Origin of the sequence: Microbacterium sp. Be9 (assembly GCF_011754135.1) — a bacterium.
Lineage (GTDB): Bacteria > Actinomycetota > Actinomycetes > Actinomycetales > Microbacteriaceae > Microbacterium > Microbacterium maritypicum_A.
This window is the reverse complement of record NZ_WNWT01000004.1, coordinates 1245423-1332702: the sequence shown is the minus strand read 5'-3', so window position 1 is coordinate 1332702 and position 87280 is coordinate 1245423. Positions and strand designations below refer to the sequence as shown.

The following is an 87280-nucleotide window of genomic DNA, read 5'->3' as shown; positions in this document are numbered from 1 at the left end:
AGCTCGCCGGCAGCTGACACACAGTCTCGAGAAGGGGTCGACGGTTCGCCGTCGGCCCCTTCTTCGTGTCCTCGGGTCCGGAGATCGCGGTCGATGGGCAGTTCTCCCCATCGGCTCACCGTGCGCGACCGGGGTAGGGTGAATCCGGCGGAACCGGGGGGTGGCCATGTCAGACGTCGAGATCTTCTACGCGGAGCTGAACGATGCCGCGAGGAGCCTCACGACCGCGACCTCTGAGGTCCTCACGCAGGCGGCGGGTCTGCAGGGTGACGACACCGGTGTCGAGAACCCGGCGCACCGCTCCGCTCTGCGACTCGAGATGCACCGGCGGCTGACCGCTTTGCACGACCGGGTGTACGACCGCGTCGAATCGGGGGATGACCTCGCTGCCGCGATCTCCGCCATCGCGAGCAAGTACTCCGACCTCGATGTCGAACTCACCGGGCGGGACGGACCATGAGCCTGACATCGCCGAATCGGGGGTATCCGCTCGAACGCCTCGAGGGCAGCAGCGGATCCATGGGGTACTGGAGCGGTCTGTTCACGCGCGTGGCCGACCGGCTCGGCGACGTGCGTTCGGCCGCGAACTCCGCGCAGGAACTGCGCGGAGTCGGTCGTGCGGTCACAGCGGTGCGCGCAGATGCCGATGACCTCGCCGCACTGCTCCCCGCCGACATCGCCGAGGCACAACTCCTCGCCGGCGTCCTGCAAAGCTATGCCGACGCGTTCGATGCGTATGCCAAGCCCGCCAACGATCTGATCGACGACATCGAGACGGCGCACGCCGAGTGGTCCCGGCTCGACATCGCCGCCGATCGAGCCGGTCGTGCCGCCATGGCCGCCGCCTACGGTGACGATCAGTCCGAGATCGATGAGACGACCGACGCCGTGAACGATGCGATCGTCGACCGTGATGCCGCGAAAGAGGCGCTGGACGAGCTCTGGAACCAGTACGAACGGCTCTACGGCGACTGGGACGCCGCGTACGATGCGGCCCTCGCCGCACTCGCCGCAGGCACGGGTGCCGTCTTGACGAACCAGGCGCGCGACCTGCTCGCCGACCTGCTCGCGGCCTCAAGCCCGGAGGAGGTCGCTCGACTCTGGGCGGCGAACCCCGAACTGCAGCAGGAGCTCATCGACAGCCACCCCGCCATCGTCGGCAACCTCGACGGGGTCCCCTGGGACGTGCGTGCGAGGGTGAACGCCGCGAGGCTGGAGGAGGTGCTCCAGACCGAACCCGCGGGTCCGCACCGTGACGACCTCGAAGCGATCGTGCGAGCGCTGAACGCGGGTGGGATCCCGGCCCCGAATCTGATCAGCTTCGACCCGGACGGTTCGGAGCAGGTGACCGCGGCGATCGCCTACGGCGACCTGTTGACGGCGTCGGAGATCAATACTCTCGTCCCCGGGATGCTGGGGAACGTGCACGACCTGCAATCGTGGGGTGAATCGGCGAAGGCGCTGAACTCCTCCGTGGGAGCCGGATCCGCGACCGTCGTCTGGTTCGGCTACGACACGCCGGAACTCCTCGAGGAGCCCGCGATGGGTCGAGCGCAGGACGGAGCGGCGTCCTTGCGCTCCTACCTGCTCGCGGTACGCGCGCTGTCGCCCGAGGCCGACGTCAACGTGATCGCACACTCGTATGGCAGTACGACAGCGGCGCTCGCCATCGGATCGCAGCCCGACGGTCTCGGCGTCACCTCGTTGATCGCGGTCGGATCCGCCGGGTTCCCGAACGATGCGGCCGTCGTCGACAACCTGACCAACGGCGAGCCCCCGCAGATCTATGCGACGATCTCCGAGGACGACGCCGTGGCCCGCGTCGGTCGCGCCACGGCTCCCGGGCATCCTGTCAGCCCGGAGACCCTGTCAGGGACTACCGTGTTCGACAGCGACGGTGGCGTGAGCGCATCCGGCGACAGTCTTCCGTCCGCGACCGGACACGATGCTCTGGGGCCCGGTGCATACCTCGAGCCGGGTTCGGAATCCTTCTACAACGTGTCGGAGATCATCCAGACCGGGGAGCCCGGTACCGTTCGCGGCGGCGAGGGCAGTACGCAGGGGTTCTGGGATGCGAGCAACTGGTGGATCAGCGATGAGTACGCTCTCATCGACTTCTGAGCGAATGGGACGACGAATGCGCGGGATATGGCGGCGCGGAGTGATGGCGGCAGCAGCCGTCGGATTGGTGATGACGATGACGAGCTGCGGAACCACGTCGGCGCCCGAAGGCGATGCGCTGTATCGCGATGGCGAGAAGAATTACGTCGCGTACTCCACCGTCATGCACTCCGTGATCATGGCGATCCACGAAGGCGACTGGGCCGTGGACCAGGGCTCATTCGGCGCCTCGCCGATTCCCTGCCGGATCGACGGCGACGTCTCGGGGTACACGTTCTCCTGGGCGCGGGTGCTCGAACCGGCGGAGGAGATCGATGTGGAGGCCGTGGTGGCCGCGGCGACGGCGGCGTTCGAGGATGCCGGGGTGGAGGCGAGCACGACGCGATTCGGAGAGGGCGATCGGCAGGAAGTCAACATCGTCGGCACCGGAGGCGACGTCGGCCGAGGTGTCGTGACGATCCGGCCCGGTCGGAACCAGATCTCCGCGACGGCGATGCCCGGGTGCATCCCCGGCGATGCGGCCGCGCTCTCGGACATGGTCTTCGGCGGAGAACTCGCCTATGACGGGGCTTCGCTGCGATTCCCGGCGTTCGAGGGTCCGAATTGGCAGCCGCGGTTCTATTTCCCCGAAGAGGGGAGCCCGGTGTACTACAACGAAGACGGATCGCCCGTCGAACCTCAGCCGACGACGACCGCGTTCCCGGTCGCGCCCTACGGCGGCTGACGAGCGCTCTCGGACGGTGTCTCAGCGGGCCGAGGTGTGTACGGCGGCGGCGTCGGCCAGGTGCCGCGCGTCGTGATTCAGCACCTTCACGATGATGCCGTGCTTGCGCAGTTCGGCCACGGTGCGGGCGCCTTCGTCCGCGTCGAGGCCGAGAGCCTTGATGTTCACGACGACCACCACGTCGCCGATGCGCAGGGTCGAGATGAGGCGCGCGAGGCGGTCGTTCCAGCTCTCCAGGATGTCGGGCGCCGGGTGACGGAATCCTTCGATCGGCACACCGAAACGGGTGAGATCTTCGCGCTGCTCGACCACTGACGGCAGACCTTCGCGGGCGACGACGAGACCGACCAGGCGTGAGCCGTCGGGGCGGGCGGTCCAGAAGTTGCGGTTCTGCTGCAACTCGGTGAAGCACTTCGGGCAGGACGCCGCATCGTGCGGCAGGTGCAGGGGACTCGTCAGAGCCTCTTCGACCGATGCCGTGGTCTTCGTGGGATCAATCGTCTCGCTCATCGCGCACCTCCGGCATCCATTCTGCCCTGTCGGCGTGCGTCGCGGTGACCGGATTCACAAGAGGCCGAGGCTCTGCACCGTCTCGCGTTCCTGCTGCAGTTCGGCCACCGAGGCATCGATCCGGGTGCGTGCCCACTCGCTCAACTCGAGTCCCTCGACGACGTGCCACTCACCGTCGATCGACCGCACCGGGAAGGACGAGATCAGGCCCTCCGGAACGCCGTATTCGCCGTGGGAGACGACGCCGGCCGACGTCCAGTCGTCGGTGCCCCGCACCCAGTCGCGCACGTGATCGATGGTCGCACTCGCCGCCGATGCCACCGACGAGGAGCCCCGTACCTCGATGATCTCCGCCCCACGCTTCGCCACGCGGGGGATGAACGTCCGGTCGAGCCAGGAGGGAACGTCGCCCACGATCTGTTCGAGCGCCTCTCCCACCGGCCGGCCGCCCACCGTCGCGTGCGAGATGTCCGGGAACTGGGTCGCCGAGTGGTTGCCCCAGATGGGCACGCGGCGAACCGTGTGCACCGGAGCCCCCAGCGTCAGTGCGAGCTGAGCCCGCGCGCGGTTCTCGTCGAGCCGTGTCAGGGCGGTGAAACGCTCGGCGGGCACGCCATCTGCCGAGGCGGCGGCGATCAGCGCGTTCGTGTTGGCGGGGTTGCCGACCACGGTGACGCGCACGCCGGATGCGGCGTTCGCCGCGATGGCCGCACCCTGCGGCCCGAAGATGCCGCCGTTGGCCGCGAGCAGGTCGCCGCGCTCCATACCGGGCCCGCGTGGACGTGCACCGACGAGCAGGGCGAGGTCGCAGCCGTCGAATCCCACTGCGGCGTCATCCGTCACCTCGACGTGATCCAGCAGTCCGAACGCGCCGTCCTGCAATTCGAGCGCCGCGCCCTCCGCGGCACCGAGCCCCTGCGGGATCTCCAGCAGCCGCAGACGCACCTTCTCATCCGGGCCGAGCAGGTCGCCCGCCGCGATGCGGAACAGCAGTGCGTAGCCGATCTGTCCGCCGGCTCCGGTGATGGTGATCGTGGTCGTCATGCCCCGAGCCTACGTCCGTTCGAGGGGCCTCCGCTCGGAGTACCCTCGTCCCATGACCTTCAATCCCGACGCCGACATCTCTGGCAACACCACGCGTCGTCGCGGGCGCACGGCAGCGATCGCCGGTGGCACGGGCGTGGGCGTGCTCGGCATCATCGCGCTCATCGCCGGGCCTCTGCTCGGCATCGACCTGACCGGGTTGCTGGGTGGCGGAGCGCCGAGCGGAGGCAGCGAACCAGCGGGCGGATCGGTCATCGAGAACTGCGATACGGGGGCGCAGGCGAACGCCGACGTCGACTGCCGCATGGCGGGTGCTCAGGTCGCGCTGGACGCCTTCTGGGCCGAGAACGTGGAGGGCTATCGCAAGCCGCAGATGATCGTCGTCGACGGATCGACGCCGACACAGTGCGGTACGGCGTCCAATGCCGTGGGGCCGTTCTACTGTCCCCCGGAGGAAGGGGTCTACGTCGACCCGACGTTCTTCCAACTCATGCAACAGCAGTTCGGGGCGTCCGCCGGCAATCTCGCGCAGCTGTACATCGTGGGGCACGAGTGGGGTCACCACATTCAGAACATCACGGGCGACATGGATGCCTACCCGAACAACGGCACGGGGCCGGGAAGCAATGGGGTGCGGATCGAGCTGCAGGCCGACTGCTACGCCGGGGCGTGGCTCGGCCGCATGACCGAGCAGAAGGATGCCGACGGCGATCCGTACCTGATGAAGCCCACCGAAGCGCAGATCGAGGACGCGCTGAACGCGGCAGAGGCCGTCGGCGACGACCACATCCAGGAGCAGTCCGGGTTCTCGAATCCGGAGACCTGGACGCACGGATCCAGTGTGCAGCGGAAGCGCTGGTTCGCGGAGGGCTATCAGAACGGGCTGGGCGTCTGCGCGCAGGTGCTGACGCTTCCCGCCGATCAGTTGGACCCGTGATGCCCGGCGGGTGGGCGAACGTCCGCTACCGTTGACGAAGTAGTCAGCACGACCGGCTGGGGGGCCGACGATGAAGAAGACGGATGCACTGTATCCACCGATCGAACCGTACGAGACAGGGGAACTCCTCGTCGGTGACGGCCACCGGGTCTACTGGGAGGTCAGCGGCAACCCCGAGGGCAAGCCGGTGGTGTTCCTCCACGGCGGTCCCGGCAGTGGGACATCGCCGTGGCAGCGGCGGTTCTTCGATCCGAAGCGCTACCGCATCGTGTTGCTGGACCAGCGCGGCTGCGGGCGCAGCACCCCGCACGCGAGTGCACCCGACGCCGACTTCCGTCACATCACGACGGCCCATCTGATCGCCGACATCGAACTTCTGCGCAAGAATCTCGGCGTCGAGAAGTGGCAGGTGTTCGGCGGATCGTGGGGCAGCGCACTCGCGCTCGCCTACGCGCAGGCGCACCCGGAAGCCGTGACCGAGCTGGTGCTCCGAGGCATCTTCACCCTGCGTCGAGTCGAACTGGAGTGGTTCTACGAGGGTGGTGCCGCGGCGCTGTTCCCCGATCTCTGGGAGAGCTTCCTGGCACCGATCCCCGTGCTGGAGCGCTCGCACATGATCGAGGCGTATCACCGTCGACTGTTCGACCCCGATCCCGCCGTGCACGTGCCGGCGGCGGTCGCCTGGTCCACCTGGGAGGCATCGACCGTCACCCTGACCCCAGATATCGCGCAGATCGAGGCGATGTCCGATCCGGCGAAGGCCACGGCGTTCGCCCGCATCGAGAACCACTTCTTCGTCAACCGCGGCTGGTGGGAGGAAGGGCAGCTGATCGCCGGTGTCGACGTCATCCGCCATATCCCGACGGTCATCGTGCAGGGACGACACGATGTCGCGACACCGATGATGACCGCATGGGATCTGCACCGCGCCTGGCCCGAGGCGGAGTTCGTCGTGGTCGACGACGCCGGTCACGCGGCCACAGAGCCCGGCACGCAGAAGGCGCTCCGAGCAGCGACCGATCGGTTCGCGCGATCGACGCGTTGACCGTCAGGCCTGCAGCGCCTTCGTCAGCGTCTTCACGAGCCCGGTGATGCTGCCGTCCACCCGGTAACGGGTCAGCCCTTCGCTGACGACAGCCCCGGTGCGCGCGGAGACGAACCAGGGCGGCTTCGGCAGGATCGTGAATCGTCCACCGCCGTTCGCGATCGGCAGCGACCGGGGGAACGGGCGGAAAGGGCCGCGCAGCACCGAGCGTTCGACGTCGTCGAGCAGGAGGGCGTTGTGCACCACACCGATGCCGCTGCCGACGTCGCCGATCGTTCCACCGGGGAATGCACCCCATGTGAGGGTGGGGGTGATGAAGGCGAACGCCGTCCAGCTGTTGATCGCGATGGACCCGTAGTGGAGCGCGGCGATGGCTCGCTCGAAGCCGGCGCCGAGCGACTTCTCGGTCGCGGGGTCGATCAGCAGGTTCGCGCCGAGGGTGCCCTGGAGCTTGTCGTTGGCGTGAGTCACGGCGGCGTCCAGGAAGTCCTGGCCCGTGCCCGGCACGGTCACGACGCCCAGCACGGGGGCGAAGTACTCGGTGCTCTCCAGTGCCGTCGGATCGTCGTCGGCATCGATCTCGACGAGCAGCCGGTCGCCCAGCACGAGGGCGTCGGGGTAGGCGTCGGTCGCGAGCTCCATCCGCGACGAGGAACCGGGGTACCAGATCGGGCGCTCCGGCGCGTTGGCGTACGCGCGCCGCAGCGCTGCGCGGAAGGCATCCGCCTGGTCCCAGTCGGACGAGATGATCACGACCTGGCCGGCGATGCAGTTGTGCCCGCAGTTCTGCAGCCGCATGGTCGCGATGTGCTCGGCCTGGTAGGTGAGGTCGGCATCGGTCCAGGCGCCGGGCACGACGATGATGGGGGAGACGCCGCCGAGCTCAGCCGTGATGGGCTTCTTCAGCTGGGGGCGATCCTCACGACGTCGTCGCTTCGTCGCCGCCGCGCCCTCGCCCTTCGACGGACCCCAGACGATGGTGTCGAACGTCGCCGCCGAGCCGGTGATGTGCACGTGCACGAGTCCGGGGTGGCCGGTGAGGTAGGCCCCGACGTCGGGCCCGCCGCGGACGATGCGCAGGAACCCGGGCTCGATGAGCGGCGCGAGTGCGCGCTTGTAGACCGGCACCAGCGCATCCTGTGTCGGGTTCACCTTGAGCAGAGCCGTGCGGTTGTGGGCGAGCAGCTCGTAGAGCACGTCGAGCACCGGGATCGACGTCACGTTCCCCGCTCCGAGCACGAGGCCCACACCGCCCGACTCGGTGGGCGTGCGCTGCGCGAGGCCGGCCGCTGCGCGCGCGGCGCCGGGGGTGATCCCCGGTTCCAGCCAGACCTCGCCCGCGAAGCCCGACAACAGGAACCCGTCGATGCCGGTGAGGGGGAAGGCGTGCACGCGGGTGCGTCCTCCGGGCGCGCGATCGATCGTGATCCCGTCGAGCGGGTTCACACCGTTCGCCAGGCGCGAGAGGGTCTCGATATAGGCGTCGAGCGCGCCGAGCACGCTGTACGGTCCGCTGAGCCACTCTTCACCGCGCAGGGGATGCCGCGCGTCGAGGCCCTTCGAGGCGGCGGCCGTGTGCGCCCAGTCCTCCGCGGTGGCGGCGACGCTCGTGCGCACCGCGCGCAGCAGCGTCGCCCGTTGGGCGACGGTGAGGGCAGACCAGGTGCGCGTTCCGGTCTGAAGGGCATCGACCGCGGCGTCGAGCCGTTCTCTTTCCCCTTCGCCCAGCTCCGGGGCTGCGCTTCCCGACGCGCGCTTCGAGGTCGGGGCGGAGGTGGCGGTTGTGCTCGCAGAAGTCATCGACGTCTCCTTCGGACGGGATCCCAGCTTAGGCGTGGAAGGGCTCGAGGGTATCGATGTCCGCTCGGCGCAGGCGGTAGTGGCGGAGGGTCAGCAGACTCCCGGCCATCAGCACGGCGGGCAGCGCGCTGAAGCTGAGCACGATGCCCGTGACGGCCGCGTCCGGCTGTTCGACCGTGGCGCCTGCGACGGTCGAGATGTAGCCGGTGGCCGCGAGGGTCAACGACACAGCGGTCGCGCCGAGGGCGAAGCCCACGGTCTCGCCCGCGGTCCAGATGCCGGTGAAGGTGCCGGCCTGTCCCGCTCCGCTCGTGCGTTCGTCGTGCGAGATCACATCGGGCAGCATGGCCATCGGCAGCGACTGGAGTCCTGCGTAGGCGACGCCGGCCACCGCGACGGACACGTAGATCCAGGCGCCGGATGCCCAGACGGCGAAGACGAGCGACGCCGCGGCCGCGGTGAACAGCACGGTGGCCATCGCGAACGCCCGCTCCTTGCCGACCCGTCGCGCGATCACGGTCCATCCCGGGGTGGCGAGCAGTGCGGGGCCCACCAGCGCGACGAAGACGAAGGTGACCGCGTCCTCCGACCGCAGCACCCAGGTCGCCACGTACTGCGCGCCGGCGAGCATCGTTCCCGTTGCGAGCGCCTGCAGCACGAACGTCCCCAGGAGTGCACGGAAGGGCTGGCTGCGCCCGAGTGCGCGGAAGCCCGACATGTACTGGTGCCGCCAGGTCGAAGCGACGGCGGCGGCAGCGTCAGCGGTGGTGACGGGGGCGGCCGCGGTGCGCTTCGCCGCCATATCCGCCGTCCCGGAGGCGATCAGCATGCCGATGCCGATTGCGATACCTGAGGCGATGCCCATCAAGAGGTAGCCCTGCACAGGGTCGTCGCCGGCATTGCGCAGGGCGGGGCCACCGGCGCCGAACAGCAGGATGGCTGCCGTCAGCACGACCACGCGCCACCCGAGCAGACGCGTGCGCTCGTCGTAGCTGCCGGTCAGTTCCGCGGGCAGAGCGACATACGGCACCTGGAACAGGCTGAATGCCGTCGCGGTCGCCAGGAACGCCAGCAGCACACTGATCGCTCCGGCGACCGGCCCCCAGGAGGGCGGTACGGCGAAGGTGAGGGCGAAGAAGAATGGCAGAGCGAGCGCACCGGTCACCATGAACCCGCGGCGCGACCCGGTGCGAGCGAGCTGGCGATCGGACGCGGCCCCGATCAGCGGGTCGATCAGCACGTCCCAGATCTTCGCCGCCGTGACGATCAGACCGGCGGCGAGGGCGGCGACACCGAGGTTGTCGGTGAGGAAGTAGGTCAGCACGAGGCCCGGCAGTGTCGCATAGCCGCCAGTCCCGAGGGAGCCGATCGCGTACAGCACGATCGTGCGCGGAGAAAGACGGACGGGTGCTCGTTCGGACCGAGCCTCGGTGCTCATCGCGCCAGTGTAGTGGGGCGATGCCGCGGGGTCAGATCAGCGAGAGCTCGCGCAGCTTCGACTCGACGTCGGCGTTCGACGGCTCGACGTGGTGCGAGGCGTCGGGGTACACGACGACGGGGATGTTGGTGCGGCCCGAGATCTCCTTCGCCACGTCTGCGGCGGCGGGCTCGGCGACCAGGTCGACGTACGTGTACTCGACACCGAGCGCGTCGAGCTGCTTCTTGGTGCGGATGCAGTCGCGGCACCAGTCGGCGCCGAACATCGTGATGGTGTCGGAGGCAGGAGAAGTCATGCATCCAGCCTACGGCCGCGCGGATGAGGTGGCGCTGAGTGCCGGCTGGGCGCGCGGTGGGGCATTCCGGACTCATCCCTTGTAAGTAAGGGTGCCCTAACTTAGGCTGGGGCCATGAGCGGCGCATGCGAGCATCTGGAGGATCCCGATTGGGACGACATCGAGGGTGCCGTGCTCATCGCCGGCGACGCCGCCGACGCCGGCTTCATCGCGAGCATCGCCGCGCGGTTGCCGTGGGACGCGCAGGGCGTCGTCATTCTCGAAGCGGCGGCACGCATCCAGTTCCGACACATCGACGTCCCCGACGGGGTGTCGGTGCGCTGGCTCGTGCGTGGAGACGGAACGAGGGCGCATACGCGCGGCGAACGGCTCGCGAACGCCGTGCACGCGTGGTGCGTGGAGTGGGCATGCAGTGAGCCGCCGTCGCAGTGGACGGTGTGGCTCGGGCCGCACACTCCGCCGCACGTGGCGCGCATGGCGCGCAGTCTGCTCGGCGTCGCCAACTGACCTCACGTCGGCGGTGGCGCACCGACCGGGCGGCGAAGGGCTGCTCGGGCTCTCAGCGCACCGAGGCGACCGCGGGAGCGTTCGCGCCCGCGGTGATCGCGTCGAGTGCGCGACGCAGCGACGAGCTCGACGTGTGCGCCGTGTACGGGAAGTACACGACCTCGACGCCGACCTCGGCGAACTCGCGCTCCAGGCGCAGACCCTTCTCGGTGCCGCGCCAGTCGTCGCCCTTGAAGAAGTGCGTGAACTGCACGTCGCGCCACGAGTCCATCTTCGACGGCGTCGTCTCGACGTAGACGTCATCGACGAACGAGATGTGCTTCACGATCTCCGCCCGCTCGGCCGTCGGGATGACGGGCTCGATGCCCTTCACCTGACGCAGCATCTCGTCGCTGACGACGCCTGCGATCAGAATGTCGCAGTGCTGCTTGGCGTGACGAAGAAGGTTCAGATGCCCGACGTGAAACAGGTCGAAAGCACCAACGGCATAGCCGATACGCGTCCCCATGATCTCCCCAGATCAGTAATTCCCCAGTAAGCGGATCCCCATCCGCTTCGCGACTCCCACAGCCGCGGTTCGAAAGTCTAGCAGGTCCGGGTTTCCTCCCGCATAGGAACCCGTGGAACGATGGAGGCCGCACGCGATGCGCGTGGGGGACAGGGGGCGGACGTGGGGACACCGGTCACGGTCATCGTGCCGACGTTCAACGAGCGCGACAACATCGCCGAGCTCGTGGCACGGACTGCGGTCGCCCTCGAGGGGTGGGACGCCGAGATCCTGTTCGTCGACGACAGCACGGATGACACGGCGGCCGAGGTCGCGCGGGTGGCGGCAGATGCTCCGCTCCCCGTGCGCGTGATCCACCGATCCGAGAACACGGGCGGACTGGGCGGCGCCGTCGTCGTCGGGCTCGAGGCCGCGGCCTTCGACATCTGCATCGTGATGGACGGCGACCTGCAGCATCCGCCCGAACTCCTCCCCACCCTGCTCGCCCGGTATGCGCAGGGAGACGCCGATGTCGTCGCCGCGTCCCGCTACATCGGCGGAGGGGACACGAGCGGCCTCGGCACCGCTGTGCGCTTCGGCGTCTCCCGCGTCGCGACGTGGCTGACGCGGGCGATGTTCCCGATCCGTCTCGCCCGCAGCACTGACCCGATGACCGGGTTCTTCCTGGTCGATCGCGGTCGTCTCGACCGCTCGACGCTCCAACCCCGGGGTTTCAAGATCCTCCTCGAGATCCTCGCTCGCAACGATCTGCGCATCGCCGAGGTGCCGATGGAGTTCGCTGAACGTCGACACGGCACGTCCAAGGCGAGCATGCGTCAGGGGGCGATGTTCCTCGAGCACCTCGCGCGCCTGCGCTTCGGCAAGATGTCGTTGTTCGCACTGATCGGTGCGATCGGCGCCGCCGCCAACCTCGGGATCATGTGGGCGCTCACCGCCGCAGGGGTCCCGTACATCTGGGCGGCGATCATCGGTGCCGAGGTCACGATCATCGGCAACTTCGTGCTGCAGGAGCGCTTCGTGTTCGCCGATATGCGGACCGACGCGCGCGCCCTCGGCATCCGCTTCGCCAGCTCCTTCGCGTTCAACAACATCGAGGCCGCACTGCGGATCCCGGTGATGGCTCTGATGGTCGAGTCGTGGCACATCTCGAGCGTCGTCGCGACCGGCCTCTCGCTCATCGTGGCGTTCTTCGCCCGCTTCCTGTTCCACTCGCTCGTCGTGTACGCGCCTCAGCGGCGACGCAAGGGTGAGGGCGATGGCGCCGAGCCCCCGACGGACACCGCGGCCCAGCGCGTGATCCGTGCCATCGATGCCGAGGTGATGAAGCCCGGCGAGCTCTGAGGGCGGGGCTCCTTCCGGAGCCGGTTTCGAGAGCGCTCGGCGACTCCTCTCTTGCCAGGACGGGCGAGGGGGTCCATAGTGGGCTCGTGGAATCCGAGGGCGGTCCCTCGCTGTCTCTCACCTGGGCGCATCGTGTCGAACAGTCGGCGCGCACCTGGGAGCAGAGCCACGCCAGGGGAGAGGTGCCCAGCATCTGGCCGTACGGTCTCGATGCACTGCGTGACCACGCGGCGGTCGAGGTGATCGACCTCGCCCCGCCGGGCCGCGTCGCGCGAGCTCGTGCGCGATTGTCCATGGGGCCGCGCCCCGTCGACGGTCTCACGCTGACGTGGGATGAGAACACGGCCTATCGGATGCAGACGACCCACCCGCGGACCCGATTCGCCACCGGGGTGATCTGGCTCACGGATATGGCCGAGACCGGGGAGGCACCGGCACGGATGGTCGCGATGCTCGGCAGGGCAGAGGCCGCCTGGGTGCTCAGCGACGCACAGGTCGAACCCCTGCGAACGATGCTCGGGCACGGACCGACGCGCGTGTTCGCTGTCCCTTTCGGCATCGACAGCGCGTTCTTCGTCCCGAGGCCCTATCCGGACCGGCCGCGGATCGTGAGCGTGGGGAACGACCGCGACCGCGACCCCGCCACCCTCTATGCGGCGCTCGCCCGGGTCCTCGCCATCCGTCCGGAGACCGAGGCGGTGGTTCAGACGCGGTCGGACCTCGACCCGCCGGAGGGGGTCCGGGTCGTGCGGCACATGCCGCATGCCGACCTCCGCGACCTCTACGCCACCGCGAGCGTGGTCGTCATCCCGACCCGGCCGAACCTCCATGCCTCCGGGATGACGGTCGCACTCGAAGCGCTCGCGACGGCGCGTCCTGTCGTCGTCACCGATACCCCGGGGATGGAGCAGTACGTGAGCGAGGGGCGCACCGGCCACCTCGTTCGTCCGGAGGATCCTGCCGAGCTCGCCCTCGCGCTGCTCCGACTGCTCGACGATCCGGGACATGCCGCCGAGCTCGGGCGGAACGGCCGGATCGAGGTGGAGCGGCGTTTCACGACGCAGATCATGGTCGCATCTCTCGTGCGAGGGCTGCTGGCCCCCGCCTGACGATGCGCCGGGTGCTGCCGAGGCGCCCTAGCGCTTGGCGCCGCGGCGCTTGACCCGCACGGCGGCGCGGAACGCGTCCGCGTGAGCGCGGCCGGCGTCGGCCCAGTCGCGGCGGGAGAGATCGGGCGAGCCCGTCAGCGTGGTCGCGGACCGCCACGCCTCGACGACGGTCGGCGCATCGAGATCGCCGTCGTACATCAGCACCCACTCCGGTCCGACTTCGCGTCCGAGAGCCTCGTTCGCCTCGTTGCGGGGGACGAGCACCGGTCGGTCCATCGACAGGGCGGCGAGGACGCTGCCCGAGTTGTGCATGAAACGGTAGGCCAGCACGATCAGGTCGGAAGAGGTCGCGAGCTGGACGAGTTCGGCATCGCTCAGGAAGTCGAGGTGGAGCTCGACGCCCGGGAGATCCGCGGTCCGCGCCCGGAGGTCGTCGCCGAGCTCAGGGGTGGACGGCCGCCCGCCGATCCGCAGGCTCAGCGCCGGCTCGACCGTCACGGCCTCGGCATAGGCATCGATGAAGCCCTCCAGACCCTTGTAGCGACGGATGCCGCCGAACGACCCCAGCTGCCCCGTCACCCGCTCCGCCGAGGGGAACCTCGCGTACCAGCCGCGGTAGTCGCCGTGCAGGATCAGGCTGTGCGGGGTGCCGGGGGCGAGCGGAGTGGTCTCGTTGATGACGATCCGGTAGTCGGTGTGGCGATCGATGAAACGCAGCAGCCACAGCCGAGGCGCGTTGTCGTCGGGGAGTTCGATGTTGTGCACGGTGCGCACCACGGCGATGCGACGGGAGAGGCGGTGTCGGAACACGAGCGCCGTCGTGAGGAGGAACTTGCCCGTGGACTTCCACCACGTGGAGCCGTGCAGCTTCGCCTCCGGCCAATGCCAGTGGAAGGCGTCGTAGCGTCCGAACAGAGCCGTCCCCCAGGAGAACCGCAGGCGGGTCAGGCCCTCCGTGGATCCGAGCGCCTCATCGAGCATCTTGTTGTACGGGTTCGTCGTCGGACGGGGGGCGCCCAACGATTGCATCACGCGGATGCTCGATGCGGTGTCGGTCATGGTCGTGTCATCCTCCGATGGGCGACGGTACTCGTCATAGCGGCGGCCGAGGGCGGCCGCGATCGTGCCGCGGCCGCGGTGCACGAGGCGGGTTCCTCTGGCGTGGTGGGTGATGTTCGAGGTCAGTGTTCCGAAGATCCTGCGCAGGCCGCCGACGACCATCCGGGCCACGCCGCCCACCAGGGCCTTCAACCGCAGGATGCCGCGACGGATCTTCCCGTCGGTCAACATCAGCTGGATGCGGGTGCCGGCATTCGCGGAGCTGTATGCCCGTTGCGCCGCCCAGGCGCGGCTCAGGCGCGACGCGACGACGAGATCCTCTGTCTCCGATTCGTTGCACCACACGATCAGGCCGCCACGACGTGCGAGCTGCCGCGAGAAGAGCGTGTCCTCCCCACCGCCCAGACCGAGGGACGGATCGAAGCGCAGCCCGAGCCGACGCACGGAACGGAGGTCGAGCAGCAGGTTGCCCGCGGCGGCCACCTGCAGCACGGTGCCCGTCCGTCTCGGCGGTCGCCGGAACGTGCCGGACGCGAGCAGCCACGGGTCGACGTCCTCGTCGAAGACCGAGATCACGCGGCCCATCACGGCGTCCGCACCGTGTTCGCGCCAGACCTCGATGAGCGAGGAGAGCCATGCCTCCCGAGGGATCTCGTCGTCGTCGATGAAGGCGAGGAGATCGCGATCGGCGCTTTCATCCAGGATGCGGTTGCGCGCGGCGACGATCCCCGGTGCGGGTTCGACGACGTAGCGCACAGGGAGATCCGCGTCCGCGGCGATGCTCCGCGCAGAACCCGCGGGGTCGTTGTCGACGACCAGCACATCCACCGCGACTCCGAGGTCGGCGCATTCGGCGATGCGTGCGGGGAGCGTCCGGAGCAGGGCCGCCAGAAGCTCGGGCCTCCGGTACGTGGGTACGCCGATCGTCACAGTGATCATGTCGTTCGATTCCGGTCCCCTGGTCATCCGCCCCATCCCCATGGCAGTATCGCGCCTCGACTCCGACGCCGGCTCATCGTATCGTGAACCCCCTGATACCGATCTGCGGGGGCTGCTCTCGCGTATAGTCGTTGTCCTGGGAGTCGACGTCGGTCGCGACTCTGGGGAATTCGACCGACGACCCGAGGCGATCCGTGACCCGGATCCGGGGGGAGGATCGCGTGTCAATCGAGCACGGACGGCTTGCCGTCGTCGTCGTCAACTACGCCTCGGCGCGGCTTCTGCAACGCAATCTGGTGACCGTGGAGCGCGAAGCGCGGGCGATCGATCCCGACGTGCTCGTCCTCGTCGTCGACAACTGGTCGAACGCCGATGAACGGCGTGCCGCCGGCGAAGTCGCCGACGCGCACGGCTGGCTGCTGATCGAATCGGAATCGAACTCGGGTTTCGGCGGCGGCGTCAACATCGGTGTCACGCGCGCGCTCGCCGAGGGGGCGACCGACGTGCTCGTCATCAATCCCGATGCGCACATCGACCGCGACTCCCTGCGTCGACTCGCTTCCGTCACCGCTGCCTCACGCACCACGCTCGCTTCGCCGGTCATCACGGATTCCGATGGAAGAACCTGGTTCGCCGGCATCGACCTCCTGCTCGACGACGGCACCATGCGCGCACGACGCAAGCGCGTCGACGGCGATGCGCAGCCGTTCGAACCTTGGCTGAGCGGGGCCTGCCTGTGGATCACGCGCGAAGTGTGGGAGCTCGCCGGCGGTTTCGACGACGACTACTTCCTGTACTGGGAAGATGTCGACTTCTCTCGCCGCGTGGTGTCCGCCGGCGGCTCGCTGATGCTCGTCGAAGACGCCAATGCGGTGCATGATGAGGGCGGCACGCAGCGCGCCGAACCCGAGACCTCCCGGGCGAAATCCGAGGGGTATTACTACTACAACATCCGCAACCGGATGCTGTACGCGGTGCGTCATCTCGACGATGCCGCGGTGCAGCGCTGGCGCCGCTCCATCCCCCGCACGGCCAGAGAGGTCATCCTCCGAGGTGGGCGACGGCAGCTGATCCAGTCGGCCGCACCGATCCGGGCCTATCTTCGCGGTGTCCGCGAGGCCCGTCGGATCGCGCGGACCCACGCAACGGTCCAGAAGGGCAGGAAATGGTCGTAGACGCATATCACCGTCTCGCGCGTGCGCAGAAGGGGCACGCGCGAGGGGCACCCGCGTACTCGGTGTACGTCAACCGTCGTATCGGGCGGGTGCTCGCCGCCGTGGCCTACCGGATCGGTCTCACCCCCAACCAGGTGTCGATCATCAGCGCGGTGCACTCGTTCGTCGCGATCGGACTGATCGCGTTCGGTCCCGTGAACGTGCCCATGGGGCTGCTGATCGCCCTCCTTCTGGTGCTCGGGTATGCCTGGGATTCCGCGGACGGCCAGGTCGCACGTCTGCGCGGCGGGGGAAGCCCCCAGGGCGAGTGGCTCGATCACTTCATCGACACGATCAAGATCGCCTCGCTCCATCTCGCCGTGCTCATCGGGCTCTACCGCGTCCTCCCCGAGACGCCTCTGCTGCTGTTGATCCCGATCGTGTTCAGCATCGTGGCCACGACCACGTTCTCCGGAATGCTCCTCAACGACCTGCTCAAGGGAAAGCACGCGGTGGCGTCGACCCATGAGCGCGGCGGCGGGACACTGCTGCGGTCTCTCATCCTGCTGCCGACCGACTTCGGTCTCGTGTGCCTCGTGTTCGTCCTGTGGGGATGGACCCCGGCGTTCCTCGTCGGCTACGGCGCACTCTGCGCGGCAGCCGTCCTGTTCCTGGCGCTCGCCGCGGTGAAGTGGTTCCGCGAGATCGGAAAGCTCGGGGAGGCCGCATGACCGACGAGAAGATCCTCGTGGTCTGCGCCGCCAACGTCTGCCGGTCGCCTCTGGCCGAACTCGCGTTGAGGCGGGGGCTCGGGGCGGATTCGCCCCTCTCGGTGAGCAGCGCGGGCATCCGAGCGAACGCGGGCGACCCGATCTGCTCGGTCGTGGCGTCGCTGCACGACGACGAGGAGTGGCAGGCACAAGCCCGGGCGCACCGGGCGCGACCGGTCACGGTCGAGCAGATCGAGCAGGCGAGCATCGTGCTCACGGCTTCGCGCGACATCCGTGGCGAGCTGGTGCGACTGGCACCGCGGTCGCGTGACTGGATGTTCACGATAAAGGAAGCCGCTCACCTCGGTGAGGGCTTCGCGTCGTCTGCTCCGGATCGGGTGGCGGAATATGTCGCCCACCTCGACCGGGGTCGATCGAGAGCCGTTCCGTTGGCCGCGTCCGGAGGTGTCGGGACCCGCCTGCGGCAGCTCTTCGGAGGCCGCACGACCGTCGACCCGACGAGCATCGCCGATCGCCACGGAAGCCGCGGACACCTGGAGACGATCTCGGAGGTCGAGGCCTCCGTCGCGACCATCCTGGCGCAACTGGGAGGACATCGGCGACACTCTTCTTGAGCGAACACTTGCGATATTCCGGTCCTCGCACTACGATTAGCCGACGCCGCGTTCTACGCGGTTGAAGGGGACCCGAAGCCGAGGGGGCTTTGGGAACGGGGAATCTGGGTTCTGGGGAGCTGCAGTGTTCAAAGTTTCATCATGCCGTTCTGGGGACGGCTCTTCGCGCTCACTACGAGCGATGGTCGTCGCGCCGTTGGTGGCGCTCGCACTCGTCACGGCCGGCTGCACCGCAGCGCCTGGCGCGTCCGAGACGCCGGCGCCTGAAGGCACCAGCACCACCGACTGGACGCCGCCTTCCGACACGGAGACCGAAGGGCCCACCGAGGCTCCGGCGCTCACCGAGCAGAGCGGGGCGCTCGACGCACCGATCGCGCTCTCCACCGACATGGTGGTCACGATCGACAAGATCTCGACGACGACCATCAAGCCCGAGACGCCCGGCGAGTACGCCGGCTCCGCAGTCGTCGTCACGCTCTCCGTGTCCAACGACTCGAAGCGCGCGCAGAGCGTCGATTCCGCGGTCGTCAGCCTCGTCACGGACGACGGCGACATCGGCGTCTCGACCACCGCCGGTCCGAACGAGCCCCTGCAGGGCGAGCTCGCCGCCGGCGCGAAGGCCACGGGGACCTACGTCTTCATGCTCGACCCGACTCAGGGCCGCTCGGTGAAGATCAGCGTCAACTACGCCGCAGGAGAGCCGGTGGCGACGTTCGCCGGCCAGCTCTCCTGACGCGCACGCATTCTTTCGCATCACTTTCGGTTTTTCATCGCACTAACTCATTTTCGAAGAAGAAAACTGGCGGCTGGGGAGTCACTATGGGGAACACATCGACCACGAGGCGGGCGCTGAGCGCGCTTGCGTCTGTCGTGACGGCGGCATTGCTCGTCGCCGGCATGACGACACTGGGTGCACAGGCGGCGTCGGCAGACGTCTCGTCGACACCACCGCCCCTGCTGCAGCGCGACGACAACGTCGTCACGTCGGATCCGATTCCGACCGTGCAGATCGACAACGGCTACGTCTGGTCTCAGACGACCATCGGTTCGACCGTGTACGCGGTCGGCAAGTTCGACAACGCCCGTGCGCCCCTGGCTGCCCCGGGAACGAGCCTGACGGCGCGTTCGAACGTTCTCGCCTATGACATCAACACCGGCCAGCTGCTGTCGTTCGCCCCGCAGGTGAACGGCGTGATCAAGGCTGTCGCCGCCTCGCCCGACGGAAGCCGCATCTACATCGGCGGCTCCTTCAACTCGGTCAACGGTCAGGCGCGCTGGAACTTCGCGGCCCTCGACGCCGTGACCGGTCAGCTCGTCCCCGGATTCTCGCCGTCCATCGGCGGCAGCGGCGTCTACGCGCTGGCCACCTCGGGATCGAGCGTCTACGTCGGCGGCCTGTTCACGCAGGGCAACGGAACGGCTCGCAAGAACCTCGCCGGCTTCAACGCCGCCAACGGTGCCCTGCTGAGCTGGGCACCGCAGACCGACCTCCAGGTCGACGCGATGGTCATGGACCCCGCGGGTCAGAACGTCATCGCCGCCGGCCGCTTCTCGCAGGTGAACGGCGACCTGACCATGCGCGGCACCGTCGCGCTGGACAAGACGACCGGTGCCGTCGACTCGTCGTGGGCGCTCCCGCAGACGGTCAAGAACGGCTCCAACACGGGCAGCAACTCGGGCAAGGCCGGCATCTTCGGACTCGCCGCCGATGCCACGGCCGTCTACGGCACCGGCTGGGTCTACGCCGACGCCGCCACGGGAAACCTCGAGGGCACGTTCGCGGCGGAGGCCGGAACCGGACAGGTCCGCTGGATCGCCGACTGCCTCGGCGACCACTACGGCGTCTACTCGACCGGCAAGGTCGTCTACACGACCAGCCACACGCACGCGTGCGGCACGATGAACCTGCACCCCGAGCAGAACCCGCGCACGCACCGCTACTCCGAGGCGTACACGGCCGATGCCCGCGGTTCGCTGGGCAACCAGCCCGCAGCCGGCGGCACCTACAAGAACTGGGCGGGCACCCCCGCGCCGTCTCCCTACGCCTGGACGCCCGACTGGGCCGTCGGCGTGACGACGGGCCTGGGGCAGGCCGGACTCTCCATCACCGGCGCCGGCAACATGATCTCGATCGGCGGCGAGTTCCGCTCGGTCAACAACGGTCGATTCGAGGGCCTCGTGCGCTTCTCGACGAACCCTCCGGGCGGAGCCAAGGACGGACCCCGCCTCGCCGCGGCCAACTGGACAGGCACTGCGCAGTCGTTCATTCCGGGTCGCGTCCGCGTCTCGATCCCGGCCAACTGGGACCGCGACGACCTGACGCTCACGTATGAGCTCCGTCGCACGGGCACGGCGACCCCTGTCGCCACGACAACGGCGAACGGAACCTGGTGGAACCGACCGGCCGTCATCCTCGAAGACAAGACCGCCACGCCGGGGTCGCAGCAGGAGTACACGGTCGTCGCGAAGGACGGCAACGGCAACACCGTGAGCAGTCAGGCGATGTCCGTGACCGTCGCATCGGGCACGGTCTCGAGCTACACCAACGCGGTCATCACGGATAGCCCGCAGCTGTACTACCCGTTGGGCACCGCGCCGCAGGACTGGGCGGGGGCGAACCCGCCGGTGTTCGGCTCGGGCGTGACGTCGTCGACCTCCGGTGTCGAGAACACCGCCACCGGTGCCTCGACCTTCTCCGGAACGAGCACGGGACGAATCTCGTCGACCGACAAGATCGCCGCCCCGACGGAGTTCTCGACCGAACTGTGGTTCAAGACGAACACGACGACCGGTGGGAAGCTTCTCGGCTACGGGAACGCGGCCTCGGGTGACTCCACGAGTTACGACCGTCATCTCTACATGACGAACAACGGTCGGCTGGTCTTCGGCACGTACAACGGCAGCACGCAGACCGTACAGAACTCCACGGCGTTGAACAACAATGCGTGGCACCATGCTGTGGCCACGCAGAGCGCTGCCGGCATGAAGCTGTACATCGACGGCGCTCTCGTCTCATCGGCAGCCGGTGCGACCACTGCCGAGAACTACGTCGGCTACTGGCGCGTCGGCGGGGACAACCTCAACGGCTGGCCGTCCGCGCCGAGCTCGATCAACTTCAAGGGTGCGCTCGACGAGGTCGCGGTCTACCCCTACGCGATGACCGCTGCACAGGTGCAGACGCACTACGGCATCGGCAAGGGCTTCCAGCCGCCGACCGCCGCCTTCACCGCGACGCCGACCGATCTCGCGGTGGCGTTCGACGCCAGTGCATCCGCACCGACCGGCTCGGCCACGATCACCGGCTACAGCTGGGACTTCGGTGACGACTCGGCGACGGCCACCGGCCAGACGGTCTCGCACACCTACACCGCCGCGGGAACCTACACGGCCAAGCTCACGGTCACGGACAGCAACGGGCTGGCCACCACGACCGAGAACCCGGTCGTGGTCCAGGCGGCGAATGTGCTGCCCACCGCCTCCTTCGAGGTCACGGGCACCGGTCTCTCGGTCTCCGCCGATGCCTCCGCCTCCACCGACTCCGACGGCACGATCACTTCGTACGACTGGAACTGGGGCGACGGATCGACGTCGAGCGGCCAGGTCGCCAGCCACGTGTACGCCTCGGCGGGCACGCGCACGGTGACCCTGACCGTCACCGACAACCGTGGTGGCACGGCGACCACCACGCGTGAGGCCGTCACGACCCATGCGAACCCGGTCGCGACGTTCACATCGACCGCGTCGGGGATGAACGTCGACGTCTCGGCCGCAGGGTCGAGCGCGTCCGACGGGGCGACGCTCTCCTACTCCTGGAACTGGGGCGACGGAACGCCTGCGGGTACAGGGGCGACCGCCGGCCACACGTACACCCAGCCGGGTGCGCATGACATCACCCTCACGGTCACCGACAGCCTCGGCGGCTCGGCGAGCGTCACGAAGTCCGTGACCGTTCAGGCGCAGGTGTTCGCAGCATCCGACTCGTTCGGCCGCGTCGTCTCGAGTGGCTGGGGCGCGGCTGATGTCGGCGGCACCTGGGCACCCATGAGCGGTTCGGCCGCCGTCACCTCCGTCGCCGACGGCGTCGGCAAGGTGAATCTCACCCCGGGTGAGACCCGCGAGATGCTGTTGCAGGGCACGTCGCTCCTCGACACGTCGGCGCGGATCACCTACTCGCTGGCCTCCGGACCGTCGACGGGTGTCGCGTACGAGGGACTCGGCGCACGTCGCTCCGGTTCGAACGGCTACCGTGCGCTCGCATGGCACCGTGCGGACGGCACCACGTGGCTCGTGATCCACCGCAACGGAACGGCCATCGCCAGCACCGCGGTCGCCGGTCTCACGTGGACCGCGGGAAGCACTTTCAACCTCGCCATGGAGACCACGGGTTCCGGAACCACGACGATCCGCGCGAAGCTGTGGGCGGCCGGCGCTGCAGAGCCCGCCAACTGGCAGCTCTCGACCACGGATGCGACGCCGGCCCTCCAGGCCGCCGGAGCCCCGACGGTGTTCTCCTACCGAGCCGGCAGCGCGACCGGCACCAACCTCGCGAGCTTCGACGACTTCACGCTGAAGAACCTCGGAGCCGCGACACCGCAGCCCGAGCCGCAGCCCGAGCCTCAGCCGACGAACGTCGCGCCGACCGCCGCGTTCACGGCGACGGCCACGGGCCTGACCGTCAACGTCAACGGCGGAGCGTCGACCGACTCGGACGGCACCATCGCCTCCTACGCCTGGAACTTCGGAGACGGAACGACAGGCACCGGAGCGACGAGCTCGCGGGCGTACACGGCGGCGGGCACCTACACGGTGACCCTCACGGTGACGGACGACAAGGGCGCGACCAACACCGCCACCCAGCAGGTCACGGTCACGGCACCTCCTGTCGAGCCGCAGCCTGAGCCCAACCCGGCAGCGCTGGCGAGCGATGAGTTCGACCGCACCGCTGGTCCCGGCTGGGGGAGCGCGGTCACCGGCGGTGCCTGGAGCATCGCCGGAGGCTCGCAGGCGGCGGCGACCGTCGCCGACGGCCAGGGCAAGCTGAGCCTGGTCGCCGGAGACACCCGTCATGCGACGCTCAACACGACGTCGATCGGTGATGCCCTCCTCGAGACGCAGTTCCGCGTCGATCAGGCTCCCGCCGCGGGTGGCGCCTACATCGGAGTCATCGCCCGTCAGACGGCCGCGGGGAAGTACTTCGCCCGCGCGTGGCTCCGTCCCGACGGAACCGTGTGGCTCGTGGTCCACCGTGAAGGGACCGTGGTGCTCACGCAGGCCGTGCCCGGGCTGGTCTGGGCGGCGAACACGTCGTACAGCCTGAAGGTGTCGGTCACCGGGTCGACCTCGACCGCCATCTCGGCGAAGATCTGGGCGACGGGTACCACCGAGCCGGCGAACTGGCAGATCAACGCGACGGATGCGACGCCGCTGGCTGCGGGAGCGGTCGGCCTCAGCGGCAACCGGTCGGGCAGTTCGACGGCGCCTCTGAACGTCTCGTTCGATTCGTTCCGCGTCACCGCGCCCCAGTAAGATCCTGACGCATGGCCACTGCTGTTCCGATCGCGCTCCTCGCCGTCGGAGGAATTGCAGCAGTGGCCATCGTCGTGTTCGTGCTCCGGCTGATGCCGCGCACCGCTTTCGTGGCCTGGGCGTGCGTGCTCTTCTTCGTGCCGCTCTGGGTCGGCGTGAACGTCGGCTTCTACTGGGCGGCGATCACGCTGCTCACGGCTTTGATGATCATCGTCAACTGGTCCGTCGTCCCTCTGCGGGCCGCGGATGCCTGGGTCGTGGCGTTCATCATCGTCATCGTCGGACTGTACGGCTTCGGCTCGGTGGACCTTCCGTCTCTCGTCGCCGCGCTGCTCGAGTGGGTCATCCCTTACCTCTGGGGGCGCGTCGTCCTCGCCCGCATCGCGCCGGGGTGGGTCACGTCGACGATCGCCGTGGTCGCGATCATCGCCGCGGTCCTCGGCATCGTCGAGTTCTTCACGTCGTTCAACCCGTTCGTGCTGATCCCGGGATCGGGCGTCATCTACGACACCTGGAGCCCTCTGCAGGAACGCGGCGGGGTCTTGAGGGTGGAAGGCGCGTTCGGGCATTCGATCGCCCTGGGAGCGGCCCTGGCGATGTCGTCGGCGTTCATCGTGGCGACGAAGTGGCGTCTGGTCCCGAAGATCGGCGGCGTCGTACTCATCGCCGTGGCGACGGTCCTGACGTTCAGTCGCGCGGGTCAGCTCACCCTCGTGCTCACTCTGGTGCTGTCCACGTTCCTGATCGTCGGGGTGTCCACCCGGTTCCGGGTCGCGATCGTCACCGCCGGCGTCATCGGCACCGTCATCGCGATCCCGATCATCGACTCCGTCTTCGGGGCGGCGGGCGATGAGGCCGGCGGCAGCGCGGACTATCGGACCGACCTCCTCGTGCTCCTCCAGCAGGTGCAGCTCTTCGGCAATCCGGGAGACTGGCATTCGCTCGTCTCGGGTGACTACTACCTCGGCTACTTCGCGCGCTCCGTCGACAACGCCCTCGTCCTCACCCTGCTCCGCTACGGCTACGTGCCGACCCTGCTGATCATGGCGGCGATCGTCTGCGCGGCGATCATGACCGTGCGACGTTCGACCCGGAGCCCGGCGTCCATCGCCGTCGTGGGGCAGCTGCCGAGCCTCGTGGTGGTCGCACTGATCACGCAGTACAGCATGTTCCTCTGGTTCTGCGTGGGGCTCGCGATCACGTGGGCCCGCGACGCCGACGCGCTCGGTGGAATGCGCGAGGGACCTGTGGAGATACGGCGGGGATCGCTCGAGACTTCGCGCCCGCCCCGTGGCGCCGTGGAGCGCCCTGCACAGTCATGAAGTCGTGGAATCGAACACTCCTCTAGAATCGAAGTCTGAGGGGGAATGGGGAGTCATGGGCGAGAGCCGGGTGAGTCTGCGCGTCATCGCCAGCTCGTTGCGCAAGTTCTGGTGGATGGTCGTGCTCTTCGGGGTCGTCGGGGCCGCGGGCTCCTACGGGTACGCCTCGCTGCAGACCCCGCTCTTCCAGGCGACGACCTCGCTCTACTTCGCTCTCAATCAGGGCACCAGCGCCTCCGACCTCAACCAGGGCTCTGTGTACACGCAGAGCCAGATGCTGTCCTTCGCGCAGCTCGCGACGAGCTCGCGGGTGCTCGATCCCGTCATCGAGGAGCTCGGCCTCGACACGACGCCGCGCGCTCTCGCGCGTGACATCGAGGTCACGATCCCGCAGAGCACCGTGACGCTGCGCATCACGGGGATCACCGATGACGCGAAGGAGGCCGCCGAGCTGGCCGACGCCGTGGCCGAACAACTCATCATCGTGGTCAAGGATGTGGCGCCGAAAGACCCACAGGGCGAATCCACGATCACCGCTCAGGTGATCGATGATGCCGTCGTGCCCGAGTTCCAGTTCACACCGAGCAAGCCTCGCGACGCTCTCCTCGGAGGCTTCCTGGGTGGCGTCCTCGGACTCGCCATCGCGGCGTTGATCGGTGTGCTCGACACCCGCATGCGCACCGAGGAGACGCTGACCGAGGCGGGCGGCGACCCTGTGCTGGGCGTCGTCTCGAAGTCTCCGCTGCTGGCCATGCGCGGTATCGCTGTGGCCCAGGAGCCGCTGGGCCACACCTCCGAGGAGTTCCGTCGCATCCGCTCGGCGCTCGCCTACGCGAACGTCTCCTCACGGGTGAAGGTGCTGCTGGTGACGTCGGGCATGCCGTCCGAGGGCAAGTCGACCGTCTCGGTGAATCTCGCCATGACGCTCGCCGGGCTGCGCAACTCCGTCCTGCTGATTGACGCCGATATGCGGCGGCCGCGGGCTCACGAGCACGCCGGCATCGACGGCTCGATCGGACTCACGAGCGTGCTGCTCGACGAGGTCGAGTTCGAGGTGGCCAAGCACAGCGTGGCAGACAGCACACTCGACATCCTCCCCGCCGGCACCATCCCGCCGAATCCTGCGGAGTTGCTCACCTCCGCTCGCATGGCGCAGCTGCTCGACTTCGCTGCGGCGGAGTACGACTACGTCGTGATCGATTCTCCGCCCATCCTGAGCGTGGCGGACGCGAACCTCTTCGCCACCCAGACCGACGGCGTGATCCTCGTGGTCGACGCGACCAAGACCCGTCGCGCCGCCCTCGCGAAGAGCGTCAAGTCGCTCGAATCGGGTGGCGCGCGCATCCTCGGCACCGTCCTGAACCGTGCTCGTCCGGATCGACACCGCAGCGAGTACTACAGCGACTGACGCGATGCCTCGACGCGGAAACACCGCGCAGGCGACGGAGTATATCGGTGTGACGCGGTGTTCGTTTGTCTTTGCCCCGGTAGCCGGGTATTCTTCATGAGTTGCGAGGGGGACTCGCTCTTTGCTGCCGGGGTCTAAACTGCGGCGGAGATGCGGGGTGATCATGAATCTGCCCCAGAAGACGGTGACATCGTGTCCACTCCGTTCCTCGATCTCGCATCACGCGAGTCCGCGACTCCGCCTCGGCGACGCTCTCGAAAGCTCCTCGCAGGTGCACTGACGGCCACCCTTGCGCTCACTGCCGCGCTGACAACCGTTCCGTCGTCGGCATTGGCCGACGACGCCGTGACTCTCGCACAGTCCCAGGCATCGGCGGACACCCCGGTCATCGACGATGACATGGATCGCGCCGTCGGCTCCGGATGGGGCTCGTCGCCCGAGGGGCCCTGGCGCGTCGTGGAGGGAACGGCGAGCGTGACAGGCGCGCAGGCCCTGCTCGCGAGCCGCAAGCCCGGCATCACCGCCCGAGCGACCGTCGACGGTGTCGCCGCGACCGACGTGGACAGCCGCTTCTCGCTGACCGTCCCCGAGCTTCCGGTGGGAGGGCCGCTCTACCTCTCCCAGGCTGTCCGCGTGTCCGGTGCCGACTCCTATGGGGTGCGTGTGCGCGTGCATCCCGACGGCTCTGCCTATGTGTCGATCGTGCGTCTCACGGACCTCATGCGCGTGCAGCACCTCAGCGAGCGCAGACTCCCGCTCACGGTGACGGGCGACACCACGCTGACCGTGGCACTCAGCGTCACCGGCACGAGCCCGGTGGAGTTGGGCGCCAAGGCCTGGGAATCGGGCGCTGCGGAGCCGACTGACTGGCAGGTGACGTACTCCGACGATTCGGCTGACCGGATCCAGGCGGCGGGTGGCTACGCCTTCTCGCTCTACACGTCTTCGGGTGCTCGGACCGCCGTTCCGGTCGGAATCGACGACGTCTCAGTCACCACTCCCACCACGGTGCCGGAACCTTCCACCGAGCCCACGCCTGCGCCGGAGCCGACGCCTGCGCCGGAGCCCACGCCTGCGCCGGAGCCCACGCCTGCGCCGGAGCCCACGCCTGCGCCGGAGCCCACGCCTGCGCCGGAGCCGACACCATCCCCGTCGCCCGAGCCGACGGCCTCGCCGACTCCGACTCCGACTCCGACGCCGACGCCGACTCCGACTCCGACTCCGACACCGGCGCCCGAGCCCGAGCCGGTGCCGCCGGGAACGCCGGAGGGCGTGCGCGGGACTCCCGGTGCCCATGCGCCCGGAACGCTCGCCTACGACGCCCCGGCGACGGCGGTCTATGTCTCTCCCTCGGGAGTCGACGGAGCCTCGGGAACCAAGAACTCGCCCGTCAAGACGGTCGCTGCCGCGCTGCGCGTCGTTCCGAACGGAGGGACGATCGTCCTGCGCGGCGGTTCCTACCACGAGGAGATCGTGGTGCCCGCGCAGAAGCGGGTCACGATCCAACCGGCACCGAACGAGTCGGTCTGGCTCGACGGTGCGAAGCCGGTCACGGGGTGGAAGGCCTCGGGACGCACATGGGTCGTCGAGGGCTGGAACACGGCTCTCGACGCCAGTCCGACCTACACCAAGGGGGCGCCGGACAACACTCAAGCCGAGTGGCGCTTCGTCGATCCGGCCCACCCGATGGCCGCACACCCTGACCAGGTCTGGGTCGCCGGGGTGCAGCTGCGGGAGGTGGCCTCTGCATCGCAGGTCTCGGACGGCACCTTCTTCGTCGATGATGCGGCCAAGCGCCTGGTGATCGGAACGAACCCCACGGGCGCATCCGTCGAGGCGAGCGTGCTCACGCAGGCTCTGTCGATCCGCTCGGCAGGCAGCGAGGTGCGTGGAATCGGCGTGCGCCGCTACGCCACCAGCGTTCCGCAGATGGGCACCGTGATCGCGGCAGCCCCGAACGTCGCGCTCACCGACGTGACCATCCGCGACAACTCGACGACGGGCTTCTACTCGTGGGCCCCCGGGACGACGCTGACCCGCGTGTCGTTGATCGGGAACGGCCTGCTCGGAGGAGGAGCTTCGCAGGCGGATGGGCTCAAAGTGACCCAGATGCTCTCGGTGGGCAACAACATGGAGCACTTCAACGATTCCCCGGTCTCCGGCGCCTTCAAGGTCACGCGGACTCGCGGGGTGACGGTGACGGACAGCGCATTCACCGGCAACGACGGACGAGGACCGTGGTTCGACGAATCGGTGCTCGACATCGCGTTCACAGGCAACGACGTGATCGGCAACACCGGCCACGGCGTCATGGTCGAACTGTCGGAGCGGGCCGTGGTGGCCGACAATGTCATCGCCCGAAACGGCGAGTTCGGGCTGTTCGTGCTCAATTCCGGCAATGTGAAGATCTGGAACAACACCTTCGTCGGCAACGGCAACCGGAACATCAGCATCGGGATGGATGCCCGACGCGCGTCCGACCCGAACACGCCTGGCCACGACCCGCGCACACGGTACGCGCCGCAGGCCTCCTGGATCGTGCGCAACGTCGTGATGTCGAACAACGTCATGGCAGAGAGCGCCGGAAACTGCCTGGTCTGCGTGCAGGACTTCTCCATGCAGTACACCGGGTCCCAGATGGTGTCGAGCGTCAACGGGAACCTCTACCAGCGCACATCGCCGGGGACGCCCCGATGGTTCTCCGCGTGGTCGAAGGGAGCGGTCTCCAGGGACCCCGCCGTGAGCGATACGCTCGCCGGGTTCACGGCCACGACGGGTCAGGACCGGCGTTCGCAGTTCATCGAGGGTGCTCCGGTCGTCGATGGCTCCTTCACGCTGCTTCCGCCGTTCGCCGCCGCCCAGGGCTCTGTTGCCGTCCCGGTGCCGTCTGATATCGCTTCAGTATCACGACTCCCCGGCAGCAGCACGACGCTGGGGGCCCTGCCCCGGTGACGATGTAAGCATGGGCTCTCTTCTCGCCGTCGGCGCGCGTGCGCTGACGATGGTCATCGCGCTGGTCTGCGGCGTCCTCACGACCCGGATGATCATCGGGGGTGCCGGCGTCGACAGCTTCGCCCTGTACACGCTGCTGACGACGATCCCCTCTCTGCTCACGTTCACCGACCTCGGCAGCGGGGCGGTTCTGGTCAACGCGGTCGCGACGAGCGAGAACGTGCGTACAGACGAGAAGCTGCGATATCAGCTCACATCGGTCGGCCGCGTTCTGCTGATGTTCGCGGCGACGGCGATGGCGATCAACACGATCCTCGTGCTCACCGGAGCCTGGGAGCTGGTGTTCGGCGAAGCAGGCGGTCGCCCCGGCGCTTCGCTGGCCGCGTTCTACTGCGTCACCATCTTCTGCCTCGGCATCCCCCTCGGGGTCTGGGCGCGGATCATGCTGGGGCAGCGCCGCAACCACATCGTCATCCTCCTCCAGGGCCTGATCTCACCCCTGACCATGACCGGTGTCTGGCTGATGCTGACGTTCGGCGGTGAGAACCTTCACTCCTTCGTCGCCATCGCCTCTTTCGCGGCCTCCTTCATCGTCTCGCTGCTCGGCATCCTCATCACGGCGCGCACGACGTCCCCCCTGATTCCCGCGGCTGCGCGGATGGTCCTGCGCCCTCGGCGGTATCCGGGAGTCCGGGTGATGGACGTGGGGTGGCCGATGCTGGCGCAGATGGTGACCTATCCCATCGCCGTGGGCTCCCAGCGGTACGTGATCGCCCAGCTCGGTGGTCCCACCGATGTGGCGGAGTACGGAGTGGCGGGACAGGTCTTCTTCGCGCTCAACGGACTGGTGATGGCGGGTGGACTCGCGCTCTGGCCCCATTTCGCGAAGAGTCGCCACGACGGCGATCTCCGGCGGGGACCGTTCCTGCTGTCGGTCCTGTTCGCGTCCGCCATCGCCGTCGCGACCGTGATGGTGTGGCTCGTCGGTCCGTGGCTGTTCGGCTTCATCACGCAGGGTGAGCTCACCGTGCGGCCGAGCACGATCTTCGCGTTCGGTCTGATGATCATGATGACCGCGGCGGTGTACCCCCTGGGCATGTTCATCATGGACAAGCCGGGAATCCGCTTCCAGGTGATCCCCACGCTGAGCATGGCCGCCGTCGGCATCACGCTCTCGTTCGTGCTGACCCCGGTGCTGGGGATCGCGGGACCGTTGATCGGCGTCGCCTTCGCGCTCGTCGTCTGCCAGCTGATCCCGTTCTCGATCTACATCGTCCGGAACAAGAAGCGGCTGACGGTCGGAGATCTCGACCCGGTGTAGTCCGATCCGGGCGGATCGACGCCGGAGACAGTGTGTCGGCGGCCGTCAGCTCAGGACGTGCGCTGTGATGCTCGAGCGATAGACAGCGGGAGCGTGTCGACGGAGTGCCTCTGCGCGGCTGTCCGCGACGCTCGAGACCATCTCGTCCCAGCGGGTGTCGATATCGGTCAGGGCCGTTGCGATGGAGTCGGGGTCGCCCGCGGTGACGAGCTGCGCAGTGCCGTAGCCGCCTGCTGCTTCCCGAAGACCGCTGCTGTCGCTGGCGATCACGGGGCGCAGGGCGAGGATCCCCTCGACGGCGGTGTTCCCGAAGGGCTCGTCGATCCGCGAGGGGACGAGGAGCACATCGGTCTTCTCCAGGAACGGCCAGATGTCGGTGTGGAACCCGGCGAAGTCGACGGAGACCCCGGCATCGGCTGCCTGTGCCCGCAACTCGGCCTCGAACCACTCGTAGCCTTCGAAGACCGCGCCGAGAAGGGTCACGTCCACAGCGCGTCCGGCGGCGTGCAGTCGGGAAGCCGCCTCGATCACGAGATCGGGCCCCTTGCGAGGGGAGAGACGTCCGATGTAGAGCACACGGAGCGGCCCGTCGGTGTGGGGGCGGGGCGATACCGGATGCGGGGGAGAGGCGACGCCGTTGTAGACGACGTGTGAGCGCCGGGCGAGGGCGGGCAGCGCGGCGTGGATCGTGTCCAGACTGAATCGGCTGTTCACCAGGGTGCGGTGGGAGGCCAGGTGTGGGGAGTAGAGGATGCCGTTGACGAGCCGGTTTCCCGAAGCCTCGGCCTCATGGACGTGGCTCACCGTTCGGATGCCCCGCAGCCGGGCGATCAGCGGCCATTCGGGGATGATGATCGTCGACACGTAGACGACGTCCGGGCGTAGGTGGCCGAGCAGGCGCCACGCGGCACCGAGGCCACGGAAGGTGTCACGGAAGAGTTTGGGCAGCCCTCGGGGCGTCAGGAGGACCTTGCGCAGCACGAGCATCGGGACGATGACGACCTCGACCCCGGCAGCACGCAGTTCCTTCACGAGGAGCCCGGAGCTCGGAAGCGCGACGACGACGCGCGCCCCGGACTCGACCAGGCCGATCGCGCTCTCCAGAAGCATGCGGTCGGAACCGAACAGCTCGGCACCCGGATGCACGAGCAGGACGGTGCGCTGCCCTCCGTTGCCGCTCATGAGCCGTCCGCTCCGGCGTCCGCCGCGGCGGGAGCGGGGGCCCAGTCCGTCTGTCGGCGACGTGCTCGTCGCGCCGATGGGTGGATGGTCGCACGCTCGGCGATCCGATGCGCGAGCGTTTCGTACTCGTCCGCGACGTCGTCCCAGCGGAACCGGGTGCGGGCGATCTCCCGCACCGCCGTGCCCCGTGCCGCGGCGAACGCCGGATCGGCCTCGGCCGCCACGACGTGCGCAGCGACATCGGCGGCGTCGGCGAAGAACCACCCGTTGCCGTCGAGTACTTCGCGGTTGAAGGGAACGTCGAAGCCGATCACGGCGGTCCCGGCCCCCATGGCCCGAAGGAGCGAGGGATTGGTCCCGCCCACGGAATGTCCGTGTACGTAGGTGAGCGCATTCGCGTACAGTGCGTCGAGCAGGTCCTGGTCGTACACGCCACCGACGAGGCGGATCCGTTCGTCGCCATCGGCCACGCGCTGTATCTCCTGGGTGTATCCCGCGCTGTACGGCGCGGAGCCCACGACCACGAGAGGGAGCTTCGCGTCGCTGTCTCGGTAGCCCTCCACGATCTCCAGCACGTGATTCTCCGGCTCGAACCGCGCCACGACGAGGTGATAGCCCTTCGTGCTGAGCCCCATCTCGGCCACGCCGCGTTCGGGAAGCTCGTCGAGGATGGGGGCGCCGTAGCGGATGAGTTCGGTGGGCACATCGAACTGGTGCCGGTAATAGTCGGCGATCCCCGGCGCATCGGCGATCAGAGCATCTGCCGTGCGTACCCCGAACTGCTCGGCCCAGCGGTAGTAGGCCTTGCCTCGTGGCCCCCATTTGGAGCGTCGCCATTCGAGACCGTCCATGTGCAGCGCGACCGGTGCACGACGCAGCCGGAAGAGGGGCAGGAACGGCGAGTTGGCCGCGTTGAACACGAACGTCGCGTCGGGACGCCGGCGGAACACGAGGTGCAACGCCGACAGCCCGGTGTGGCTCAGCGTCTCGATCTGCTTCACGGGGACGGCAGGAAGATGCACGACCCTCATGCCGAGGTACTCCTTCTCACGCCGCTCGGAGCCGCGGGTGTACACGACGACATCGTGTCCGCGGTCCGCGAGTCGGCGTCCGACCTCTTCGATGGCGGTTTCGAAACCGCCGTAGGCCGCGGGCACTCCTCGGGTCCCCACCATCGCGATGGTGAGGCGGTTCGAATTGCTCATCCGATCAGTATGCCCCGCTGGGCTGCACCATGACCTTGGCGGTACGCCACATGATCTGCAGGTCGTTCATCACGGACCAGTTCTCGACGTACCGCAGGTCGAGGCGGACGCTCTCATCCCAGGAGAGGTCGCTTCGCCCGGAGACCTGCCACAGACCGGTGATGCCGGGCTTGATGTAGAGGCGCCGGAAGACGGTGCCGTCGTAGTCGGTGACCTCGCTGGGCAGCGGCGGGCGCGGCCCGACCACACTCATGTCGCCGATGAGGACGTTCCAGAACTGCGGCAGCTCATCGAGAGAGAGTTTGCGCAGAACCTTGCCGACGCGGGTGACGCGCGGGTCGTCCTTCATCTTGAAGAGGAGCCCGGCGCCCTGGTTCTGTTCCTTGAGGGCGGCGAGCTGCTGCTCGGCATCCGTCTTCATCGAGCGGAACTTGACCATCTTGAAGCGGCGACCGTCACGGCCGACGCGCTCCTGGAAGAAGAAGACCGGACCGGGGGAGTCCAGCTTGATGAGCACGGCGAGCACGGGAGCCAGCAGACCGATCGGGATCAGCGCCAGCGTCGCCACGGCGACGTCCAGTGCACGCTTCAGGAGGTGCTGGCCGCCTTCGTAGGTGGGGATCTGCACCTGGATCAGCGGCAGGCCCTCCACCGGGGCGAAGGAGATGCGGGGACCCGCCACATCGGTGAGTCGGCTGGACAGCACGAGCTCGGCAGCGGTCCCTTCGAGCTGCCAGCTCAGCTGCTTGACGAACTCGGGCTCACCCTCGGGGCGGCTCGCCACGATGATCGTGTCTGCACCGACTTCGGCCGCGACCGACGACACGGAGTTCACGTTCCCCAGAACCGGGAACCTCGTGTCGTCGATCACGATGTCGCGCGCGTTGCCGTCGAGCAGCGTCGCGCCGACCACCTTGTAGCCGGATGCGCCGATCGGGTGCAGCGTCCGGACCACATACTCCACGTCGTCCCTGTTGCCGACGACGAGAGTGCGGGAGGCGAACCTCCCCTGGGAGCGCTGCTTCTGCAGCCAGTGGCGCCACAGCCACCTGGTCACCAGAAGAGTCAGCACACCGACGGGCAGCCCCAGCAGCAGCGTCAGTTGCATCGACTTCCATGCGAGCAGGACCGCCACGATGGCGATGATCCCGAAGGCGAGTCCGGAGGCGTGCACGACGCCCCGATACTCGGTGGCACTAGCGCGGAACAACGCGGCGTCCCGCGTGTGCATCGCGCTGAGCATGAGGTACCACAGCGCGGCGAGCGGAATGCCGTCGCGCATGACCTCGAGCCCGGAGACGCCGGAGGCCAGCTGGACCGCTGCCGTCAGACCGAGCGCGAACAGGATGACAGCTGCATCCGTCGTCCGCAGACGCATCCGATAGCGACGCTCCCACTGACGGCGTCTTTCCAGAGTCGCCGAAGCACGCGGTGTGACCACCGTGCGCGTCACCGACTTGGCAGCTCGCGGAGCCGCGACCGGCACGAAGCCCGTCCGAGCGATGCTCAGAGCATCCTCGACGGAAGTCATGCCGAGGCCTCGTGAGCCGTGAATGTACGCAAAAATCCCCAGTGCGACATGTGTTTCCCCAGTTTCCCCAGACCATGAACCCCACGTTCACGGCATTCGTCTGCGTCCCGACCCCTCGGGTCCTGCTGAAACTCTCCGTGATTCCCACATCACGGAGTGCGTTCTCACCGTCCCACACGGTGAGCGCTGACAGCAGGCACTGCAGACCTGATCCACTGTAGCGGAACATCGTCGCCACGGGAAGGTAATTCTGGTGAATGGACGAACGGGGGCGGCGAGGAGCGCCTGGTCGGGGGCTATCCTGTCGCGGTGACCGCGAACACCGACACTCCACGCTTCCAGCTCCGAACGATGCTGCCGCGCGACCCTTCTCAGCCGCATCGCACCGCGAGCCCGCTCGAGCTCTTCTTCGATCTGGTCTTCGTCGTGGCGGTGAGCATCGCCTCCGCACAGCTGCACCATGCCCTCAGCGAAGGGGATTTCCTGCACGGGGTCACCTCCTACGCGATGCTGTTCTTCGCGATCTGGTGGGCCTGGATGAACTTCACCTGGTTCGCCACGTCGTTCGACACCGATGACTGGCTCTATCGCGTCACGACGTTCGTGCAGATGGGAGGAGTCCTCGTCTTCGCCGCCGGCATCCCCGCGGCGTTCAACGAGAGCGACTTCACCATCCCGGTACTCGGATATGTCGTGATGCGCGTGGCGATGGTGGCGCAATGGCTGCGAGCGTCACGATCGGCCGGTGGACTGCGTTCGGCGACGCGCCGGTACGCGTTCGGCATCGCCGCGGTCCAGGTGCTGTGGATCCTGTTCCTCCTGATCCCGGCGGGACCTCTGCAGTTCGCCGCCTTCGTGGTCTTCGCCCTCATCGAGATCAGTGTTCCGGTGTTCGCCGAATTCCGGAGGCAGACGCCGTGGCATCCGCACCACATCACCGAGCGCTACGGGCTGTTCACGTTGATCGTGCTCGGTGAGAGCCTTCTCGCATCCGCGAACGCCATCATCGATGCGCTTCACGAGGTCGAGAGTCTCGGCCCGCTGATCGCGATCTCCGTCCTCACGCTCGTGGTCACGGCGTCGTTGTGGTGGATCTACTTCTGGCCCCCGCATCACCGTGCGATCACGAGCTTCGGCCGCTCGCTGCGCTACGGCTATACGCACTATTTCGTCTTCGCCGCCGCGGCGGCCTTCTCGGCCGGGATCGAGGTCGAGATCGACGTGCTGACCGGCAAGAGCCACCTGTCGAACCTCGCGGCCTCGTTCACGGTGACGATCCCGATCGCGATCTTCCTCGTGGGCATCTGGTGGATCGCGATCCGCCAGAACGCCGATCGCGTGGTGAACACGGTCGTTCCTCTCGGCGCCCTGCTGGTGCTGCTCGATCCGGTGTTGCCGATCCCTGTCACCCTCACCGCGCTCGTCCTTGTCGTGGTCGTGGTGGTGCTGGTGCTTCATCCTCCCGTGGAGTCCACGCGCATGGACGCCACGCGCATAGACAAGGCATAGCGCGGACAGAGGGTTCTGATCGGAAGCTCCGCGACGCTGGGGATAGGCGCCAGACGCCCGTCGACGAGGAGACAGATCATGAGCATCCCGGAACCCACCCAGACCCCTGACGGTCCCGCCTACGAGGGGCGTCTGCTCGACCGTGTGGACGAGGAGGTGGTCGATCAGGGGGCAGCCTTCGACATCCGTACGCTGCTGAGCCGGCGCGGGGTGCTCGGACTCGCGGGGATCGGGCTCGGCGCCGTCGTCCTCGCGGCCTGCGCGCCGGCGGCATCGGGCGGATCGACGAGCGCCGCCACGCCGAGCGCGACCGCGGGGACTTCCAGCGGCGATGTCGCGGGCGTGGGTGAGATCCCCGACGAGACGGCGGGCCCCTACCCCGGCGACGGCTCGAACGGCCCCGACGTGCTGGAGGACGCGGGGATCGTCCGTCAGGACATCCGGTCGTCGATCGACGGCGGGGCGACGGCAGACGGCGTTCCGCTCACGTTCGAGTTGCATGTGTTCGATCTCGCGAACGGGGGAGTGCCCTTCGCCGGAGTCGCGGTGTACGCGTGGCACTGCACGGCGCAGGGTGAGTACTCGATGTACTCCTCCGGCCTGGAAGATGTGACGTACCTGCGCGGCGTGCAGGTGGCGGATGCCGACGGCAGGGTCTCGTTCACCTCGGTGTTCCCGGGATGCTACTCGGGGCGCTGGCCCCACATCCACTTCGAGGTGTATCCGGACGTCGGGTCGATCACCGATTCGACCGCGGCCATCGCCACGTCGCAGCTCGCGCTCCCCGAGGCGGCATGCACGGATGTCTACGCCGAGGCCGCTTACGACGGATCCGCGAGCAACCTCGCGCAGATCACGTTGGCGAGCGACAACGTCTTCGGTGACGATTCCGCTGCGCTGCAGCTGGCCGCGGTCACCGGAAGCGTGCGGGACGGGTATGCGGCCACTCTCGTGGTGGGTGTCGACACCGCGACTGCTCCGGCGATGAGCGGAGGGCAGGGTGGTCCCGGCGGTGGGGGACAGCCGCCGTCGAACTGAGCAGCGAACGGCGATGAGAGGCCTGTGGGATCGATCTGCTATAGTTATAGTGCAGCGTGTGTGCATCGCCCCTCTCGGCCGCCACGTCGCCACTGATCAGGGCCATTACGGACCGCGCACATCGATGCGTGCGGAATCCGCCCTCGGTCTCACATCTTGCGGAGCGCCCACGCGTGTCCGCCACACAGCAATGAGCATCACCATGAGCACCACCACCTTTCCCCCGTCCGACCCGTTGACCTGGAAGCAGGCCGACACCGATGTGCACGTCGCGACGCGCGACGGCGAGTTCGCCGGCTTCGTCGAGTTCGATGGCACTGCGCACCTCGTGCGCGACAACCACGGCGCCGAGCTCGGCGTCTTCGACACGCTCGACGACGCCTTCCGCGCGCTCGAAGACGCGGTCCGTTCCGAGCGGCGCGGATCCGTCTTCCCGACGATTGTGCCGCGCGCCTGGCGTCGCCGAACCCGCCGCGCTCGCGCCTGAGCGTGGCGGGAACCCCTGCACGCCCGCCCGTGACTGGGGGCTCGGCGAGAGGTTCCGATGTATTCCCTGACGCGTATAGAGCTAGGGCTACTGTGAGGTAAGCGTTGGGCAGCTGCCTTGGGCTTTCACAGCTCAAGGGCTCCGATCGTCAGGAGAAGATCATCTCCATCACACAGATCGAACCGACCGCGGCAACGCTGGGTCCGATTCGTCAGACGTATTCCGGTAACGCGGACTTCCCTCCCATGGCGAAGGCGTACAAGCAGGTTTCGCAGGTCGTCAAGGAGACCGGGCTGCTTCAGCGCACCCAGTGGTTCTACATCTTCGTGGCCACCGGTGTCGCTGTGGCGCTCGGCGGCCTCATCACCGGCTTCATCCTGCTCGGTGACAGCTGGTTCCAGTTGCTCATCGCCGCGGGCCTCGGCATCGTCCTCACGCAGATCGCCTTCCTCGGCCACGAAGCCGCCCACCGTCAGATCCTCTCCACGGGGCCGGCGAACTTCAAGCTCGCCCGCATCGTGATCGCCAGCATCGGCATGAGCTACTCCTGGTGGGATTCGAAGCACACCAAGCACCACGGCAACCCGAACCAGGTCGGCAAGGACCCCGACATCGAGGTCGACACGATCTCGTTCCTCGAAGAAGACGCCGCGAAGGCGAAGGGCCTGATCAAGCTGATCACCCGCAAGCAGGGGTGGCTGTTCTTCCCGCTGCTGACGCTCGAGGGGCTGAACCTCCACTTCCTCGGGCTGAAGTACCTCACGACGACGAAGAACGTCAAGGGACGCTGGACCGAGCTCGGCATCATCGCGCTGCGGTTCGCCCTCATCCTGGTGCCCGTGTTCATGATGCTCCCGCTCGGAATGGCCTTCGCCTTCATGGGCGTGCAGTTCGCGGTGTTCGGCGTCTACATGGGCGCAGCGTTCGCGCCGAACCATAAGGGCATGCCGATCATCGAGCCCGGCGCCCGTCTCGACTTCTTCACCAAGCAGGTGCGCACCTCCCGCAACATCAGCGGCGGATGGTGGACGACCTGGCTCATGGGCGGGCTGAACTACCAGGTGGAGCACCACCTCTTCCCGAGCATGCCGCGACCGCACCTGGCGAAGGCGCGCGAGATCGTGCGCGACTACTGCGCGGCGAATGACGTGCCGTACACGGAGACCAGCCTCGGCCGCTCGTACATGATCGTGATCGAGTACCTGAACCGCGTCGGACTGTCTGCCGGTGCCGATCCCTTCGACTGCCCGGCAGTCGCACAGTTCGGCCGGGCGTAGCCCCCGATCTCACCGGGCCCTGATCAGCCCGGGGACGACAGAGGCGCGAGCAGGAATTCCTGCTCGCGCCTCTGTCGTGTGTGCGTCTACTTGGAGGACTTCTTCTTGGTCTCCACCACGTCGATCGTGATCTTCTCGAGGGGGCGATCGTCGTCGAGCTCGTCTTCGAGCACCTCGTCACCGAGGAAGGTCTCCTCCGGCGTCTCGGCTGCGGCGACCTGGTCGGCGACCTCTGCAGGTGCTGCGGTGACGGGTGCATCCGCTCCGGTGAGCTCCGTCGGCAGTGCGTCGTCGGAGAAGATGCCGTCGGGGCGGATCAGCTCGCGCACCTCGGCCATGAAGCTCGACAGCTGCTGCTGCTGCCACCGCAGCTGACGGGTGCGATCCTCTGCGTCGTGCAGTACCGCCGTGGTGTGGCCGGTGACCGAGTCGACGATCTTCTGCGCCTTCGCGCGAGCGCGCTCGAGGGTCTCGCGCGCACGGACCTGCGCTTCGGCCTCGATCGCCTGCGCCTGCGAGCGGGTCAGGCGCTCGTAGTCCTCGGCGCGTGCCGAGATGCGCTGGGCATGCTCGAGCGATGCGGTGACCTGCTCGTTCGCGTCATTGGTGATGCGCTCGGCGTGGGCCACAGCCTGATTGTGCAGCACGAGGAACTCCTGCTGCGCGTCGTCTTGACGGCGGGTGAGGGTCTCCTCGAACTCCAGCACGCGCGCGTTCATGTCGCGGACGTCGCGCTCGGCGTCGGCACGCAGCTGGGTGGTCTCGCGCGTGACGAGGGAGCGCAGCGCGGCCGCGCCCTTCTCGGCTTCCGTGCGGATCGCCGTGGCCTCCTGCGCCGCCTGGTTCACCTTCTCCGCTGCGTGTGCGGCTTCGCGCTCGATGCGCGCTTCGTGTGCCGTGTACTCGGTGTCCATCTTCAGGCGCACCTGTTCGGCGTCGCGCTGCGCCTGGGCGGTGATCCGCTCGGCGTCGGCCTCGGCTTCGGCACGCTGCGCGGCCACCTCCTCACGGGCGGAGGTCATCAGACGGTCGGCCTGCACCGCCGCGTTCTGGATGAGGACGTTCGCCTGCTCTTCGGCGACCCGCAGGATCGCCTCGAACTGCTGACGGGACGGTGCCTCTTCCCCGTCGGGCTGCGGGGCATCGACGAGCTCGGACGTCAGCGTCGCGACCTGCTGCTCGGCGTCCAACGCCTTGACCTTGGCGGCAGTCAGCTCACTTTCGAGGGCCTCACGGGCCTTGCGCTCCTCTTCACGCACGGCTTCGACGGCGTCCTCTTCACGGGCCTGCGCCTCGGCGACGTCGGCGGCGGCCTGCTTGAGCTGATTGCGAAGGGTCGCCAGCGCGGCGTCGACCTCTGCCTTGTCATAGCCGCGGAAGCCGACGGTGAAGGCGCCCTGCTGGTCGCGCGGGGTGGTCTCGATCAGCTGATCGAAGAAGTCCGGGGAGCGCTCGCCATCGCGGTCGGCGGTTCCGGGGGATTCGCTCATGGTTCTAGCCTTTCTGGCGTGGTCACACCGGGAGCGGCGGCTCCGTCCCGACAGTCGGGACCGTGTGGACCGGAGGAGGTCGTCAGGGCGCACGCCACCACCATGACCCGGCGGAGCCCGGCGGGCAGGGCGCGCTCCCCAGCCTAGTTGCGTCGGCTGTGAGTTGCGCGCCCGTCTTCTGCTCCCGCGGGCGGAGACGGAGATCGCGGTGCCGGGCAGGTCACGTGTCGCGCATCCAGCGCGCGTTCCGGTCGTCGAGAGGGTCGCCGCGTGTGTACCGGACAGGTGGTCCGTCTGCGACCGAGATCCCCTGGGCTCGTGCCGCGGACGCGATGCGCTCCCGCAGATCGACCCAGGGCTGCACCGTCTGCGGAAAACCGAAGTACTCACGGAACGTCTCGATCTGCAGCCGGGTGCCTTCGGCGACGGGGATGAGCCGCACGACGGTGTCGTCCGGCTCGACGAACCGGATGCCGTAGGCGCCGTCATCGCGGATGACGTACTCCCGCTCCTTCTCCACCATCGCCGACGCCACGATCTCGCGAGCACGACCTTCGGGCGCCTGGATCACCAGCGTGGTGCCGAGCACGCCGAGGGCTGTGTCGAGCCGGTCCGAGGCGAACCTCTTCCCCGCTCTCGAACCGGCTTCGGAGGCACCCCGGCTGAAGCGTTTCCTCAGGAGCGGGCCGCCGACGATCAACGCGAGGATCGGCAGGCCGAGAAGGAGGTAGGGGGCGGGGTCCACGGGCACAGCGTATCCGGATCCGCGTGTGCTCCGGTGCGGTCGGGGAGCGACGTCAGACGGGGGTGACCAGGTGGTCGAGGACCAGCTCGCCCGAGGCGTTGAGGGCCTGCATCATCTCCGCGATCAGCCGGGGGTCGATGGGCGGCTGCTCCGCCGCGTCGTACCCGAACTGGAGTGGGATCGCCGGGTGGATCCAGACGGTGGCGCGCTTGTCGACGCCGTCGGTGACGGGTCGCCACGTCATCATGAAGCTCTCCTGGCGGCGGAGCTTCGTCGAGATGACTATCTTCAGGTGCGCCAGCGTCGCGTCCTCGATGAGGATCGGATCGGAAGTCCCGTCGTAGCGCAGTCTGCCCATGAGAGCACGCTACACCGCGCGCGTACTGCCTCTTCTGAGGTCTGTGCGCAACCCCCTCTGCGAGAGGTGATCCCCTCGATACCGTCGCAGCATGACGACAGCGGAGTGACAACGAGTGGAGGGCAAGGTGCAGACGATGGCGCGGACGCGGATTGCGCTCAACGAATCGGAATTCTTCCTGGCTCAGGGTCAGGACGTCGCCGAGCTGAGAGGGCGCATGGAAGAGGCGATGCGCGCCGGAGGAGGGTTCGTCGAATTCGTCGTGGTGGGCAATCGATCGGTCAGCGTGCTCATCACCGCGGCGACCCAGGTCGTGATCTCGGTCGAGACGGTGGAGTTCGACGCGCGCGACACCGGCGACAGTGCGGTGCCGTATGGTGGCGAGTACGACCTGCTGTGAGCGCGGGGTGACGTTGGCTCGCCCGGCGATCCTCCGACTCCTCGGCGACGCGGATACCGGCAGTTGCGTCGCCCTGATACGGTGTCGGCGGTGGGCATGGCGCTCCTGGGGCCGACGAGCAAGAGGGATCTGTCGAGATGAAGCGCTCCTCCCGTGTGCGTCTCGGGCGCATCGGGTTCGCCGCAGTACTCGCGGTCATCGTCGGAGCGCTGGCACCTTCGCTGTCCACGAGCACTCCTGCACTCGCTGCGACCGACGGCCAGATGGTCAATCCAGCGTCGGGGAACATCCAATCGAAGGTCGGGGACGGCTGTCGTGGGAACTACCGGGCGCATGAGGGTATCGACATCTCCGCCCCCGGCGGGGCACCGATCGTCGCCGCCTACGACGGAATCATCAAGTCGCGAACGGTGAACAGCGGCTACGGGAACTACACCGACGTCGAACATCCCGGTGGCTATGTCACCAGATACGCCCATATGGCTTCACCCGGAACGTATGCACCGGGTACTCCCGTGGTCCGCGGGCAGCAGATCGGAGTCGTCGGCAACACCGGCAACTCTCCGGCCTACCATCTGCACTTCGAGGTACGGCGGAACGGGGCGGTCTACACCGCGATCAACAACGGGTTCACCTGTCTCGCGAACGTCACCCGGGGAAGCCTGATCCCCCTCTTCCTTCCCGGTCTCGGAACGGGCCCTGTGGCCGCATCGGCCGATTTCAACGGCGATATGAAGGCCGACCTGCTGCTCGTCGCCGGGAACGGCGACCTCCGTTATCGGCCGGGGACGGGAGGGGGAAGCTTTCATCCTGCGATCACCGTCTTCAACGGGTGGGGCAATACCCGGAGACATGTCACGCACGTGGATTTCAACGGTGACGGCAGAGGGGACATCTTCGCAGCCCGATCTGATGGTGCGCTGGAGTTCTATGCGGGCAACGGCTCGGGCGGATTCGCGCCGCCAGTGAGTGTGGGCACCGGGTGGTACGAGACGCTTCACGTCACGTCAGGAGCGGACTACACCGGCGACGGAAGACAGGACGTCATCGCCGTCGCTCCGTCTGGCGTCCTCACCATCTATCAGGGCAACGGTGCTGGAGGGTTCGGGAGCGCACACGTGACATTCCCGGAGAGCAACTGGTCGAGCGCCCATTTCCTGATCGGCGGCGATTTCGACGGCGACGGCCGAGGCGACCTCATCGGGGTCACCGAAACCGGGAGCCTCGACTTCTATCCGGGCGTGCCCAATGGGTTCGCGGCCAGGCGCGTCGTCGGCGAAGGGTGGGTCGAGTTCACGGCGGTGCTCGGCGGGGTGGACTACGACGGGGACGGTCGCGTCGATCTGCTCGGCCGTACGCCCGCGGGCGAGCTGTATCTCTATCCGGGGCGCGGCGATGGGATGTTCGGGACTCGAAAACTGATCAGTTCGGACTGGGCCGACCACCTTGCCCTCGGATAACCGCCCCTGACGCGGAGTAGCGCCTGCCGCTGAGCGAGCCGCGGCGTATCGTGGGCGCATGGTCGGTGTCACATTCGAGGAGATTGTGACGGAGCTGTACTGCGGGCCTCCGGGAGCTTTCGTCTCGTCGCGCAGCGCCCGCGCTGCGGAGGTCGCCCCGGACCTCGGGTCGCGAATCCTCGCCGTGCGGAAGCCATCGATCGCGGCCTGGGTTGTGAACGTCTTCGCGCGGGAGCGGTCCGGCCGGCTGCGGATGGCCCTGCAGCTGGCGCGAGAGCTGCGCGAGGCGCAGGAGGATCTCGATGTGGCGGCTCTGGCGACGCTCGGCAGAGAGCGCCGTCTGCTGACGAGGAAGCTCTCTCAGGACGCGGGGGAGTTGGCTGCGTCGCATGGGGAGCGGGTCACGCCCTCAACCCTCCAGGCGGTCGAGCAGACCATCTCCGCTGCGTTCTTCAATCCGGCAGCGGCGGCAGCAGTCGCCTCAGGCCGACTGTCGCGTGCTCTCACCCCCGCGTCGACGCAGAACGACATCCGCGACGCCGTGGCGGGGGACGTGCCCGAGCTCGAGTCTGCGTCTGAGCCGCCTCCGGCGGATGAGCTGCAGACCCGTCGCGCTCGACGCGAGGCCGAGCGCGCGGTCGTCGCGGCGGAGAAGGAGCAGGCATCCGCCGAAAGGGAGCTCACGACGCGTGACAAGGCACTTCAGGAGTTGCAGGCCCGGAACGACGAGCTCGCCGCGCGCGCTGCGGAGCTCGATGCTCAAATGTCGCGGACTCGTGCCGAGCTGGCGCGGGTGGAGCGCGTCCTTCCGGAAGCGAAACAGAGTCGGGCCGACGCGGCGACACGAGCGGAAGCAGCCACCGATGCTCTGGACCTGGCTCGGGAGGCGAAGGACGCGCTGTAGCCGACGACGTGCACCGTGCGGACGTCGAGAGTTCCGTCCGGAGCGGTTCGGTCCGACTCTCACCAGGGAAAAGCAAAACCCCCGCCATGTAGAAGCTAGGCGAGGGTTTCTGGGCTGATTGTAATGATCAGCCGTGTGGCTCCGACCGGCATCGATCCGGTGACCTTTCGATTTTCAGTCGAACGCTCTACCAACTGAGCTACAGAGCCGCGCGACCGGCGAACCTGTCGCGTCCTAGACGAAGAGCCCTCTCCGAAGAAAGAGCTCATCGCACGGAGCGACCCTGACGGGACTTGAACCCGCGACCTCCGCCGTGACAGGGCGGCACGCTAACCAACTGCGCTACAGGGCCATACTTGTTTTCAATTATATCGGAAGGTGTGACCCCAACGGGATTCGAACCCGTGCTACCGCCGTGAAAGGGCGGCGTCCTAGGCCGCTAAACGATGGGGCCGAGTCAGTCCCGGGGGACTTCCTTGCCGACGCTCAAGCATAAGGGATGTTTCGGGCAAATCGCGAATCGAGGGCGCGGCGCCGCAACCCGGGCGTGTTCCGGGGGCACGATCGACGTGTCGGGAGTGGACGAAGACGCCGCCATGCCCCCTGGTGCGGATGTGAAGGTTGTTGTTAGTGTGGCAACTGTGAAACCGGCGGAAGGGGCCGTGTGAACGACAAGATCACGCTGGACGCTGCAGTTGCTGCGGCGTCCGAGGACTGCGGCTGCGCGCCCAGCCCGACCGAACGCCGTGCGTTCGGCAAGAACGGCATCAGCCGTCGTGGAGCCCTCGGCATCGGCGCGCTCGGTGTCGTCGCGCTGAGCGCGTTCGGCATCACCAACGGCGTCTCCGCCGCCTATGCCGCTACGTACCCGAGCTGGGACGACGTGCAGCGCGCGAAGAGCAATGAAGCGGCCAAGGCCGCGGAGGTCTCGCGCATCGAGGGACTGATCCAGTCGCTCACGCAGAAGGTGGCCGAGACCCAGGCCGCGGCCAAGGTCGCGTCCCAGGAGTTCTACGACGCGCAGCAGGCTTACTTCGCTGCGGCCACCGAGGCCGACTCCATGCAGGCGAAGGCCGACGAACAGGCGGGGGTCGCCGACAGCTCGGCGCGCAAGGCGGGCCAGGTGGCCGCCCAGCTCTACCGCAACGGCGGCGACGACACGTCGATGGAGCTGTTCTTCGCCGGGTCGGCGAGCAACGCCGATGAGCTGCTCGCGCGCCTGGGCACGATGGACAAGCTCCTCGAGTACAACCAGTCGGTCTACGACAAGGCTGTCGCGGCGCGCAACTCCGCGCAGTCCCTCAGCGATCAGGCCGTCGTCGCGCGGAACGAGCGCGACCGGTTGCAGAAGGTCGCCGAAGAGAAGATGGTCGCGGCTCAGCAGGCGGCGGATGCGGCTCAGGCCGCTCTGGACGAGCAGTCGGCCAACCTCGCCACGATGCAGGCGCAGCTCGCCGCTCTCAAGGACGCGACCACCCAGACGGTCGCCGGCTACCAGGCCGGTGTCGAAGCCGAGGCGAAGGCTCGTCGCGAACGCGAAGCCGCCGAGCGCGCAGCGGCTGCGGCCGCAGCAGCTGCGGGTGGTGGCGGTGGCGGTGGCGGAAGCCAGGGCAGCGGTGGCTGGTGCCGCCCGCACGGCGGAGGAAAGAGTTCGGGATACGGACCCCGTTCCGTGCAGTGCGGCTCTCAGGGCTGCTCCTCGTCGTTCCACTACGGCACCGACTTCGCCAACGGCTGCGGCTCGCCCATCTACGCTGCGAATTCGGGCACGGTCGACTACGCGGGCCCCAACGACGGCTATGGCAACTACATCCGCATCCAGCACGGCGGCGGTGTCGGAACCGGTTATGCCCACATCCGTGACGGCGGCATCCTCGTCCGCAGGGGGCAGAGCGTCAGTTCCGGTCAGGTCATCGCCTACGCGGGGAACACGGGCCGCTCGTTCGGTTGCCACCTGCACTTCGAGGTCTACGTCAACGGTGGCCCCGTGAACCCCGTGGCCTTCCTCGGGGCACGCGGAGTCTCCGCCTGACCAGCTCTCACCTCTGCACGAAAAAGACCCCCGGCCGCTGAGCGGAACCGGGGGTCTTCTTCGTGCAGGCGGAGGGTCAGTGACCCTGCTCGCCGAAGCGGACGATGGCCTCGTCGAGGATGCGCTGCGCCTCGGCGGCGTTGCCCCACTCGTCGACCTTGACCCACTTGTTGGGCTCGAGGTCCTTATAGTGCTCGAAGAAGTGCGAGATCTCCTTCTTCGTGTACTCGGCGATGTCGTCGATGTCCTGGATGTGCGCCCAGCGCGGGTCCTTCGAGAGCACGGCGACGAGCTTGTCGTCTCCGCCGGCCTCATCGCTCATCTTCAGCACGGCCACGGGACGGACCTCGACGACGACACCGGGGTAGATGGCGTGGTCGAGCAGCACGAGCACGTCGAGCGGGTCGCCGTCCTCGCCGAGGGTGTTGTCGAAGTAGCCGTAGTCGGCCGGGTAGCCGAAGGTCGTGTAGAGCACGCGGTCGAGGTGCACTCGTCCGGTCTCGTGGTCGACCTCATACTTCACGCGGCTGCCGCGCGGAATCTCGATGACGGCGTCGTGTGCGCCCATGCGTGTGCTCCTCAGGAAAAGTTCGGTTGGATGCCGCGGACTAGCCTACCCGCGGCGCTCGCGCGTCCGGGGGCCGGCGTGCTCAGGACCCGGCGTGCTCAGGACCCGGCGTCGACGGTCGGCACGTCGTCGTCATTCGATCGTCTGCGGAACAGACGATTCAGCAGTCGGCTCATCGGGTCGCTCAGGAGCAGCAGGAAGAGACCGGCGTATCCGTTCGGCGAGGCGGCGACCGCGATGACGAGTGCGGCGGCGAACAGGATGATCGCCGCGAGGTCGCCGATCGCCCCCAACCGGATGGTCTCGGTCGACACCTCGCCGAGTTCGGGATGACGCGCCAGATAGAGCCAGCCGGCGAGGGTGGTGACCTGGGTCATGATCAGCGTGCCGATGTACACCACGGCCTGCAGCGCGTCGGTGTCCATCTGGCCGATCATCGCGGTGGGGACCGGCAGCCAGACGATCGTGGCCATCCACGCCACGTTGATCCACAGCAGTGGTCCGGTGATCCGCTCCACGTCCCGGTACTGGCGGTGGTGCCCCATCCAGAACGTGGCGATGAGGAGGAAGCTCAGCCCGAAGCTCAGCAGCTGCCCCGAATGCTCGTCCAGGAACTCGGCCGTGCTCGTGTGGCCGGATGCGGCCTCGGAGACCGACTCCATGAGGGGCAGGATGAGCAGTGTCATGGCGATCGCCACGACGGCGTCGACGAATGCCTTGAACCTCTCGGTCCGGAACGGACGTGTACGCGTGTTGTCGGTCACGGCGTCAGGATAGCCCCGCACAGCGCCGCACCGCCGTGCGCGCGCGGATCGGAGGAGCGCCGAGCAGGGGAGTGCCCTAGCGTGGACGGGTGCCGTCACTTCCTCCCGCCATCGCCGAGATCCGCCTCGCCGTGCGTACCGCGCTCGCCGAAATCCCCGAAGGATCGACGGTCATCGTCGCCCTCTCCGGAGGCGCGGACTCGCTCGCGCTCGCCGCGGCCACCGCCTTCGAAGCACCCAAGCTCGGTGTCCGTGCGGCGTCGTTGACGGTCGATCACGGCCTGCAGGACGACTCCGCGGAGGTCGCCTCCGGCGCGGCGCGCACGGCCGCCGAGCTGGGTCTCGACCCCCTGCTCGTGCGCGTCGACGTCGCGGGCGAGGGAGGGCCCGAAGCCGCTGCTCGTGATGCCCGCTACGGCGTTCTTCGCGATGCGGCCATCGATGTCGGTGCCGCCGCGGTGCTGCTCGGGCACACCCTCGACGACCAGGCGGAGACAGTGCTCCTCGGACTCGCCCGCGGCTCCGGCGCCGCGAGCCTGCAGGGGATGGCGCCGGTGCGGGAGGACGACGACGGCGTGCGGTGGGTACGCCCCTTGCTCGGGGTGCGCCGGGAGACGACGCGGGCATTCTGCGCGGCATCGGCCCTCGAACCCTGGGATGACCCGCACAACATCGATGGCCGCTACGCGAGGGTCCGGGTGCGCGAGCGCGTGCTCCCCGTGCTCGAGGCCGAGCTCGGTCCCGGCATCGCCGAGGCCCTCGCCCGCACGGCAGAGCAGCTGCGGGAGGACGCGGAGGCGTTCGACGAGATGATCCACGAGACCATCGAGGACATCGTCGAGCACGCGGAGGCGGGGATCTCGGTCAGCGTGGCGGCGCTCGCCGCGAACCCGGCGGCGCTGCGCAACAGGATCATCCGCCTCGTCGTCGACAGCGAGTTCGGGGTGAGCTTGACGCGGGTGCAGACCATCGAGGTCGCGCGACTGGTGACCGACTGGAGCGGCCAGGGACCGATCGACCTCCCCGAGTGCTCGGTCGTGCGACAGGGCGGCCGCATCGTCTTCACGGCATCCGGTCGCTGAGCGCGTTTCGTCTCGGGCGCCTGTGGCGTCTTCGCGAGACGGAACGCGCTCAGCGCGGAAGCTCTACTTCTTGCCGCCGAAGAGGCCGCCGAGGATCCCTCCGAGGTCGATGCCACCGCCGGATGCGCCGTTGCTGCCACCGCCCAGCAGCCCGCCGATCACGTCACCGATGCCGCCGCCGGCGGAGCCGCCCTTGTCGCCGCCACCGAGGATGCCTCCGATGAGGTCACCGATGCCTCCAGAGCTCTCCGCGCCGGCATCCGCCTTCGCGGCCTTGTCCTTGCTCGCGTTCGCGATGAGGCCCATCACGATGGGAGCGAGGATCGGCAGCAGCTTGCCGAAGTCGATGCCGGGGGTCGCCTTCGACTCGGTGAGCTCCTTCGTGACCTCCTTCTCCTTCGAACCGAGGATGTGCGCGACGATCTTGCCGCCGTCGGCCTGATCGATGTCGTCGACCTTCGCGGCGCCGGCGCTGCCCTCGTGCTTCTTCAGTGCGTTCTGGATCGCGGCGGAGCCCTCGTCAGTCTTGGCGTTCTGCGCGAGCCCGCCGAGCAGCACCGCACCGCCCTGCTCGACAGCGACCTTGGCCTCGTCCCGCGAGACGCCCAGCTTCTCGGCGATGTCGTCGATCGGCACCTGCCTGAGGATGTCGTCAAGAGCCATGGTGAATCCTTCCGTCGGGGCGTCCGCCCACATCACCGCTCACAGTAGTGCGGATGGCGCGGGAGGGGGAGATGCCTTCCCGGCCGACCCACCGGGACCGAGCATCCGATCGCGTCGCCTAAAATCGATCCATGCGCGCCGCGGAAATCCAGGACGACCTCACCAGCATTCTCGTCACAGAGGAGCAGATCCTCGCCAAGCTCGATGAACTCGCGGCACAGGTCGCAGAGGATTATGCGGGCAAGGACCTCGTCCTCGTCGGCGTCCTCAAGGGCGCGGTGATGGTGATGGCCGACTTCGCCAGGGCATTGCCCTTCCACGCACCGATGGACTGGATGGCGGTCTCGAGCTACGGTGCGAGCACCAAGTCCAGCGGTGTCGTGCAGATCCGCAAGGACCTCGACACCGACCTGAACGGCAAGCACGTGCTGATCGTCGAGGACGTCATCGATTCGGGCCTGACCCTCAGCTGGCTGCTGGAGAACTTCGGATCCCGCGGAGCCGAGTCGATCGAGGTGCTCGCCCTCCTGCGCAAGCCCGAGGCCGCGAAGGTCGTCATCGACTGCAAGTACGTCGGGTTCGACATCCCGACCGATTTCGTCGTCGGATACGGCCTCGACTACGACGAGCGCTACCGCAACCTGCGCGACGTCGCGGTGCTCGCTCCGCACGTCTACAGCTGACGACCGCGACGCGCTACGCCGTGGGTGAACGCACAGCGACCCCCTAGGGCGCGCGCGATACGCTGATCCGATCATGGATGTGAAGAAGCTCACCCGGAATCCGCTGATCTACGTCGCGCTGATCGGCGTGCTCCTGTTCGGCGGTTTCCTGCTGATCTCGAATCTGGGCGCGCCCAAGCAGATCACGACGCAGGAGGGGCTCAAGCTGCTCTCCGGCACGACGGTCACCGAGGTCGTGAACACCGACGGCGACCAGCGCGTGGACATGACGCTCTCGAAGCCCTTCAAGGGCTCGGAGGACGTGCAGTTCTACTACGTCGACGCCCGCGCCGACGAGGTGGTCAGCGCGATCAACGAGGCGGCTCCGAAGGACGGCTTCAACGACGCCGTTCCCCGTGCGACCTGGTTCGACGGCTTCCTCTCGCTCCTTCTTCCGCTGGTGCTGCTCGGCCTGCTGTTCTGGTGGCTCCTGTCGTCCATGCAGGGTGGCGGCGGCAAGGTCATGCAGTTCGGCAAGTCCAAGGCCAAGCTCGTCAACAAGGAGACCCCCACGGTCACCTTCGCCGATGTCGCCGGTGCCGACGAGGCCATCGAAGAACTCCATGAGATCAAGGAGTTCCTCCAGGACCCCGCGAAGTTCCAGGCCATCGGCGCCCGCATCCCGAAGGGCGTGCTGCTGTACGGCCCTCCCGGAACCGGCAAGACGCTCCTCGCCCGCGCCGTCGCCGGCGAGGCAGGCGCCCCGTTCTACTCCATCTCCGGTTCCGACTTCGTCGAGATGTTCGTCGGCGTCGGCGCCTCTCGCGTGCGCGACCTCTTCGGCCAGGCCAAGGAGAATGCGCCCGCCATCATCTTCATCGACGAGATCGACGCCGTCGGCCGTCACCGCGGCGCCGGTATGGGCGGCGGCAACGATGAGCGCGAGCAGACCCTCAACCAGATGCTGGTCGAGATGGACGGCTTCGACCCGAACGCGAACGTCATCGTGATCGCGGCGACCAACCGTCCCGACATCCTCGACCCCGCGCTTCTGCGCCCCGGTCGCTTCGACCGTCAGATCGGCGTGGACGCGCCCGACCTCAAGGGCCGACAGAAGATCCTCGAGGTACACAGCAAGGGCAAGCCCCTCGCGAAGAGCGTCGACCTCGAAGTCGTCGCCCGCAAGACCCCCGGTTTCACCGGCGCAGATCTCGCCAACGTGCTCAACGAGGCCGCGCTGCTCACCGCGCGCTCGAACGCGCAGCTGGTAGACAACCGTGCTCTCGACGAGGCCATCGACCGCGTGATCGCGGGTCCGCAGCGACGCACCCGTGTGATGCGCGACAAGGAGAAGCTGATCACGGCTTACCACGAGGGCGGCCACGCGCTCGCGGCGGCGGCGATGAACTACACCGACCCCGTGACCAAGATCACGATCCTGCCCCGTGGCAAGGCTCTCGGCTACACGATGGTGCTGCCGCTGGACGACAAGTACTCGGTCACCCGAAACGAGCTCCAGGACCAGCTGACCTACGCCATGGGGGGCCGCGTCGCGGAGGAGATCGTGTTCCACGACCCCACCACAGGTGCCTCGAACGACATCGAGAAGGCGACCTCGATCGCGCGCAAGATGGTCATCGAGTACGGCATGACCACGCAGGTCGGACCGGTCAAGCTGGGCACCGAGGGCGGCGACATGTTCGTGGCACGCGACATGGGACGCGGTCGCGAGTATTCGGAGAAGGTCGCGGAGCGGGTGGACGCCGAGGTGCGTGCCCTCATCGAACAGGCGCACAACGAGGCGTACGAGGTCATCAGCGAGAACCGCGACATCCTCGACAAGCTCGCTTTGGCGCTGCTCGAGGAGGAGACCCTCGACCACAATCAGATCGCGGAGATCTTCACCGAGATCAAGAAGCTTCCCGAGCGCCCGCTGTGGCTGTCGAGCGAAGGTCGCCCGGTGTCCGAGCGTCCTCCGATCGAGGTGCCGAAGAAGGACGTCTCGCTTGCGGCATCCGTGGAGGCTCCGGCCGGAACGCCGCGCACGCAGCAGGGTTCGGCGGGAGCCGGGCACCCGCGGCCCGCGACGGCGTGACGTGACCGTCGACAGGCAGCGCGTCGAGCGGCTCACGAGGGAGCTGCTCGAAGCGATCGGCGAGGACCCGGACCGGCCAGGGCTGAAACAGACCCCGATGCGGATGGGCGAGCTGTACTCCGAGTTCTTCTCGGGCGTCGGCGAAGACCCGGCCGAGCCGCTCGCGCGCACCATCAGCGTCTCCCGCGGCCCCGCACCGGATACCCTGCCCTCCGGAGCCGTGCTGCTGCGCGACATCCGCTTCCGCTCCGTCTGCGAGCACCATCTGCTGCCCTTCGCCGGTCATGCGCATATCGCCTACCTCCCCGGGGAGCAGGTCGTGGGGCTCGGAGCGCTGGTGCGCGTCGTCGAGATCCTCGCGGCACGTCCTCAAGTGCAGGAGCGCCTCGGGGAGCAGATCGCCGACACGATCGCAGAGCACCTCGACACCCGCGGGGTGCTGGTCGTGCTCGATGCGGCACACGGGTGCGTCACGATGCGCGGCGGGCGGCAGACCGAGGCATCGACGCTCACTATCGCGGCGCGCGGAGAGTACACGGACGCCGTCGCCCGAGCGGAGCTCATCACCCTGATCGGCGCGTCGGTGCCTCTCGGGGGTGCGGCGCGCTGATGACCGGGATCTGGGGCATCGTCAACGTGACGCCCGATTCGTTCAGCGATGGCGGACGCTATCTCGACGTCGATCGCGCGGTCGCCCACGGACTGCGACTGCGAGCCGAGGGTGCGGCTGTGCTCGATGTGGGCGGAGAATCGACCAGGCCGGGCGCCGACCGCGTCGGCGACGAGGCCGAACAGCAGCGCGTCATCCCCGTGATCGAACAGCTCGCTGCCGCGGGTGTTCCCGTGAGCATCGACACGCTCAGCGCATCGACGGCGGCTGCGGCCGTGCGGGCGGGCGCCAGGATCGTGAACGACGTCTCCGGAGGGCTCGCCGATCCCGAGATGCGCGCGGCCGTCGTGGAGTCCGGGGCCGATTTCGCGATCGGTCATTGGCGTGGCTTCTCCGCCGACATGTACGCGAACGCCGAGTACCGTCGCGTCGCCCGCGAGGTCGCGGGGGAGCTGCAGGAGCGCATCGGCGAGGCGGCGGCCTCCGGAATCGCCCCATCGCGCCTGATCGTCGACCCGGGTATCGGGTTCGCCAAGGCGGGCGCGCAGAACTGGGAGGTGCTGCGGGGGCTCGACGAGATCGTCGCCCTCGGGCCGCGCGTGCTCATCGGCACATCGCGCAAGCGGTTCCTCGCCGAAGCACTGCGCCGGGAAGCCGAGAGCGACGGTGACGTGTCGGAGTCTCGACGCGACCTCGCTACCGCTGTGACCAGTGCTCTCGCGGTCAGGGCCGGAGTCTGGGCCGTGCGTGTGCATGATGTGGCGAGCACGCGCGACGCCCTCGCGATCGCGCACGCCTGGGAAGGCTGAGGGCGCATCGGGGTGGCCCCGTACGCTAGAAGCATGGAGTCCCTCGACGAGATCGTCCTCACCGGTCTGACCGTCTTCGGTCGTCATGGTGTCTTCGAACACGAACGCCGCGACGGGCAGGAGTTCACGATCGATCTTCGTCTGCGGTTGTCGCTCGCGCAGGCTGCCGTCTCCGACGACGTGAGGGACACCGTGCACTACGGAGAGCTCGCCGAGAAGGTGGCCGCGGTCGTGGCCGGGGAACCGGTGAACCTGATCGAGACGCTCGCCGAGAGGATCGCCGCCGTCGGTCTCGAAGACCGTCGGGTGCAGGACGTCGTCGTGACCGTGCACAAGCCGCACGCGCCGATCGCGCTGGACTTCACCGATGTGGCGGTCACCGTGCATCGCCGCCGAACGCCTGACGCGCTGGAGGACACGACCGTATGAGCCGCAACCTCGCGAACCCGCCCGACATGCCCGCGCCTCGTCCCGGACGTCCGGAGACCACCGCGGTCGTCGCCCTCGGCGCGAACCTCGGCGACCGTCACGACACGATCAGGGCGGCCGCCGAGAGGATCGCGCGGCTCCCGCTGGTCAGCGAGGTGCGCCTCTCCCGGTTGTTCGAGACCGTCGCCCTCCGGCTCGACGGGCCCGATCCCGAGGCACCCGGCTACGTCAACGCCGTGGCTCTGGTGACCACGCGCCTCGCTCCCGAGATCCTTCTCGGGATGCTGCACGCCATCGAGGACGAGAACGGCCGAGAGCGACGGGAGCGCTGGGGCGACCGCACGCTCGACCTCGACCTGATCGCGTACGGCGACGTCATCTCCGACGAACCGCGTCTGCAGCTGCCGCATCCGCGCGCTGCCGAACGCCTCTTCGTGCTCGAACCGTGGCTGGATGTCGACCAGGACGCGGTGCTGCTCCGCCGGGGCAGAGTCGCCGACCTCGTGGCGGAACTGCGGGCCCGGAGCGAGGGATGAGACGCACCTCTGCGGGCGTGCTCGTCGTCCTCGCGCTGCTCGCCGGCGGAGGCGGGTTCCTGCTCGATCACCTGTTGACGGCATCGGGACGTGTCACGTTCACCCCCTCGCTCCTGCTTCCGGTGCTCCTCCTGCTGATCGGCGCAGCCTCCCTCGGGGTCGCCTGGCCGGTGCGGCGCAGCGTGCGGTCGGGCATCCGCATCGATCCCTTCCGCGCACTCAGAGCGGCGACACTCGCGCGGGCCTCGAGTCTGCTCGGCGCCATCATGGCGGGGTTCGGAGCCGGGCTGCTCGTGTTCCTCCTGTCACGTCCCGTCATTCCGCAGGTAGGGTCGACTGTGGCCATGCTGGCCCTGATCGGAAGCGCGATCGTCCTCGTGATCGCCGCGCTCGTCGCCGAGCAGTTCTGCACCCTGCCGAAGGATCCTGATGACTCAGAACCCAGAGACCGCGCCCCTGAACCCGGCGGAGGGCACTGACCTCGACGCCCTCGACAGGGGGACGTACACCCAGCTGCGCACGGCACGCAACGAGGCCCGCCTCGAACTCGACGGCACGTGGCACCAGATCTCGCCGCGCTATGTCGTGTCGCAGATCGTGCAGAACGTGATCTTCATCGCGATCGTCGCGATCGCCGCCGTCGTGCTGAACGTCGTGCTGAATCAGCAGTGGGTGTGGATCCCCGCCGGGATCATCCTGCTCATCACCGTGTTCGCCCTCATCATCCTCCCGCGCCAGGCGAAGGCGATCGGCTACATGCTCCGCGCCGACGACATCGTCTTCCGCAAGGGCATCCTGTGGCAGCGCATGATCGCCGTCCCCTACGGTCGCATGCAGCTGGTCGACATCACGCAGGGGCCGCTCGACCGCGCGTTCGGCATCGCCCAACTCAAGATGGTCACGGCCGCCGCGACGACCGGCGTGCAGATCCCCGGTCTGACGCAGGGGGCGGCCGAGGCGCTGCGCGACACCCTCATCCAGGTCGCCGAGACCCGTCGGACCGGCCTGTGAGCGAGCAGCAGCCCCCTTTCATGCCGAGCGCGCCCCTGCCCGTCGAGGAGGGTTCCACGACGCTCGCGAACGGTGAGTGGCACCGCATGCACCCCCTCACCCCGCTCTTCAAGGGCGGGCTCGCGCTGATCATCATCGCGGGTATCGTCATCGCGAACATGCGGGATCGCCTGATCACCTGGGCCGTGGGCATCTTCACGCCCGAAGAAGCGCACTACGGCGACTACGCCGGTGCCGATCCTGTCGATTGGGTGCTCTCGAACAACCTGATCCTGGTCGCGCTCCTCAGCGTGCTCGGGCTCGTGGTCGTGCTGGTGCTGATCTTCTGGTTCGTCTGGCGCTTCCAGCAGTTCCGGATCACCGGCGATCACGTCGAGGTCCGCAAGGGAATCATCTTCCGCTCGCACCGCCGCGCACCTCTCGACCGCGTGCAGGGCGTGAACCTGACACGCCCGTTCCCCGCCCGCATCATCGGTCTCGCGAAGCTCGAGGTGGTCGGAGCCGGCAACGACGCGAACGTCGAGCTCGAATACCTCGCGACGCCCCGCGCAGAGTCGGTGCGTGCCGACATCCTGCGTCTGGCATCGGGTGCTCGTGCGGCGCGCGACGCCGCGCTGAACCCGGCGGCAACGTCGGCCGCGCCCGGTCCGACATCCGCCCGGGCGCAGCTGGTCGGTTCGATGAACGCGGGTGTCAACGGCCTCATCTCCGGCGTCGACCTCGCCGATGTCGTCCCCGAGAGCGTCGTGAAGATCCCGACCGGCCGGCTTGTGGGCTCGCAGCTGATCTCCGGGCTGCTGTGGTTCGTCTTCTTCGGAGCGATCTTCGCGATCGCGATCGGCAGCGCGTTGATCGGGATGCTGGCCGATGGCAACTCGGATGGAGGTTTCGTCCTCCTCGGGCTGGGTCTCGGCATGGGCGTCCCCATGGTCATCGCCGTGGTCGGTATCACCTGGGCGCAGATCTCGAAGTCGCTGCGCTACTCGATCGCTCCGACTCCTGACGGCGTGCGCATCACCTACGGTCTTCTCACGACCGTGACCGAGACGCTCCCGCCGGGACGCATCTTCGCGGTGGAGGTGTCGCAGTCGCTGCTGTGGCGCCCGTTCGGGTGGTGGACGATCAAGATCAACCGTATGAGCGGCAAGAGCGCAGCCCAGCAGTCGTCGGGAAGCGGACAGCAGTTCAACGTGGTGCTGCCCGTCGGCAAACGCGCCGATGTCGAACGCGTGCTCGCGCTGGTGCTCCCCGACGTTCCTGGGGAGAGCATCCCGTTCCTCTGGGATCAGGGCGTCGTGGGTCCCGCCGATGGCGACGCGTATCGGACGATGCCACGGCGTGCAGCGTGGCGGCGTCCGTTCTCCTGGAAGCGACACGGCTACCTCGTCGCCGACTTCGGTCTGCTGCTGCGCCGCGGAAACGTCTGGCGCAAGCTCGCCGTGTTCCCGCTGGCACGTCTGCAGGGGGTCTCGCTCAGCCAGGGGCCGATCGACCGGCACCAGCGGGTTTCCGGCGCACAGGTGCACACGGTCCCCGGGCCGATCACCGGGTACCTCTCGGGTCTCGAACGTGCCGATGCGCTGGCTCTGGTCGACGAGGTCAGCCGTGCGGCAGCGGAGGCGGCGTCTCGCGACACCACCCACCGCTGGAGTGCGCACGCGGCGGAGATTCCCGTCGCAGCGCCCCCGGCCCCGCCGGCGTACACCGGCCCGCCGCCGGTCTTCCCCGTCCCCGGACAGGCAGGGCCGCCCGCCCCGCCTGCACCGCCGGTCGACACGCCGGCGCCTCCGGTGCTTCCGGTGCTTCCGCCGGCATCTCCGGTGGGACCGCCTTCGGGTGTACCGGCAGCTCCCGCGGAGAACGCTCCGGAGGGTCCGCAGGTGCCTCCGAACTTCCCGGCTGCTCCGCCGGCAGCTCCTCCCGCACCCCCGCTGCTCCGGCGGACGAGGCGCGACGATGGCGCGTGACGGACGCCTCGGCGTCGGCATCATCGGGGCAGGGCGCGTAGGGCCGGTCGTCGGGGCGGCGCTCGGCGGTGCAGGACATGCCGTGATCGGGATCACCAGCGGATCCGACGACGAACGCGCCTCGGCCGTGCTGCCGGACGTGCCGGTTCTCGATGCCCTGGAGGTCGTGCGTCGCGCCGAGCTCGTGATCATCGCGGTACCCAGCGAGCAGCTGCCGTCGCTCGTCGCGGGCATCGCCGAGGTGGGCGGCTGGCAGATCGGCCAGCTCGTGCTGCACACCGACCCCGGCTACGGCATCGACGTGCTGCGCCCGGCAGCCGAACGCGGGGCGATCCCCCTCGCCGTGCATCCCGCGATCACCTTCACAGGGACGTCGATCGACCTTCGGCAGCTGCATGCCGGGTTCGCCGCGGTGACCGCTCCGGTCGCCGTGCTGCCGATCGCCCAGGCCCTCGCCGTGGAGATGGGGTGCGAGCCCGTCGTGATCGCGGAGGCGGATCGTCCCGCCTACGCCGATGCCATCGCCACAGCCACCGAGTTCTCGCGGTCGATCATCGGACAGTCGACCGCGCGACTGCGGGAGATCGGCGTGGAGAACCCCGGCGGCTACCTCTCGGCCCTCGTGCAGTCGACCGTCGAGAGGGCACTGCGCGAAGCCTCGGACGCTCCGCCGCTGATCTGAACCGTTTCGCGGCGGTACCCCGGATGCGGGCGCCAGTGGGACTCACCGTCCGCCGGAGAAGCCGCCGCCTCCGCCGCCCCCGGAGAACCCGCCGCCGAATGACCCTCCGGCACTCGACGAAGAGCCCGCCGAGGGGGCCGAGTACGTCGCGGCGGAGTGCGACGATGCCACGAACGAGGCGAGCTGCGTCCGGAGTGCGAACGATGCCGGGTCGCCGATCCAGGATGCGCCGCGCTCCGCATTCGCGTAGGCCTTCTCGAGCACATCACCCCACTCGCGTTCCATCCCGAACAGGATCGCGTAGGGGAGAAGCCGTTCGTACACGTGGATGACGTCGGCGGTGCCGTCGGCGCGACGTTCGGCTCCGGTGTACGACTGGAGCATGCGCAGGCGATCGGCGTCGGCGACCCGGATGAACTCCTTCACTCCCTGCAGATACTCGTAGGTGCGTGCGCCTTCGACGGTGAGCACCGTGTGCTTCGAGAACGGATAGACGCTGGAGAGCAGCACGAGGAAAGCCCCGATGGAGATCACGACGAGTGCAGGGATCGCGGACAGGCGTCCGCTGGCGGCGCTCCAGATCCCGAACGCCAAGCCGACGACGGCGAGGCCGATCGCACACCACTGCAGGATCACAGCACTTCGACTGCGTGCCTTCTCGGTGAGTCCGCGGCTCTGCGCCTCGGTCGTGCCTCGGTGCTGGAGTGCCGTCATCCGAGCGGCGAAGGCTTCGTCGGCGGCGGGGAGATCGACCACCCCGTCGGCGTCCGCATCGAGGAAGAGCGCTTCGAGGGCGTCGACGTCGAGCTGGTCGGGGCTGTGTGCCTCGCCGAGACGACGAACGCGAGGCTGGTCTTCCTCCGTCCCCTCTTCGATGCGCAGCATGCCGCGGACGGCGAGGTGCACGATCTCGGACGGGATCACGTCTTCGGCCCCGGGAACGACGGCAGCGGCGAGCAGCGGGGGCAGCGAGTCCGGCACGTCGTACTGGGCGACCACGATGCCGGTAGCGGCTCGCCGTCTGCGCGCGAAGGCCGACACCGCCACCCAGCTGCCGGCGGCGAGTCCGAGAGCGCCGACCGCGGCGGCGATCGGTGCGACGTCGGCGACCGGATCCGGTGTGCGGGCGAGCGGCTGCGTGGCGGTGCCCGGTTCGAAACCGATGGCCACCGTCACCCCGTCACCGGCGGGACGAGGCCCCGATTCGACACGGAAGGTCGCGCTGCGGCCGTCGGTGGTCGGACCCTCCAGCTCGCACTCCTCCTTCGAGCCGGAAGGGCCGGAGTAGCAGCGGGTGGCACCGTCGAGTGCGTTGCTCATCGCAGGATCGAACACGATCTCGGCGCGGAACCGGTCGATGGGCTGCGTGCTGTCGAGGGGGAGCAGGTCCCAGTAGAACTCGTCTGCCGGGGGAGCGGACGAACCCTCGGACCGATCGGTCGCGAGGATCACGTCGCGCATCTCGTACTCGATGACGTAGGTGGTGAGGCCCCGCACGAAGTCGTCGTCGTTACCCGTCAGCACGTAGAGGAGCCCGTCCTCCTCGTCCGTCTCGTAGGGCACGTCCGCCCCGTTGCCGTCGGTCACGGACAGGATCGTCGTCTCGATGCTCGCCCCTTCGTATGAAGTCGCGAGTCCGCGGACGATGCCGCGATTCTGGTCGACGTCGGGGAAGCGGGCCACGAGGGTCTCCGTCACGCGCATGCGGGCGCGGCCCTCGTCGTCGAGACCGATCTCGTAGACGGCATCCCACGAGCTGTAAGAGAAATCGTCGACATCGGTGGGGACGTCCGCGGGCCGGGGCGCAGCCAGGTGCGACGCGGGCCCGTCGGACGCGGCCTGCGCGGCGGCAGGGGCGAGGACCGCCACCATCGCGAGGGAGAGGGCAGCGAACGCGCGGAGGATCCGTGTGTGGGCCATTCTTCGAGGCTACCCAGCGTGCGCCAAGCAGCGGGATGCCGCCTCGGTAAACTGGGAGGGACTTCCAAGGAGCCCCCCACATGACTGACGCGTCCGCCGCGCCCGAATCGGCCTCGACCGACCCTTCCCTCGAAGAGGACGTCCACGAGCAGAAGGCCGTGCGCCTCGCCAAGCGCGAGCGCCTGATCGAGAAGCGGGCGGATGCGGGCGGCGGGGCGTTCCCGGTCGCCGTTCCCGTCACGCACACGATTCCCGCGCTGCGCGCCGAGTACGGCGAGCTCGAGGCCGGCGCCGAAACCGGTGTCATCGTCGGAGTCGCGGGTCGTGTGGTGTTCAGTCGCAACACCGGCAAGCTCTGCTTCGCCACTTTGCAGGCGGGTGACGGCTCGCGCATCCAGGCCATGATCTCCCTGGCGAACGTCGGCGAGGAGTCGCTGGCCGACTGGAAGGAGTACGTCGACCTGGGGGACCACGTCTTCGTGCACGGTGAAGTCATCTCCAGTCGCCGCGGCGAGCTGTCGATCATGGCGGACGACTGGACGATCGCGGCGAAGGCGATCCTGCCGCTCCCCAATGCCTACTCCGAACTCAGCGAGGAGGGCCGCGTACGCAGCCGCTACCTCGACCTGATCGTGCGCGAGCAGGCGCGCACGACGGTCCGCGCGCGCGCCGCCGTGAATGCGAGCCTGCGTTCGACGTTCACCAGCCATGACTACCTCGAGGTGGAGACCCCGATGCTGCAGGTGCAGCACGGCGGGGCCTCTGCCCGCCCGTTCATCACGCACTCGAACGCGTTCGACACCGAGCTGTACCTGCGCATCGCACCCGAGCTGTACCTCAAGCGCGCTGTCGTCGGCGGGATCGAGCGCGTCTACGAGATCAACCGGAACTTCCGCAACGAGGGAGCCGACTCTACACACAGCCCCGAGTTCGCGATGCTCGAGGCCTACCAGGCGTACGGCGACTACAACCAGATGGCCGCCCTCACACAGGAGCTCGTGCAGAACGCGGCGATCGCGGTCGCCGGCTCCACGACCGTGACCTGGGCCGACGGTACCGAGTATGAGCTCGGCGGCGAGTGGGACCGCATCTCGATGTACGAGTCGCTGTCGGCCGCATCCGGGCGCACCACCACTCCGCAGGACTCGGTCGAAGACCTGATCGCGTTCGCCGAGGCCAACGACGTCGATCTGCCTCCGCAGGCCACTCACGGCAAGCTCGTCGAGGAGCTGTGGGAGCATTTCGTGAAGGGCGACCTCGTCCGCCCCACGTTCGTGATGGATTTCCCCGTCGACACGTCGCCCCTGGTCCGTGAACACCGCTCGATCGCGGGTGTCGTGGAGAAGTGGGATCTGTACATCCGTGGCTTCGAGCTGGCGACCGGGTACTCCGAACTGGTCGACCCCGTGATCCAACGCGAGCGCTTCGTGGAACAGGCCAAACTCGCCGCACGCGGTGACGTCGAGGCGATGCCGGTCGACGAAGAGTTCCTGCGGGCCCTCGAGCACGGAATGCCGCCGTCCGGAGGAATGGGCATGGGGATCGACCGCCTGCTGATGGCGATCACCGGCCTGGGCATTCGTGAGACCATCCTGTTCCCCCTGGTCAAGTAACACGATCACCGACGGTCACTGCGCCGAGTGGCGACGGAACGCCCACTCCGGGAGTATCGCTCCGCCGATCATGGTCTCCAGGAGCGCGGCCAGTGAATAGTGCGGGTCGATCTCTCGCACCATCTCGAGGTATCGGCCTGCGTGGCTGGCGCGTCCCAGAGCCCATGACAACCACGCCGCCACGGTGAGGGGTGCGGATCGCGAGAGCCTCGGAGCCCGTGCCGCCGCTTCGCGTGCGGCGGTGAGGGCGCGTCGGAGGCGGTCGGTGTCGGGAGTGGGGCCGCGCCCGAGGAACACCTCACCCACCTCGTCGGGGATCATCACCCCGGATGCCTCGAACGCGGTCTGTGCAGCGAGGGTGCGCACGCCGCCTGCCAGGTCGGTCGCCCACTGAGCGATGGCGACGTCCCGCAAAAGGGGCTGCTCGAGGCACCACAGCAGCGTGGCCGTCGCGAACGGGGGCAGAGCGTCGGGTGCCGCCAGCACCGACTCGTAGAAGGCCGGAACATCGTCGAGCAGGACGAGCGCGGCGATGAGCCGCGGATCATCCCGACTCGTCAGTCGACCTCGACCCTTCCGATCGAGGAACGCCGCGAGCTCGAGCGACGCGGTCCCCACACGTTCCTTCTCGGCGAGGTCGACGTGCGGGAGATCCGCCCCGACGCTCTGGTCTCCGGACACGTCGGTCGACAGCGGTAGATCGGCGGGAGTGCGGATCTGCGCCAACGGCCCCAGCTCGGGCTCCTCGTCGAGGTAGCTCGACCACCCGGAGGGGGTCACGCAGAGAGCGTCGACGATGCGGAGGCCCGCCTCCTCTGCGCACCCCAACAGCTCGTCGACGGCGACCGCGTGGGGGAGGACGAGACCGTCTCGCGTCGGGTGCGACTCCTCATCGGTGTAGACGACGACCGCGACGGCATCCGTCGCTGTGACGCGGGCGACGAGGCCGACGGCGGCGTCGGCATAGACCTCGAGGTCAGCCTTCTCCTGCGGGAGATCGAGACGCATGGCTCCGTCGGTGCGGCTGCCTCGGAAAGGGAGGAGCACGATGCTCCGACGGGGCGTGAAGCCCGCGAGGGACGGGACGATGCCGAGGAAAGCGGCGGAATCGGAGGCTCGGAGAACTGTTGTCATCCCGAGAGTGTCGTCGAGGGCGAAGCCCGCCGAGCGCGAAAGAGGACCCTGTGGACGGAGTTCCTGTGAACGCCGAAATGTGCACGAACAGTGGCTCGCGTACCATGGGGTGATGGACAACTTCTGGCTCGCCGCGGCATGGTCGCTTCTGCCGACCGTCGGAGTGAGCATCGTGTTCTTCCTCGTGGTCCGCGGCATTCTCCGCTTCGACCGGACCGAGCGCAAGGTGCACGCGCAGATCGAGGCTGAGGAGCGCGCCGCGCGAGGCCTCCCGCCGCGCGCCTGAGTCCGACCCATCGGCTACTGTGAAGCCAGCGCACCTGTTCGGGTGCGCCTCGGCTGTGATGGTCACTGCGGTGGCGAGGGGGCACGATGACTGCGGAGACCTGGGGATGGTGGATCGCCGCCTTCCTCGTGGTGCTCGACATCATCATCCGTGTCACGGCCATCATCGTCATCCCCCGCAACAGGCGTCCCACGGCGGCGATGGCATGGCTGCTGGCCGTGTTCTTCATACCGTTCGTCGGTGTCTTCCTGTTCCTCGTGATCGGCAACCCGCGCCTTCCCCGCGCGCGTCGGCGCAAACAGGATCAGATCAACGAGTACATCGCCGAGACCAGCGAGCACCTGCATTTCGGCACGCTCCGCCCGAACGCACCCGCGTGGTTCGGGCCGATCGTGCAGATGAATCAGAAGCTCGGCGCCCTCCCGCTCTCGGGCGACAACGGCGCCCACCTCATCTCGGACTACCAGGAGTCCCTCGATGAGATGGCGCAGGCGATCCGCACGGCGCAGGAGTATGTGCACGTCGAGTTCTACATCCTGCAGTCCGACACGTCGACCGACAACTTCTTCCGGGCGCTGGAAGAGGTCTGCGCCCGTGGTGTCGAGGTCCGCGTGCTCCTGGACCACTGGGCCAACCGCGGCAAGCCCCGCTACAAGCAGACCATCGCGCGCCTCAATGCGATGGGCGCCGACTGGCATCTGATGCTCCCGGTGCAGCCGCTCAAGGGCAAGATGCAGCGCCCCGATCTGCGCAACCACCGCAAGCTCCTCGTCGTCGACGGCAACATCGCGTTCCTCGGATCGCAGAACATCACCGATTCGACCTACAACCTGCCGAAGAACATCAAGCGCGGTCTGCACTGGGTCGACCTGATGGTGCGTCTGGACGGCCCGGTCGTGCTGAGCGTGAACGCGATCTTCGTCGCGGACTGGTACAGCGAGACCGACACCGTCCTCGAGGGCATCGACATCGCTCACGCGAACATCGGCTCCGGTGACCTCGACTGCCAGGTCGTCCCGTCCGGTCCCGGTTTCGAGGTCGAGAACAACCTCCGGCTCTTCCTCAGCCTGCTCTATGCGGCGAAGAAGAAGATCATGATCGTCAGCCCCTACTTCGTCCCGGACGAGGCGCTGCTGCTCGCGGTCACCGCGGCCGTGGACCGCGGCGTGCATGTCGAGCTGTTCGTGTCGGAAGAGGGCGACCAAGCGATGGTGTACCACGCCCAGCGCAGCTACTACGAGGTGCTGCTCAAGGCCGGAGTCCGCATCTGGATGTATCGCAAGCCGTACATCCTGCACACCAAGACGCTGACCATCGACGATGAGGTCGCCGTGATCGGATCGAGCAACATGGACATGCGCTCCTTCGGTCTGAACCTCGAGGTCTCGATGCTGGTGCGAGGCGAGGAGTTCGTCGCCGAGATGCGCGAGGTCGAAGACAAGTACCGCTCGCTCAGCCGAGAGCTGACGCTGGAGGAGTGGATGCAGCAGCCGCTTCGTTCGACGGTGCTCGACAACCTCGCCCGCCTCACCTCCGCGCTGCAGTAGGCGACGCAGGCTATCCGCACGAACTTCGTGAGGGCTACCCTGTGACCATGACCTCCGCACTTCGTCCTCTCGTTTCCGTCATGGGCGTCGTCGCCGCTGCGCTCCTCATCGCAGGGTGCACTGCCGGTCCGGGCGCGCAGACGCCGACCAGCTCTCCAGCCCCGAGCGCCGGCATCGACGATCAGAACGACGTCGAGGGTGCACTGCTCGACGAAGGACGCATGTTCGCCGTCATCACGGTGGGCTCCTCCACCTGCGTGCCGCAGGTCGACCAGGTCACCGCGGAAGGACAGACCGTGACCGTCACCCTCGTCGACGCGGAGGGCGAGGCTTCGAAGCCCTGCACGAAGGATCTCGCGCCGCGCGCGAGCCTGGGCACGCTGCCGGAAGGCGTGGACCCGAAGGCCGACATCACCATGAACGTCACCTACGGTGACATCACCGACGATGTGGACCTCGACGGCGATCCGGCGGCGACGGGTACGCCCGGGACGCCCACCGAGTATCTGCCATCGGCCGGCTGGTTCGACGACGGCGGCCTCGTTCTGCTGACCTGGGGATCCTCGTCCTGCCCGCCGGTCGTCGACACACTGGAGGGCTCGGGGAACGCCGGGACCGCGACGTTCGTGACTGACGCGAACCAGGTGTGCACGATGGACATGGGACCGCGTGCGACCATCCTCTCCTTCGGCGATGACACGGTCGACGACGAGGCGGCCTTCACTCTGACCCTCGTCGGCGGCGGGCTCGACGGCACGGTCGAGGTCCGCTGAGCGTCAGGGGCCGCGGCTCTCAGAGGATGTGCACCGGGTGGCCTGACGGCAGTGCCAGGAGCAGAGCCCCAGGATCAGCCCAGCAGGTGATGCGCACCGCTTCACCGAACTCGTCGCCGTCGAGTTCGATCGGGATGGGCTCGGGTGCTGCGGCTTCGGCGGCGGCACCGTGGAAGTAGTGCACCGAGGCGTTCTTACCGCGGTGCTCGAGTACCCGGCGTCCGGCGCGGAAGCGGCGGAGCACGGAGTTGTCCCACCAGATCTTCCGCCAGACCCCGAACCAGCCGAACATGCCGGTCGGCTGGATGACGGCGACGTCCAGGGCGGCGTCGGTGATCGATGCGTCGGGGATCAGGGAGATGCCGGCGGGGAGAGTGCCGCAGTTCGCGAAGAGCAGGCTGTACGCGCGGTGCGAGTGCAGGCGTCCGTCATCGACCTGGTAGACGGCCCGGAACGGCTTCGCGCGCGGCAGTGAGCGGGCGGCACCGTCGACGTACGCGATCCATCCCACGGACTTCTTCAGGTCGGATCGGGTGTTCGCGATCATGTCGGCGTCGAGCCCCATGCCCGCCAGCACCACGAAGGCGTGTTGGGCCTCCTCGCCGTCTTCTCGTGTGAGGCGGGCCCAGCCGATGTCGATCGGATGCCGGAAGTCGCCGAGCGCGGCGCGGATCATCTCGGTCGGGTCACCGAGGGGGAGGCCGAGATTGCGGGCCAGCAGGTTTCCGGTGCCGCTGGGCAGGATCGCCAACGGCACCCCGCTGTTCGCGATCGCCTCGGACACCGCCCGCACCGTGCCATCGCCGCCGGCGACCAGCACGACGTCCACTCCGCGCTCCAGAGCCTGCGCAGTGGCGAGCTGCCCGGCATCCTCGATCGTCGTGGGATAGAACGCCGGATGCGCCCATCCTGCTTCGCGCGAGAGGTCGCGCACTGTGGCGCGGAGATGCTTGCCGTCGACCTTGATGGGGTTGTAGACGAGCGCCGCCTGTCGCTGGACGGGTGCGCTGGATGTCATGGCGCTACTCTAAACCGGGAAAGACCCGCCCCGTCGATCCGGAGCAGGTGACTCCTGGCGGTCCGCGCATCCGGCGCGCCCGGGCGTTCACCGTAGACTTGGTGGATGATCGACCTCGCACTCCTCCGCGAAAACCCGGAGATCGTCCGCCGTTCGCAGACTGCTCGTGGAAACGACCAGAGCACCGTCGACGTCGCTCTCGAGGCCGATCGATCGCGCAGGTCCGCGCTGTCCGCGTTCGAAGAGCTGCGTGCCGAGCAGAACGCGTTCGGCAAGCAGGTGGCGAAGGCTCCCAAGGACGAGAAGGCCGCCCTCGTGGCGCAGGCGAAGGATCTCGCCGAGCGGGTCAAGCAGGCCCAGCACGCCGCGAACGAGGCGGCAGAGGCGGCAGCCGCCGCTCTCGCCCGCATCGAGAACGTCGTCATCGACGGCGTCCCCGCCGGCGGCGAGGCGGACTTCGTCGAGCTGCGTCGTGTCGGCGACGTGCCGGCTTTCGATTTCGAGCCGAAGGACCACCTCGAGCTCGGTGAACTCCTCGGTGCGATCGATATGGAACGCGGCGCCAAGGTATCGGGCGCCCGTTTCTACTTCCTGCGCGGCATCGGCGCGCGCCTCGAGATCGCGTTGATGAACCTGGCGCTCGACAAAGCGCTGCAGAACGGATTCGTGCCGCTGATCACCCCGACGCTCGTTCGTCCGGAGATCATGCAGGGCACCGGGTTCCTCGGCGAGCACGCCGACGAGGTCTACCACCTCGACAAGGATGACGACCTGTACCTGGTGGGCACCAGCGAGGTGGCCCTCGCCGGCTACCACAAAGACGAGATCGTCGACCTGTCCGATGGTGCCCTCCGTTATGCCGGCTGGTCGACCTGCTACCGGCGAGAGGCCGGATCGCATGGCAAGGACACCCGCGGCATCATCCGCGTGCACCAGTTCAACAAGCTCGAGATGTTCGTCTACACGACCGCGGAAGAGGCGGAAGCCGAGCACCTGCGCCTCGTCGCGCTGCAGGAGGAGATGCTGACCTCGCTCGGCCTCGCCTATCGCGTGATCGACGTCGCGGCCGGAGACCTCGGATCGAGCGCGGCACGCAAGTACGACATCGAGGCGTGGGTCCCCACGCAGGGCGCGTTCCGTGAACTCACCTCGACCTCGAACTGCACGACCTATCAGGCGCGACGGCTCGACGTGCGTCACCGCCCGGCCGTCGACGCGGCCGATCCCGCGGGCCAGGGCACGGCTAAGACGCAGCACGTGGCCACCCTGAACGGCACTCTCGCCACCACCCGCTGGATCGTCGCCCTGCTCGAGACGCACCAGCAGGCCGACGGCTCGGTGCGCGTGCCGGAGGTTCTGCGGCCGTATCTCGGCGGCCTCGAAGTGATCGAGCCCCTCGCGGCCGGGCGGGCCGCCCGATGACAGGACCCTGGCTGGTCGGCCTCGACGTCGACGGGACGATCCTGCTGCAGGACGAGACGATGAGCCCCGGCGTTCCGGAAGCCATCGCCAGGGTGCGCGACGGCGGGAACGTCGTCACCATCGCCACAGGGCGCAGTTGGATGGCCACGCGACGCTATGTCGAGGAGCTCGGCCTGACCGCCGACTACGTGGTGTGCTCCAACGGCGCGGTGACGATGCGGCGCTCCGGCGACGACTGGGAGCGCTGGAACGTCGAGACCTTCGATCCGACCCCTGTCCTCGGTCTGCTGCGCGAGCGTCTTCCCGATGCCCGATACATGGTCGAACTCGCCTCGGGCCAGCGACTGTTCACCGAGCAGCTCGACGACTGGACTCTCGACGGCGGCCGGCAGGTCGACTTCGACGAGCTCGGGGAGCTCCCCGTCTCGCGTATCGTCGTCGTCTCTCCCGGTCACGACGAAGAGGACTTCCACCGTCTGGTGGCGGATGCCGGTCTCAACGAGGTGTCCTACGCGATCGGGTGGACCGCGTGGCTCGACATCGCACCGCAGGGTGTCGACAAGGGCACGGCGTTGGAACAGGTGCGCACGGAACTCGGGCTCGACGAGGGCCGCATCTTCGTCGCCGGCGACGGACGCAACGACATCGGGATGTTCGGCTGGGCCCGCTCGCTCGGCGGACGAGCGGTGGCGATGGGGCAGGCCCCCGACGTGGTGAAGGAAGCGGCGGGCGAGGTCACCGCAGATGTCGTCGACGGCGGCCTCGCGCGGGCTCTCGACACGCTTCCAGCCCCCGCCCAGGTCAGCGCAGGAGAATAGAACTCGGCTAGACTCACGCCTGGTCGACAGAAGCATCTGTCGGGAGGGTTGTCCGAGCGGCCGATGGAGCTGGTCTTGAAAACCAGTGGGCAGAGATGTCTCGTGGGTTCGAATCCCACACCCTCCGCATGTGAGCACGGTGCCCCCCGCACCGGCGCTTGATCCGAAAGGACCCGAGTGAGCCAGAACACCCGACGCCGTCACACGATCGCGCGCCATGGTCAGCTGGGCACTCCTGGCACCGTCGGCCAGCTGTTGAAGTTCATCGCGATCGGTCTCGCGGTGGTGCTGGTGAGCGGACTCGGGGTCGGTGCCTACGTCTTCTACGATCTCACGAGCACGGTCTCGGCGAACGCGGTCGAGATCGAGGGTCAGGACCCCATCCCGCCGGACATCGGCGAGTACGAGGGCGGCTTCAACATGGTCCTCACAGGCGTCGACACCTGTGAGGAGAAGTACAAGGACCTCTTCGGTGCTCGTTGCTCCGGCTCGGACGCCGAGGGAACGCTCAACGACGTGAACCTGCTCGTCCACGTCTCGCAGGAACCGCGACGCATCACGGTCGTCAGTTTCCCTCGTGACCTGATGGTGCCGATCCCCTCGTGCACCGACAAGAACGGCAACGCCACCTCCGCGATGAGCAAGCAGCCGCTCAACACCGCCTACACCGACGGCGGCCTGAACTGCGTCGTGAAGACGATCTCCGAGCTCACCGATCAGGAGATCCAGTTCGCGGCCGGCGTCACCTTCGGCGGCGTGATCGAGATCACCAATGCGATCGGCGGCGTCGACGTCTGCCTCGCCAACCCGATCAAGGACCGCTACACCGGACTGGACATGGCTGCGGGAACCCACACGGTCGAGGGTCTGCAGGCGCTGCAGTTCCTGCGCACGCGTCACGGTGTCGGTGACGGCAGCGACCTGGGCCGCATCGGCAACCAGCAGCAGTACATGTCGAGCCTGGCACGCAAGATGATCAGCGGGGAAGTGCTCGGCAACGTCCCCGTGATGCTGAAGCTCGCGAACACCGCGATCCAGAATCTGGAGCCGAGTGAGTCGCTCACGAACCCGATGACGCTCGTGCAGATCGCCCTCGCGGTCAAGTCGGTGCCGTTCGAGGACATCGTCTTCGTGCAGTACCCGAACGGGACGGACTCGGCCAACCCCAACAAGGTCGTTCCCAACTACACCGCCGCCTCGGCGCTCTGGGACGCACTCGATGCGAATGCACAGCTGCAGATCACGCACGAGAACAACAAGAACGACGGCGTGGTCGTGCAGGAGCCGACGGCGCCAGTCGAGCAGCCGGCAACGGATCCGGCAGCGACTCCCGACCCGGCAGCGACGCCTGACAACGTCGTGGCGCTGCCCGATTCGATCAAGGGCAACTCCGCGGCGCAGCAGACCTGCTCCAACGGCAACGTCCGCTGAGTCCTTCGCGAGAACGCGCAAACTGCTTGCGCGTTCTTGCAAGGATTTGCGTACACTGACTGCATGTCGAAGCGACTGGCAGAGGTGGCCCGCAAGGTCGGTGTGAGCGAGGCAACGGTCAGCCGCGTGCTCAACGAGAAGCCGGGGGTCTCCGACGCCACCCGGCAGGCGGTCCTCACCGCCCTCGACGTGCTCGGCTACGAGCGGCCGACCAAGCTCCGGGGCGAGCGTGCCCGCCTCGTCGGACTCGTGCTCCCCGAGCTGCAGAACCCGATCTTCCCCGCGTTCGCCGAGATCGTCGGCGGCGCACTCACCCAGAACGGCTACACGCCTCTGCTGTGCACCCAGAACGCCGGCGGAGTGACCGAGTCGGACTACGTCGACCTCCTCCTCGCGCAGCAGGTCTCGGGCGTCATCTTCCTCGGCGGGAATTACACGCAGGCGGACGCCGCACATGAGCACTACGAGCGGCTGCGCCAGGTGAACCTGCCGACCGTGCTCGTCAACGCCCGCGTCGCCGAGCTGCACTTCGCGACGGTGTCGACCGACGACGCCGCCGCGGCGGAACAGGCCGTGCTGCATGTGCACCAGCTCGGGCATCGGAGGATCGGACTGCTCCTGGGGCCGGAGGACCACGTCCCCTCCCGCCGCAAGCTCGAGTCCGCGCGCCGACTGCTGGATGCGCTCGGGGCACCGCTGTCCGACGAGCTCGTGGTGCGCGGCATGTACTCGCTCGAGTCCGGGCAGGCAGGGGCCTCGCGCCTCTTCGCTGCCGGCGCGACCGCGATCGTGTGCGCGAGCGACCCGATGGCACTCGGGGCCGTACGCGCGGCGCGGCGAGCCGGACTTTCCGTGCCGGGGGACGTGAGCATCGTCGGGTTCGACGACTCGGCGCTGATGAGTTGCACCGAACCTCCGCTGACGACGGTGCGACAACCGATCGAGTCCATGGGGCGCGCCGTGATCGCCCTGCTGCTCGCGCAGATCGCCGGCACGGCCCAGCCGAGCGACGAACTGCTGTTCGAGCCCGAGCTGGTGCTGCGAGCCTCGACGGGCCCGCTGCGCTGATCTGAGCTGCGGACGGCCCCGAGCCGTCCTTGTGCGCGCATGTAAGCCATCGTAATTTTCCAACATTCTGTTTAGTTCTTGCACGGAACGCGCGGAAAAGCTACATTCGACTCATCGCCATCGACGACGAGGAGATCTGTGGACACTGACGTTCTGCGCACGGCGGCACCGGCCCGCACCTTGACGATGCCCGTGGGCGAGGGGTGGTGGCGCACAGCCGTCATCTACCAGGTGTATGTGCGCAGCTTCGCGGACGGCAACGGTGACGGCATCGGCGATCTCGCCGGCGTCCGCTCACGGCTGCCCTACCTGAAGAGCCTCGGCGTCGACGCGCTCTGGTTCACCCCCTGGTACCTGAGCCCGCTCGCGGACGGCGGCTACGACGTACAGGACTACCGCCGCATCGACCCCCGCTTCGGCACCCTCGAAGAGGCGGAGCAGCTGATCGCGGAGGCGCTCGAACTCGGCATCCGCACGATCGTCGACATCGTGCCCAACCACATCTCCGATCAGCATGAGTGGTTCCGACAGGCGCTGGCGGCCGGCCCCGGCAGCCCGGAGCGCGAGCGCTTCTGGTTCCACCCCGGTCGGGGCGAGCGCGGTGACGGCATCCCGACCAACTGGGTCTCGAGCTTTCAGGGCGAGACCTGGTCGCGCACTCAGAACCCCGACGGCTCCGACGGCGAGTGGTATCTGCACCTGTTCACCCCCGAACAGCCGGACCTGAACTGGAACCACCCGGATGTGCGGCGTGAGCACGAGGACGTCCTGCGATTCTGGTTCGACCGAGGCGTCGCGGGCGTCCGCATCGACTCCGCGGCGCTCCCGGTCAAGGACCCAACTCTTCCCGACCTTCCGCCGGGCTCCGCTCCCACGGTCGGCCACCCGCACATCGACCGCGACGAGCTGCACGACATCTACCGCGACTGGCGGTCCGTCGCGGATGAGTACGACGGCGAAAGGGTGCTCGTCGGCGAGGTGTGGCTCGACGACGCCGAGCGCTTCGCCCGCTATCTGCGCCCCGGCGAGATGCACACGGCTTTCAACTTCGGATTCATGACGCAGCCGTGGAGCGCCAGGGCGATGCGTGACTCCATCACCGCACGCTCGCCGAACACGCGCCGGTCGGCGCGCCGGCGACCTGGGTGCTCTCGAACCACGACGTCACGCGTCCGGTCACCCGGTACGGACAGGCCGATTCCTCTTTCGCGTTCGAGCGCAAGCGCTTCGGCACCGCGACGGATGCCGTACGCGGCGCGAGCCGCGCTCGCGCCGCGGCGCTGCTCGTCGCGGCGCTGCCGGGCAGTCTCTACATCTACCAGGGCGATGAGCTCGGCCTTCCCGAAGTGGAACTGCCCCTCGACGCGATCGAGGACCCCATGCACTTCCGCTCTGGCGGGGTCGACCCGGGGCGCGACGGATGCCGCGTGCCTCTGCCCTGGTCCGGAACGGCCACGCCGTACGGCTTCGGCGGCGCCCCGTGGCTTCCGCAGCCCGAGGACTGGGAGGCGCTCACGGTCGACGCGCAGCACAGGGACCCCGACTCGACCCTCAACCTGTACCGCGCGACGATCGCGCTGCGCCGTCGACTCGACGACCTCGCCGGAGACGACCTCGAGTGGCTCGAGCTCGGCGCCGACGTGCTCGCGTTCCGCAGAGGGGACGGCACGCTCAGCATCACGAACCTCGGGTCCGCGCCCGTGCCGCTGCCGGCGCACCACGGGGTGCTCCTCGCCAGCGCGCCACTCGACGGTGCGCTCCCTCCTGACTCCACAGCCTGGCTCGCCCTCCGAGCCGTCCCCGCGCACCCGCACCGGGCGCCGAAGTAGCCCTGCACCACCCGATCAGCACCACATGGAAGGACAGACAATGAAGTCATCAACGAAGGCCATGGTCGCCGGCATCGCCGTGCTCGCGACAGTCGGCGCGCTCGCCGGCTGCACGTCCAGCGGCGACGGCGACAGCGGCGACGGACGACTCGAGCTGCGTGTCGCGACGTTCCCCCCGGGAGCGGACGCTGCCGCCTACGATGCGTTCGCCGCTCAGGAGAAGCAGTTCGAGAAGGAGCACCCCGACATCGACATCATCGGCGTCGAGTACGAGTGGGAGGGCCCGACCTTCGCCGTGCAGCTCGCCGGCGGAAGCCTGCCCGACGTCTTCACCGTGCCGTTCACCGACTCGAAGACGCTGCTCGAGAACGGGCAGCTGATGGACGTGACCGACGCGATCGAGAAGCTCGGCTACACCGACAAGTTCAACCCGATCATCCTCGACGGTGTCACCGGCGCCGACGGCAAGATCTACGGCTTCCCGCGCCAGGCGTACGCCGCCGCGCTGCACTACAACCGCGACCTGTTCGAGCAGGCCGGGCTCGACCCCGACAACCCGCCGGAGACGTGGGACGAGATCCGCGAGGCCGCCAAGAAGATCACGGATACCACGGGCAAGGCCGGGTATGCGCAGATGGCCATCAACAACACCGGCGGGTGGCAGCTCACCTCGCAGACCGTCGCCCGCGGCGGGCGCACCCAGACCGACAACGGGGATGGCACGGCCGAGTCGACGATCGACAACGATGCGACGAAGGCGTCGCTGCAGTTCCTGCACGACGTGAAGTGGGAGGACGGCTCGTTCGGATCGAAGGTCGACCTCGACTGGGGAACGATCAACCAGGAGTTCGCCGCCGGCAACATCGGAATGTACACATCGGGTTCCGACATCTACACCGCCCTCGTACGCGACTTCGGCATGGACTCGGACATCTACGGCATGACCGTCGTGCCCATGGAAGGCGACGACCCCGGCACGCTCGGCGGCGGTGACATCGCGGTGATCAGCCCCACGGTCGACGACGCGACGAAGGAGGCGGCGGTCACGTGGATCGACTGGTACTACATGCAGAAGCTGATGGACGAGGACGCGGCGGTGCTCGATGCGAAGACCCTGAACGAGTCCGGCCAGGCGGTGGGCACCCCGCTGCTCCCGGTGCTCAGCCGTGAGCTGTACGACGAGTCGCAGGTGTGGATCGCCGACTACATCAACGTCCCGGTCGAGCAGATGGCGCCGTTCAGCGACCGCATCTGGGACCAGACGCCGGTGGGTGAGCCGAAGGTGAAGACGCAGGAGGTGTATGCCCTCCTCGACACCGTGGTGCAGAAGGTCCTGACCGACCAGAACGCCGACATCGACGCTCTGCTCGCTCAGGTGCAGACCGACGCGCAGGCGAAGCTCGACGAGTAACGCTTCATGACGATGACGCTCTCCGAGCAGCGGGCGGCGGTGGAGGACTCTCCGCCGCCCGCTGTGCGCCCCTCCCGCCGCCGCTCGCCCCTCACCTGGTTCCGCGGCGGCGGGCTCGCGAACCTGCTGTTCGTGCTCCCCATGCTGTTCGTGTTCGTGCTCTTCTCGTGGTCCCCGATCGTGCAGTCGGTGATCATGAGCCTGCAGAAGACGAACCTGATCGTCTCCGAGTGGGTCGGATTCGACAACTACCTCGCCGTGATCGGCGACCCCGAGCTCGGCCGCGCCGTGATCAACACGCTCTGGTTCGCCGTGCTCGCGCTGCTCTTCGGGTTCCCGCTGCCGCTGCTGATGGCCGTGCTGATGAGCGAGGTGCGTCGTGGCAAGGGCATCTACTCGGCGCTCGCCTACCTGCCCGTCGTGATCCCGCCGGTCGTCGCGGTGCTGCTGTGGAAGTTCTTCTACAGCGCCGACCCGTCCGGGGTGTTCAACACCGTGCTCGGCTTCGTCGGCATCCCTCCACAGCCGTGGATCCAGGACGCGGTGCAGGCCATGCCCTCGCTCGTGCTCGAGGCCACGTGGGCAGGCGCCGGTGGGTCGATCATCATCTACCTCGCCGCGCTTCTGGGCGTGCCGCCCGAGCTCTACGACGCCGCGGAGGTCGACGGCGCCGGCATCTGGAAGAAGATCTGGCACGTCACGCTGCCCCAGCTGCGCGGCATCCTCTTCATCATGCTGATCCTGCAGGTGATCGCCACCGCGCAGGTCTTCCTCGAGCCGTTCCTGTTCACCGGCGGTGGACCGGCCGGAGCGACCAAGACCGTGCTGCTGTACATCTACGACAAGGCCTTCCGCAACAGCCTGGGCGGCGACTACGGCGAGGCGACGGCCGTCTCGGTGCTGCTCGCGATCGTCCTCGCCCTCCTCTCCTGGCTGTACTTCAAGCTGACCGACCGTTGGAGCACGACGTGAGCCTCACCACCCGCCTCTCGACCCGTGCCGCGGAGAAGGCGGCGGAAAAGGCCGCCGATCGCGTCGGGGACCGCACCGTCATCTCTGACTCCGAACGTCGGCGGCCCGGCATCCGCATCGGGATGTCGCTCACGCACGTGTTCCTCGCCGTCGGACTGGTGGTCGCCGGGCTCGGGCCGATCCTGTGGCTCGCGAAGTCGGCGATCACCCCCACCCAGGACACGCTGCAGCAGCCGTTCGCCCTGTGGCCGAACGGCATGGACTGGGAGAACCTGTCGACCGCGTGGAACGACATCCAGATCGACCAGTACTTCTTCAACACGGTGATCATCGCCCTCGGCGCCTGGTTCGTGCAGCTGCTCATCGCGACGACCGGGGGCTACGCGCTGTCGGTGCTGCGCCCGAAGTACGCGCCGATCCTGAACGCCCTGGTGCTGGCGACGCTGTTCATCCCGGGCATCGTGCTGCTTGTGCCGTTGTACCTGACGATCGTGCATCCGCCGCTGCTCGGGGACGTGAGCCTGCTCAACAACTACCTCGCGGTCTGGTTGCCGATGGGCGCGAACGCGTTCAACATCCTGCTCGTGAAGCGGTTCTTCGATTCGCTCCCGTGGGAGGTGTTCGAGGCAGCGCGCACCGATGGCGCCGGACCTTTCCGGCTGTTCTGGTCGATCGTGCTGCCGATGTCGAAGCCGATCCTCGGCGTGGTCTCGGTGTTCGCGATCATCGCCGCGTGGAAGGACTACCTGTGGCCGATGCTCGTGCTGCCCGACCCTGCGGTGCAACCGTTGTCGGTGCGTCTCCCCGCCGTGCAGTCGCAGACAGAGCTCGACGTGTTCCTGGCGGCGCTGGCGATCGCGACCCTGATCCCGATCGCGATGTTCCTGATCTTCCAGTCGGTGTTCCTGCGCTCGGCCGGACTCGGGGGTGCCGTGAAGGGCTAGTCGACGGTCGGCGGCACTGGCGGATGCAGGGCGTCGATCAGGGCACCCATGATGCCGGGCATATCGACGGTCGGGTCGATCATCCATTGCAGCTGGAGCCCGTCGGACGCCGCCTGGATCACCCGCGCGAGCGTGTCCGGGTCGAGAGTGGAGCGTCTGCCGTCGGCGCCGAAGTTGTCGGCGATGGAGTCGCGCAGGCGCGCGCTCCGATCCAGGAAGTAGTCGTGGGCGGGGTGTTCCGGGTCGGCGGCGTCCACGGAGAGGCGTGAGAACAGGGCGACGAGACCCGGGACCTCGGTGTTGTGGCGGATCACGCCGATGAACGCGGCTCTGGCCTCGGCGTCGCTGAGCCCGGCGGGATCGAGGCCGTCGTGCTCGTCGCGCTTGCGGAGCACCTCGGTGAACAGCTCCTCCTTCGATCCGAAATAGTGCAGGAGAGCAGCGGGGGTGACGCCGACGACTTCGGCGATCTCCTTGAGGGACGCGTTCTGGTAACCCTTGCGTCCGATCACGTCGAGGGCGCTCTCGAGGATCTCCTCGCGTCGCGCCACGCCCTTCGCATACGAACCCCGTCGTGCCATGCTTCGACCCTAATCCTGAATGCCGTTTGAAATCTAATACTGAAGGGCATATGGTTTTCGCAAGGACATCGACGTCGCCCGCGAAAGGAACACCATGACCGAGATCTCGGCTTCCGACCTCACCCTCGAGGAGAAGGCGTCGCTCACCAGCGGTGCGGACTTCTGGACCACGAAGGCCATCGCCCGCGCGGGCATCCCGTCGGTGATGATGACCGACGGTCCGCACGGCCTGCGCAAGCAGTCCGGTGCCACCGATCACCTCGGTCTCGCGAGCAGCGTCCCCGCCACCTGCTTCCCACCCGCCGTCGGCATCGGCTCGTCGTGGGATCCGGAGATCATCGAGCGCGTGGGCGCGGCGATCGGCGTCGAAGCCGCGATCGAGAACGTCGCCGTCGTGCTCGGCCCCGGCATCAACATCAAGCGCTCGCCGCTGTGCGGCCGCAACTTCGAGTACTTCTCGGAAGACCCGATCGTGTCCGGCGTCCTCGGCGCCGCCTCGGTCCGCGGTATCCAGTCGAAGGGCGTCGGCACCTCGCTCAAGCACTTCGCCGCGAACAACCAGGAGTTCGACCGCATGCGTGCGAGCTCCGACGTCGACCCCCGCCCGCTGCGTGAGATCTACCTGCGCGGGTTCGAACGCGTCGTGAAGGACGCCTCGCCGTGGACCGTCATGTGCTCGTACAACAAGCTCAACGGCGTCTGGACCTCGGAGGACCCGTGGCTGCTCACCAGCGTGCTGCGCGACGACTGGGGCTTCGACGGCCTCGTCGTGTCGGACTGGGGCGCCGTCAACGACCGCGTCGCCGGCGTCGCTGCAGGCCTCGACCTGGAGATGCCGGCGTCGGGAGGGCGCACGGATGCGCAGCTCGTCGCCGCCGTGCGTGCGGGAACGCTCGAGGAGAGCGTGCTCGACACCGCCGCGGGCCGCGCCATCGAGCTCGTGCGCAAGGCCGGGGAGCGCCCGGCCGTGGCAGGCCCGCTCGATGTCGATGCCCACCACGCACTCGCCCGCGAGGCGGCCGGTCGTTCCATCGTGCTGCTGAAGAACGAGGCTGCCCTGCTCCCGCTCGCCGTCGACCAGAAGATCGCCGTGATCGGCGCGTTCGCGACCGAGCCGCGGTTCCAGGGCGCGGGGTCTTCGCTGATCAACCCCACCCGCGTCGACAAGGCGCTCGATGAACTGCGTGCCGTGGGCGGCGAGAACGTCTCCTACGCCGCGGGCTTCGCCGTCGAAGGCGGCACCATCGCGACATCCGGTCGGACTGCCGACGACCTGCGGGCAGAGGCCGTCGGCGTCGCCGAGGCGGCAGACGTGGCCGTGGTCTTCCTCGGCCTCCCCGCTGCCGAGGAGTCGGAAGGCTTCGACCGCGATCACATCGACCTGCCGGCGCCGCAGCTCGCCCTGCTCGACGCCGTGCTCGAGGTCAATCCCCGCGTCGTGGTCGTGCTGTCCAACGGCGGCGTGGTGGCCCTGCCCTTCGCCGACCGCGTGCCGGCCATCGTCGAGAGCTGGCTGCTCGGTCAGGCCGGCGGCAGCGCGGTGGCCGACGTGCTCTACGGTGCCGTGAACCCCTCGGGCAAGCTCACCGAGACCGTGCCGGCCCGGCTCGAGGACAACCCGTCATTCGGCAACTTCCCCGGCGAGTTCGGACACGTGCGCTACGGCGAGGGTCTGCTGGTCGGCTACCGCTGGTACGACGCGAAGGGTCTCGACGTGACCTTCCCGTTCGGCCACGGACTCTCGTACACGACGTTCGAATACGGTCGAGCGACAGCCGATGTCGGTGCCGACGGGGACATCGTCGTGCGCGTCGACGTCACCAACACCGGTGACCGCGACGGGCGCGAGGTCGTGCAGGTCTACGTCGCCCCGGCCGCGTCGATCGTGCAGCGCGCACCTCGTGAGCTCAAGGCCTTCTCCTCGGTCGCGCTCGCTGCCGGGGAGACGCGCACGGTCGAGCTCGTCGTGCGGCGCGAAGACCTCGCCTACTGGGACATCCGCGTCGACCGCTGGGTGGTCGAGGGCGGCACCTATGCCGTCGATGTGGCCGCCTCCAGTCGCGACATCCGCTCGACCGCGTCGGTCGAGGTCTCGGGTGACGAGGTGCACCAGGAACTGACCATGAACTCCTCCATCGGCGACCTGATCGCGCACCCCGTCGCCGGCCCCATCGTGCAGCAGGCGCTGGGCGGCCTGATGGGCGGACTCGGCGGCGACGCGGCTGCGGCGTCGACGATGCCGAACGACGAGGCGATGCAGAAGATGATGGCCTCCTTCCCGATCGGACGTCTGGCCGGATTCCCGGGGCTCCCGGTCGACTTCGAGCAGATCGAGCAGCTGATCGCCGCAGCGAACACGGGCGGTCCCGCCGCCGGCTGACCCGTCAGGAATGCAGGGGCACGGCGCGCGCGTGCGCGCCGTGCCCGAGCTCTTCCCCCGCTGTTCCGGGCAGGTCGAGCTCGGCCGTCGCGCCGACCGGGACCACGAGGTCGACATGCAGCTCGCCCTCGTCGACACGCCACGCGATCGAGGCGTCACCGTAGGGCGTGCGCTGCATCGCCGAGGCATGGGTGAGCCCGCCACCGGGACGTGGTGCGAAGCGGATGCGGCGGTATCCGGGCTCTGCGGGTGCGAGCCCGGCGACGCTGCGGTGCAACCAGTCCGCGACCGCTCCCAGCGCGTAGTGATTGAACGAGGTCATGGTCCCGGGGTTCACGGTGCCGTCGGGGAGCATCGCATCCCACCGCTCCCAGACCGTGGTCGCGCCCTGCACGACCTGGTACAGCCAGGACGGGCAGCCCTGCTCGAGAAGAAGGTCGTAGGCGGCATCCGCGTGGCCGGTCAGGGTGAGCGCGTCGCAGACGAGCGGCGTGCCCACGAAGCCGGTCGCGATGCGGTTGTCCGCGGCATGCACGAGCGCGGCGAGGCGTGCCCCCGCGATCGCACGCTGCGTCTCGTCGGCGAGCAGGTCGAAGACGATGGCCAGGGCGTACGCAGTCTGGGCGTCGGAGGTCATCGTGCCGTCGGGTTTCACATACGCACCCCGGAAAGCGGCAGCGACCTCGGAGGCGAGCGTGCCGTAACGATCCGCGTCGGCGGAGCGTCCGAGCACACGAGCCATATCGGCGACCGCTCGCGCCGACCGGGCGAAGTACGCCGTGGCGACGAGATACCGATCGGTGCGGGCATCGCCCGGATCCTGCGGGGGCGCCGCGGGATCGAGCCAGTCGCCGAGCTGGAACCCCTCGTTCCACAGGCGGTCGGGTCCGGCCAGTGATTCCACCTTGTCGACCCATCGGCGTGCGCTCTCGAACTGCGTCGCCAGAACGCCCTCGTCTCCGAAGCGCTGGTACAGGGTCCACGGCAGCAGCGTCGCCACATCTCCCCAGGCGGCGCCGGCGCGGATCGGAGACCACACCTTGTGCGACGGGATCACGGGCACGAACCACGGGACCGTGCCGTCGGGCAGCTGGTCGGCCTCCACGTCACGGAGCCATCCCGACAGCATCCCCGAGACGTCGAACAGCGTCGACGCGGTCGGGCCGAACACCTGCACGTCGCCCGTCCACCCCACGCGCTCATCACGCTGCGGGCAGTCGGTGGGGATGTCGACGAAGTTTCCGCGCATGCCCCAGACGACGTTGCGGTGCAACTGCTCGACCAGGGGATCGGAGCAGGTGAACCACCCGGTGCGCTCGAGGTCGGTGTGCAGCACACGGGCGATCAGAGCGCCGGCCGCGACATCCGCATCGAGGTCGCCCGGCCAGCCGGAGACCTCGGCGTATCGGAAGCCGTGGAATGTGAACCGCGGCTCCCATTCCTCGCCGCCGGTGCGTCCGGCGAGTGTGTAGGAGTCGCTGGAGCGTGCGCTGCGCAGCGGCCGCGTGTAGATCTCCCCCTCCTGCAGAACCTCCGCAGTGCGCAGCGTGACGGTCGTGCCGCGCGGACCGGTCACGCTGATGCGCACCCTTCCCACGAGGTTCTGCCCGAAGTCGAGGATGCGGGCGCCGCCGGGTGACGTGAGCACGGCGACGGGGGCGATCTCCTCGGTCACCCTGACAGGTGGCGCCGTCGGTGCGACCAGGGTGCGCGGATCGCGATCGCGCACCGCGACAGGCAGCCACTGCGCGTCATCGAAGGCGGCGGTCGTCCACTCCGGGAGCTCCTCGCGTGCGTCGTAGTCCTCGCCGTCGTAGATGCCGGAGCGGAGGATGGGGGAGAGCGCGCCCTTCCATGAGTCGTCGGTCACGATCGTCTCGCGTCGTCCGTCGACATAGGTGATCTCCAGCTGGCCGAGGAACGACAGATCGCTTCCGAACACGTTGCGGTACCCGCCGCGCCAGCCGAGACGTCCGCGGTACCAGCCGTCGCCGAGCCAGGCGCCGAGCGCGTTCTCGCCGACGACGAGCAGGGCGGTCACGTCGTAGGTGTAGTACCGCAGCCGTTCGCGATAGACCGTCCATCCCGGCGACAGCGTGTCGGAGCCGACGCGCTCGCCGTTGATCTCGGGTTCGTACAGGCCGTGCGCGGTGGCGTAGAGCCGGGCGCGGGAGACCTCACCGTCGAGCCGGAAGCTCCGCCGCACCAGGGTGGCGCGGCGGGCGTCGCTCTCCGGGTCCTCATCGAGGTCGAGCCCGACCGGCCGCGCCGACCAGTCGTCGGGGTGGAGGAGGCCGGCTTCCACCCAGGTCTGCGGGCTCTCGGCCGACCAGCGGCCGTCGGCGCCCTGCACCGCCACACGCACACCGACCCGCTCGCGGGAGTCGAGCGCACGAGTCGGCCAGGGGACCAGGACCTGCTCGGCGGACGTGACCTCGACGGTCTCCTCGGCGTCGTCGCGCACCACCGTGACGGCGTAGCGCTCCTGGCGCCAGCCGGCAGGCGCATCCGTGGTGGTCCAGCTCAGGCGCGGTGCGCTCTCGCCGATGCCGAACGGTTCCCGGTGGTGCTCGATGCGGGGTGCGGAGACGGTCGTCATGGTCCTCATCCTCGCCGATCCCGATGACGATGGCGACGGCGACGGCGACGTTCGGACCGGCGACTCCGCCGGGTCCGCGCTGGTCAGCCGGGTCCGCGCTGGTCAGCCGTCTCCTGGCCGTGCCGTCTGCGGACGGCGTTCGCGTGGGGTATCCCCTTCGAGAAGAAGAGCGACAGCAGACTGATGAGGATGAGCCCGAAGAACGCGATGCGCAGCGACGACAGCTGCGAATCGCGGTAGACCGTGGCGAGAGTGTCGGCGTCGGCATCGTCCAGCCCGGCCTTCTCCGCGATGGCGGCGACGTCGGCTGCGGGCACGATGGTGACTCCGTGCTGCGTGGCGCTCGCCACGGTCGCCTGGGTGGTCTCGGGCAGGTCGCTCGCCGCGACTCCCGAGGCGAACGAGGTCGACAGCGCACCGATGAGGATCGAGCCGATCAGGGCCGTTCCGAGCGACGAGCCGAGGTTCTGGAACACTCCTTGAAGCCCGCCGACCTCGCTCGTCTCCTTCTCGGTCACGCTCGACATGTTCACGTTCCCGAGCTGCGAGGCGAGGAGTCCGAGGGCCGCTCCGGCGAGGAACATCCCGGTCGCGAAGAAGCCGCTGCGCAGGTCGCTGGTGGCGGAGCCGAGAAGGATGAGGGCGCTGACGACGAGTGTCAGCTGTCCGATGCGCACGATCGTCCGCGGAGACAAGAGGCGCGAGAGTCGGGTGCCCACGATCGAGAACAGCACGAGAGCGATGGAGAGGGGGAAGATCCGGATCCCGGTCTCCAGGGCATCGAGGCCGAGGGTCATTTGCAGATACACCGGCACCATGAAGAAGAGCCCGGCGGTCACGGTGTACTGCGCCCCGAGGACGGTGAGTCCGCTGCGGAGCGAGGTGATCGAGAACATCCCCACGTGGATGAGCGGCGACCGGCCGAGGCGTTCGAGCAGGCGCTGACGCGAGAAGAACAGGGCCAGGAGCACGACGCCGAGCACGATGAACCAGGCGGCGGGAGAGATGCCGAGAGGGGCGACCACGACGCCGCCGATCGTGGGCGGGTTCAGCGGCAGCACCCACCCCCACGTCTTGCTCTGCAGCATCCCGAACACCACCGCGACCAGCCCGACCGACGAGAGCGCGACGCTGAGGACGTCGATGCGCACGCTCTGCCGTGGCGTCGGGTCGGTGACGATCCGGGCGCACAGCACCACGCCGATCATGATGAGCACCTCGGCGGCGAACACGTAGCGCCAGTCGAAGTAGGTCGTGACGAATCCGCCGATCAGTGGTCCAGCCGCGACGGCGGCCCCGGAGACGGCGCCGATGATAGCGAACGCCGTGATGCGCTCACGGCCGCGGTAGTTGTCGGCGACGAGGGCGGCGATCGTCGGGATGACGAGCACGGCACCCAGACCTTCGACGACCGACCAGCCGAGGAACAGGAACTGCACGTTCGGACTCACCGCCGTGATCAGCGACCCCACGGCATAGATGCACGATCCGATGACGAACGCCCTGCGGCGGCCCCACACGTCACCCAGCCTCGCCCCGAGCAGCATGAACGCCGCCATCGTGAGGGTGTAGAACGTGATGGCGCCCTGCATCGCGGCCACGGTGGTGTCGAGGTCGGACACCACCGTCGATATCGACACGTTCATCACGGTGCCGTCCAGCACCATCACGAACTGCGCGGAGCCGAGGACGGCGATGACGCCCCATCTCTTCATGGTGACTCCTTCGAGCCTGTTCATCGTGGCATCCGACGGGGCGATCTCCGTGCGGGCGTCACCCCTTCCGGATGAGGTCGGCGGGCGGCGGGCACGCCCGAAGGCACTCAGGCGGGCGTGCTCGATCTGCCTTTCGCGCTCGCGCCGCGCATGATCCGTGCGACCGCCGTGATCAGGAACAGCTGCCCGGTGATGCCCTCGGCGATGGCGATCCCCTGTCCGGTGGTGCCGACGGGGACCAGATTGCCGTATCCGGTCGTGGTCAGTGCGGTGAACGAGAAGAACAGCTGGTTGCCGAGCGAGTCGAGGCTCTCCTCGCCGAACATCGGTGTGGGGGAGATCTGCGAGATCAGGTTGTAGACGAAGGCGAAGAACATCCCGACCAGGATGTAGGCCGTGATCGCCGCCAGCAGCGCCTCCAGGTCGAGGCCCCGCCGGTTGACCTGATGCGCGATGATGGCCCACGGAGCGACCAGCAGAGCGAGCATCGATGCGGCCGACAGCGGGATCGCGAGCACCGGGCCGTCGACGCCGAAGAGCGCGGCGATGACGGCGGCGGCACCGGCGACCGAGAGCACCACCCACCACACACGCTGCACGAGATGTCGTGCACGGGTCACGTAGAACACCATCGCCACTGTCGCCAGCATGGCGAGGAAGGCCCAGGGGCTCGGGTCGGTGCTGGGCTGCGCCGCGCAGAAGCCGTACGAGACGATGAGCAGACCGAGGATGATCGCGTAACCGCGCGCCTGGCCGTCCCGCTCGCGATGCGAGGGGGTGTGGGCGTTCTCCGCGTTCACGGTGTCGGTGCGGGGCATGATCGGTCCTCTTCCGCGCGGTGGACGTCGGGTGCCCACGATGTGCGGCAAGTATCCCAGCGCGAGTGCGCATCCCCGCTCAGCCCGCGTGCGCGTCGGTCGGAAGCGAGTTCGGGGGTGCCGGTTCGTCACCGCTCGTCCGACCCGTTATGATGGCTAAGTGCATCCGTGCTTTCGGGTCGGATGCCTGGAGACGTCGCATAGTCCGGCCGAGTGCACCACCCTGCTAAGGTGGAGTCCCCTCACGGGGACCAGGGGTTCAAATCCCCTCGTCTCCGCAGAAGAACCCCCGCTCAGGCGGGGGTTTTCTCGTTCCCGGCCCCTGCGCTCCCGCGTCGGGGCAGACTCGAACCATGCTGCGCGACATCACCACGATCGTCTTCGACGTGCTGGGCACCCTGGTCGATGAACCCGGAGGGCTCCGCATCGCCATCGAGGAGGCGGGCGGCTCTCCCCGTGATGCCGATGAACTCCTCGGTGTCTGGCAACGTCATATCGAAGGGGAGCAGCGCCGGATCGCACGGGGTGAGCGCGACTATGTCGACTCCGGAATCCTTGATCGCGAGGCGGCGACTCGGGTGGCGCAGACCGCGGGGATCACGGATGCCGCGACGATCGATCGCCTCGCCACCGCGACGAAGCGTCTTCCCGCCTGGCCGGATTCGTGCGAGGGCGTCGCGCGGCTTGCCGCCCGCTTCCATGTTCTCGGGCTGTCGAATGCGAACCCGGAGTCGCTGCGCGCGCTGGGGGAGTACGCCGGACTGCGATGGCACGGGGCGCTCTCCGCGGATGCCGTCGAGGCCTATAAGCCCTCACCGCGGGTCTACCGGCTCGCGGTGGAGGAGGCAGGGGGCGACCCGGAGAGAGTGCTCATGGTCGCCGCTCACGCCTGGGACCTCACAGGCGCCGGAGATGCAGGGATGAGGACCGCGTACGTGCCGCGTCCGGTGGGTGATCCGCCCGCGGAGACCGACGCCTTCGACGGTCGCTTCTCCACCCTGGCCGGGCTGGCGGATGCGTTGGACTGAAGCGGCGGGATCGGCTCGTGTCTGTGTCCGACCCGACGTTCGGCTCGACGCTCAGGTAGCCTCGTCCGCATGGCCACCGCAGCGACGCAGACCCACAAACGTGAAGCCTTCGGCTCGCGCAATGTGTTCATCCTCTCGGCGATCGGCTCCGCGGTCGGCCTCGGGAACATCTGGCGGTTCCCCTACGTCGCCTACGAGGGCGGTGGCGGAGCCTTCCTGATCCCGTACCTGTGTGCTCTGCTCACGGCCGGGATCCCGCTGCTGTTCTTCGACTACGCGATCGGTCACCGATTCCGTGGGTCGGCGCCGCTGGCGTTCCGTCGCATGCACCGTGCGGCCGAGCCTCTCGGCTGGTGGCAGGTGCTCATCTGCGTCGTGATCGCGGTCTACTACGCGGTGATCATCGCCTGGGCGGCGATGTACACGTGGTTCTCGGCCCAGCTCACCTGGGGCGCGGGCAACGAGAACGACTTCTTCTTCATCGACTTCCTGCGATCGGCGGACGTCGCCGAGGTCGGTGTATCGACCGATTTCGTCCCACAGGTCGGCATCCCGCTCGTCGTGGTCTGGCTGATCGTGATCGTCATCATGGCGCTGGGCGTCAAGCGCGGCATCGGCCGGGCGAACATGATCCTGATGCCGCTGCTCACCGTGATGTTCGCGATCCTCGTGGTGCAGTCCCTGTTCCTCCCGGGAGCCATGGACGGCCTCAACGCCTTCTTCACCCCGAACTGGGAGGCACTGGCCGACCCCGGCGTCTGGGCATCCGCCTACGGACACATCTTCTTCTCGCTCTCCGTCGCCTTCGGCATCATGGTGACCTACTCGTCCTACCTGAAGCGGAAGACCGATCTGACCGGTTCCGGGCTCGTGGTGGCCTTCGCCAACTCCGGTTTCGAGATCCTCGCCGGCATCGGCGTCTTCGCGGCGCTGGGATTCATGGCGCAGGCGCAGGGAACGGAGGTGGCCGGTGTCGCGTCCTCCGGAATCGGTCTCGCCTTCATCGCCTTCCCCACGATCGTCTCGCAGGCCACGGGAGGGTCGATCATCGGTGTGCTGTTCTTCGGAGCCCTGGTGTTCGCCGGCGTCACCTCCCTCATCTCGATCCTCGAGGTGATCGTGGCCGCCCTGCAGGACAAGCTGGGATGGGCGCGCGTGCGCACGACCCTCACGGTCGCGATCCCGTTGGCGATCATCTCGATGGCGCTCTTCTCGACGACCACGGCCCTGTCGGTGCTCGACACGGCCGATGCCTTCGTCAACTCCTTCGGCATCATGGCGGTCGCGCTGGTGGCGGTCATCATCGTGGCCTGGCTGCTGCACAAGCTGCCGGTGCTGGTCGAGCACCTCAACCGGCGTTCGAGTTTCCGGGTGGGCACCGTCTGGAAGGTGCTCGTCGGGGTTCTCGCGCCGGTCGTTCTCGGATACCTCTTCGTCAGCGAGCTCATCGCGAAGACCTCCGAACCGTACAGCGGCTATCCCGCCTGGTTCCTCGCCATCTTCGGCTGGGGGATGGTCATCGCCCTGGTCGTCCTGGCGCTGATCCTGTCGGCGCTGCCCTGGAGCACGCGCTCGCATGCGAAGGACGACCCCGAGTACGACGAGTTCCTCTCCGAGGAGCACTACGAACCGGATACCGAGACCTCGGCGATACCGGCAGTCGGCACGACGAAGGGAGCCGGCGCATGACTCCGATCGCGATCGTCATGATGATCGTCGCCATGGTCACGGTGTGGGGTGGCCTGATCGCCGGGATCGTCAACCTGGCGCGTCATCCCGAGGAATCGGAGACCGAACCGGCGCCGCCCGTCGAACTCTGACGTCGATTGAACTCTGACGTCGATTGAACTCTGACGTCGATTGAACTCTGACGTCGATTGAACTCTGACGTCGATTGAGCTCTGACGTCGATTGAACTCTGACGTCGATTGAGCTCTGACGTCGATTGAGCTCTGGCGCCGATCGCATCGGACCGCAGAAGTCGGGTCGCGAGGGGCGGGCGACGGTGACGATGGTGAGGAAAGGAGGACCTCATGATCGGCACGCTGAACGCCTTGATCGACGTGGTCGAC

General features: G+C 68.1%; 75 protein-coding genes, 5 tRNA genes and 1 pseudogene (1 of these 81 running past the window's edge). 55 read left to right on the top strand and 26 right to left on the bottom strand.

Annotated elements, in window-relative coordinates:
- The first annotated feature begins 166 nt into the window (after window positions 1-166).
- Genes GLO27_RS10600 through GLO27_RS10590 form a run of 3 tightly spaced genes read left to right on the top strand, consistent with a single transcriptional unit; the run spans window position 167 to window position 2845 of the window.
- A complete protein-coding gene (locus GLO27_RS10600; protein WP_021198762.1) occupies window positions 167-460 on the top strand; it encodes a hypothetical protein in 294 nt (97 codons plus the stop codon).
- Entirely contained in the window at window positions 457-2121 is a 1665-nt protein-coding gene (locus GLO27_RS10595) for an alpha/beta hydrolase (RefSeq protein WP_021198761.1), read from the top strand. The genes GLO27_RS10600 and GLO27_RS10595 overlap by 4 nt, the downstream gene beginning before the upstream one ends.
- Window positions 2122-2164: 43 nt before the next feature.
- Entirely contained in the window at window positions 2165-2845 is a 681-nt protein-coding gene (locus GLO27_RS10590) for a hypothetical protein (RefSeq protein ID WP_167254716.1), read from the top strand.
- A gap of 21 nt (window positions 2846-2866) precedes the next feature.
- On the opposite strand, the gene GLO27_RS10585 is transcribed toward GLO27_RS10590, so the two are convergent.
- Together GLO27_RS10585 and GLO27_RS10580 are read right to left on the bottom strand one after the other, a co-directional pair.
- On the bottom strand, window positions 2867-3355 hold the full coding sequence (locus GLO27_RS10585; RefSeq protein WP_029260475.1) for a dehydrogenase: 489 nt from the start codon (window positions 3353-3355) through the stop codon (window positions 2867-2869).
- Between the two features lie 54 nt (window positions 3356-3409).
- Window positions 3410-4399: a malate dehydrogenase gene (locus GLO27_RS10580; protein WP_021198758.1), complete on the bottom strand. Its 990-nt coding sequence runs from the start codon at window positions 4397-4399 to the stop codon at window positions 3410-3412.
- 52 nt (window positions 4400-4451) lie between these two features.
- On the opposite strand from GLO27_RS10580, the gene GLO27_RS10575 reads away from it, so the two are divergent.
- Both GLO27_RS10575 and pip read left to right on the top strand, forming a co-directional pair.
- Window positions 4452-5336: a neutral zinc metallopeptidase gene (locus tag GLO27_RS10575; RefSeq protein WP_021198757.1), complete on the top strand. Its 885-nt coding sequence runs from the start codon at window positions 4452-4454 to the stop codon at window positions 5334-5336.
- 70 nt (window positions 5337-5406) lie between these two features.
- Window positions 5407-6381, top strand: coding sequence for a prolyl aminopeptidase (gene pip, locus GLO27_RS10570; protein WP_021198756.1), 975 nt, complete (start codon window positions 5407-5409; stop codon window positions 6379-6381).
- Between the two features lie 3 nt (window positions 6382-6384).
- Here the strand turns inward: pip and GLO27_RS10565 are convergent, their stop codons facing one another.
- The 3 genes from GLO27_RS10565 to GLO27_RS10555 are packed head-to-tail and all read right to left on the bottom strand — an operon-like array spanning window position 6385 to window position 9914.
- Entirely contained in the window at window positions 6385-8181 is a 1797-nt protein-coding gene (locus GLO27_RS10565) for an aldehyde dehydrogenase family protein (protein ID WP_208323597.1), read from the bottom strand.
- Window positions 8182-8209: 28 nt separating this feature from the next.
- Window positions 8210-9619, bottom strand: coding sequence for an MFS transporter (locus GLO27_RS10560; protein WP_243844761.1), 1410 nt, complete (start codon window positions 9617-9619; stop codon window positions 8210-8212).
- A 31-nt stretch (window positions 9620-9650) separates the two neighbouring features.
- On the bottom strand, window positions 9651-9914 hold the full coding sequence (locus GLO27_RS10555) for a glutaredoxin domain-containing protein (RefSeq protein WP_017831447.1): 264 nt from the start codon (window positions 9912-9914) through the stop codon (window positions 9651-9653).
- A gap of 114 nt (window positions 9915-10028) precedes the next feature.
- On the opposite strand from GLO27_RS10555, the gene GLO27_RS10550 reads away from it, so the two are divergent.
- On the top strand, window positions 10029-10421 hold the full coding sequence (locus GLO27_RS10550; RefSeq protein WP_017831448.1) for an SIP domain-containing protein: 393 nt from the start codon (window positions 10029-10031) through the stop codon (window positions 10419-10421).
- 52 nt (window positions 10422-10473) lie between these two features.
- Here GLO27_RS10550 and GLO27_RS10545 read toward each other — a convergent pair whose 3' ends face one another.
- The gene (locus GLO27_RS10545) at window positions 10474-10929 is read right to left on the bottom strand and encodes an adenylyltransferase/cytidyltransferase family protein (RefSeq protein WP_021198753.1); all 456 of its coding nucleotides are present in this window, start codon (window positions 10927-10929) and stop codon (window positions 10474-10476) included.
- 120 nt (window positions 10930-11049) lie between these two features.
- Here GLO27_RS10545 and GLO27_RS10540 point away from each other — a divergent pair, with 120 nt between their 5' ends.
- Window positions 11050-12270, top strand: a complete 1221-nt coding sequence (locus tag GLO27_RS10540) for a glycosyltransferase (protein ID WP_021198752.1) — start codon at window positions 11050-11052, stop codon at window positions 12268-12270.
- An 86-nt stretch (window positions 12271-12356) separates the two neighbouring features.
- The gene (locus tag GLO27_RS10535) at window positions 12357-13379 is read left to right on the top strand and encodes a glycosyltransferase family 4 protein (RefSeq protein WP_167254714.1); all 1023 of its coding nucleotides are present in this window, start codon (window positions 12357-12359) and stop codon (window positions 13377-13379) included.
- A gap of 27 nt (window positions 13380-13406) precedes the next feature.
- Here GLO27_RS10535 and GLO27_RS19810 read toward each other — a convergent pair whose 3' ends face one another.
- The gene (locus GLO27_RS19810; RefSeq protein ID WP_243844760.1) at window positions 13407-15404 is read right to left on the bottom strand and encodes a glycosyltransferase; all 1998 of its coding nucleotides are present in this window, start codon (window positions 15402-15404) and stop codon (window positions 13407-13409) included.
- Window positions 15405-15598: 194 nt separating this feature from the next.
- Here GLO27_RS19810 and GLO27_RS10520 point away from each other — a divergent pair, with 194 nt between their 5' ends.
- The 9 genes from GLO27_RS10520 to GLO27_RS10475 all read left to right on the top strand — a co-directional run bounded on the left by GLO27_RS10520 (window position 15599) and on the right by GLO27_RS10475 (window position 30405).
- Complete coding sequence (locus tag GLO27_RS10520) at window positions 15599-16552, top strand: glycosyltransferase family 2 protein (protein WP_021198749.1); 954 nt, start codon at window positions 15599-15601, stop codon at window positions 16550-16552.
- Entirely contained in the window at window positions 16543-17262 is a 720-nt protein-coding gene (locus tag GLO27_RS10515; protein WP_021198748.1) for a CDP-alcohol phosphatidyltransferase family protein, read from the top strand. The genes GLO27_RS10520 and GLO27_RS10515 overlap by 10 nt, the downstream gene beginning before the upstream one ends.
- Window positions 17259-17876, top strand: coding sequence for a hypothetical protein (locus GLO27_RS10510; protein ID WP_051667932.1), 618 nt, complete (start codon window positions 17259-17261; stop codon window positions 17874-17876). The genes GLO27_RS10515 and GLO27_RS10510 overlap by 4 nt, the downstream gene beginning before the upstream one ends.
- A gap of 181 nt (window positions 17877-18057) precedes the next feature.
- Window positions 18058-18609 carry a DUF4352 domain-containing protein gene (locus tag GLO27_RS10505; protein WP_021198746.1) on the top strand — a complete coding sequence of 184 codons (552 nt, stop codon included), beginning with the start codon at window positions 18058-18060 and terminating at the stop codon, window positions 18607-18609.
- Between the two features lie 86 nt (window positions 18610-18695).
- Window positions 18696-23402 (top strand): PKD domain-containing protein, encoded by a 4707-nt coding sequence (locus tag GLO27_RS10500; RefSeq protein WP_208323596.1) that lies wholly within the window; start codon window positions 18696-18698, stop codon window positions 23400-23402.
- An 11-nt stretch (window positions 23403-23413) separates the two neighbouring features.
- On the top strand, window positions 23414-24724 hold the full coding sequence (locus GLO27_RS10495) for a hypothetical protein (protein WP_167254711.1): 1311 nt from the start codon (window positions 23414-23416) through the stop codon (window positions 24722-24724).
- Window positions 24725-24779: 55 nt separating this feature from the next.
- The gene (locus tag GLO27_RS10490; protein WP_029258764.1) at window positions 24780-26132 is read left to right on the top strand and encodes a polysaccharide biosynthesis tyrosine autokinase; all 1353 of its coding nucleotides are present in this window, start codon (window positions 24780-24782) and stop codon (window positions 26130-26132) included.
- A gap of 192 nt (window positions 26133-26324) precedes the next feature.
- On the top strand, window positions 26325-29084 hold the full coding sequence (locus GLO27_RS20260) for a right-handed parallel beta-helix repeat-containing protein (RefSeq protein WP_208323595.1): 2760 nt from the start codon (window positions 26325-26327) through the stop codon (window positions 29082-29084).
- 10 nt (window positions 29085-29094) lie between these two features.
- On the top strand, window positions 29095-30405 hold the full coding sequence (locus GLO27_RS10475; protein WP_021198741.1) for a hypothetical protein: 1311 nt from the start codon (window positions 29095-29097) through the stop codon (window positions 30403-30405).
- Window positions 30406-30450: 45 nt separating this feature from the next.
- Here the strand turns inward: GLO27_RS10475 and GLO27_RS10470 are convergent, their stop codons facing one another.
- The 3 genes from GLO27_RS10470 to GLO27_RS10460 are packed head-to-tail and all read right to left on the bottom strand — an operon-like array spanning window position 30451 to window position 34323.
- Window positions 30451-31587 carry a glycosyltransferase gene (locus GLO27_RS10470; protein WP_167254707.1) on the bottom strand — a complete coding sequence of 379 codons (1137 nt, stop codon included), beginning with the start codon at window positions 31585-31587 and terminating at the stop codon, window positions 30451-30453.
- Window positions 31584-32792, bottom strand: coding sequence for a DUF1972 domain-containing protein (locus GLO27_RS10465; protein WP_167254705.1), 1209 nt, complete (start codon window positions 32790-32792; stop codon window positions 31584-31586). Before GLO27_RS10465 ends, GLO27_RS10470 begins: the two co-directional genes overlap by 4 nt.
- Window positions 32793-32796: 4 nt before the next feature.
- Window positions 32797-34323: a sugar transferase gene (locus GLO27_RS10460; protein ID WP_167254703.1), complete on the bottom strand. Its 1527-nt coding sequence runs from the start codon at window positions 34321-34323 to the stop codon at window positions 32797-32799.
- Window positions 34324-34674: 351 nt separating this feature from the next.
- On the opposite strand from GLO27_RS10460, the gene GLO27_RS10455 reads away from it, so the two are divergent.
- From GLO27_RS10455 to GLO27_RS10440, 4 genes are all read left to right on the top strand, one after another.
- Window positions 34675-35832 carry a low temperature requirement protein A gene (locus tag GLO27_RS10455; RefSeq protein ID WP_167254797.1) on the top strand — a complete coding sequence of 386 codons (1158 nt, stop codon included), beginning with the start codon at window positions 34675-34677 and terminating at the stop codon, window positions 35830-35832.
- A gap of 78 nt (window positions 35833-35910) precedes the next feature.
- Complete coding sequence (locus GLO27_RS10450) at window positions 35911-36870, top strand: intradiol ring-cleavage dioxygenase (RefSeq protein ID WP_167254701.1); 960 nt, start codon at window positions 35911-35913, stop codon at window positions 36868-36870.
- A gap of 202 nt (window positions 36871-37072) precedes the next feature.
- The gene (locus GLO27_RS10445) at window positions 37073-37357 is read left to right on the top strand and encodes a hypothetical protein (protein ID WP_136025275.1); all 285 of its coding nucleotides are present in this window, start codon (window positions 37073-37075) and stop codon (window positions 37355-37357) included.
- A 158-nt stretch (window positions 37358-37515) separates the two neighbouring features.
- Window positions 37516-38634 (top strand): acyl-CoA desaturase, encoded by a 1119-nt coding sequence (locus tag GLO27_RS10440; protein ID WP_318386957.1) that lies wholly within the window; start codon window positions 37516-37518, stop codon window positions 38632-38634.
- 86 nt (window positions 38635-38720) lie between these two features.
- On the opposite strand, the gene GLO27_RS10435 is transcribed toward GLO27_RS10440, so the two are convergent.
- The 3 genes from GLO27_RS10435 to GLO27_RS10425 all read right to left on the bottom strand — a co-directional run bounded on the left by GLO27_RS10435 (window position 38721) and on the right by GLO27_RS10425 (window position 41227).
- Window positions 38721-40124: a DivIVA domain-containing protein gene (locus tag GLO27_RS10435; RefSeq protein ID WP_167254699.1), complete on the bottom strand. Its 1404-nt coding sequence runs from the start codon at window positions 40122-40124 to the stop codon at window positions 38721-38723.
- A 220-nt stretch (window positions 40125-40344) separates the two neighbouring features.
- On the bottom strand, window positions 40345-40869 hold the full coding sequence (locus GLO27_RS10430) for a hypothetical protein (protein WP_235045213.1): 525 nt from the start codon (window positions 40867-40869) through the stop codon (window positions 40345-40347).
- 52 nt (window positions 40870-40921) lie between these two features.
- Window positions 40922-41227: a hypothetical protein gene (locus GLO27_RS10425; protein WP_021198731.1), complete on the bottom strand. Its 306-nt coding sequence runs from the start codon at window positions 41225-41227 to the stop codon at window positions 40922-40924.
- A gap of 136 nt (window positions 41228-41363) precedes the next feature.
- Between GLO27_RS10425 and GLO27_RS10420 the strand changes: the two genes are divergently transcribed.
- The 3 genes from GLO27_RS10420 (at window position 41364) to GLO27_RS10410 (ending at window position 43991) form a co-directional block, all read left to right on the top strand.
- The gene (locus GLO27_RS10420) at window positions 41364-41627 is read left to right on the top strand and encodes a hypothetical protein (RefSeq protein WP_208323594.1); all 264 of its coding nucleotides are present in this window, start codon (window positions 41364-41366) and stop codon (window positions 41625-41627) included.
- A gap of 137 nt (window positions 41628-41764) precedes the next feature.
- Complete coding sequence (locus tag GLO27_RS10415; RefSeq protein WP_167254697.1) at window positions 41765-43087, top strand: FG-GAP-like repeat-containing protein; 1323 nt, start codon at window positions 41765-41767, stop codon at window positions 43085-43087.
- A 58-nt stretch (window positions 43088-43145) separates the two neighbouring features.
- Window positions 43146-43991 carry a hypothetical protein gene (locus tag GLO27_RS10410; RefSeq protein WP_021198728.1) on the top strand — a complete coding sequence of 282 codons (846 nt, stop codon included), beginning with the start codon at window positions 43146-43148 and terminating at the stop codon, window positions 43989-43991.
- Between the two features lie 136 nt (window positions 43992-44127).
- Here the strand turns inward: GLO27_RS10410 and GLO27_RS10405 are convergent.
- The 3 genes from GLO27_RS10405 to GLO27_RS10395 form a co-directional block, all read right to left on the bottom strand.
- Window positions 44128-44200, bottom strand: a tRNA-Phe gene (locus GLO27_RS10405).
- 69 nt (window positions 44201-44269) lie between these two features.
- Window positions 44270-44343, bottom strand: a tRNA-Asp gene (locus GLO27_RS10400).
- Between the two features lie 29 nt (window positions 44344-44372).
- A tRNA-Glu gene (locus GLO27_RS10395) sits at window positions 44373-44445 on the bottom strand.
- 210 nt (window positions 44446-44655) lie between these two features.
- Between GLO27_RS10395 and GLO27_RS10390 the strand changes: the two genes are divergently transcribed.
- Entirely contained in the window at window positions 44656-46023 is a 1368-nt protein-coding gene (locus GLO27_RS10390; protein WP_021198727.1) for a M23 family metallopeptidase, read from the top strand.
- Window positions 46024-46099: 76 nt separating this feature from the next.
- On the opposite strand, the gene GLO27_RS10385 is transcribed toward GLO27_RS10390, so the two are convergent.
- Together GLO27_RS10385 and GLO27_RS10380 are read right to left on the bottom strand one after the other, a co-directional pair.
- A complete protein-coding gene (locus tag GLO27_RS10385) occupies window positions 46100-46591 on the bottom strand; it encodes an inorganic diphosphatase (RefSeq protein ID WP_021198726.1) in 492 nt (163 codons plus the stop codon).
- A gap of 98 nt (window positions 46592-46689) precedes the next feature.
- Entirely contained in the window at window positions 46690-47355 is a 666-nt protein-coding gene (locus GLO27_RS10380) for a TMEM175 family protein (protein WP_021198725.1), read from the bottom strand.
- 89 nt (window positions 47356-47444) lie between these two features.
- Here GLO27_RS10380 and tilS point away from each other — a divergent pair, with 89 nt between their 5' ends.
- The gene (tilS, locus tag GLO27_RS10375) at window positions 47445-48437 is read left to right on the top strand and encodes a tRNA lysidine(34) synthetase TilS (RefSeq protein WP_167254696.1); all 993 of its coding nucleotides are present in this window, start codon (window positions 47445-47447) and stop codon (window positions 48435-48437) included.
- Window positions 48438-48500: 63 nt separating this feature from the next.
- Here the strand turns inward: tilS and GLO27_RS20045 are convergent, their stop codons facing one another.
- Entirely contained in the window at window positions 48501-49100 is a 600-nt protein-coding gene (locus tag GLO27_RS20045; RefSeq protein WP_021198723.1) for a DUF937 domain-containing protein, read from the bottom strand.
- A gap of 131 nt (window positions 49101-49231) precedes the next feature.
- On the opposite strand from GLO27_RS20045, the gene hpt reads away from it, so the two are divergent.
- The 10 genes from hpt (at window position 49232) to GLO27_RS10320 (ending at window position 57901) form a co-directional block, all read left to right on the top strand.
- A complete protein-coding gene (hpt, locus tag GLO27_RS10365; protein ID WP_021198722.1) occupies window positions 49232-49783 on the top strand; it encodes a hypoxanthine phosphoribosyltransferase in 552 nt (183 codons plus the stop codon).
- 73 nt (window positions 49784-49856) lie between these two features.
- A complete protein-coding gene (gene ftsH / locus GLO27_RS10360) occupies window positions 49857-51857 on the top strand; it encodes an ATP-dependent zinc metalloprotease FtsH (protein ID WP_021198721.1) in 2001 nt (666 codons plus the stop codon).
- 1 nt (window position 51858) lies between these two features.
- Window positions 51859-52467, top strand: coding sequence for a GTP cyclohydrolase I (folE, locus tag GLO27_RS10355; protein WP_167254695.1), 609 nt, complete (start codon window positions 51859-51861; stop codon window positions 52465-52467).
- Window positions 52467-53276: a dihydropteroate synthase gene (gene folP, locus GLO27_RS10350; protein WP_167254694.1), complete on the top strand. Its 810-nt coding sequence runs from the start codon at window positions 52467-52469 to the stop codon at window positions 53274-53276. The genes folE and folP overlap by 1 nt, the downstream gene beginning before the upstream one ends.
- Window positions 53277-53309: 33 nt before the next feature.
- Window positions 53310-53705, top strand: coding sequence for a dihydroneopterin aldolase (folB, locus tag GLO27_RS10345; protein WP_021198201.1), 396 nt, complete (start codon window positions 53310-53312; stop codon window positions 53703-53705).
- Window positions 53702-54241, top strand: coding sequence for a 2-amino-4-hydroxy-6-hydroxymethyldihydropteridine diphosphokinase (folK, locus tag GLO27_RS10340; protein ID WP_167254693.1), 540 nt, complete (start codon window positions 53702-53704; stop codon window positions 54239-54241). The genes folB and folK overlap by 4 nt, the downstream gene beginning before the upstream one ends.
- Entirely contained in the window at window positions 54238-54720 is a 483-nt protein-coding gene (locus tag GLO27_RS10335; protein ID WP_021198199.1) for a DUF3180 domain-containing protein, read from the top strand. Before folK ends, GLO27_RS10335 begins: the two co-directional genes overlap by 4 nt.
- A complete protein-coding gene (locus GLO27_RS10330) occupies window positions 54671-55252 on the top strand; it encodes a PH domain-containing protein (RefSeq protein ID WP_021198198.1) in 582 nt (193 codons plus the stop codon). Before GLO27_RS10335 ends, GLO27_RS10330 begins: the two co-directional genes overlap by 50 nt.
- A gap of 20 nt (window positions 55253-55272) precedes the next feature.
- Entirely contained in the window at window positions 55273-57219 is a 1947-nt protein-coding gene (locus tag GLO27_RS10325; RefSeq protein ID WP_167254692.1) for a PH domain-containing protein, read from the top strand.
- On the top strand, window positions 57209-57901 hold the full coding sequence (locus GLO27_RS10320) for a DUF2520 domain-containing protein (protein WP_167254691.1): 693 nt from the start codon (window positions 57209-57211) through the stop codon (window positions 57899-57901). The genes GLO27_RS10325 and GLO27_RS10320 overlap by 11 nt, the downstream gene beginning before the upstream one ends.
- A 42-nt stretch (window positions 57902-57943) precedes the next feature.
- Here the strand turns inward: GLO27_RS10320 and GLO27_RS10315 are convergent, their stop codons facing one another.
- Window positions 57944-59821 (bottom strand): DUF2207 domain-containing protein, encoded by a 1878-nt coding sequence (locus GLO27_RS10315; protein ID WP_167254690.1) that lies wholly within the window; start codon window positions 59819-59821, stop codon window positions 57944-57946.
- An 80-nt stretch (window positions 59822-59901) separates the two neighbouring features.
- On the opposite strand from GLO27_RS10315, the gene lysS reads away from it, so the two are divergent.
- A complete protein-coding gene (gene lysS / locus GLO27_RS10310) occupies window positions 59902-61434 on the top strand; it encodes a lysine--tRNA ligase (protein WP_029259669.1) in 1533 nt (510 codons plus the stop codon).
- 15 nt (window positions 61435-61449) lie between these two features.
- Here the strand turns inward: lysS and GLO27_RS10305 are convergent, their stop codons facing one another.
- Complete coding sequence (locus tag GLO27_RS10305; RefSeq protein ID WP_021198193.1) at window positions 61450-62568, bottom strand: DUF4192 family protein; 1119 nt, start codon at window positions 62566-62568, stop codon at window positions 61450-61452.
- A gap of 112 nt (window positions 62569-62680) precedes the next feature.
- On the opposite strand from GLO27_RS10305, the gene GLO27_RS10300 reads away from it, so the two are divergent.
- The 3 genes from GLO27_RS10300 to GLO27_RS10290 all read left to right on the top strand — a co-directional run bounded on the left by GLO27_RS10300 (window position 62681) and on the right by GLO27_RS10290 (window position 65174).
- Window positions 62681-62854 (top strand): hypothetical protein, encoded by a 174-nt coding sequence (locus tag GLO27_RS10300; RefSeq protein ID WP_021198192.1) that lies wholly within the window; start codon window positions 62681-62683, stop codon window positions 62852-62854.
- Between the two features lie 86 nt (window positions 62855-62940).
- Window positions 62941-64401 carry a cardiolipin synthase gene (gene cls, locus GLO27_RS10295; protein WP_021198191.1) on the top strand — a complete coding sequence of 487 codons (1461 nt, stop codon included), beginning with the start codon at window positions 62941-62943 and terminating at the stop codon, window positions 64399-64401.
- Window positions 64402-64448: 47 nt separating this feature from the next.
- A complete protein-coding gene (locus GLO27_RS10290) occupies window positions 64449-65174 on the top strand; it encodes a hypothetical protein (RefSeq protein WP_021198190.1) in 726 nt (241 codons plus the stop codon).
- A gap of 19 nt (window positions 65175-65193) precedes the next feature.
- Here GLO27_RS10290 and GLO27_RS10285 read toward each other — a convergent pair whose 3' ends face one another.
- The gene (locus tag GLO27_RS10285) at window positions 65194-66192 is read right to left on the bottom strand and encodes a diacylglycerol kinase family protein (RefSeq protein WP_136025284.1); all 999 of its coding nucleotides are present in this window, start codon (window positions 66190-66192) and stop codon (window positions 65194-65196) included.
- Between the two features lie 105 nt (window positions 66193-66297).
- On the opposite strand from GLO27_RS10285, the gene serS reads away from it, so the two are divergent.
- From serS to GLO27_RS10240, 9 genes and pseudogenes are all read left to right on the top strand, one after another.
- Window positions 66298-67614, top strand: a complete 1317-nt coding sequence (serS, locus tag GLO27_RS10280; protein ID WP_167254688.1) for a serine--tRNA ligase — start codon at window positions 66298-66300, stop codon at window positions 67612-67614.
- The gene (locus GLO27_RS10275; RefSeq protein ID WP_021198187.1) at window positions 67611-68432 is read left to right on the top strand and encodes an HAD family hydrolase; all 822 of its coding nucleotides are present in this window, start codon (window positions 67611-67613) and stop codon (window positions 68430-68432) included. Before serS ends, GLO27_RS10275 begins: the two co-directional genes overlap by 4 nt.
- A 42-nt stretch (window positions 68433-68474) precedes the next feature.
- Window positions 68475-68559, top strand: a tRNA-Ser gene (locus GLO27_RS10270).
- Between the two features lie 50 nt (window positions 68560-68609).
- Entirely contained in the window at window positions 68610-69863 is a 1254-nt protein-coding gene (locus GLO27_RS10265) for an LCP family protein (protein ID WP_021198186.1), read from the top strand.
- A gap of 63 nt (window positions 69864-69926) precedes the next feature.
- On the top strand, window positions 69927-70931 hold the full coding sequence (locus GLO27_RS10260; RefSeq protein WP_021198185.1) for a LacI family DNA-binding transcriptional regulator: 1005 nt from the start codon (window positions 69927-69929) through the stop codon (window positions 70929-70931).
- Window positions 70932-71117: 186 nt separating this feature from the next.
- Window positions 71118-72760: pseudogene (locus tag GLO27_RS10255) on the top strand (glycoside hydrolase family 13 protein).
- Window positions 72761-72800: 40 nt separating this feature from the next.
- Entirely contained in the window at window positions 72801-74171 is a 1371-nt protein-coding gene (locus GLO27_RS10250) for an extracellular solute-binding protein (protein WP_167254686.1), read from the top strand.
- A 6-nt stretch (window positions 74172-74177) separates the two neighbouring features.
- Window positions 74178-75143 (top strand): sugar ABC transporter permease, encoded by a 966-nt coding sequence (locus tag GLO27_RS10245; protein WP_021198182.1) that lies wholly within the window; start codon window positions 74178-74180, stop codon window positions 75141-75143.
- Window positions 75140-76087 carry a carbohydrate ABC transporter permease gene (locus tag GLO27_RS10240; RefSeq protein ID WP_167254684.1) on the top strand — a complete coding sequence of 316 codons (948 nt, stop codon included), beginning with the start codon at window positions 75140-75142 and terminating at the stop codon, window positions 76085-76087. The genes GLO27_RS10245 and GLO27_RS10240 overlap by 4 nt, the downstream gene beginning before the upstream one ends.
- Here GLO27_RS10240 and GLO27_RS10235 read toward each other — a convergent pair.
- A complete protein-coding gene (locus GLO27_RS10235) occupies window positions 76084-76668 on the bottom strand; it encodes a TetR/AcrR family transcriptional regulator (RefSeq protein ID WP_029259679.1) in 585 nt (194 codons plus the stop codon). The genes GLO27_RS10240 and GLO27_RS10235 overlap by 4 nt on opposite strands.
- Window positions 76669-76762: 94 nt before the next feature.
- Here GLO27_RS10235 and GLO27_RS10230 point away from each other — a divergent pair, with 94 nt between their 5' ends.
- Complete coding sequence (locus GLO27_RS10230) at window positions 76763-79048, top strand: glycoside hydrolase family 3 C-terminal domain-containing protein (protein ID WP_167254682.1); 2286 nt, start codon at window positions 76763-76765, stop codon at window positions 79046-79048.
- A 4-nt stretch (window positions 79049-79052) separates the two neighbouring features.
- Here GLO27_RS10230 and GLO27_RS10225 read toward each other — a convergent pair whose 3' ends face one another.
- From GLO27_RS10225 to GLO27_RS10215, 3 genes are all read right to left on the bottom strand, one after another.
- Entirely contained in the window at window positions 79053-81647 is a 2595-nt protein-coding gene (locus GLO27_RS10225; RefSeq protein ID WP_167254680.1) for an alpha-L-rhamnosidase, read from the bottom strand.
- Window positions 81648-81730: 83 nt separating this feature from the next.
- Window positions 81731-83386 carry an MFS transporter gene (locus tag GLO27_RS10220; RefSeq protein WP_243844759.1) on the bottom strand — a complete coding sequence of 552 codons (1656 nt, stop codon included), beginning with the start codon at window positions 83384-83386 and terminating at the stop codon, window positions 81731-81733.
- A gap of 83 nt (window positions 83387-83469) precedes the next feature.
- Window positions 83470-84180, bottom strand: a complete 711-nt coding sequence (locus GLO27_RS10215; RefSeq protein ID WP_021198176.1) for a potassium channel family protein — start codon at window positions 84178-84180, stop codon at window positions 83470-83472.
- A 189-nt stretch (window positions 84181-84369) separates the two neighbouring features.
- On the opposite strand from GLO27_RS10215, the gene GLO27_RS10210 reads away from it, so the two are divergent.
- The 5 genes from GLO27_RS10210 to GLO27_RS10190 all read left to right on the top strand — a co-directional run.
- Window positions 84370-84458, top strand: a tRNA-Ser gene (locus GLO27_RS10210).
- Window positions 84459-84533: 75 nt separating this feature from the next.
- On the top strand, window positions 84534-85208 hold the full coding sequence (locus GLO27_RS10205; protein WP_167254676.1) for a haloacid dehalogenase type II: 675 nt from the start codon (window positions 84534-84536) through the stop codon (window positions 85206-85208).
- 69 nt (window positions 85209-85277) lie between these two features.
- A complete protein-coding gene (locus tag GLO27_RS10200; RefSeq protein ID WP_021198174.1) occupies window positions 85278-86897 on the top strand; it encodes a sodium-dependent transporter in 1620 nt (539 codons plus the stop codon).
- Window positions 86894-87028 (top strand): methionine/alanine import family NSS transporter small subunit, encoded by a 135-nt coding sequence (locus tag GLO27_RS10195; RefSeq protein ID WP_021198173.1) that lies wholly within the window; start codon window positions 86894-86896, stop codon window positions 87026-87028. Before GLO27_RS10200 ends, GLO27_RS10195 begins: the two co-directional genes overlap by 4 nt.
- A gap of 213 nt (window positions 87029-87241) precedes the next feature.
- A protein-coding gene (locus tag GLO27_RS10190; RefSeq protein ID WP_167254674.1) for a GyrI-like domain-containing protein crosses the window boundary here: on the top strand, window positions 87242-87280 show its 5' end (the start). It continues 828 nt past the right edge of the window; the window shows 39 of its 867 coding nt (coding positions 1-39); the start codon lies at window positions 87242-87244; its stop codon lies off the right edge, out of view.

Bases quoted from the DNA above. Each gene is read 5' to 3' on its own strand.
- GLO27_RS10230 (WP_167254682.1), top strand. From the start codon at position 76,763: ATGACCGAGATCTCGGCTTCCGACCTCACCCTCGAGGAGAAGGCGTCG.
- GLO27_RS20045 (WP_021198723.1), bottom strand. From the start codon at position 49,100: ATGGCTCTTGACGACATCCTCAGGCAGGTGCCGATCGACGACATCGCC.
- GLO27_RS10195 (WP_021198173.1), top strand. From the start codon at position 86,894: ATGACTCCGATCGCGATCGTCATGATGATCGTCGCCATGGTCACGGTG.
- GLO27_RS10200 (WP_021198174.1), top strand. From the start codon at position 85,278: ATGGCCACCGCAGCGACGCAGACCCACAAACGTGAAGCCTTCGGCTCG.
- GLO27_RS10460 (WP_167254703.1), bottom strand. From the start codon at position 34,323: ATGACTTCCGTCGAGGATGCTCTGAGCATCGCTCGGACGGGCTTCGTG.
- ftsH (WP_021198721.1), top strand. From the start codon at position 49,857: ATGGATGTGAAGAAGCTCACCCGGAATCCGCTGATCTACGTCGCGCTG.
- GLO27_RS10540 (WP_021198752.1), top strand. From the start codon at position 11,050: ATGGAGGCCGCACGCGATGCGCGTGGGGGACAGGGGGCGGACGTGGGG.
- GLO27_RS10510 (WP_051667932.1), top strand. From the start codon at position 17,259: ATGACCGACGAGAAGATCCTCGTGGTCTGCGCCGCCAACGTCTGCCGG.
- GLO27_RS10515 (WP_021198748.1), top strand. From the start codon at position 16,543: ATGGTCGTAGACGCATATCACCGTCTCGCGCGTGCGCAGAAGGGGCAC.
- GLO27_RS10450 (WP_167254701.1), top strand. From the start codon at position 35,911: ATGAGCATCCCGGAACCCACCCAGACCCCTGACGGTCCCGCCTACGAG.
- GLO27_RS10425 (WP_021198731.1), bottom strand. From the start codon at position 41,227: ATGGGCAGACTGCGCTACGACGGGACTTCCGATCCGATCCTCATCGAG.
- GLO27_RS10410 (WP_021198728.1), top strand. From the start codon at position 43,146: ATGGTCGGTGTCACATTCGAGGAGATTGTGACGGAGCTGTACTGCGGG.
- hpt (WP_021198722.1), top strand. From the start codon at position 49,232: ATGCGCGCCGCGGAAATCCAGGACGACCTCACCAGCATTCTCGTCACA.
- GLO27_RS10495 (WP_167254711.1), top strand. From the start codon at position 23,414: ATGGCCACTGCTGTTCCGATCGCGCTCCTCGCCGTCGGAGGAATTGCA.
- GLO27_RS10585 (WP_029260475.1), bottom strand. From the start codon at position 3,355: ATGAGCGAGACGATTGATCCCACGAAGACCACGGCATCGGTCGAAGAG.
- GLO27_RS10505 (WP_021198746.1), top strand. From the start codon at position 18,058: ATGGTCGTCGCGCCGTTGGTGGCGCTCGCACTCGTCACGGCCGGCTGC.
- GLO27_RS10465 (WP_167254705.1), bottom strand. From the start codon at position 32,792: ATGAGCAATTCGAACCGCCTCACCATCGCGATGGTGGGGACCCGAGGA.
- GLO27_RS10215 (WP_021198176.1), bottom strand. From the start codon at position 84,180: ATGCCCCGCACCGACACCGTGAACGCGGAGAACGCCCACACCCCCTCG.
- GLO27_RS10290 (WP_021198190.1), top strand. From the start codon at position 64,449: ATGACCTCCGCACTTCGTCCTCTCGTTTCCGTCATGGGCGTCGTCGCC.
- GLO27_RS10325 (WP_167254692.1), top strand. From the start codon at position 55,273: ATGCCGAGCGCGCCCCTGCCCGTCGAGGAGGGTTCCACGACGCTCGCG.
- GLO27_RS10470 (WP_167254707.1), bottom strand. From the start codon at position 31,587: ATGAGCGGCAACGGAGGGCAGCGCACCGTCCTGCTCGTGCATCCGGGT.
- GLO27_RS10435 (WP_167254699.1), bottom strand. From the start codon at position 40,124: ATGAGCGAATCCCCCGGAACCGCCGACCGCGATGGCGAGCGCTCCCCG.
- GLO27_RS10315 (WP_167254690.1), bottom strand. From the start codon at position 59,821: ATGGCCCACACACGGATCCTCCGCGCGTTCGCTGCCCTCTCCCTCGCG.
- GLO27_RS10600 (WP_021198762.1), top strand. From the start codon at position 167: ATGTCAGACGTCGAGATCTTCTACGCGGAGCTGAACGATGCCGCGAGG.
- GLO27_RS10565 (WP_208323597.1), bottom strand. From the start codon at position 8,181: ATGACTTCTGCGAGCACAACCGCCACCTCCGCCCCGACCTCGAAGCGC.
- GLO27_RS10555 (WP_017831447.1), bottom strand. From the start codon at position 9,914: ATGACTTCTCCTGCCTCCGACACCATCACGATGTTCGGCGCCGACTGG.
- GLO27_RS10260 (WP_021198185.1), top strand. From the start codon at position 69,927: ATGTCGAAGCGACTGGCAGAGGTGGCCCGCAAGGTCGGTGTGAGCGAG.
- GLO27_RS10490 (WP_029258764.1), top strand. From the start codon at position 24,780: ATGGGCGAGAGCCGGGTGAGTCTGCGCGTCATCGCCAGCTCGTTGCGC.
- GLO27_RS10595 (WP_021198761.1), top strand. From the start codon at position 457: ATGAGCCTGACATCGCCGAATCGGGGGTATCCGCTCGAACGCCTCGAG.
- GLO27_RS10550 (WP_017831448.1), top strand. From the start codon at position 10,029: ATGAGCGGCGCATGCGAGCATCTGGAGGATCCCGATTGGGACGACATC.
- GLO27_RS10305 (WP_021198193.1), bottom strand. From the start codon at position 62,568: ATGACAACAGTTCTCCGAGCCTCCGATTCCGCCGCTTTCCTCGGCATC.
- GLO27_RS10225 (WP_167254680.1), bottom strand. From the start codon at position 81,647: ATGACGACCGTCTCCGCACCCCGCATCGAGCACCACCGGGAACCGTTC.
- GLO27_RS19810 (WP_243844760.1), bottom strand. From the start codon at position 15,404: ATGACCAGGGGACCGGAATCGAACGACATGATCACTGTGACGATCGGC.
- folB (WP_021198201.1), top strand. From the start codon at position 53,310: ATGGAGTCCCTCGACGAGATCGTCCTCACCGGTCTGACCGTCTTCGGT.
- GLO27_RS10415 (WP_167254697.1), top strand. From the start codon at position 41,765: ATGAAGCGCTCCTCCCGTGTGCGTCTCGGGCGCATCGGGTTCGCCGCA.
- GLO27_RS10475 (WP_021198741.1), top strand. From the start codon at position 29,095: ATGGGCTCTCTTCTCGCCGTCGGCGCGCGTGCGCTGACGATGGTCATC.
- GLO27_RS10250 (WP_167254686.1), top strand. From the start codon at position 72,801: ATGAAGTCATCAACGAAGGCCATGGTCGCCGGCATCGCCGTGCTCGCG.
- GLO27_RS10320 (WP_167254691.1), top strand. From the start codon at position 57,209: ATGGCGCGTGACGGACGCCTCGGCGTCGGCATCATCGGGGCAGGGCGC.
- GLO27_RS10560 (WP_243844761.1), bottom strand. From the start codon at position 9,619: ATGAGCACCGAGGCTCGGTCCGAACGAGCACCCGTCCGTCTTTCTCCG.
- serS (WP_167254688.1), top strand. From the start codon at position 66,298: ATGATCGACCTCGCACTCCTCCGCGAAAACCCGGAGATCGTCCGCCGT.
- GLO27_RS10330 (WP_021198198.1), top strand. From the start codon at position 54,671: ATGACTCAGAACCCAGAGACCGCGCCCCTGAACCCGGCGGAGGGCACT.
- GLO27_RS10335 (WP_021198199.1), top strand. From the start codon at position 54,238: ATGAGACGCACCTCTGCGGGCGTGCTCGTCGTCCTCGCGCTGCTCGCC.
- GLO27_RS10285 (WP_136025284.1), bottom strand. From the start codon at position 66,192: ATGACATCCAGCGCACCCGTCCAGCGACAGGCGGCGCTCGTCTACAAC.
- GLO27_RS10385 (WP_021198726.1), bottom strand. From the start codon at position 46,591: ATGGGCGCACACGACGCCGTCATCGAGATTCCGCGCGGCAGCCGCGTG.
- folK (WP_167254693.1), top strand. From the start codon at position 53,702: ATGAGCCGCAACCTCGCGAACCCGCCCGACATGCCCGCGCCTCGTCCC.
- GLO27_RS10590 (WP_167254716.1), top strand. From the start codon at position 2,165: ATGGCGGCAGCAGCCGTCGGATTGGTGATGACGATGACGAGCTGCGGA.
- folP (WP_167254694.1), top strand. From the start codon at position 52,467: ATGACCGGGATCTGGGGCATCGTCAACGTGACGCCCGATTCGTTCAGC.
- cls (WP_021198191.1), top strand. From the start codon at position 62,941: ATGACTGCGGAGACCTGGGGATGGTGGATCGCCGCCTTCCTCGTGGTG.
- lysS (WP_029259669.1), top strand. From the start codon at position 59,902: ATGACTGACGCGTCCGCCGCGCCCGAATCGGCCTCGACCGACCCTTCC.
- GLO27_RS10235 (WP_029259679.1), bottom strand. From the start codon at position 76,668: ATGGCACGACGGGGTTCGTATGCGAAGGGCGTGGCGCGACGCGAGGAG.
- GLO27_RS10455 (WP_167254797.1), top strand. From the start codon at position 34,675: ATGCTGCCGCGCGACCCTTCTCAGCCGCATCGCACCGCGAGCCCGCTC.
- GLO27_RS10500 (WP_208323596.1), top strand. From the start codon at position 18,696: ATGGGGAACACATCGACCACGAGGCGGGCGCTGAGCGCGCTTGCGTCT.
- GLO27_RS10420 (WP_208323594.1), top strand. From the start codon at position 41,364: ATGGCGCGGACGCGGATTGCGCTCAACGAATCGGAATTCTTCCTGGCT.
- GLO27_RS10545 (WP_021198753.1), bottom strand. From the start codon at position 10,929: ATGGGGACGCGTATCGGCTATGCCGTTGGTGCTTTCGACCTGTTTCAC.
- GLO27_RS10275 (WP_021198187.1), top strand. From the start codon at position 67,611: ATGACAGGACCCTGGCTGGTCGGCCTCGACGTCGACGGGACGATCCTG.
- GLO27_RS10205 (WP_167254676.1), top strand. From the start codon at position 84,534: ATGCTGCGCGACATCACCACGATCGTCTTCGACGTGCTGGGCACCCTG.
- GLO27_RS10445 (WP_136025275.1), top strand. From the start codon at position 37,073: ATGAGCACCACCACCTTTCCCCCGTCCGACCCGTTGACCTGGAAGCAG.
- pip (WP_021198756.1), top strand. From the start codon at position 5,407: ATGAAGAAGACGGATGCACTGTATCCACCGATCGAACCGTACGAGACA.
- GLO27_RS10220 (WP_243844759.1), bottom strand. From the start codon at position 83,386: ATGAACAGGCTCGAAGGAGTCACCATGAAGAGATGGGGCGTCATCGCC.
- GLO27_RS10580 (WP_021198758.1), bottom strand. From the start codon at position 4,399: ATGACGACCACGATCACCATCACCGGAGCCGGCGGACAGATCGGCTAC.
- GLO27_RS10245 (WP_021198182.1), top strand. From the start codon at position 74,178: ATGACGATGACGCTCTCCGAGCAGCGGGCGGCGGTGGAGGACTCTCCG.
- GLO27_RS10300 (WP_021198192.1), top strand. From the start codon at position 62,681: ATGGACAACTTCTGGCTCGCCGCGGCATGGTCGCTTCTGCCGACCGTC.
- GLO27_RS10575 (WP_021198757.1), top strand. From the start codon at position 4,452: ATGACCTTCAATCCCGACGCCGACATCTCTGGCAACACCACGCGTCGT.